The 115,343-nt window shown below is 68.6% G+C and carries 92 protein-coding genes and 4 tRNA genes (2 of these 96 cut by a window edge); 53 read left to right on the top strand and 43 right to left on the bottom strand.

Annotation, left to right across the window (positions count from 1 at the left end; translation table 11 throughout):
• The 5 genes in view from NWFMUON74_RS00540 to NWFMUON74_RS00560 are tightly spaced (at most 29 nt apart) and all read right to left on the bottom strand, a layout consistent with a single transcriptional unit that may run on beyond the window.
• Window positions 1-1,445, bottom strand: partial view of an ABC transporter family substrate-binding protein gene (locus NWFMUON74_RS00540; RefSeq protein ID WP_187686074.1) — the 5' portion only. Its footprint begins 229 nt before the window's first position; only the first 1,445 of its 1,674 coding nucleotides appear in the window; its start codon is at window positions 1,443-1,445; its stop codon lies off the left edge, out of view.
• Window positions 1,446-1,474: 29 nt separating this feature from the next.
• Entirely contained in the window at window positions 1,475-3,148 is a 1,674-nt protein-coding gene (locus NWFMUON74_RS00545) for an ABC transporter family substrate-binding protein (protein WP_187686075.1), read from the bottom strand.
• A gap of 9 nt (window positions 3,149-3,157) precedes the next feature.
• On the bottom strand, window positions 3,158-4,993 hold the full coding sequence (locus NWFMUON74_RS00550) for an ABC transporter ATP-binding protein (RefSeq protein ID WP_187686076.1): 1,836 nt from the start codon (window positions 4,991-4,993) through the stop codon (window positions 3,158-3,160).
• Window positions 4,990-5,940, bottom strand: a complete 951-nt coding sequence (locus NWFMUON74_RS00555) for an ABC transporter permease (protein WP_187686077.1) — start codon at window positions 5,938-5,940, stop codon at window positions 4,990-4,992. Before NWFMUON74_RS00555 ends, NWFMUON74_RS00550 begins: the two co-directional genes overlap by 4 nt.
• Window positions 5,937-6,917, bottom strand: coding sequence for an ABC transporter permease (locus tag NWFMUON74_RS00560; protein WP_187686078.1), 981 nt, complete (start codon window positions 6,915-6,917; stop codon window positions 5,937-5,939). The genes NWFMUON74_RS00555 and NWFMUON74_RS00560 overlap by 4 nt, the downstream gene beginning before the upstream one ends.
• Window positions 6,918-7,102: 185 nt before the next feature.
• On the opposite strand from NWFMUON74_RS00560, the gene NWFMUON74_RS00565 reads away from it, so the two are divergent.
• Window positions 7,103-7,945, top strand: a complete 843-nt coding sequence (locus NWFMUON74_RS00565) for an HAD family hydrolase (protein ID WP_187686079.1) — start codon at window positions 7,103-7,105, stop codon at window positions 7,943-7,945.
• Between the two features lie 90 nt (window positions 7,946-8,035).
• Here the strand turns inward: NWFMUON74_RS00565 and NWFMUON74_RS00570 are convergent, their stop codons facing one another.
• Entirely contained in the window at window positions 8,036-10,384 is a 2,349-nt protein-coding gene (locus tag NWFMUON74_RS00570) for an N-acetylmuramoyl-L-alanine amidase (protein WP_232110766.1), read from the bottom strand.
• 342 nt (window positions 10,385-10,726) lie between these two features.
• Between NWFMUON74_RS00570 and NWFMUON74_RS00575 the strand changes: the two genes are divergently transcribed.
• Window positions 10,727-12,142 (top strand): SpoIID/LytB domain-containing protein, encoded by a 1,416-nt coding sequence (locus tag NWFMUON74_RS00575; RefSeq protein ID WP_232110767.1) that lies wholly within the window; start codon window positions 10,727-10,729, stop codon window positions 12,140-12,142.
• Here the strand turns inward: NWFMUON74_RS00575 and NWFMUON74_RS00580 are convergent, their stop codons facing one another.
• Entirely contained in the window at window positions 12,143-12,559 is a 417-nt protein-coding gene (locus NWFMUON74_RS00580; protein WP_197986949.1) for a MarR family winged helix-turn-helix transcriptional regulator, read from the bottom strand.
• 133 nt (window positions 12,560-12,692) lie between these two features.
• Between NWFMUON74_RS00580 and NWFMUON74_RS00585 the strand changes: the two genes are divergently transcribed.
• The 20 genes from NWFMUON74_RS00585 to NWFMUON74_RS00680 all read left to right on the top strand — a co-directional run bounded on the left by NWFMUON74_RS00585 (window position 12,693) and on the right by NWFMUON74_RS00680 (window position 41,116).
• Window positions 12,693-13,466 carry a MerR family transcriptional regulator gene (locus NWFMUON74_RS00585; RefSeq protein ID WP_187686083.1) on the top strand — a complete coding sequence of 258 codons (774 nt, stop codon included), beginning with the start codon at window positions 12,693-12,695 and terminating at the stop codon, window positions 13,464-13,466.
• A gap of 121 nt (window positions 13,467-13,587) precedes the next feature.
• On the top strand, window positions 13,588-14,112 hold the full coding sequence (locus tag NWFMUON74_RS00590) for a hypothetical protein (protein ID WP_187686084.1): 525 nt from the start codon (window positions 13,588-13,590) through the stop codon (window positions 14,110-14,112).
• 12 nt (window positions 14,113-14,124) lie between these two features.
• A complete protein-coding gene (locus NWFMUON74_RS00595; RefSeq protein ID WP_187686085.1) occupies window positions 14,125-14,619 on the top strand; it encodes a hypothetical protein in 495 nt (164 codons plus the stop codon).
• A 61-nt stretch (window positions 14,620-14,680) separates the two neighbouring features.
• Complete coding sequence (gene glf / locus NWFMUON74_RS00600) at window positions 14,681-15,883, top strand: UDP-galactopyranose mutase (protein WP_187686086.1); 1,203 nt, start codon at window positions 14,681-14,683, stop codon at window positions 15,881-15,883.
• 17 nt (window positions 15,884-15,900) lie between these two features.
• Entirely contained in the window at window positions 15,901-17,817 is a 1,917-nt protein-coding gene (locus NWFMUON74_RS00605; RefSeq protein WP_232110768.1) for a glycosyltransferase, read from the top strand.
• Complete coding sequence (locus tag NWFMUON74_RS00610) at window positions 17,814-18,407, top strand: phosphatase PAP2 family protein (RefSeq protein ID WP_187686088.1); 594 nt, start codon at window positions 17,814-17,816, stop codon at window positions 18,405-18,407. The genes NWFMUON74_RS00605 and NWFMUON74_RS00610 overlap by 4 nt, the downstream gene beginning before the upstream one ends.
• Before the next feature lies 1 nt (window position 18,408).
• The gene (locus NWFMUON74_RS00615) at window positions 18,409-19,341 is read left to right on the top strand and encodes a decaprenyl-phosphate phosphoribosyltransferase (RefSeq protein WP_187686089.1); all 933 of its coding nucleotides are present in this window, start codon (window positions 18,409-18,411) and stop codon (window positions 19,339-19,341) included.
• Between the two features lie 52 nt (window positions 19,342-19,393).
• Window positions 19,394-21,310, top strand: coding sequence for an arabinofuranosyltransferase AftB family protein (locus NWFMUON74_RS00620; RefSeq protein WP_269475372.1), 1,917 nt, complete (start codon window positions 19,394-19,396; stop codon window positions 21,308-21,310).
• Between the two features lie 190 nt (window positions 21,311-21,500).
• The gene (locus NWFMUON74_RS00625; RefSeq protein WP_425300375.1) at window positions 21,501-22,589 is read left to right on the top strand and encodes an alpha/beta hydrolase; all 1,089 of its coding nucleotides are present in this window, start codon (window positions 21,501-21,503) and stop codon (window positions 22,587-22,589) included.
• A gap of 347 nt (window positions 22,590-22,936) precedes the next feature.
• The gene (locus NWFMUON74_RS00630) at window positions 22,937-24,016 is read left to right on the top strand and encodes an alpha/beta hydrolase (RefSeq protein ID WP_425300374.1); all 1,080 of its coding nucleotides are present in this window, start codon (window positions 22,937-22,939) and stop codon (window positions 24,014-24,016) included.
• Between the two features lie 357 nt (window positions 24,017-24,373).
• Window positions 24,374-25,270 (top strand): alpha/beta hydrolase, encoded by an 897-nt coding sequence (locus NWFMUON74_RS00635; RefSeq protein ID WP_232111278.1) that lies wholly within the window; start codon window positions 24,374-24,376, stop codon window positions 25,268-25,270.
• A gap of 332 nt (window positions 25,271-25,602) precedes the next feature.
• A complete protein-coding gene (locus NWFMUON74_RS00640) occupies window positions 25,603-26,664 on the top strand; it encodes an alpha/beta hydrolase (RefSeq protein ID WP_187686092.1) in 1,062 nt (353 codons plus the stop codon).
• Window positions 26,665-26,795: 131 nt separating this feature from the next.
• Entirely contained in the window at window positions 26,796-28,676 is a 1,881-nt protein-coding gene (locus NWFMUON74_RS00645) for an alpha/beta hydrolase-fold protein (protein WP_425300492.1), read from the top strand.
• 110 nt (window positions 28,677-28,786) lie between these two features.
• Window positions 28,787-29,305 (top strand): DUF732 domain-containing protein, encoded by a 519-nt coding sequence (locus NWFMUON74_RS00650; protein ID WP_187686093.1) that lies wholly within the window; start codon window positions 28,787-28,789, stop codon window positions 29,303-29,305.
• The gene (locus NWFMUON74_RS00655; protein WP_187686094.1) at window positions 29,302-30,291 is read left to right on the top strand and encodes a cutinase family protein; all 990 of its coding nucleotides are present in this window, start codon (window positions 29,302-29,304) and stop codon (window positions 30,289-30,291) included. Before NWFMUON74_RS00650 ends, NWFMUON74_RS00655 begins: the two co-directional genes overlap by 4 nt.
• 142 nt (window positions 30,292-30,433) lie before the next feature.
• On the top strand, window positions 30,434-31,495 hold the full coding sequence (locus NWFMUON74_RS00660; RefSeq protein WP_187686095.1) for an LLM class F420-dependent oxidoreductase: 1,062 nt from the start codon (window positions 30,434-30,436) through the stop codon (window positions 31,493-31,495).
• A 220-nt stretch (window positions 31,496-31,715) separates the two neighbouring features.
• A complete protein-coding gene (gene fadD32, locus NWFMUON74_RS00665) occupies window positions 31,716-33,638 on the top strand; it encodes a long-chain-fatty-acid--AMP ligase FadD32 (RefSeq protein ID WP_187686096.1) in 1,923 nt (640 codons plus the stop codon).
• Between the two features lie 75 nt (window positions 33,639-33,713).
• On the top strand, window positions 33,714-39,173 hold the full coding sequence (gene pks13, locus NWFMUON74_RS00670) for a polyketide synthase Pks13 (protein WP_187686097.1): 5,460 nt from the start codon (window positions 33,714-33,716) through the stop codon (window positions 39,171-39,173).
• Window positions 39,173-40,717: an acyl-CoA carboxylase subunit beta gene (locus NWFMUON74_RS00675; RefSeq protein WP_187686098.1), complete on the top strand. Its 1,545-nt coding sequence runs from the start codon at window positions 39,173-39,175 to the stop codon at window positions 40,715-40,717. The genes pks13 and NWFMUON74_RS00675 overlap by 1 nt, the downstream gene beginning before the upstream one ends.
• Window positions 40,718-40,915: 198 nt before the next feature.
• Window positions 40,916-41,116 (top strand): DUF5988 family protein, encoded by a 201-nt coding sequence (locus NWFMUON74_RS00680; RefSeq protein WP_187686099.1) that lies wholly within the window; start codon window positions 40,916-40,918, stop codon window positions 41,114-41,116.
• 53 nt (window positions 41,117-41,169) lie between these two features.
• Here NWFMUON74_RS00680 and NWFMUON74_RS00685 read toward each other — a convergent pair whose 3' ends face one another.
• The 6 genes from NWFMUON74_RS00685 to dprE1 form a co-directional block, all read right to left on the bottom strand.
• Window positions 41,170-44,547, bottom strand: a complete 3,378-nt coding sequence (locus NWFMUON74_RS00685; protein ID WP_187686100.1) for an arabinosyltransferase domain-containing protein — start codon at window positions 44,545-44,547, stop codon at window positions 41,170-41,172.
• Between the two features lie 104 nt (window positions 44,548-44,651).
• A complete protein-coding gene (locus NWFMUON74_RS00690; protein WP_187686101.1) occupies window positions 44,652-47,945 on the bottom strand; it encodes an arabinosyltransferase domain-containing protein in 3,294 nt (1,097 codons plus the stop codon).
• A 35-nt stretch (window positions 47,946-47,980) separates the two neighbouring features.
• Window positions 47,981-49,750 carry a glycosyltransferase family protein gene (locus NWFMUON74_RS00695; protein ID WP_187686102.1) on the bottom strand — a complete coding sequence of 590 codons (1,770 nt, stop codon included), beginning with the start codon at window positions 49,748-49,750 and terminating at the stop codon, window positions 47,981-47,983.
• A gap of 288 nt (window positions 49,751-50,038) precedes the next feature.
• On the bottom strand, window positions 50,039-52,225 hold the full coding sequence (locus NWFMUON74_RS00700) for an arabinofuranosyltransferase (RefSeq protein WP_232110770.1): 2,187 nt from the start codon (window positions 52,223-52,225) through the stop codon (window positions 50,039-50,041).
• 136 nt (window positions 52,226-52,361) lie between these two features.
• Window positions 52,362-53,123, bottom strand: a complete 762-nt coding sequence (dprE2, locus tag NWFMUON74_RS00705; protein ID WP_187686103.1) for a decaprenylphospho-beta-D-erythro-pentofuranosid-2-ulose 2-reductase — start codon at window positions 53,121-53,123, stop codon at window positions 52,362-52,364.
• A gap of 16 nt (window positions 53,124-53,139) precedes the next feature.
• On the bottom strand, window positions 53,140-54,630 hold the full coding sequence (gene dprE1 / locus NWFMUON74_RS00710) for a decaprenylphosphoryl-beta-D-ribose oxidase (protein ID WP_425300494.1): 1,491 nt from the start codon (window positions 54,628-54,630) through the stop codon (window positions 53,140-53,142).
• 80 nt (window positions 54,631-54,710) lie between these two features.
• On the opposite strand from dprE1, the gene NWFMUON74_RS00715 reads away from it, so the two are divergent.
• Window positions 54,711-55,166 (top strand): GtrA family protein, encoded by a 456-nt coding sequence (locus NWFMUON74_RS00715; protein ID WP_269475310.1) that lies wholly within the window; start codon window positions 54,711-54,713, stop codon window positions 55,164-55,166.
• A 301-nt stretch (window positions 55,167-55,467) separates the two neighbouring features.
• On the opposite strand, the gene NWFMUON74_RS00720 is transcribed toward NWFMUON74_RS00715, so the two are convergent.
• Window positions 55,468-57,684 (bottom strand): molybdopterin-dependent oxidoreductase, encoded by a 2,217-nt coding sequence (locus NWFMUON74_RS00720; protein WP_187686104.1) that lies wholly within the window; start codon window positions 57,682-57,684, stop codon window positions 55,468-55,470.
• A 115-nt stretch (window positions 57,685-57,799) separates the two neighbouring features.
• A complete protein-coding gene (locus NWFMUON74_RS00725) occupies window positions 57,800-58,297 on the bottom strand; it encodes a hypothetical protein (protein ID WP_187686105.1) in 498 nt (165 codons plus the stop codon).
• A 291-nt stretch (window positions 58,298-58,588) separates the two neighbouring features.
• Here NWFMUON74_RS00725 and NWFMUON74_RS00730 point away from each other — a divergent pair, with 291 nt between their 5' ends.
• Entirely contained in the window at window positions 58,589-59,161 is a 573-nt protein-coding gene (locus tag NWFMUON74_RS00730) for a DUF4282 domain-containing protein (RefSeq protein WP_187686106.1), read from the top strand.
• Window positions 59,162-59,263: 102 nt separating this feature from the next.
• Window positions 59,264-60,136, top strand: a complete 873-nt coding sequence (locus NWFMUON74_RS00735) for a helix-turn-helix domain-containing protein (protein WP_187686107.1) — start codon at window positions 59,264-59,266, stop codon at window positions 60,134-60,136.
• 4 nt (window positions 60,137-60,140) lie between these two features.
• On the opposite strand, the gene NWFMUON74_RS00740 is transcribed toward NWFMUON74_RS00735, so the two are convergent.
• The gene (locus NWFMUON74_RS00740; protein WP_187686108.1) at window positions 60,141-60,566 is read right to left on the bottom strand and encodes a MarR family winged helix-turn-helix transcriptional regulator; all 426 of its coding nucleotides are present in this window, start codon (window positions 60,564-60,566) and stop codon (window positions 60,141-60,143) included.
• An 86-nt stretch (window positions 60,567-60,652) separates the two neighbouring features.
• Between NWFMUON74_RS00740 and NWFMUON74_RS00745 the strand changes: the two genes are divergently transcribed.
• Entirely contained in the window at window positions 60,653-62,116 is a 1,464-nt protein-coding gene (locus NWFMUON74_RS00745) for an MFS transporter (protein WP_187686109.1), read from the top strand.
• 67 nt (window positions 62,117-62,183) lie between these two features.
• Here NWFMUON74_RS00745 and NWFMUON74_RS00750 read toward each other — a convergent pair whose 3' ends face one another.
• Window positions 62,184-62,744 (bottom strand): dTDP-4-dehydrorhamnose 3,5-epimerase family protein, encoded by a 561-nt coding sequence (locus NWFMUON74_RS00750; RefSeq protein ID WP_187688828.1) that lies wholly within the window; start codon window positions 62,742-62,744, stop codon window positions 62,184-62,186.
• A gap of 2 nt (window positions 62,745-62,746) precedes the next feature.
• A complete protein-coding gene (gene rfbA, locus NWFMUON74_RS00755) occupies window positions 62,747-63,670 on the bottom strand; it encodes a glucose-1-phosphate thymidylyltransferase RfbA (protein ID WP_187686110.1) in 924 nt (307 codons plus the stop codon).
• Between the two features lie 195 nt (window positions 63,671-63,865).
• Between rfbA and NWFMUON74_RS00760 the strand changes: the two genes are divergently transcribed.
• A complete protein-coding gene (locus NWFMUON74_RS00760) occupies window positions 63,866-64,861 on the top strand; it encodes an alpha/beta hydrolase (RefSeq protein ID WP_187686111.1) in 996 nt (331 codons plus the stop codon).
• A gap of 67 nt (window positions 64,862-64,928) precedes the next feature.
• Here NWFMUON74_RS00760 and NWFMUON74_RS00765 read toward each other — a convergent pair whose 3' ends face one another.
• Window positions 64,929-65,636, bottom strand: a complete 708-nt coding sequence (locus NWFMUON74_RS00765; protein WP_187686112.1) for a DUF8020 domain-containing protein — start codon at window positions 65,634-65,636, stop codon at window positions 64,929-64,931.
• 410 nt (window positions 65,637-66,046) lie between these two features.
• Between NWFMUON74_RS00765 and rfbB the strand changes: the two genes are divergently transcribed.
• A complete protein-coding gene (gene rfbB, locus NWFMUON74_RS00770; protein ID WP_187686113.1) occupies window positions 66,047-67,048 on the top strand; it encodes a dTDP-glucose 4,6-dehydratase in 1,002 nt (333 codons plus the stop codon).
• Between the two features lie 6 nt (window positions 67,049-67,054).
• Here the strand turns inward: rfbB and NWFMUON74_RS00775 are convergent, their stop codons facing one another.
• Together NWFMUON74_RS00775 and NWFMUON74_RS00780 are read right to left on the bottom strand one after the other, a co-directional pair.
• The gene (locus tag NWFMUON74_RS00775) at window positions 67,055-68,599 is read right to left on the bottom strand and encodes a DUF2142 domain-containing protein (RefSeq protein ID WP_187686114.1); all 1,545 of its coding nucleotides are present in this window, start codon (window positions 68,597-68,599) and stop codon (window positions 67,055-67,057) included.
• Window positions 68,596-69,564 (bottom strand): glycosyltransferase, encoded by a 969-nt coding sequence (locus NWFMUON74_RS00780; RefSeq protein ID WP_187686115.1) that lies wholly within the window; start codon window positions 69,562-69,564, stop codon window positions 68,596-68,598. The genes NWFMUON74_RS00775 and NWFMUON74_RS00780 overlap by 4 nt, the downstream gene beginning before the upstream one ends.
• A gap of 124 nt (window positions 69,565-69,688) precedes the next feature.
• On the opposite strand from NWFMUON74_RS00780, the gene NWFMUON74_RS00785 reads away from it, so the two are divergent.
• Together NWFMUON74_RS00785 and NWFMUON74_RS00790 are read left to right on the top strand one after the other, a co-directional pair.
• Entirely contained in the window at window positions 69,689-70,198 is a 510-nt protein-coding gene (locus NWFMUON74_RS00785) for a GtrA family protein (RefSeq protein ID WP_232110772.1), read from the top strand.
• 57 nt (window positions 70,199-70,255) lie between these two features.
• Window positions 70,256-72,193 carry a glycosyltransferase gene (locus NWFMUON74_RS00790; protein ID WP_187686116.1) on the top strand — a complete coding sequence of 646 codons (1,938 nt, stop codon included), beginning with the start codon at window positions 70,256-70,258 and terminating at the stop codon, window positions 72,191-72,193.
• Between the two features lie 13 nt (window positions 72,194-72,206).
• Here the strand turns inward: NWFMUON74_RS00790 and NWFMUON74_RS00795 are convergent, their stop codons facing one another.
• The gene (locus tag NWFMUON74_RS00795) at window positions 72,207-72,803 is read right to left on the bottom strand and encodes a TetR/AcrR family transcriptional regulator (RefSeq protein WP_187686117.1); all 597 of its coding nucleotides are present in this window, start codon (window positions 72,801-72,803) and stop codon (window positions 72,207-72,209) included.
• Window positions 72,804-72,824: 21 nt separating this feature from the next.
• Here NWFMUON74_RS00795 and NWFMUON74_RS00800 point away from each other — a divergent pair, with 21 nt between their 5' ends.
• Both NWFMUON74_RS00800 and NWFMUON74_RS00805 read left to right on the top strand, forming a co-directional pair.
• Entirely contained in the window at window positions 72,825-73,208 is a 384-nt protein-coding gene (locus NWFMUON74_RS00800) for a hypothetical protein (protein ID WP_187686118.1), read from the top strand.
• Entirely contained in the window at window positions 73,205-73,720 is a 516-nt protein-coding gene (locus NWFMUON74_RS00805; protein ID WP_187686119.1) for an SRPBCC family protein, read from the top strand. Before NWFMUON74_RS00800 ends, NWFMUON74_RS00805 begins: the two co-directional genes overlap by 4 nt.
• Before the next feature lie 29 nt (window positions 73,721-73,749).
• On the opposite strand, the gene NWFMUON74_RS00810 is transcribed toward NWFMUON74_RS00805, so the two are convergent.
• From NWFMUON74_RS00810 to NWFMUON74_RS00840, 7 genes are all read right to left on the bottom strand, one after another.
• Window positions 73,750-74,598: an SDR family oxidoreductase gene (locus tag NWFMUON74_RS00810; protein ID WP_187688830.1), complete on the bottom strand. Its 849-nt coding sequence runs from the start codon at window positions 74,596-74,598 to the stop codon at window positions 73,750-73,752.
• A 135-nt stretch (window positions 74,599-74,733) separates the two neighbouring features.
• Window positions 74,734-75,792, bottom strand: a complete 1,059-nt coding sequence (gene rsgA / locus NWFMUON74_RS00815) for a ribosome small subunit-dependent GTPase A (RefSeq protein WP_187686120.1) — start codon at window positions 75,790-75,792, stop codon at window positions 74,734-74,736.
• 250 nt (window positions 75,793-76,042) lie between these two features.
• Window positions 76,043-76,924: a hypothetical protein gene (locus tag NWFMUON74_RS35800; protein ID WP_232110773.1), complete on the bottom strand. Its 882-nt coding sequence runs from the start codon at window positions 76,922-76,924 to the stop codon at window positions 76,043-76,045.
• Window positions 76,925-76,954: 30 nt separating this feature from the next.
• Window positions 76,955-77,863 (bottom strand): galactofuranosyltransferase GlfT1, encoded by a 909-nt coding sequence (glfT1, locus tag NWFMUON74_RS00825; RefSeq protein WP_187686121.1) that lies wholly within the window; start codon window positions 77,861-77,863, stop codon window positions 76,955-76,957.
• On the bottom strand, window positions 77,860-78,678 hold the full coding sequence (gene wzt / locus NWFMUON74_RS00830; RefSeq protein ID WP_187686122.1) for a galactan export ABC transporter ATP-binding subunit Wzt/RfbE: 819 nt from the start codon (window positions 78,676-78,678) through the stop codon (window positions 77,860-77,862). The genes glfT1 and wzt overlap by 4 nt, the downstream gene beginning before the upstream one ends.
• Window positions 78,679-78,685: 7 nt before the next feature.
• Window positions 78,686-79,579: a galactan export ABC transporter permease subunit Wzm/RfbD gene (wzm, locus tag NWFMUON74_RS00835; RefSeq protein WP_425300488.1), complete on the bottom strand. Its 894-nt coding sequence runs from the start codon at window positions 79,577-79,579 to the stop codon at window positions 78,686-78,688.
• 66 nt (window positions 79,580-79,645) lie between these two features.
• A complete protein-coding gene (locus NWFMUON74_RS00840) occupies window positions 79,646-80,233 on the bottom strand; it encodes a bacterial proteasome activator family protein (RefSeq protein ID WP_187686124.1) in 588 nt (195 codons plus the stop codon).
• Between the two features lie 254 nt (window positions 80,234-80,487).
• Here NWFMUON74_RS00840 and NWFMUON74_RS00845 point away from each other — a divergent pair, with 254 nt between their 5' ends.
• Window positions 80,488-81,690: a cysteine desulfurase-like protein gene (locus tag NWFMUON74_RS00845; protein ID WP_187686125.1), complete on the top strand. Its 1,203-nt coding sequence runs from the start codon at window positions 80,488-80,490 to the stop codon at window positions 81,688-81,690.
• Between the two features lie 73 nt (window positions 81,691-81,763).
• On the opposite strand, the gene NWFMUON74_RS00850 is transcribed toward NWFMUON74_RS00845, so the two are convergent.
• Entirely contained in the window at window positions 81,764-82,753 is a 990-nt protein-coding gene (locus NWFMUON74_RS00850; RefSeq protein ID WP_187686126.1) for an NAD(P)H-quinone oxidoreductase, read from the bottom strand.
• Between the two features lie 213 nt (window positions 82,754-82,966).
• Complete coding sequence (locus NWFMUON74_RS00855) at window positions 82,967-83,131, bottom strand: hypothetical protein (protein WP_187686127.1); 165 nt, start codon at window positions 83,129-83,131, stop codon at window positions 82,967-82,969.
• Between the two features lie 75 nt (window positions 83,132-83,206).
• Here NWFMUON74_RS00855 and NWFMUON74_RS00860 point away from each other — a divergent pair, with 75 nt between their 5' ends.
• Complete coding sequence (locus NWFMUON74_RS00860) at window positions 83,207-84,382, top strand: alpha-hydroxy-acid oxidizing protein (protein ID WP_187686128.1); 1,176 nt, start codon at window positions 83,207-83,209, stop codon at window positions 84,380-84,382.
• Window positions 84,383-84,424: 42 nt separating this feature from the next.
• Complete coding sequence (locus NWFMUON74_RS00865) at window positions 84,425-84,916, top strand: MarR family winged helix-turn-helix transcriptional regulator (protein ID WP_187686129.1); 492 nt, start codon at window positions 84,425-84,427, stop codon at window positions 84,914-84,916.
• Window positions 84,917-85,228: 312 nt separating this feature from the next.
• On the opposite strand, the gene NWFMUON74_RS00870 is transcribed toward NWFMUON74_RS00865, so the two are convergent.
• The 4 genes from NWFMUON74_RS00870 to NWFMUON74_RS00885 form a co-directional block, all read right to left on the bottom strand.
• Entirely contained in the window at window positions 85,229-86,140 is a 912-nt protein-coding gene (locus NWFMUON74_RS00870; protein WP_187686130.1) for a hypothetical protein, read from the bottom strand.
• Between the two features lies 1 nt (window position 86,141).
• A complete protein-coding gene (locus NWFMUON74_RS00875) occupies window positions 86,142-88,058 on the bottom strand; it encodes a hypothetical protein (RefSeq protein ID WP_187686131.1) in 1,917 nt (638 codons plus the stop codon).
• Window positions 88,055-88,348 (bottom strand): hypothetical protein, encoded by a 294-nt coding sequence (locus tag NWFMUON74_RS00880; RefSeq protein ID WP_187686132.1) that lies wholly within the window; start codon window positions 88,346-88,348, stop codon window positions 88,055-88,057. The genes NWFMUON74_RS00875 and NWFMUON74_RS00880 overlap by 4 nt, the downstream gene beginning before the upstream one ends.
• A gap of 883 nt (window positions 88,349-89,231) precedes the next feature.
• Window positions 89,232-89,316: transfer RNA gene (locus NWFMUON74_RS00885), tRNA-Ser, on the bottom strand.
• A gap of 116 nt (window positions 89,317-89,432) precedes the next feature.
• On the opposite strand from NWFMUON74_RS00885, the gene nicT reads away from it, so the two are divergent.
• Together nicT and NWFMUON74_RS00895 are read left to right on the top strand one after the other, a co-directional pair.
• A complete protein-coding gene (gene nicT / locus NWFMUON74_RS00890; RefSeq protein ID WP_483243757.1) occupies window positions 89,433-90,482 on the top strand; it encodes a Nickel transporter NicT in 1,050 nt (349 codons plus the stop codon).
• Window positions 90,483-90,582: 100 nt separating this feature from the next.
• Window positions 90,583-91,650: an alpha/beta hydrolase gene (locus tag NWFMUON74_RS00895; protein WP_187686133.1), complete on the top strand. Its 1,068-nt coding sequence runs from the start codon at window positions 90,583-90,585 to the stop codon at window positions 91,648-91,650.
• Window positions 91,651-91,774: 124 nt separating this feature from the next.
• On the opposite strand, the gene hisC is transcribed toward NWFMUON74_RS00895, so the two are convergent.
• Window positions 91,775-92,854 (bottom strand): histidinol-phosphate transaminase, encoded by a 1,080-nt coding sequence (gene hisC / locus NWFMUON74_RS00900; protein WP_187686134.1) that lies wholly within the window; start codon window positions 92,852-92,854, stop codon window positions 91,775-91,777.
• Between the two features lie 125 nt (window positions 92,855-92,979).
• Between hisC and NWFMUON74_RS00905 the strand changes: the two genes are divergently transcribed.
• The 3 genes from NWFMUON74_RS00905 (at window position 92,980) to NWFMUON74_RS00915 (ending at window position 93,985) form a co-directional block, all read left to right on the top strand.
• The gene (locus NWFMUON74_RS00905) at window positions 92,980-93,675 is read left to right on the top strand and encodes a dienelactone hydrolase family protein (RefSeq protein ID WP_187686135.1); all 696 of its coding nucleotides are present in this window, start codon (window positions 92,980-92,982) and stop codon (window positions 93,673-93,675) included.
• Window positions 93,676-93,771: 96 nt separating this feature from the next.
• Window positions 93,772-93,861: transfer RNA gene (locus NWFMUON74_RS00910), tRNA-Ser, on the top strand.
• A gap of 51 nt (window positions 93,862-93,912) precedes the next feature.
• Window positions 93,913-93,985, top strand: a tRNA-Arg gene (locus NWFMUON74_RS00915).
• A gap of 37 nt (window positions 93,986-94,022) precedes the next feature.
• On the opposite strand, the gene NWFMUON74_RS00920 is transcribed toward NWFMUON74_RS00915, so the two are convergent.
• On the bottom strand, window positions 94,023-94,601 hold the full coding sequence (locus tag NWFMUON74_RS00920) for a GNAT family N-acetyltransferase (protein WP_187686136.1): 579 nt from the start codon (window positions 94,599-94,601) through the stop codon (window positions 94,023-94,025).
• A gap of 291 nt (window positions 94,602-94,892) precedes the next feature.
• On the opposite strand from NWFMUON74_RS00920, the gene NWFMUON74_RS00925 reads away from it, so the two are divergent.
• The 3 genes from NWFMUON74_RS00925 (at window position 94,893) to NWFMUON74_RS00935 (ending at window position 97,479) form a co-directional block, all read left to right on the top strand.
• Window positions 94,893-96,083: a DNA cytosine methyltransferase gene (locus NWFMUON74_RS00925; RefSeq protein WP_187688833.1), complete on the top strand. Its 1,191-nt coding sequence runs from the start codon at window positions 94,893-94,895 to the stop codon at window positions 96,081-96,083.
• A gap of 138 nt (window positions 96,084-96,221) precedes the next feature.
• Window positions 96,222-96,638: a very short patch repair endonuclease gene (locus NWFMUON74_RS00930; protein ID WP_187686137.1), complete on the top strand. Its 417-nt coding sequence runs from the start codon at window positions 96,222-96,224 to the stop codon at window positions 96,636-96,638.
• Window positions 96,639-96,714: 76 nt separating this feature from the next.
• On the top strand, window positions 96,715-97,479 hold the full coding sequence (locus NWFMUON74_RS00935) for a DUF998 domain-containing protein (RefSeq protein WP_187686138.1): 765 nt from the start codon (window positions 96,715-96,717) through the stop codon (window positions 97,477-97,479).
• A 117-nt stretch (window positions 97,480-97,596) separates the two neighbouring features.
• Here the strand turns inward: NWFMUON74_RS00935 and NWFMUON74_RS00940 are convergent, their stop codons facing one another.
• Window positions 97,597-99,156, bottom strand: a complete 1,560-nt coding sequence (locus NWFMUON74_RS00940; protein ID WP_232110774.1) for an esterase-like activity of phytase family protein — start codon at window positions 99,154-99,156, stop codon at window positions 97,597-97,599.
• A 114-nt stretch (window positions 99,157-99,270) separates the two neighbouring features.
• Between NWFMUON74_RS00940 and NWFMUON74_RS00945 the strand changes: the two genes are divergently transcribed.
• Window positions 99,271-100,047, top strand: coding sequence for a maleylpyruvate isomerase family mycothiol-dependent enzyme (locus NWFMUON74_RS00945; RefSeq protein WP_232110775.1), 777 nt, complete (start codon window positions 99,271-99,273; stop codon window positions 100,045-100,047).
• 3 nt (window positions 100,048-100,050) lie between these two features.
• Here the strand turns inward: NWFMUON74_RS00945 and NWFMUON74_RS00950 are convergent, their stop codons facing one another.
• Window positions 100,051-100,353, bottom strand: coding sequence for a putative quinol monooxygenase (locus NWFMUON74_RS00950; protein WP_187686141.1), 303 nt, complete (start codon window positions 100,351-100,353; stop codon window positions 100,051-100,053).
• 175 nt (window positions 100,354-100,528) lie between these two features.
• Between NWFMUON74_RS00950 and NWFMUON74_RS00955 the strand changes: the two genes are divergently transcribed.
• From NWFMUON74_RS00955 to NWFMUON74_RS00965, 3 genes are all read left to right on the top strand, one after another.
• Window positions 100,529-102,418: an ABC transporter ATP-binding protein gene (locus NWFMUON74_RS00955; RefSeq protein ID WP_232110776.1), complete on the top strand. Its 1,890-nt coding sequence runs from the start codon at window positions 100,529-100,531 to the stop codon at window positions 102,416-102,418.
• Window positions 102,419-102,423: 5 nt separating this feature from the next.
• Entirely contained in the window at window positions 102,424-104,406 is a 1,983-nt protein-coding gene (locus tag NWFMUON74_RS00960) for an ABC transporter ATP-binding protein (protein ID WP_187686142.1), read from the top strand.
• A 150-nt stretch (window positions 104,407-104,556) separates the two neighbouring features.
• Complete coding sequence (locus NWFMUON74_RS00965) at window positions 104,557-105,105, top strand: putative glycolipid-binding domain-containing protein (protein WP_187688835.1); 549 nt, start codon at window positions 104,557-104,559, stop codon at window positions 105,103-105,105.
• A gap of 302 nt (window positions 105,106-105,407) precedes the next feature.
• Here the strand turns inward: NWFMUON74_RS00965 and NWFMUON74_RS00970 are convergent, their stop codons facing one another.
• Window positions 105,408-106,358: a prephenate dehydrogenase gene (locus NWFMUON74_RS00970; RefSeq protein ID WP_269475311.1), complete on the bottom strand. Its 951-nt coding sequence runs from the start codon at window positions 106,356-106,358 to the stop codon at window positions 105,408-105,410.
• A gap of 58 nt (window positions 106,359-106,416) precedes the next feature.
• Here NWFMUON74_RS00970 and NWFMUON74_RS00975 point away from each other — a divergent pair, with 58 nt between their 5' ends.
• The 4 genes from NWFMUON74_RS00975 to NWFMUON74_RS00990 all read left to right on the top strand — a co-directional run bounded on the left by NWFMUON74_RS00975 (window position 106,417) and on the right by NWFMUON74_RS00990 (window position 107,978).
• Window positions 106,417-106,956, top strand: a complete 540-nt coding sequence (locus tag NWFMUON74_RS00975; protein WP_187686144.1) for a tRNA adenosine deaminase-associated protein — start codon at window positions 106,417-106,419, stop codon at window positions 106,954-106,956.
• 4 nt (window positions 106,957-106,960) lie between these two features.
• Window positions 106,961-107,371, top strand: coding sequence for a hypothetical protein (locus NWFMUON74_RS00980; RefSeq protein WP_187686145.1), 411 nt, complete (start codon window positions 106,961-106,963; stop codon window positions 107,369-107,371).
• Window positions 107,371-107,826: a nucleoside deaminase gene (locus NWFMUON74_RS00985; RefSeq protein WP_187688836.1), complete on the top strand. Its 456-nt coding sequence runs from the start codon at window positions 107,371-107,373 to the stop codon at window positions 107,824-107,826. Before NWFMUON74_RS00980 ends, NWFMUON74_RS00985 begins: the two co-directional genes overlap by 1 nt.
• Before the next feature lie 64 nt (window positions 107,827-107,890).
• Window positions 107,891-107,978, top strand: a tRNA-Ser gene (locus tag NWFMUON74_RS00990).
• Window positions 107,979-107,988: 10 nt separating this feature from the next.
• Here the strand turns inward: NWFMUON74_RS00990 and NWFMUON74_RS00995 are convergent.
• On the bottom strand, window positions 107,989-108,213 hold the full coding sequence (locus NWFMUON74_RS00995) for a DUF6374 family protein (RefSeq protein WP_187686146.1): 225 nt from the start codon (window positions 108,211-108,213) through the stop codon (window positions 107,989-107,991).
• 199 nt (window positions 108,214-108,412) lie between these two features.
• Between NWFMUON74_RS00995 and NWFMUON74_RS01000 the strand changes: the two genes are divergently transcribed.
• Together NWFMUON74_RS01000 and NWFMUON74_RS01005 are read left to right on the top strand one after the other, a co-directional pair.
• A complete protein-coding gene (locus NWFMUON74_RS01000) occupies window positions 108,413-109,750 on the top strand; it encodes a lipase family protein (RefSeq protein ID WP_187686147.1) in 1,338 nt (445 codons plus the stop codon).
• Between the two features lie 17 nt (window positions 109,751-109,767).
• Entirely contained in the window at window positions 109,768-110,703 is a 936-nt protein-coding gene (locus NWFMUON74_RS01005) for an LLM class F420-dependent oxidoreductase (protein ID WP_187686148.1), read from the top strand.
• A gap of 126 nt (window positions 110,704-110,829) precedes the next feature.
• Here NWFMUON74_RS01005 and NWFMUON74_RS01010 read toward each other — a convergent pair whose 3' ends face one another.
• Window positions 110,830-113,121, bottom strand: coding sequence for an MMPL family transporter (locus NWFMUON74_RS01010; RefSeq protein WP_187686149.1), 2,292 nt, complete (start codon window positions 113,119-113,121; stop codon window positions 110,830-110,832).
• 182 nt (window positions 113,122-113,303) lie between these two features.
• Window positions 113,304-115,343, bottom strand: partial view of an MMPL family transporter gene (locus tag NWFMUON74_RS01015; protein WP_187686150.1) — the 3' portion only. The gene runs 321 nt beyond the window's last position; 2,040 of the gene's 2,361 nt are visible here — the last part of the coding sequence; its start codon lies beyond the right edge, outside the window; it ends in the stop codon at window positions 113,304-113,306.

Here is a 115,343-nt window from a genome sequence, read left to right on the forward strand (position 1 = left end):
CGACCGTAGTTGCCCTGCAGATCCTTCGGATCGTAGCCCCAGATCTGGAACATGTTGGTCAGCGGGAACGCGTCGCCGACCCAGGACCACTGCGCGACATCGAAATCGCCGGGCTGGATGAAGTCGGTGAAGTACCCGGTGCCCGGTTTGGTGTCGATGGTGAGTTTCACGCCGATGCGGGCGAGATTCTGCTGCATGATCTGCGCTATCTGCACCCAGACGTCCTGGTTGTACATGACGTCGCGGATCTCCAGTTTCCGCCCGTCCTTCTCTCGCACATCGCCGTTGAGTTTCCAGCCGGCCTCGTCGAGTTCGCGGGCGGCGGCATCGGGGTCGTAACCGAGGCTGTTGTCCTGATAGCCCTTCTGGCCCTCCAGGTAGATGTGGTTGTTCAGTGGTTTGGGATCGGCGACCAGGCCGTTGTCGATGGCCGTGGCGATACCCTGCCGGTCGATCGCCTTCGAGATCGCCACGCGCACCTTGGGATCGGACAGGAGAGAACCGGGCGCGCCGTTGAAGGTCAGATGCGACCATTGATTGGCCGGTGCGCGGCGGATGTCGATGTCCGGTGCGCCCTCGACGGACTTCAGCTCGTCGCGGCTGGCGATGCCGGCCCAGTCCAATTCGTTGTTGCGCAGGGCGGGCAGATAGGCGGCGCTGTCCAGCAGACTCCAGGTGATCGTGTCGAGCTTCGGTTTCTCGCCCCACCACAGCGGATTGCGCCCGAGCACGATGCGTCCCTGCGCCCGGTCCGTGGATTGGACGAGGAACGGCCCGGCGGTGAGGGTGATGTTGTCGACGAGACTCTTGTTGAACGACTCCGGGGTGGCGGTGACCGACTTCGGAAACAGGAAACTGTTACCCGCGAATTGCCCGCGCCAGTCGGCGAAATGCTTGCTGAAGGTGAGCACGGCCTGTCGGTCGTCGACGCCGCGCTCCACCTTCGCCACGCGGTCGAAGCCCTGGTTGGCCTGGATCAGGAACGTCTTGTCGCGCCCGCTCAGCGCATTGGCCTGTGCGGCGATGTCCTCCCAGGTGATCGGGGTGCCGTCGCTCCACACCGCTTTCGGGTTGATGGTGTAGGTGACCTGCTGCGGCTCGGTGCTGGTGAGTTCGACGCTGGTGAAATAGTCGGTGTCGAGGCTGGGCTCGCCCGCGGCGTTGATGCGGAAGGCCTGCGGCATCATCGGGCGCTCGATGTTGGTGACGTCGGTATCGCCGCCGTCGATCTGCAGGCTGTTCCAGTTCTTCGGATAACCGGAGAACGGCAGCCGCAGATTCCCCCCGTCCCGCAACTCGCTCACATCGTGCGGATTGATGTCGTTGGTGATGCCGATCGCGGACGTGCCGCTCCCGGAGTCATCCGAGCCCGCACACCCGGACAAGACCAATCCGAGCGCGACCGCGGGGACCGCTATCCGGACAACTGTCGAACGAATCCGCATGGATCGCTCCTTCCGTCGGGGCCGGTGCATCACTTCGTGAAGCCGATCTTGGTGTAGTCGTAGGAGGCCATTCCGGGCGCCCCGAAATTGGCGATGTCGGCGCGCACGCCGTAATTCCCCGGATCCTGGGTCAGCGGCAGTGAGAAGCCTTCGGCGAAGACCGCCCGGTCCACCTCGTTCGCCAGCTCGATCGCCCGCTGCGGGTCGAGTTCCGACAGTGTCCTATCGATCAGCTCGTTCAGTTCCGGGGAACCGATGCGGCCGAAATTCCCCTGCACGTCGTCGGGGTGGTAGGCGTAGATCTGCGGCACCCCGCTGAGCGGGAAAGCATCGCCCTGCCATTGGAATTGGGCCAGGTCGAAGTCACCCGGGATGAAGACGTCGGAGAAGATGTTCTGGCCCGGGCGGGGATCGATGATCACCTTCACGCCGATGCGGGCGAGGTTCTGCTGGATGATCTGCGCGACCTTCACCCAGACGTCGTTGTTGTACATGACATCGCGGATCTCGAGGCGGCGGCCGTCCTTGACGCGCACATCACCTTCCAGCCGCCAGCCCAGCGCGTCGAGTTCGCGCGCGGCCGCGTCCGGATCGAAGGGCGGATTGTTGTCCCGATAACCCTGCTGGCCACGCACATAGATGTGATTGCCGAGCGGTTTCGGGTCGTTCTCCAGCCCGTTGGAGATGGCGTTCACGATGGTCTGCCGGTCGATGGCCTTCGAGATGGCCACGCGCAGTTTCGGATCCGCCAGGACGGCGCCCGGCGCGCCGTTGAACGTGAGGTGCCGCCACAGGGTGCCGGGCGCGCGTCGGATGGTCATCCCGGCGGCGCCGCGCACGGTCGCCAGGTCGGAGATCGAGTACAGCTGCGCCGCGTCGAGTTCGTTGTTCTGCAGGGCGGCCGGCCACGCGGCCTGGTCGAGCACGCTGATCGTGATGGTGTCCAGCTTCGGTGTCTCGCCCCACCATCTCGGGTTGCGCTCCAGTACGATCCGGCCCTGGGTGCGATCGGTCGACCGCACCTTGAACGGCCCGGCGGTCTCGGTGATGTGGTCGACCAGGCCGTGGTTGAACGACTCCGGATTCCCGGTCACCGACTTCGGGAACAGCATCGAGTTCCCGGCGAACTGGCCCTGCCACTCCGCGTAGTGCTGCTTGAAGGTGATGACCGCCTGCCGGTCGTCGACCCCGCGCTCGACCTTCTCCACCCGGTCGAAACCGCTGGTCACCGCGATCAGAAACCGCTTGTCGCGGCCGCTGAGCGCATCGGCCTGCGCGGCGATGTCCGCCCAGGTGATCGGGGTGCCGTCGGTCCACACCGCCTTCGGATTGATGGTGTAGGTGACCTGTTGCGGGTCGGTGCCGGTCAGCCGCACGTCGGTGAAGTAGTCCCGATCCACCGACAGCTGCCCGGCCGCGTCGGTGGTGAACGCGCGCGGCATCATCGGCCACACGATGCGCGCGATCTCGAGGTTGTTGCCGTCGTTGGACAGGGTGTTCCAGTTGGGCGGGAACTCCGTGGTCGCCAGCCGCAGGTTGCCGCCGTCGCGGATCGCTTCGCGCGGTTGCGGGTTGATGTCGTTGCTGGTGCCCAGCGCGACATCCCCGCCGGGAACCTGGTTCCCGGCGGAGCAGCCCGTCAGGGCGGCCGTCGCGACGACCGCCGCGGCGACGGCGACTGCCGTCAGCGACCGGATTCTCATGCGTCTCTCCTACCCAGCGACGACCGGAACGGGAACCGCGTCGATGAGCGCGCGGGTGTATTCGTGCTGCGGCGCCTGGAAGATCTGCTCCGCGGGACCGGATTCCACGATCTTGCCGCGATACATGACCGCGATGTCGTGGGCCAGATTGCGCACCACCGAAAGATCGTGGGAGACGAACAGATACGACAGCCCCCGCTCGGCCTGCAGCTCTCGCAGCAGATTCAGCACACCCGCCTGGATGGACACGTCCAGCGAGGACACCGGCTCGTCGAGCACCAGCAGTTCGGGGTCCAGCGCCAGGGCACGCGCGATGTTGATGCGCTGCTTCTGGCCGCCGGAGAAGTCGGGCGGATAGCGGTCGGCGTGTTCCGGGCTGAGGCCGACCTGTTTCAGCAGCTCCGGCACCCGCTTGCGCACCTCGTCGCGGGACCGGCCGTCGACCCGCAGCGGTTCGGCGAGGGTGTCGAAGATCGGCAGTCGCGGATCCAGCGAGCCCGAGGGGTCCTGGAAGACGATCTGCATCTTGCGCCGGATCTCACGGCGGCGGGCCTTGGTCAGGGTCGCGACGTCGGTGCCGAGCACCTCGATGCTCCCGGCCTCGGGGACCACCAGATCCATGATCTGGGTCAGGGTGGTGGACTTCCCGGATCCGGACTCACCGACCAACGCGAAGGTGCGCCCGCCGCGCACCTCGAAACTGATGCCGTCGACCGCTCGCACCTCGCCCTTGCGGCGCTTGAAGAAGACGCCGGACGTGATGGGGAAGGTCTTCGTCAGCTCCGAAACCCGCAGCACCACACGGGCATCCGCGGGTGGCGCGGTCTCGGGCTCGGCCACCTCGCGACGGTAGGCGGTGAACAGCGCCTCGGTGCCGACCTCGTCGGTGCGGATGCACGCGGCACGGTGGCCCGGCCCGGTCTCCGCCAGCGGCGGCTCGGCGGTGCGGCAGGCGTCGATCGCGACCGGGCAGCGCGGGGCGAACGGGCAGCCGGGCGGCAGCGCGTGCATGGCGGGCGGCGCACCGGTGATGGGGATCAGCGGGCTGCGCGGCGGGCCGTCCATGCGCGGGATGGAACCCAGCAGGCCGACCGTGTAGGGCATCCGGGGCGCGCGGAAAAGATCGGTGGCGGTACTGGTTTCGACGATCCGCCCGGCGTACATGACGGCCACGCGGTCGGCCAGGGTGGCGGCGATGCCCATGTCATGGGTGATCATCACGACGCCCGCGCCGGTGATGTCGCGGGCCTTGCGCAGCAGGTTCAGGATCTGCTTCTGCACCGTGACATCCAGCGCGGTGGTGGGTTCGTCGCAGATGATCAGTTCCGGGTCGTTGGCGATCGCCATCGCGATCACCACGCGCTGGCGCATGCCGCCGGAGAACTCGTGCGGGAACGCCCTGGCTCGCGTCTGCGGCTCGGGGATGCCGACCAGGTCCAGCAGTTCCACGGCCCGCGCGGCGGCCTGCTGCCCGCTCATCTTCTTGTGTGCCAGCAGGGCTTCCGCGATCTGGTCACCCACTCGGTACACCGGGGTCAGCGCCGAGAGCGGATCCTGGAAGACCATGCTGATCCGGCTGCCGCGCAGCGTCGACAGCCGCCGGTCGGTCATGCCGACGAGTTCCTTGCCGCGCAGCCGGATCGAGCCGCGCACCCGCGCCTGCTCGGGTAGCAGGCCCATCACCGCCAGCGAGGACACCGACTTGCCCGATCCGGATTCGCCGACGATGGCCAGCACCTCGCCGTCGGACACCGTGTAGGTCACCCCGCGCACCGCATCGATGCGGCCCTCCTCGCCGGGGAACGACACGCGCAGGTCCGAGACCTCCAGCAGCGGCTCGGTCATGCTGCCTCTCCTTCCGGCGCGGTGTCCCGCTCGGACTTCTTCCGTCGCGCCCGTGCTCGCTTGGCGGTGGGGTCGAAGGCGTCGCGCAGGCCGTCGCCGACCAGGTTGGCGCACAGCACGGTGATGATGAGCAGCCCACCGGCGAACATGAACAGCCATGGGTAGGTGAGCGCGGACTTCGTCCCGGACGCGATCAGCGAACCCAGTGAGACGTCCGGTGGCTGCACGCCGAATCCGAGGAAGCTCAGGCCGGTTTCGGACATGATCGCCACACCGATCGCCAGCGTGGTGTCGATGATCAGGATCGACGCGATGTTCGGGACGATGTGGGTGGTGATCACCGTCCAGGTCGAGGCGCCCATGTACCGTGCGGCGCGGACGAATTCGCGTTCCTTCAGGCTCAGCGTCAGCCCGCGCACGATGCGGGCGCTGATCATCCAGCTGAACAGCGCGAGCAGCACGATCAGCAGCAGAATCGAGCCGCTGCCCTTCATCCGCGGGGCGAAGATCGCGATGACGATGAAGCTCGGTACCACCAGCAGCAGATCCACCAGCCACATCACGGCGCGGTCGGTCCAGCCGCCGAGCAAGCCCGCGACCGATCCGGCGGTGGCGGCGATGATGCTCGAGATGAACGCGACGCTGAAACCGATCAACAGCGACTTCTGCAGGCCGCGCAGCGTCTGCGCCAGCACGTCCTGGCCGATCTGGTTGGTGCCGAACGGATGGTCCGGGCTGGGCGGCTGCAGCAGCGCCGTGTAATCCAATTCCTGGTAGTCGTAAGGCATTACGGCGGGCAGCGCGAAGGCCAGCACCAGCATCAGCAGCAGGACGACCGCACCGGCGACGGCGGGTTTGTTGCGGCGGAACCTGCGCCACACCAGTTTCCGGCGTCCCGCGGCCTGGGGCTCGGGCGCGCCCTGAATGATCATCTCGGCTTCGGTCATGCTCCCACCCGCACCCGTGGATCGAGGATCGCGTAGGCGATATCGGACAGCAGGCCCGACACCAGCACCACCAATCCGGCGAACGCCGTGACGGTCACCACGACGTAGAGGTCCTGCGCGTTGATCCCGTCGACCAGCCATTCGCCGACGCCGTGCCAGCCGAAGATCTTCTCGGTGAACGTCGCGCCGGTGATCAGCGCGCCCAGGCTGTAGGCGAACAGCGTCGCCATCGGGATCAACGCGGTGCGCAGGCCGTGCTTGTACAGCGCGCGGCTGCGGGTGAGGCCCTTGGCGCGGGCGGTGCGGATGAAATCGCTCTGCAGCACGTCCAGCATGGCGTTGCGCTGGTAGCGGCTGTAGCTGGCCATGGCGGCGAGCGCCAGGCCAAGGGTGGGGACCACCATGTGCTGGACGCGGTCGACGAACTGATTCCACAGCCCGTGCACGGCGTTCGCGGAGGTCTCGCCGGTATACAGGAAGATCTGCTGGCCGGTGGCCGTATTGATCTCCAGCGCACCGTATTTCAGCAGGGTGGCGAGCAGGAACACGGGCGTGCTGAGCACCAGCAGCGACACCACCGTGGTGAAGTAGTCGCTGAACCGATACTGGCGGATCGCTCCGGCCGCGCCGATCAGCACGCCCAGCGCGGTGCCGACCAGCGAGCCGATCACCAGCAACCGCAGGCTCACGCCCACCCGGCGCCCCAGTTCCGCACTCACCGGCTGGCCCGCCAGTGTGGTCCCGAAATCGCCGTGGGCGATGCCGCTGATCCAGGTGGCGTAGCGCTGCGGGATCGGCTCGTCGAGGTGCAGTTCGGCGGCCTTGGCGTCGATCACCGACTGCGGCGGGCGCGGATTGCGCTGCTCCAGACTGTCCAGCGGGCGAAAGGTCAGCGACGCCAGACTGAAGGTCAGAAAGGTCGCCAGCACCAGCAGCACGACATAGTTGAGCGCGCGTCGTAGCAGAAAGCCGGTCATCGGTCCCCTCGGGTCGGTTGCTAGGCCCTGATCATAAGGACAGCTGGCGATCGTGGCGTGTCGAGGACAGCCGTGACATGCGTGGATCGTCAGCACATCGTGCACCAGTGTCGCGCGTAGCGGCGGTGGTTCGGCAGCCGTGGTAAGGGGGCTGATCTTACGGCCGGGGTCCGGGTTCGGGCAGGATGGAAGAGGTGACGCGTCTGCACCTGCCCAAACCCAAGATGGTGGCCACCGATGTCGATGGCACGCTCATCGACGAGCGTGAGCAGGTCACCCCGCGCACGCGGGCCGCGGTCGCGGCGCTCGTCGCCGACGGAGTGCAGTTCGTGCTCGCCACCGGCCGCCCGCCGCGCTGGATCGATCCGGTGGTCGAGGGCCTCGGGTACGCGCCGCTGTGCGTGTGCGGCAACGGCGCGGTGATCTACGACAGCGCCGCCGATCGCATCTTGCACACCAGCGTTCTCGATATGGCGAGCCTGGCGGCGATCGCCGAGTTGGCCGAGCGGGTGCTGCCCGGTTGCGGTTTGGCCGCCGAACGGGTCGGCGCGAGCGCGCACGACGCGGCCACCCCGCAGTTCGTGAGTTCGCCGGAGTACGAGCACGCCTGGCTGAACCCGGACGACACCCAGGTGGCCCGGCGCGAGGTGCTCGCCGCGCCCGCGATCAAGATGCTGATCCGGTTGCCCGGTGCGGCCAGCGCCGACATGCGGGCCGCCCTGGAACCGGAGCTCGCCGGGCGCGCCGACATCACCTACTCCACCAACAACGGCCTGATCGAACTGTCCGCGCCGGGTGTCACCAAGGCCTCCGGGCTGGCGATGGTGGCGCAGCGGCTGGGCGTGCAGCACGCCACCATGGTCGCGTTCGGCGATATGCCCAACGATGTCCCGATGCTGCGCATGGCCGGTCACGGTGTCGCCATGGCCAACGCGCATCCCGAGGCCCGCGCCGCCGCCGACGAGATCACCGCCACCAACTCGGCCGATGGGGTGGCCCTGGTGCTGGAACGCTGGTGGAGCAGCTGACCGGAGTGCGGTCGTCGCATCCCGAAACATCTGCGGGACAGTCGGTATGGCACCGATAGCGCGGATCTGCCCAGCCGTTCCCGGCTACGACTACTCGGCCGGGGCCGACGCGTCCGGCAGATCAGGGTTCGGCTCGGTCGTATTCGAGTTCGGTGCATCCGGAGCCGAAGTGTTGTGCCCGAGGGCATTCGAATCCGACGTGTTTCGTCCGAGGGCACTGGGATCTGACGTGTCGGACTCGAGCGCGTTGGGATCTGATGTGTTGGGCTCGAGCGCGTTGGGATTCGACGTGTTGGGCTCGAGGGCGTTGGGATCCGAGGTGTTGGGCTCGAGGGCGTTGGGATCCGAGGTGTTCTGTCCGACGGCGTTGGGATCCGAGGGGCTTGGCTCGCGGGCGTCGAGGTCGGGGGTCGCGGGCGTGGGGGCGTTCGGTGCGGGGGCGTGGGGATTCGGTGCGGGGGCCGCGATCTGTGCCGGGATCGGTGCGGCCGACCGGCCGGGGGCGGCGGACTGCTGCTGGGTGTCGTCGTAGGTCTTCAGCAGCGTGGTGACGATGCCGGTCACCTGGTTCAGGATCAGGGAGCCGTTCTCGAAATCCGATCGCAGGCCGTCCGGAACCGGGTAGGCGTTGCGCAGCGGCAGGCCCAGCAGCCCGGTCTCGGCGCCCAGCTGGACGAAGCGGTCCAGGATGTGGCCGACCACCTCGACCACGGTGCCGTCCGGCGCGGCGTAGACGTAACCGTTGACGAATTTCGCGTACTGGCCGCCGTTCGCGGTCGGCTTCGGCTCGGAGGCCGCGGCGCCCAGATGCCCGTCCGGCCCGCCGTGTTCGGCCCAGTACCGGGCGACCAGATTGTCCTCGACCATCCCGAGCACCCGGCCGGTCAGGTCGGCCAGCGCCGCGAGGTCGGTGCCGGGGCGCTGCGCGCCGGGGGCGGTGTTGTTGCCCGCGCGCGTGGCCAGCGGTGTGCCGCTGCCCGCGGCGATCTCGCGGATGCGGTCCATCAGCGCGTACGCGGCATCGCCCGGGCAGGTGGTGTTGCCGACGTCGCGGTGGGCGAACACCGTGGGCAGCTGCACCGCCTCGCCCTGGGCATACGGCGTGAACTCGGTGCCCTCCGAATACATCGTGGTCCGGCTCAGCGGGTTCAGCCCGGCGACCTTCGCGCGCCATCCGATGAACTGCCCGGCCGCCTGGATCGCGGCGTCGGTGGGCGGCTCGGTCTCGAAATCACCCATCAGCGCGACGCCGGAGGTGTTCTCGTTGAACCCGCCCGCGTGCGCGCCCTGCACCGGCCGGTCCAGGCCACCGGAGTGGCCCTCGAAGATCTGCCCGTACTTGTCGACCAGGGCGTGGTAGCCGATATCGCACCACCCCAGGGTCTTGGCGTGGTAGGCGTAGATGGCGCGGACGATCCCGGCCGATTCGGCCTTGGAGTAGTCGTTGCGGCCCGCGGTGTGATGCACGGTGATGCCGCCGAGGCCGTCGTCGTAGGTCGGTTCCTCGCAGCGGATCGATTCGTCGGCGCCCCACTGGGCCCGGCTGATCACCTTGGGGCCGCCGCTCGCCAGCGGGGCGGCCACGCTCGTCAGATTGTCGTCGGCGACACCGCGACCCGGATCGATCAGCACCGCCGACAGCGCGGAGGCGGCCAGCTGGGCGGGGTCGTCGGAGCGCGCGCCGCCCGGAATCGGCGCGGCCGTCTTGCGCGTGGTGAGCACCTGGACCGCATTGGTCTTGCCGACATAGATCGGTTCGGTTCCGGTCCGGCCCGGCGGCGCGTGATCGTCGGCGCGCGTGTCCACCTGCTCGGTGGAGAACCAGGGTCCCCAGCTGCCGTCGGGCGTCTTCGCCCGCACCATCGCCCTTGTTCCCCCGAGGTTTTCGGCGGTCAGGGCAACCATGCTGAACGGCGTCGGGCGAGTGAGTTCCTTGACCTCCGCCCCCACCCGCTCCGCGAGGTCGGGGGCGACCGCACCGGGCGCCAGAGCCGGGGTGCTCGGATTCGCATCGGGCGGCAGCGCGGGGTCGGCGACGGGGGCGGCGCTCGGGTCGGGTTCCTCGAGGGGGGCGCCGATGAATCCGGGTGCGCCGCTGGGGTTTCGGGGCGGGGCGGCCGGGGTGGTCCGGTCGGGACCGAACTGGGGTAGGGGGATCTCGCCGGGTAGCTCGACGCCCGGCGGCGCGGGCAGACCCGGCGGCACCGGTACCGCGCGCGGCAGCGGCAGTTTGCGCAGATCGGACAGGCGCAGGTCGGGCAGGTCGAGACCGGTGAGTTCGCGCAGCGGCAGGACGACATCCGGCGCGGAGGCCAGCGCCACCTCGGCGAGTTGCGCTGGGATCGCCGCGAGATTGCTTTCGTTGGCCGAGTGGTAGTCGGGCGAGTGGCGCAGGACGAGACCCGCGAGCGGCGCGGTGACCACCAGGGTGGCCACCACCGGAAGAATGTACGGGCGTTTCGGTCTGCGATACGGCACGAGCCTCTCCCCTTCAGGTAGAACCGTTGGCCGTCAACTCCGGAACAGGGTTGATTCCTGACGGAACAATGGTCACACTAGTCACAATCTTCACAAATCTAAACCTTCAGTTGAGGATTAGAGGTAGGTAGCTCGAATGTAGCTTCCAAATAGCCGCACAGCGGGCAGGACATGCCGAACGGAACCGACCGGTAGGGCCCGCCCGCGAAACCCGTGGGAGTGCACATGGCAGGCGGAAGACGACGGTGGATCGCGGTACCGCGGCGGGGCGAGTTGTCGCGCCGCCGCCGACGGCGACACGCCGTGGGAGCGGGACTGGTCGTGCTGACCCTGACGGGTGGCACGGTCGTGCTGACCGCGACCTGGCCCGATGGTTCCGCGCCGTACCGGCCGCTCGCCGGTATCGGACACGGCCGGGGGATGAGTCAGGTCGGCGCGTTCGACCAGGCGCTGGCCGGCGCCGCGGCCGAGGACATCCTGGCGCACTATTATCCGGGCGCCGTGCTGGGCACGATCGCGCCGACCACCGTCGGCGTCCGGTTGACGGCCGACGACAACGAGACCCTCGACGTCTTCTCCGACGCCGGGCTGACGGTCGCCGATCGGCGGGTCGTTCCCGGCCAGGCCGCGCACCTCACGCCGATGCCCGACGGCGGCGCCGCCGTCGTGATCACGGCCGGTTGCGACGGCGACGTGATCTGGCAGGGCGCCACGGCCGATCCGTGGGCCTACCCGGTCGTGCCCGGCACCGACCGTCCGGCGGCCGAGCATCTGAAGGTCTGCGGCGGGGGCACCTATCGCGGCGCCCTCGGTGTCGCGCTGGAGAACGGCGAGGCCCGCACCGTCAATCAGGTCGACGTCGACGATTACCTGATGGGCGTGGTCCCGGCCGAGATGCAGGCCAACTGGGCCGACCAGGGCGGCGCGGAAGCGCTGCGCGCACAGGCGATCGCGGCCCGCTCCTATGCCCTGGCCGAGCAGCGCTACCCCTACGCCCAGACCTGCGACATCACCGACTGCCAGGTCTACCCCGGCACCGAGAAGGAGGATCCGCGGGCGGCCGAGGCGGTCCGCGCCACCTCGGGCCGAGTGTTGTTGCGCGACGGGCGAATTCTGCGCACCGAGTACTCGGCGGCCCCGGGCGGCGGGCAGCCGATCGATATCGGCACCCTCGAGGTCGGTCCGAGCCCCGACGAACTTGCCCCCGCCCCCGCCCCGCCACCCCGCGACGACTACGGCCAGCAGGCTGTGCGCGGCAACAGCGTCATCGACGTCGAGTACGCCGAGACCGGCGGCGCGGCCGGACCACTCGGCGCGGCGCGCGGCCCGGAGTCGTTGCTACCCGGCCGAATCGGGACCTACCGCATGTTCGACAACGGCGTCATCATCGCTACCCCGGTCCTCGGCGCCCGCGTCGTCGACTTCGCCACCCTGCTCCAGGTGGCGCCGGAGGTCCAGGAAGGTGGTCACTTCCCCCGATCCGGCGGTACGGCCCCACCCAATACGGCCCCACCCAATACGGCCTCGACCCCCACGCCTCGTCCGACCGTCCTCCCGGACCAGGCAGTGCAACTACCGCAGCACGCCGGTCCCGTCCCCGACGTCGATGCCGAGCCCCCGCCACCGTCGGCGGAGGCGGACGGCGTTCCGGCAGCGGCGTCGGAGTATCCGGAACCCCCTGTGGGAATTCCGGCACCCGCGGGCCCGGCGGGAGGGTAGTCAGCTCAGGGATGTGTCGCCGAGGGACTCGGCGAGTTCGCGTAGGAGGGCGCCCAGTTGGTCGAGTTTTTCGCGGTTCATGCCGCCGAGGACGCGGATCTGGTTGTCGACATGTAGTGGCATGAGGCGGTCGATGAGTTCGCGGCCCTCGTCGGTGAGGCGGATGCGGACGGTGCGGCGGTCCTTCGGGTCGGCCGCGCGCACTACCAGGCCCTTGGCGGCCATGCGGTCGATGCGGTTGGTGATGGCGCCCGAGGTCACCATGGTGGCCTTGATCAGCGCGCCGGCGGTGAGCCCGGCGTCGCCGCCGGAGCGGCGCAGCGTCGTCAGCACGTCGAACTCCCATTCCTCGAGGTCGTAGCGCGCGAAGAATTCCTTGATCTCCCGCTCGACCACCCGGCTCAGGCGTTTGAGCACCGGCTGGCCCCGCTGGTCTGGGGTTCCGCCTACGCCGTCACCTCCGAATTCGGATACTGAAAGGAAAAGGCTTGACCTTGACGTAGCGTCAACTCGCAAGGTGGAGGAGTCGACGCGGACGAGAGGAGCAGCGGTGGCCGGGGCGAAGGGCCGCAACGAATGGTCCATTCAGGAACTGGCGAAGGCGGCCGGTACCACGAGCCGGACGCTGCGCCATTACGGCGAACTGGGCCTGTTGTCGCCCAGCCGGATCGGGGCCAACGGATACCGCTACTACGACCAAGGCTCCCTCGTGCGGTTGCAACGGATCCTGCTGCTGCGGGAACTCGGCCTCGGCCTGCCGGTCATCGCCGAAGTGCTTGCGGGAGAACAGGATGCGGCGGCCGCGCTGCGGACGCATCTGGATCTGCTGCACCAGGAGCAGGACCGGATCGGCCGGCTGATCGCGTCGGTGCACACCACATTGCGCAAGACGGAAGCAGGTGAGCCACTCATGGCAGACGAGGTATTCGACGGTTTCGACCACACGCAGTACAAGGACGAGGTGATCGAACGCTGGGGCAAGGACGCCTACGAGCAGGGCGATCGCTGGTGGCGGTCGCTCGGCGAGGCCGGCAAGCAGGAGTTCCTCCGGACCCAGGTCGAGATCGCCACCGACTACGGCAAGGCGCACCGCGCGGGCCTCGCGCCCGGCAGCGCCGAGGTGCTGGCCATCACCCAGCGCCACTACGACTGGGTGACGACCGGCTGGCAGGGCACGTGCCCGAACCGGGAGTACTTCACCAACCTCGGTGAAATGTACGTCGCCGACCCGCGTTTCGGCGCCAACTACGACAAGCACGGCGCGGGTACGGCCGAGTTCGTCCGCGACGCCATGCGCGCCTACGCCGAAGCCCGGCTGTCGTAGGCGGACTCGAGCCCGGTCCGGAACATCCCGCGAGCGCCCGCACGATTCGTCGTGCGGGCGCTCGCCGTATCGCCGACACGGCCGGTAGAGTTCCCGCCCGAGTGCAGAAGGGGGAGCGTCGTTGCATCAGCCATACGGTCACCAGGAGTATCCGGCACACGGCTATCCGCAGCCGGGCTACGGCTATCCGCAGCCGATGTACCAGCCACCGGCGAGCGGCGGGACCGCGATCACGGCGGGCATTCTCGCGATTGTGCTCGCGCTGACCGGAATACTCGGGGTGCTCACCTCGATCGGCGTGGGTCACGACCAGTACTACCGGGAACATGCGGGCGAGGAGGTCCGCAACCTGTTCTACGTCTCCGCGGCAGTCGAGGGCGGCATCGTCGCGCTGCTGCTCCTCGGCGGCATTCTGCTGATGAATCACAAGAATGCCGGTCGGATCATCCTGATCATCCTCGCCTCCCTCGGCCTGCTCGGCGGCTTCGCCGGCACCATCGCCGGAATCCTGTCCCCGCTCCCGGCCGCCGCGATCCCGGGTGTCATCGGCGTACTCGTCACCGTCCTCCTCCTGGCCCTGACCCTGGCGGGCTCCACCAAGCGCTGGTGCGCGCAGGGTCGCCACGCGCCCTATCCGTATTACTGACGGGGACCCGGTATGGCATGTCCGTACGGCCCGCCCGTTTATGTGTACGTGCAGCCGAAACCCGGTGGGGGAACAGCCATTACCGGCGGGATTCTGGCATTGCTGCAGGGATTGCTGCTCGGTTTCCTGGCGGTGGCTTTCGCTATGTCGGCCGACGATATCGGCTCGATGGTGGCGGTAGGGACGTTCGTCTCGGTCGTGGGCACTATCAGCGGGTTCTATCTGGTCGAATCGATCATGCTGTTCTGCCGGCGTGCCGCGGGCCGGGTGCTGGTCATCGCGGCGGCGACGCTGGCCATTGTCGGCATCACGAGCCTCGCCCTCGGCGCGCTGTTCGTCAGCGGCATGGAGAAATCCGACGTGGCGCCCGCCAGCATCTTCGTGTCGATCGTCTTCGCGATCGAGTTGCTCACCCTGTGCCTCGCGGCCGCGGGTTCGACCGGACGGTGGATCGCGGCGCGCCGGACGGCCGGGCAGCCACCGGCGCCGCCCTATCCGTATTACTGACGGGCGAGATTACTGACGGGCGGGCAGACGTCGCCGGGGCGGACGGCTACGCTGGGCACCCGTGACCGTCGCATCGCCCTTCGATCTCATCGTCGTCGGCTCCGGGTTCTTCGGGCTGACCATTGCCGAACGTGCCGCCAACCTGCTCGGCAAGCGGGTGCTGGTGGTCGAACGTCGCTACCATCTCGGCGGCAACGCCTACTCCGAAGCCGATCCGGAAACCGGCATCGAGGTACACAAATACGGGGCCCACCTGTTCCACACGTCGAACAAGCGGGTCTGGGATTACGTCAATCAATTCACCGAATTCACCGGGTATCAGCACCGCGTGTTCGCGATGCACAAGGGGCAGGCCTACCAGTTCCCGATGGGGCTGGGCCTGATCTCGCAGTTCTACGGCCGCTATTTCACCCCGGACGAGGCCCGGGCGCTGATCGCGAAAGAGGCCGCGGAGATCGACACCAAGGACGCGAGCAATCTCGAGGAGAAGGCGATCTCACTGATCGGCCGTCCCCTCTACGAGGCCTTCATCCGCGGCTACAACGCCAAGCAGTGGCAGACCGACCCGAAGAACCTGCCGGCCAGCACCATCACCCGGCTGCCGGTGCGCTACACCTTCGACAACCGCTACTTCAACGACACCTACGAGGGCCTGCCCAAGGACGGCTACACCGCCTGGCTGGCCCGCATGGCCGAATCCGATCTCATCGAGGTGCGGCTGGACACCGACTGGTTCGAGGTGCGCGAGGAGCTGCGCGCGCAGAACCCGGACGCGCCGGTCGTCTACACCGGCCCGCTGGACCGCTACTTCGACTACGCCGAGGGCGAATTGGGCTGGCGCACCATCGATTTCGAGACCGAGGTGCTGGAAACCGGTGACTTTCAGGGCACCTCGGTAATGAACTACAACGACGAGGACGCGCCCTACACCCGCATCATCGAGCCGCGGCACTTCCACCCCGAGCGGGACTGGTACCCGGACGACAAGACGGTGATCCAGCGCGAGTACTCACGCTTCGCGAAGACCGGCGACGAGCCGTACTACCCGATCAACACCCCGGAGGACCGGCAGAAGGTGCTGGCCTACCGCGACCGCGCCAAGGCCGAAACCGCCTCCGCGAAGGTGCTTTTCGGCGGCCGCCTGGGCACCTACCAGTACCTGGACATGCACATGGCGATCGGCAGCGCGCTCAGCATGTTCGACAACGTGCTGCGCCCGCACCTGGAGTCCGGTGCGCCTCTGGTGGATGAGACCGCGCAATGACGACCACCCTGGAAGAGATGACGACAACCACCGAGACCCGCGCGAAATCCCTGCTGCAGCGCATCATCCTGCCGCGCCCGGGTGAACCGCTGGACGTGCGCACCCTCTATCTCGAGGAGTCGCAGACCAATGCCCGTCGCGCGCACGCGACTTCGCGCACGTCGCTGTCGATCGGCGCCGAATCCGAGGTGTCGTTCTGCACCTACTTCAACGCCGTGCCCGCCAGCTACTGGCGCCGCTGGACGGTATTGAAGTCGGTCGTGCTGCGCCTGGAGCTGTCCGGCCACGGCCGGGTCGACGTGTACCGCTCCAAGGCGGACGGTTCCCGAATCCACGTGCAGGGTAACGAATTCTCGACGGGCGGCGGGGAATCCGTCGCCCTCGTCGAATTCGAGGTGGACCTGGGGCCGTTCGAGGACGGTGGATGGATCTGGTTCGACATCACCACCGACTCGCATGTCGACCTGCGCAGCGGCGGCTGGTACGCGCCGGTGGAGGCGCCGGGCGAGGGCAGCATCGCGGTCGGCATGCCCACCTTCAACCGCCCCACCGACTGTGTGAAAACCCTTGCGGCCCTGGGCTCCGACCCGCTGGTGCTGGAGAAGATCAAGGCCGTCATCATTCCCGACCAGGGCAACCGCAAGGCCGTCGACGAGCCGGGCTTCGCCGAAGCGGCGGCCGTGCTGGGAGACCGGCTGGCCATTCACGACCAGCCCAATCTCGGCGGCTCCGGCGGCTACAGCCGGGTCATGTACGAGGCGCTGAAGACCACCGACGCCCAGTACATCGTCTACATGGACGACGACATCGAGATCGAGCCGGACTGCATCCTGCGGGCGCTGGCCTTCGCCCGCTTCGCCCGCACACCCACGCTGGTCGGCGGCCAGATGCTGAACCTGCAGGAGCGTTCGCACCTGCACACCATGGGCGAGGTCGTCGACCGCGGCATCTGGATGTGGACTGCGGCGCCGAACGTCGAGTACGACCACGACTTCTCCAAGTACCCGCTGCGCGACCGCGACAACTCCAAGCTGCTGCACCGGCGCATCGACGTCGACTTCAACGGCTGGTGGACCTGCGTGATCCCGCGCGTGGTCGCCGAGGAGATCGGCCAGCCGCTGCCGCTGTTCCTGAAATGGGACGACGTCGAGTACGGCCTGCGCGCCCGCGCCGCCGGGTACCCGACGGTCACCCTGCCGGGCGCGGCGGTGTGGCACATGGCCTGGAGCGACAAGGACGACGCCATCGACTGGCAGGCGTACTTCCACCTGCGCAACCGGCTCGTGGTGGCGGCTCTGCACCTGGGCAACGACGGCCGCCCGATGATCGTCAACACGGTCAAGGCGACGCTGAAACACCTACTGTGCCTGGAGTATTCGACGGTCGCCATCCAGAACCAGGCGATCCGCGACTTCCTGGCGGGTCCCGATCGGCTGTTCGAGCTGCTGCCCAGCGCGCTCGGCGACGTGGCACGGCTGCGCAAGGACTTCCCCGACGCGGTCACCCTGCCCTCCTCCACCGCGCTGCCGCTGCCCAGTGGCGCCGACGTGGGTGCGGTGGGCGAGCCGGGCAACCCGATCGCCAAGGTCGTTCGGCTCGGCAAGGGCGTACTGCACAACCTGCGCCCGGCCAAGACCGAACACCACGACCGCCCGCAGCTCAACGTCCCGACGCTCGATGCCCGCTGGTTCCTGCTCTCGCAGGTCGACGGCGTCACCGTCACCACCGCCGACGGACGCGGCGTCGTCTACCGCAAGCGCGATCCGCGGCAGGCGTGGGGCCTGTTCAAGGAGGCGATCCGGCTGCGACGGGAGCTGGCCGGTCGCTTCCCGGCCCTGCGCGAGCAGTATCGTGCCGCACATCCGCGGCTGACCAGCACGGCGGCCTGGGAGAACGCGTTCGGTATCGGCGGCGACACAGGGAGCGAGAAATGACAGCGGCAGTACCGGAGTCGGCCGACGCGCCGCATCTGCACGTCGTGCCCGAACCCGTCGCCTCGCCCGCCGAGGTCAAGATCATAAACGCGGTGCAGGGCACCATCGGCGCCAACCCGGCGGTGATCAAGGCGGCTCGGGGACTGTCGCACTTCGGGGAGCATTCGCTGGGCTGGATGGGCATCGGCGCCGCCGGTGCGTTGCTGGACAAGCCGCGCCGACGGCAGTGGGCCGGGGTCGCCGTCGGCGCCTTCGGGGCGCACGCCGCGTCGGTGATCATCAAGCGAATCGTCCGCCGCCCGCGCCCGCACCACCCGTCGGTGCAGGTCAACGTGTCGACGCCGAGCAAACTGAGCTTCCCGTCGTCGCACGCGACCTCCACGACCGCGGCGGCGGTATTGCTCGGCAGACTGACCGGGCTACCCTTGCCTGCGGTGCTCGTGCCGCCGATGCTGCTGTCCCGGATCGTGCTCGGGGTGCACTACCCCTCGGATGTGCTCGCCGGGTCCGCGCTGGGTGCCGCGTCCGCAGCCGCCGTGCTCGCCGCCGAAAAGAGAACCCGTGACCGCACAGGAAAGAACCCTCGTTGATATGAGTGAAGAGCCGACCAGCGTCGACCTGGACGAGGCCGTCATCAAAGGTCCGCCGAAGACCCTGGCCGGCGGCCTGGTCAAGGCGATGCGGCCGCGCCAGTGGGTGAAGAACGTCCTGGTGCTGGCGGCTCCGCTGGCGGCGGGCAAGGACGCGGTCTCGAGCGCTTCGGTGCTGGGCCACGTCGGGATCGCGTTCGTGGTGTTCTGCCTGGCGGCATCGGGTATCTACCTGATCAACGACGCGAAGGACGTGGAGGCCGACCGGGCGCACCCGACCAAACGTTACCGGCCGATCGCGGCCGGTGTCGTCCCGGTCAATCTCGCCTACCTGCTGGCGGTCGTGCTGCTGGTCGGTTCCGTCGCGATCTCGTTCGCGGCGTCGTGGCATCTGGCCGTGGTGATGGCGGTCTACATCGGCATCCAGCTGGCCTACTGCTTCGGTCTCAAGCACCAGGCGGTGCTCGACATCTCCATCGTGTCGTCGGGCTTCCTGCTGCGCGCGGTCGCCGGTGGCGCCGCGGCGAGTATCGAACTGTCGCAATGGTTCCTGCTGATCATGGCGTTCGGCTCGCTGTTCATGGCGGCCGGAAAGCGGTACGCGGAGTTGAAGATCGCGCTCGACACGGGTGCGAAGATCCGCAAGTCGCTGCAGTACTACACGCCCACCTACCTACGCTTCATCTGGACGCTGTCGGCGACCGCGGTCGTCGTGTTCTACGGGCTGTGGGCATTTCAGCAACAGCAGTTCAAGGACACCCAGTGGTATGCGATCTCGATGATTCCGTTTACGATCGCAATCCTGCGTTACGCGGTCGACGTCGATGGCGGCGAGGCCGGTGAACCCGAAGAGATCGCGCTGGGGGACCGCATATTGCAGCTCCTGGCCATCGCCTGGATCGGAGCGGTAGGTGTCGCTGTCTATCTCGCCTGACGAGAGGCTGGGAGCGGGAAAAGAGCGCGAAGAGGGTCCGCCGACCAGCACGCTGGCGGTCGGCGAGGGAGAGCGGGAGGCGAGCGCCTCCCGCTTCGCGCGACTGTCCCGAGCCGTCTTCGTCGGTGGGGTAGCCCTCACCGTGGTCCTGTTCGCGGCCGGCGCCTGGCAACGGCGCTGGATCGCCGACGACGGACTCATCGTGTTGCGCACCGTGCGCAACCTGCTGGCCGGCAACGGGCCGGTATTCAACGCGGGCGAGCGGGTGGAGACCAACACCAGCGCCGCGTGGACCTATGTCGTGTGGTTCTTCAGCTGGATCACCCAGGCCCGGCTGGAGTACGTGGTGCTCGGCGTGGCGCTGGGGTTGTCGCTGCTGGCGGTCCTGTTCGCCATGCTCGGCTCGGCTCGGCTGTGGGGCGGCGCCTCGGGTCAGCTGCTGCTGCCGGCGGGTGCGCTGGTCTACGTGGCCGTGCCGCCCGCCCGCGACTACGCCACCTCGGGGCTGGAGAACTGCCTGGTCATCTTCTGGCTGGGCGTGCTGTGGTACCTGCTGATGCGCTGGAGCCGGGCCGAGCGGCCCGGTCTCGCAAGTTTTCTCGGCCTGGTCTTCTGGGCCGGGCTGTCGTGGCTGGTGCGCCCCGAGATCACCGTGCTGGGCGGCCTGGCCCTGCTGCTGGTCTTCTGCGCGCCGATGCCGCGAACCCGGCTGCGGCCCATCGTCGTTCGGGCGCTGCTGGTCGTGGTCGGCGGCGCGGTGCCGCTGGGCTATCAGATCTGGCGGATGGGCTACTACGGCCTGCCCTATCCGAACACCGCGGTCGCCAAGGAGGCCGGCGGCGCCAAGTGGAGGCAGGGCCTGGTCTACCTGTGGGACCTCGTCGGTCCGTACTTCCTGTGGGTGCCGCTGCTGGTGCTGGCGGCGATCGCCGTCTTCTCTCTGCGGACCCGGCGCGGGTCGGCCCCGCCGTCCGCGCGTGATTCCGCCGAAACCACCCGGCTGCGTGCGCTGCAGCGGCGGCTGCGCACGCCCGGCGCGGTGGTCACGCTGATGCTCGTCGGCGGGCTGCTGCTGGTGGTGTTCAACATCCGGGTCGGCGGCGACTTCATGCACGGCCGCATGCTGCTGCCGCAGCTGTTCATCCTGCTGTTGCCGGTCGCCGTGCTGCCGGTGCGCCTGCCCGGCGACGCCGTCGCGGAGCGGGGCGTACGCGGACTGACGCGGTGGTCGATCGCGCTGCCACTGGTGGCGTGGGTGGTGACGATGGGCTGGGCGCTGTTCGCCGCCGACACCGTCGCCAACACCTCCGGCAGCCAGCTCAGCGCCACCGGCATCGTGGACGAGCGGATCTACTACGTGCTCAACAGCGGTCACGACCATCCCGTGCTGGCCGAGGACTATCTGGACTACCCGCGGATGCGCGCGATGGTGGAGGCCATCGAGAACAGCCCGAACGGCGGGCTGCTGATCAATTCGCCGTCGTTCATGATGTGGTACGTCGCGCCGCCGCCGCTGCCGATCCCCGAGGGCGGCTACGGCCACACCGTCTACTTCCTGAATCTGGGAATGACGAGTATGAACGTTCCGTTGGATGTGCGCGTGCTCGATCAGGAGGGCCTGGCCTACCCGTTGGCCGCGCACACCGATCGGCTCGTCGACGGCCGCATCGGCCACGACAAGAACCTCTACTCGGACTGGGTGGTCGTCGACGCCGGCATGGTCGACCGGCATCCGTGGATGCCGTGGTTCATGGACGAGAAGTGGGTGATCCAGGCCCGGACCGCGCTGAGCTGCCCCGCCACCCAGGATCTGCTGGCGTCCTATCGCGCGCCGCTCACCGTCGACCGTTTCAAGCACAACATCATCCAGGCCCTGCATTTCTCGAAGTACCGTATCGAGCGGGTGCCGAAGTACGAGATCCAACGCTGTGGCCTGGTGGACCCGATTCCACCCGTGGTACCTAACTAGCGCGGTACCGATATCACAGTTGTTTTGGCCACTCTGTCTCGATTTGGTAACGCCGCAGCGGTACCGAAGCGATAGGCTCCCATGAGTACGTCCGTCGTGGGCGCGTCGTGGTATGCGTTGCGACGAGGGATCCGCAAGAAGCGGCCGAGCCCGGCCGCACAAGGGAAAGGCCGAACAGAATATGCGAGGCGTGACTGTGCGTTGGGCGCAGGAAAGACGTCGGAGACGGTCGCAGCGGCAGGGTTCACGGCGAGCCGGCTGGGCGAAGCGGTCCGCGCTGGGCGTCGCCCTGGCGACGCTGCTGCCGTTCGGGGTGTCGGTGGCAGGCGCGGGCACCGCGTCCGCGGCATTCGACCCCTCCGGTATCGACTTCTGGGTCGATTCGCCGACGATGGGCCCGATCAAGAATCGGGTCTTCCGTGCCGCCGACGGCAACACCAGCCGCGTGGTCTATGCCCTCGACGGCATGCGGGCCCGGCAGGACATCAGCGGCTGGGAGATCGAGACCAATATCGCCGCCGAACTCACCAAGGCCAACATCAATGTCGTGATGCCGGTCGGTGGTCAGTCCAGCTTCTACGCCGACTGGAACGCGGCCAGCTCCTTCCTGGGCCTGCCGCCGATCTCCGGTTCGTCCTCGGGCTCGGCCTCGGGTTCGGGTGCGACGCAGGTGCTGGCCGACGGCCCCGGTAAGAGCTACCGCTACGAGTGGGAGACCTTCCTGACCCGCGACCTGCGCAACGCGCTGCGGGACCGGCTGGGCTTCAGCACGACTCGCAACGGCGCGTTCGGCCTGTCGATGGGCGGCAGCGCGGCCCTGACGCTGGCCGCCTACCACCCGGAGCAGTTCAGCTTCGCCGGGTCCTACTCCGGTTATCTCAACGTGTCGGCGCCTGGGATGAGGGAGGCGTTGCGCGTCGCGATGATCGACGCCGGTGGCTACAACATCGACTCCATGGCGCCGCCGTGGGGCCCGCAGTGGCTGCGGATGGATCCGTTCGTGTTCGCGCCGCGGTTGAAGGCCAACAACACCCGCCTGTGGATCTCGGCCGGCAGCGGCCTGCCCGGTCCGGTGGACGGCCCCAACTTCAACACGCTCAACGCGATGGGCCTCGAGGCGCTGGCGCTGGCCAACACCCGGGCGTTCCAGGTGCGCATGATGACCCTGGGCGCGGGCAACGTCACCTACGACTTCCCGGCCGTGGGTGTGCACAACTGGCGCTACTGGGAGAGCGAGGTCTACCGCATGCTGCCCGACCTCTCGGCCAATATCGGCTGATCCCGGCCCGTTCCGAAGCCCCACGGTGACTCCGGTCGCCGTGGGGTTTTTCGTGTCCGCCGTTCTGCTCGCGCTGCTGTGCCGAAGATTTGCTACCGAGCCCGACAAGGGATCGGACGACCGCATTGACGGATTACCGTGTGTCGCGGGTCACTGTTTGATTCATTTCCGAGTTGAATCACTTTATTGCAACACCGGATCGCCGATACTCGATTCGTAACGCGGTACCTGCAGTACACCGACGTCCTTGGTACGTCGATGGGTTTGTCTGTGTTGTCCGAAGATGAGGGCCGGGCGCGTAGCGAGGGTTCGGGCGCGCTCCGTTCTCGAGCGAAAGGTCGAACTCGATGCGATTTGCGCGGAGGAAGCCGAAGCCCGACGGAGTGCGCGGTTCGTGGCTGAAGCGATCGGTGTTGGGCATGGCACTGGCGATGACGCTGCCACTGGGCGTATCCGTGGTCGGGAGCGGCGCAACCGCGACGGCGGCGTTCGATCCGTCGGGATTCGACTTCTGGGTCGACTCACCGGTGATGGGCCCGATCAAGTCGCGGATCTTCCGCGCCAAGGACGGCAACACCGATCGCGTGGTCTACGCCCTCGACGGCATGCGGGCGCCGCAGACGCTCAACGGCTGGGAGATCGAGACCAATGTCGCCCAGGTGCTGACCGACTGGAACATCAACGTCGTGATGCCCGTGGGCGGGCAGTCCAGCTTCTACGCCGACTGGAACGCGCCCAGCTCGTTCTTCGGCATCGGCCCGACCGGCTTCGGCTCCTCCAGCGGCTCGGGCGCCACCGAGACCTTCCTGGACGGCCCCGGCAAGAGCTACCGCTACGACTGGGAGACCTTCCTGACCTCCCAGCTGCGCAGTGCGCTGCGCGACCGGCTCGGCTTCCGCGCCGACCGCAACGGCGCGTTCGGCCTGTCCATGGGCGGCAGTGCGGCGCTGACCCTGGCGGCCTACCACCCCGACCAGTTCAGCTTCGCCGGTTCCTTCTCCGGCTACCTGAACATCTCCGCCCCCGGTATGCGCGAGGCGATCCGCGCCGCCATGATCGACGCGGGCGGCTACAACGTCGACGCCATGGCGCCGCCGTGGGGCCCGCAGTGGCTGCGCATGGATCCGTTCGTGTTCGCACCGCAGCTGATCGCCAACGGCACCCGGCTGTGGATCGCCGCGGGCAGTGGCGTTCCGTCGCAGCAGGATTGGGCACTGCCGCCGGGCGCCGCCGCCGACCACATCATCCGCGGCGCGCCGCTGGAGGCGATGGCGCTGGCCAACACTCGTGCCTTCCAGGTCCGGATGATGTCGCTGGGCGCGCAGAACGTGGTCTATTCGTTCCCGGCTGTCGGCGTGCACGACTGGTTCAACTGGCAGGACGAGGCGTATCGGATGATTCCGGATCTGTCGGCCAACATCGGCTGACGAGTCGGCCGCGCGGTCGGTGGCAAATCGACGGTTTACATCACGATTCGGTCTCGGGGCGCGTTTCCCGGGCCGCGGTTCCGAATGTCTGCCGATAGAAGAAGTTCGGGAAACAAACGCCGAAACCTGCACTCACCACGAGAAGCGTTCGGCGGCGATGGTCGCTCGTCATGCATCTCGGGTGCGGTCCAATCGGGGCCGCACGGGCGAAAGGTCGGTTCGATGCGGTCAGTGCGATTGTGCGGAACGATTGCCGGTGTGCGGGATTCGGCCCGGTGGCGCGGATCGGGCGCGGGTGTGCGGCGCCTGGTCCGGCGCCTCGCGGGAGTCGCGCTCGCCGTGGCGATTCCGGTGACGATGACGGTCGCCGGTGCGCCCGGACCCGCGGCGGCCGCGTACAACTCCGACGGTTTCGATTTCTGGGTCGATTCGAGCATGGGCCCGATCAAGAACCGCGTTTTCCGTGCGGCGGACGGCAATACCGATCGGGTGGTGTACGCGCTGGACGGTCTGCGCGCGCGGAATGATCTGTCCGGGTGGGAGATCGACACCGACGTATCCCGGGTGCTGCCGCAGTGGAACATCAATGTGGTGATGCCGATCGGCGGGCAGTCCAGCTTCTACAGCGATTGGGCGGCGCCGAGCAATACCAACGGCCAGACCGTGCGCTATGCCTGGGAAACCTTCCTGACCCGGGATCTGCGCGACGCGCTACACGAACGGCTGGGTTTCAAGCCCGTCGGCAACGGGGTGTTCGGGCTGTCCATGGGCGGCAGCGCCGCGCTCGCTCTGGCGGCCTATCATCCCGATCAATTCCGTTACGCCGCTTCCTATTCCGGCTACCTGAATCCTTCCGGCCCGGGTATGCGGGAGGCGCTGCGCGCGGCGATGCTGGATGCCGGCGGTTTCAACATCGACGCCATGTGGGGCCCGCCGTGGGACCCGCGCTGGCAGCGGAACGACCCGACCTTTTTCGCGCCGCTGTTGCGGCAGAACGGCACCCGGCTGTGGATTTCCTCGGGCAACGGCCTGCCCGGCCCCCGAGACGCCGTTCGCGGCCCGATCGACGCCTACCACCTGACCAATGCGGAGGTGCTCGAGGCGGTGGCGCTGGCCAACACCCGCGCGTTCCAGGACCGCCTCGGCACGGCCAACGCGGTTTTCGACTACACCCCCGTCGGGGTGCACTTCTGGCACTACTGGACCGACGAGGTCTACAAGATGCTCCCGGATCTCAGCGCCAATCTGGGATAACCCCCGGAATCTCCTTCCCCCTTCCGGCGAAAGCCGGGACCCCCGTGGGATTTTCGGTTGGGGCGACAATCACCGGCCGGACGCGATAGGGTCTCCGCACCATTACGAAACGTACACGGGCGGATTTCGGTCACGGGGTTCGTTCCATCTTGCTAACGGTTGGGCGGTCGAATATCGTCCAGCGAGCGCAAGTGTGACCAGTTCGTGGACGCGCCGTCGCTCATGTCGGAGGTCGGGATCCGAGATGAGCGCAGCCCGCGCTGTCGATAGCCACGTGCTCTCACAGCGCGGCTACAACCGCAGACTACAGCAGCAGAAAGAGAGCAAGATCCATGCGTTTCGGCAGATCCGCCGCGCCGGCGTCCGATTCGACGCTCGCGTCGGAGACGGTCCAGCCAGGACGGCGAAATGCTCAGTTCGGTTGGCGCGCACGGCTGTTGGCCGCCGGCGCAGCGGCCCTGGCTCTCCCGCTCGCGGCAGCCGCCGCGACCCCGACGGTCGCGCTGGCGAACCCGGTTGTGGCCCCGGTGCATCGCACCCCGGCCGGTGGCTACGAAGAGCTGATGGTCCCGTCGAGCATGGGCCCGGTCAAGGTGCAGGTGCAGTGGGCCCGCAACGGCGGCAACGCCGCCCTGCTGCTGCTCGACGGCCTGCGTGCCCGCGACGACCGCAACGCCTGGTCATTCGAGACCAACGCGCAGCAGCAGTTCGGCAACGACGACATCACCCTGGTGATGCCGGTCGGCGGCCAGTCCAGCTGGTACGCCGACTGGCAGGCCCCGAGCAACACCAACGGCCAGAAGTTCACCTACAAGTGGGAGACCTTCCTCACTCAGGAGCTGCCCACCTTCCTCGCCGACTACGGCGTCTCGCGCAACAACTGGGCCGTCGGCGGCCTGTCGATGAGCGGCCCGGCCGCGCTGCGCCTGGCGGCCTTCCACCGCGACCAGTTCAAGTACGCGGCCGCGTTCTCGGGCCCGCTGAACTGGAACGCACCCGGCATGCGTGAGGCGATCCGCGTCATGATGCTCGACGCCGGCCGCTTCAACGTCGACTCGATGGCGGCGCCGTGGAGCCCGCAGTGGCTGCGGTCGGACCCGATGGTGTTCGCCCCGCAGCTGCGTGGCCTGCCGATGTTCATCTCCTCCGGCAGCGGCCTGCCCGGCCCGCACGACAACCCGGGTTCGGCGGTCGGCCTGTTCAACACCGGCAACGCGATGGCCCTCGAGGTGATCTCGATGGTGAGCAGCCGTTCCTTCCAGTCCCGGCTGAACTCGCTGGGCATCCCGGCCACCTACGACTTCCCGGCCAACGGCACGCACTCCTGGAAGTACTGGGAGGACGAGCTGTGGAAGGCGCGTCCGGGCATCCTGGCCGCACTGAACGCCGGATAACCGGCACGACATACCGCCTCGGGGCGCCGCGTGGTTCGACCACGCGGCGCCCCAGCGCATTTCGGGGGTAAGTCGACCGGTTTCCGCGCGTCGCGCGCGGTTACCCGCCCGCCGCGAGGTACAACACTCCTGTGGCAGGTGTGGCAAATTTCCGGCGGGGGCGCGCCAGACGCGCTCGAGCGCGGCTGAGCTGCAAAAGGCTGGGTGCGCTTGCCGCCGCCGCGCTCTTGCCGCTGACCGCGAGCTATTGCGCCGCGATCGCCACCGCTCAGCCCGAGGTCGCCCCGGCCGCCGTCGCCGGGGCGGGCGTGCGGAAGGCGGTATGGCTGACCGATCGGCGGGTGTCGCTGTGGGTGGACTCGCCGTCCATGGGGACGCCGGTCCAGGTCCAGCTGCTGCTGGCGCGGGACTGGAACGTCCGGCCGGACGCGCGCTTCCCGCTGCTGTTCATGCTCGACGGCCTGCGCGCCACCGAGGACGAGAGTGGCTGGACCAAGGACGCCCAGGCGGTCGACTTCTACGCCGACAAGAACGTCACCGTGGTGCTGCCGATCGGCGGGCAGTCCAGCTTCTACTCCGACTGGGCGCAGCCGAACAACGGCAAGAACTACAAGTGGGAAACCTTCCTCACCAAGGAGTTGCCGCCGCTGCTGGAGAGCCAGTGGCGGGCCACGAATGCCCGTGGCGTGGCCGGACTCTCGATGGGCGGCACGGCCGCCATGTTCCTGGCCGGTCGCAATCCCGGCTGGGTCCGGTACGCCGCCTCGTACTCGGGCTTCCTGACCACCACCACGCTGGGTATGCCGCAGGCCATCATGTTCGCCATGCGCGACGCGGGCGGCTTCGACGCCGACGCCATGTGGGGTCCGCCGGGCGACCCGGAGTGGGCCGCGCACGACCCGTACGCGCTGGCCGACAAGCTGAAGGGCGTCAGCCTCTACGTCTCGGCGGGCAGCGGCACCACCGGCGCCTACGACAATCCGAGCCCGGACCTGCCCGCGATCAGCACCAACTACGCCGGGATGGGCCTGGAGATCCTGTCCCGGCTGACCACCCAGAACTTCGTGGGGAAGCTGAACAAGCTCTCGATCCCGGTGCAGGTGAGCTACCGCGCCTCCGGCACGCACACCTGGCCCTACTGGGATTTCGAGATGCGCCAGTCCTGGCCGCAGGCGGCGGCCGCGCTGGGCGTCGACACCGCCGCGGCCGAGTGCGGGACCGGCGGCGCGATCGCGGCGGTGGCGCAGTCGAGCGGCTGGCTGGGCGCCTGCGTGACTCCGGAGTATCAGGTGCCCGGCGGGACGGCGCAGGACTTCAAGGGCGGCAGGGTGTTCTGGTCGCCGTCGACCGGGGCGCACGCGGCGGGCGGGATGATCGGCGGCACCTACCAGGCCGCGGCCGGGCCGGACGGGCCACTCGGCCTGCCCGCCTCCGACGATCAGGGCCTGCCCGACGGCCGCGGCCGGTTCCAGTCCTTCCAGAACGGCTCGGTGTATTGGACGCCCCAGACCGGCGCCCAGGTGGTGCGCGGCGCGATGCTGCAGGAGTGGGGCGCGCAGGGCTTCGAGCGCGGTCCCGCCGGTTACCCCACGGGTCCCGAACAGCCGACTCCGAACCAGCGCGGCGCGGTGCAGGGCTTCGAGAACAGCCCGATGTACTTCAGCGAGAAGACCGGGGCCCATCGCGTCCAAGGACTGATCCTCGGCAAGTACGCGCAACTGGGCTTCGAGAACAGTCCCCTCGGTTTCCCCGTCGCCGAGGAGCAGCCGCTGAAGGATCTCGGCCGCGTCAGCGCGTTCGAGGGCGGCAACATCTACTGGAGCCCGCTCTCGGGCGCGTGGGCGGTCCGCAACGGCCTGATCATGGAGGCCTGGGGCCGCCAGGGCTTCGAGAACGGCCGCCTCGGCTACCCGACCAGCGACGAGTTCCCGGTACCGGGCGGCATCCAGCAGAACTTCCAGACCGGATTCATCGTCCTGCGCGACGGCAAGCCGGAAATACACGGCCTGTAGCGACGTCATGAGAGTTGCCTGTGGTTCGTCCATGGGTGGCCATGACCGCGCGTCGAGCCGCTAGCCTGGACGCGTCCCGTTGGCTTGCACAGATCGAGGAAACGAAATTCATGTTGCGGACCCGTGGAAAGGTAACCGGCGTCGTGGTGTCGCTCGCCGCCGTCGGCCTGCTCGCTGCCTGCGGCGACAACGATTCGACCGCGTCGAGCACGCCGACGCTGAAGACCTCGACCACGACCGCCGCGGCGGGTCCGACCATCCCGTCGGTGGTGCAGGTGCCGCCGGAGGAGGGCGCCCCGACGGCCGCGCCGACCACCAGCGCGTTGGAGCGGCCCGAACCGGTGGAACCCTCGGTGGCCGCGGGCAATACGGCCGAGCTGTCGGCCAAGGACCAGGCGCTGATCGAGGAACTGAAGAAGCGCGGCCTGAGCCCCACCCCGGATATCGCGGTGACCACGGCGAGCTTCGTCTGCCAGGGCAAGGCGTCGGGCCTGCCCGATGACCAGATCACCACCTACGTGAACGCGATGGCCGGTTCCGACCCGGCGTTCGACCCGCAGAAGATGCCTGTCGAACAGGCCGGCCGGATCTACATCGACACCGCGAACCAGACCTACTGCGACAAGTGAACGCACGACGTTCGGGCTATCCGGGAGGCGGTGGTCGTCGCCGTCGTCCCGGATGCCTGCTGATCCTGCTGGGCATCGTCGTGCTGGTGGTCGTGGCGGTGCTGCTGTGGTTCCTGCTGGCCGGTCCGCTGCGGCTGCCGAAGCCGACGCCGCCGAAGCCGGGCCCGCCGACCAGCCAGCCGGCCTCCTGCCCGGACGTTCAGTTGCTGTCGATTCCGGGGACGTGGGAGTCCAACAGCAACGACGATCCGCACCACCCGAGCGCCAATCCGATCTCGTTGATGCTCAACGTCAGCAACCCGGTGCGCGAGCGGTTCCCCGAGAGCCGGTTGGACATCTACACCGTCCCTTACGTCGCGCAATTCTCCAATCCGATCGCGATCCCGCCGGATGGCCAGCAGTCCTACAACAACAGCCGCTCGGAGGGCGCCGAGCGGGCCCTCGACGAGCTGACGTCGATGTCGAAGAACTGCCCGCTCACCAGTTATGTGATCGCCGGTTTCTCGCAGGGCGCGGTGATCGGCGGCGATATCGCCGCCCAGATCGGCGCGGGCAAGGGCCCGGTGCCCGCCGATCGGGTGCTCGGCGTGATGCTGATCGCCGACGGCCGCCGCGATTTCGGGCCGGGCCAGGCCGTCGCGGTCGGGCCGAGTCCGCCGGGTGTGGGCGCGGAGGTCGCCTTGCAGGGCCTCAACGTCCCGGGCATCAAGATGACCGGATCGCGCCCGGGCGGCTTCGGCCAACTCGCCGACCGCACCTACACCATCTGCGCGCCGGGCGATCTGATCTGTGACGCCCCGAAGCAGGCGCTGAACCCGTTCAACCTGATCCCGAGCCTGATGACGCTGGTCAGAGCCGTCGGGAACCCGGTGCACGCGCTGTACAACACCTTCCAGGTGGACGAGAACGGCACCACGGCCACGCAGTGGACGGCGAATTGGGCGGCGGACCTGATCGAGGGCGCTCCGCACCCGCCCCATTCGTGACTGTTAACAGGGGTCAACCCCGAGGCCCCCAAGGTTTCGTGGGCACGCTGTAAAGTGCAGCGATGATCGCGACGCCGGAGCCGCTTCCTCTCGGATCGGCCCGGCGTCGCAGCCATTCCGGACAGCCAGGAGCATGAGGTCAATGACAGAAGCCGCCACCACGGCGAGCCGCACACCGGCCGCCACGGCGAGCCGTGCATCGGCTGCCGCCGAGGTGACTGCGCTGGGTACGCCGCCGCGTAAGTTCCGGTTCGCGGCCGCCGGCGAGGGCAACCAGCAGGAGGGCGGGGCGCGTAAGTTCGTCAAACTGGCGCAGCAGGCCGAGGAGTACGGCTACGACTCGTTCGCGGTGCCCGACCACCTGGGCCCGCAGGTCGGCCCGATCGCGGCGCTGGGCGCGCTGGCGGTGGCCACCGAGCGGATCCGCATCGGAACCTCGGTGCTGGCCAACGGCTTCCGGCATCCGGTGGTGCTGGCCAAGGACGCCGCGACCATCGACGTGCTGTCCAAGGGCCGGCTCGAACTGGGCGTGGGCGCGGGCTGGATCAAGAGCGAGTTCGAGGCCGCCGGCATCCCCTACGAGTCGCCCGGCGTGCGACTGGAGAGGCTGGACGAGACGCTGACCATCCTCGACGTGCTGTTACGCGGTCAGGAATGTCACTTCGAGGGCAAGCACTACCAGGTGCGCGGCATCAAGGGCACCCCGCGTCCGCGCCAGGGCCCGCGCCCGCCGCTGGTGACCGGTGGCGGCGGCCCGAAGATGCTGCGGCTGGCCGCCAAGCACGCCGACATCATCTCGGTGGTGCCGCGGACCACCAAGGAAGGCAAGGGCCTGCTGTCGGGCATCACCCTCGACAAGACCATCGAGAAGGTGAATCTGATCAAGCAGGCGGCCGGCGACCGGTTCGCCGATATCGAACTGAACTGGACCATCACCGCCGTGGTGATCACCGACGACCGCGAACGCACGGCGGAAATGGCATTGTCCGCGATCGACAAGGGCCTGCACCCGGACCTCGAAGTGGACGTACAGCTCTCGGTCGAAGACATACTCACATCGCCCTATGTGGCGATCGGCACATTCGAGGAGATAGCGGAGCAGATTCGTAACGTGCGCAAACTCACCTCGATGTCTTATGTCGGAGTGTTTCCGACCCAGATGGATGCCTTCGCGCCGGTGATCCCGTTACTGCGGGAGGCGTGACCGAGTCGTGTTCAGTCGCAGCAGGGACCGCGCCGGGTCCTGCTCTGTAACATGTCCCTGGTTTGAGTACATCTAGCCGATAGGTGGTCACCGCGCAGACCGCCGGAAAAGCTGCAGGCATGCTCTTGCACCACAGAGCGCCCGCGGGCGTAAGAGAGTCGGGGCCTCACAGGTAACAGCGGCCATGATGCCGTGCTGCGTGTGCCTCGGAGGAGAAGGAATGACGGACGAGACTTTCGACGACTACCTGGACGAATCCGGGAATATCAGCATTCCCGAGGGACGCACCCTGGTCGATTACGTCGAGAAGCACACCCGCAACGACGCGAACACGCTTGCCTATCGCTACATCGACTACTCCCGTGAGCGCGACGGCGAGTACCAGGACCTGACCTGGAAGGAATTCGGCATCCGGCTGCGTGCGGTCGCCGCGCGCCTGCAGCAGGTCACCCAGCCCGGTGACCGGGTCGCGATCCTGGCGCCGCAGGGGCTGGACTACGTGGTGTCGTTCTTCGCCGCCATCTACGCCGGCACCATCGCGGTCCCGCTGTTCGATCCGGACGAGCCCGGCCACACCGATCGGCTGCACGCGGTACTCGGCGACTGCAAGCCCTCGGCCATCCTCACGGCGAGCTCCTCCGCCGCGGGTGTGCGCCAGTTCTTCCGCCCGCTGCCGGCCGCGCAGCGCCCGCGCGTCATCGCCGTGGACGCGGTGCCCGATTCGCTCGGTGAGGCCTGGACCTATCCCGACATCACCGTCGACAACATCGCCTACCTGCAGTACACGTCGGGATCCACGCGTACCCCGGCCGGTGTCGAGATCACCCACCGCGCGGTGGGCACCAACCTGCTGCAGATGATCAACGCCATCAACCTGGACTGGAATTCGCGCGGCGTGACCTGGCTGCCGCTGTTCCACGACATGGGTCTGCTGTGCGTGATCCTGCCCGCGATCGGCGGCAAGTTCATCACGATCATGTCGCCCAGCGCCTTCGTCCGGCGGCCGGGCCGCTGGATCAAGGAGCTGGCCGCGGTCTCCGACGGCGCCGGAACCTTCGCCGCCGCACCGAATTTCGCCTTCGAGCACGCGGCCGCCCGCGGTCTGCCCAAGAACGGTGAGACGCTGGACCTGTCCAATGTCATCGGCCTGATCAACGGCAGCGAGCCGGTGACCACCTCCTCGATGAAGAAGTTCAACGAGGCGTTCGCCCCCTACGGCCTGCCGAAGACGGCCATCAAGCCCTGCTACGGCATGGCCGAGGCGACGCTGTTCGTCTCCGCGACCCGGGCCGAGGACGAGGCCAAGGTCATCTACGTGGACCGCGACGAGCTCAACGCCGGCCGGATCGTGAAGGTCGAACAGGGCGCGCCCAACGCCATCGCCCAGGTCAGCTGCGGGTACGTGGCGCTGTCGCAGTGGGCGGCCATCGTCGACCCGGAGTCCGTCGACGATCCCGCCGGTCCGCGCGAGCAGCCCGAGGGCCAGGTCGGCGAGATCTGGTTGCACGGCAACAACATCGGCATCGGGTACTGGGGCCGCGACGAGGAGACCCGCAAGACCTTCAAGAACCTGCTGCCCAACCGCCTGCCCGAGGGCAGCAAGGCCGAGGGCACCCCGGCCGACGCGATCTGGATGCGCACCGGCGACTACGGCGTCTACATCGATGGCGAGCTGTACATCACCGGCCGGGTGAAGGACCTGGTGATCGTCGACGGCCGCAACCACTACCCGCAGGATCTGGAGTACTCGGCGCAGGAGGCCAGCAAGTTGCTGCGCCCCGGCTTCGTGGCGGCGTTCTCGGTACCCGCCAACCAGCTCCCGGCCGAGGTGTTCGAGGCCGACAGCCATTCGGGCATCAAGTACGACGCCGACGATGCCTCCGAGCAGCTGGTGGTCGTCGCCGAACGCGGCCCGGGCGCGCACAAGGCCGATCCGGCGCCGATCGCCGACGCGGTGCGCGCGGCGATCTCGCAGCGGCACGGTGTCACCGTGCGCGACGTCCTGCTGGTGCCGGCGGGTTCGATCCCACGCACCTCCAGCGGCAAGATCGCCCGCCGCGCCTGCCGGGCCGCCTATCTGGAGGGCACGCTGCGGGGCGGCTACACGCAGCAGGCCTTCCCGGACGCCCCCGAGGAAGAGTGAGCGACATCCGTCCTTGCGATACTGGCTGTCGATCCCTGCCCACCCGACAACCCACCCAGGTAGCTTGAGGAATTGATGGCTGACAACGAGGGCACCCAGACGACCGACGCCGTTTCGCCCGACAGCGATGCGGTCACCGACGACACCGCGGCCGCCGCACCGGCCACCGAGATGTCGGTGGCCGAGCTGCGAGAGTGGTTGCGGCGCTGGGTCGCCGACGCCACCGGCCAGCCGATCGAGCAGATCACGGTGGACCGGCCGATGGAGGAGTTCGGGCTGGCCTCGCGCGACGCTCTCGCCCTCGGTGGCGACATCGAGGACCTCACCGGGGTGATGCTGAGCGCCACGGTCGTGTACCAGCATCCGACCATCGCCTCGCTGGCGGAGGTCATCGCCGCCGGCGGCGTGCCCGAGGAGCCCGCGGAATCGACCGACGATTCCTTCTATACCGCCGGATATCGGCCGGGCGAGGCGCACGACATCGCCATCGTGGGCCTGTCGACCCGGTTGCCGGGCGCGGGCAGCACGCCGGAGTCGACGTGGGAGTTCCTGATCAACCGCGGGGACGGGATCCGGGAGCTGCCGGAGGGCCGGTGGTCGGAGTTCACCGCCGAGCCGCAGATGGCGGAGGCTGTCGAGCAGGCGATGACCCGGGGTGGCTATCTCGATCAGGAGGTGGTGAAGGGCTTCGACGCGGAGTTCTTCGCGATGTCGCCGATCGAGGTCGAGCGCGTCGACCCGCAGCAGCGCCTGATGATGGAGCTGACCTGGGAAGCCTTGGAGCACGCGCGAATTCCCGCCAGCGAGCTGAAGGGGCAGCCGGTCGGCGTGTTCATCGGTTCGTCCGGGAACGACTTCATGTTCCTGGCCGCGATGGCGGCGGGCGCACCGGTCGACGCGAACACCCCGGCGACGGCCGCAGCCTATGGGATCACCGGCAGCGTCTCCTCCATCATCCCCAACCGGGTGTCCTACTTCTACGACTTCCGCGGTCCGTCGGTCTCGGTCGACTCCGCGTGCTCGTCGACCCTGGTCGCGGTGCACGAGGCGGTGCAGGCGCTGCGCAGCGGTGATGCCGACGTGGCGCTCGCCGGTGGCGTGAACATGATCCTGGCCCCGTTCGCGACCCTCGGCTTCGACGGCGCCGGTGCGGTGGCCAAGGACGGCCACATCAAGGCGTTCTCCGCCGACGCCGACGGCATGGTCCGCTCCGAGGGCGGCGGCATGGTGGTGCTCAAGCGCCTGGCCGACGCCGAGCGCGACGGGGATCGAATCCTGGCCGTGGTCAAGGGTTCCGCGGTCAACAACGACGGCCGCTCCAACGGTCTGCTGGCGCCGAATCCGGACGCCCAGGCCGAGGTGCTGCGCCGGGCCTACCGCGACGCCGGGATCGCGCCGTCGTCGGTCGACTACGTCGAGGCGCACGGCACCGGCACGCTGCTCGGCGACCCGATCGAGGCCGACGCGCTGGCCCGGGTGGTCGGGCGCGGCCGCGCCGACGACAAGCCCGCGCTGCTCGGGTCGGCCAAGACCAACTTCGGCCATCTGGAGTCGGGCGCCGGGGCGGCCAGCCTGGCCAAGATCGTCATGTCCTTGCAGCACAACGTGATTCCGCCGAACATCGGATTCGCCGGGCCCAACCCGTACATCCCGTTCGAGCAGGCGCACCTGAAGGTCGTCGACGAGCCGACCGAATTCCCGCGCTACAGCGGGCGGGCCACCGTCGGCGTCTCCGGCTTCGGCTTCGGCGGCACCAACGCGCACGTGGTGATCCAGGAATACGTGCCCGCCGCCGCGGCGGCTCCCGCGCCGGTCGGCGATCTGGACCACGAGGCCACCGACATCCTCGCCGACGCCGAGGCCATCCTCGCCGGAACCGACTCCGCCGCAGTGGCTTCCGGTGCGGACGAGACCGACGCGCCGGAGGTGGCGCCCGCCGAGCCCGCGGTCGCGGAGTGGACCGAGGCGCGCACCGAACCGCTGCCGGTGATCCTGCCGGTGTCGGCCTATCTGCCCTCCCGCCGCCGCCGCGCCGCTGCCGACCTGGCCGACTGGCTGGAATCCGAAGCGGGACAGGCGACTCCGCTCGAGGACGTGGCGCGGGCGCTGGCCAAGCGCAACCACGGCCGCTCGCGCGGGGTCGTGCTGGCCAAGACCCACGACGAGGCCGTCGCCGGGCTGCGCGCCATCGCCGAGGGCAAACCGGGGCAGGGCGTGTTCACCGCGGACGCCCCCGCCGCCAAGGGCGCCATGTGGGTGCTGTCCGGGTTCGGGTCGCACCACCGCAAGATGGGCAAGCAGCTCTACCTGGAGAACTCGATCTTCGCCCGCGCCGTCGACGAGGTCGACGAGCTGGTGCAGGACGAGGCGGGCTACTCGGTCAAGGAGATGATCCTCGACGACGCCCAGGACTGGGACGTCGGCACGTCGCAGGTCGGCGTGTTCGCCATTCAGCTCGGGCTGGCCGCGCTGCTGCGCGCGCACGGCGCCGAACCCGAAGGCGTGGTGGGACATTCGCAGGGCGAGGCCGCGGGGTCCTACATCTCGGGCGGCATGAACCTCGAGGACGCCGTGCGGGTGATCTGCGCGCGGTCGCGGCTGATGGGCGAGGGCGAGCAGATGCTCACCGAGGCCGACGTCCGCAATATGGCGCTGGTCGAATACAGCGCCGAGGACATCGAGAAGGTGCTGGCCGACTACCCGGATCTCGAGGTCGCGGTGTACGCCGCGCCCACCAACACCGTGATCGGCGGCCCGCCCGACCAGGTGCAGGCCGTCGTGGCGCGGGCCGAATCCGAGGGCAAGTTCGCCCGGGTGCTGCAGACTCGCGGTGCCGGGCACACCTCGCAGATGGATCCGCTGCTGGGCGAGCTGGCGGCCGAGCTGGCCGGTATCGAACCCACCAGGCTGACCGCCGACCTGTACTCGACCGTGCACAAGGCCACCGTCTACCGCGCGGGCTCGGACCCGGTGCACGATGTGGACTACTGGGTCACCAATATGCGGCACCCGGTGTATTTCACCAACGCCGTGCGGCAGGCCGTCGACACCGGCATCACCACCTACCTGGAGCTGGCGCCGAATTCCGTCGCGCTGATGCAGGTTCTGGGCACCACCTTCGCGGCCGGGGTGCACAACGCGGCGCTCATCCCCACGCTCAAGCGCAAGGAGGACGAGGCCGCGGGCATCATCTCGGCGCTGGCGCAGCTGTACGTGCAGGGGCATCGGGTCGACCTGTCGTCGCTGCTGCCCGCCGGGGAGTTCGCCGACATTCCGCGAACGGCGTTCCTGCGCAAGGAGTATTGGCCGACGGTCACCATCGCCTCGGGTGCGGGGACCGGGCGGGTGCCGGGTTCGCACGTCGCGCTGCCGGACGGGCGGCACGCCTGGGAGGTGTCGGCGGCCGCCGTCACCGACCTGTCCGGGCTGGTGAGTTCGGCTGCGGCGCAAGTGCTTTCGGACGTGGCGGTCGGGGCGACCGTCGCGCATTCGCCGCTGCCCGCGTCCGGAAAGCTGACCACGACCCTCACCCCGCACCTCGGCGGCGCCTCGGTGCAGGTGCACGGTGAGCAGGACGGTGCGTTCCGCCTGCTGTTCGAGGCCGTGGTCACGGGGGTGGCGCGCACGCCCGCCGGTCGTCCCGGCACGTCCCCCTCGGACGGTTCCGGCACGTCTTTCGGCGCGTCCCCGTCCGGTACACCCGGTGCCTCCCCTTCCGGTACACCCGGTGCCTCCCCTTCCGGTACACCGGACGCGTCCCCTTCCGGTACACCGGGTGCGTCCCCGTCCGGTACACCCGGCGCCTCCCCGTCTGATTTCCCCGGCACGTCTTCCGCCGGGGAGGCCGATCTCGTGGTCACCGAGACCATCGGCGAGAAGTGGGATCCCAGCGGCACCCAGACCGTGGAGCAGCGGCTGGCGGTCATCGTCGCCGAATCCATGGGTTATGCCGTGGAGGATCTGCCGATGGAGATCCCGCTGATGGAGCTGGGCCTGGACTCGCTGATGGCCATGCGCATCAAGAACCGGGTCGAGTACGAGTTCGACATCCCGCAGCTGCAGGTGTCGGCCGTGCGCGACGCCAGCCTCAACGAGGTCGCCAAGGTGCTCCGCTACGCCATCGAGCACCGCGACGAGGTCGCCGCCATCGCCGAAAAGCAAGCGGCCGAGGGTGGTTCGCTGGCCGTCGACGACAACTTCGTCGCCGCCGCGCGGGCGGCCATGGAGTCCGGCGGAGACCCGACGGCGGTCGTGCAGGACAAGCTCGCCGAGAGCACGGCCGGAAAGCCCGCTCCCACCACCGAATCAACCACCCCTGCCGACCAGGACACCCCCGCAACGGAATCCGCGGCGGCAACGGTTGCACGGGACGCCGCCGCAACGAAGTCCGCGACAGGCGGACAGGCACCCGTGCAGGCGGCGCTGTTCGGCGACGGCGCTTCGAAGTCCGCCGAGGAGAACGTGCCGCCGCGCGATGCCGCCGAGCGGCTGACCTACGCGACCTGGGCCACCATCACCGGCAAGTCGCCCGGCGGCGTCTTCGACACGCTGCCGATCCTGGACCAGGACACCGCCGAGAAGCTGGCCGCGCGGCTGTCCGAGCGGGTCGGCGCGGAGATCGACGTCGAGGACGTGCTCGACTGCGAGTCCATCGAGCAGCTCGCCGACGTCGTGCGGCGGCACCAGGACAACGCGGGTGATGTCGACGGCTTCGTGCGGACCTTGCGCGGGCGGACCGAGGGCTCGAATGCCGTACCGGTCTTCGTGTTCCATCCCTCGGGCGGCAACACGCTGGTCTACGAGCCGCTGCTGAAGCGCCTGCCCGCCGACACCCCGATGTACGGCTTCGAGCGCGTCGAGGGTTCGATGGAAGAGCGTGCGCGCCAGTACATTCCGAAGATCCGCGAACTGCAGCCCGGCGGGCCGTACGTCTTCTACGGCTGGTCGCTGGGAGCCGTCTTCTCGCTGCAGGTCGCGCAGCTGATGCGGGCCGAGGGCGACGACGTCCGGCTGGTGGGGCTGATCGATCTGGCGTTGCCCGTGGAGTCCGAGGACACCAGCCCCGAGGGGCGGCGGGCGCGCGTCGAGCGCTTCCAGGAGTTCGCGAAGAAGACCTACGGCATCGAGGGCGAACTGGACGACGACATGCTGCGGGAGCTGGCGGACGCGTCCGACGCGGAGCAGTACAAGATCATCACCGATCTGCTGAAGTTCGCGGACGTGAAGATCCCCGGCGGCGTGATCGAACATCAGCGCACGTCCTGGCTCGACAGCCGGGAGCTCGAGAAGGCGCAGCCGTCGCACTACGACGGGGACGTGGTGCTCTATCTGGCCGACCGCTACCACGACGGCATGATCGAGCTCGAGCCCCGCTTCGCCGACCGGCAGCCCAATGGTGGCTGGGACGAGTACCTCCCGGCACTGGAAATCATCCACATCCCGGGTGATCATCTCCAGATCATCGACGAGCCGCGCATCGCCACCATCGGTGCCGACCTGACGCAGAAATTGGCTGCGATCGCGAAAGGAATCTAGTGAGTACGACCGCCGAGAAGCTTGCCGACCTGCGGAAGAAGCTCGAGCTCGCGCAGGAGCCGGCAGGTGAGGCGGGGGTGGCCAAGCGGGCGCGCAAGGGTATCCCGAGCGCGCGCGACCGGATCAACATGCTGCTCGATCCGGGCACCTTCGTGGAAATCGGTGCGCTGGTTCGCAATCCGAGCATCAAGGACGCGCTGTACGGCGACGGCGTGGTCATCGGGCACGGTCTCGTCGAGGGCCGCCCGGTGGCGGTGTTCTCGCACGACCAGACCGTGTACGGCGGTTCGGTCGGGGAGATGTTCGGCCGCAAGGTCTGCACGATCATGGAGTTCGCGGCCAAGGTGGGTTGCCCCGTGGTCGGCATCCAGGATTCCGGCGGCGCGCGCGTGCAGGAGGCGGTCAGCTCGCTGGCCTGGTACGCCAATATCGCGCTGAAGGTGGAGCCGCTGTCGGGCATGGTGCCGCAGATCTCGCTGATCCTGGGCAGCTGCGCGGGTGGTGCGGTGTATCAGCCGATCAACACCGACGTCGTGGTCGCCACCGAAGAGGCGTACATGTTCGTCACCGGGCCGAAGGTGATCCGCGAGGTCACCGGCGAGGACGTGAGCCTCGAGGAACTCGGCGGCGCGCGCAGCCAGGCCGAATACGGCAATATCCACCACGTCGCCAAGGACGAGAAGGCGGCCTTCGACTGGGTGCGGCAGTACCTGGGCTACATGCCGACCAGCTGCCAGGAGGAGCCGCCGGTGGTGAATCCGGGCCTGGAGCCCGAGATCACCGAGACCGACCTGGAACTGAACTCGATCGTGCCGGACTCCGACAACGCCGGTTACGACATGCACGACATCCTGCTGCGCATCTTCGACGACGGGGAATTCCACGAGGTCGGCGCGCAGGCGGGCCTGAACGTCATCACCGGGTTCGCCCGGGTGGACGGGCGCTCGGTCGGCGTGGTCGCCAATCAGCCGATGGTCTCCGCCGGCGCGCTGGATGCCCGCGCGTCGGACAAGGCATCGCATTTCGTGCGGCTGTGCGACGCGTTCGAGATTCCGCTGGTGCTCGTGGTGGATACGCCCGGCTTCCTGCCCGGCGTGGAACAGGAGAAGATCGGCGTCATCAAGCGCGGCGGGCGGTTCCTGTTCGCGTTCGTGGAGGCGTCGGTGCCGAAGGTAACCGTGGTGATCCGCAAGGCCTACGGCGGTGGGTACGCGGTGATGGGATCCAAGCAGCTCGGCGCGGACGTCAACCTGGCGTGGCCGACCGCCCGCATCGCGGTGATGGGCGCCGAGAGCGCGGTCAGCCTGATCGGGCGCAAGCAGATCGAGGCCGCGCCGGAGGAGCAGCGCGAGGCCGTCCGGCAGCAGATGATCGACTTCTACAACGCCACCATGGCCAATCCGTGGGTCGCGGCCGAGCGCGGCTTCATCGACGCGGTCATCGAACCGGCCACCACCCGCCTGGAAATCCGCCGCGCCCTGCATCTGCTGCGGGACAAGAAGCTGCAGCGCAACCCGCGTAAACACCACTTGCTCCCGCTGTAGACGGCCACCGCCGCGCAGCACCCGTGCCGCCTCCGGGGACTCCCGCGGGGGCCCCGGTGACGGTTACCGTTGTCCCGGCGCGCGCACACGCCGGGCGCGGCCTGTCCGGACAGGTGAAATCCGGTGGAACGGCAGGTGGACGGGGTGTCTTTTGCGGAATCACCCGGTGAATCCCGCCCGGTATGAGAGCCTTCAGCTATGGGTACCTCACCGAAGGCCGTACTGCAGGGTGGACCGGCCGACCTGCCGCAACGGATCGTCCCGATCACCCCACCGGGCATCGAACTGCGCATCCAGTTCAAGGGCGGCTACGAGCGCTTCAAGGTAACCCCACGCTGGGAAGACACCACCGAAGGCAGCCTCCCGGTCTACGAATGGACCGGCCGCCAGGAAAGGTGACGCGAAGGGCGGGCCGCGCAGTCTTTGCGCCGCCCGCCCTGGGACCCGTTCGATCAGAACACTCGCAGTTGGCCCGGGGACCAGAAGCCCGAGCGGGTCGCGGTGCCGGTGGTGACCTCGGCGGGGGCGGCCTTGTAGTACTGGTCGTAGCGTTCCAGTGAACCCCAGTCGCGGGCCCAGTCGTTTTTCATGTAGGTCGGGATGGTGACCGACTTGGCGAGCATCTGCGAGAAGCCCAGGGGGCCACCGAATTCCTCGGCCTGCCAGGTGTCGGTGGAGCTGACCGCGAGCGGGCGGTCCGGCAGGATGCGGTAGTTCGGCACCTCGGCGACGCCGTCGCGGTGGTCGAACGGGCGCTGGCACGGGAACTGCAGGCCCACCGCCCAGTCCAGCAGCACCGGCTGCTCGGTGCCGATGACGTCGTTGAGCGTCCGCAGCTCGGGCACGCGCGGCGCGGTGAACGCCAGCCACTGGTCGCCGATCAGGATCGGGTCGTTGGCGACGATGCGCACCGTGTCGGCCTCGGGCGAGATCTGATCCAGCGGCACTCGCAGGTTGCGCCACGACGGGAACGGGCCGATGTCGCGCGGCAGGTAGCTGCCCAGCTTGGTGACCGAGCCGTCGGCCTGCTTCCTGCCGTACTCCACGGTCAGCGACTGGCCGTACTTGACCGCGCCGGTGTCGTCGACCGACAGGATGCGCCCGGCCGCCGAGATCACCAGCAGCGGCGAATCGTCCGAGCGCGCAGGCAGCTGGTACCAGCTGGAGGTGAGGTGCGCCGGCTGCTGCACGCCCTCCTGGTAGCTGCCCATCACCGGCGTGGTCGCCGGGTCGAGACCGAACGGCAGCGCCACCGTGCTGCCGTTCACACCCGCCTGCTGGGTGGTGCCGCCGCCGGTCCCGGCGTTCTGGCCCTCGGCGAACACCGCGCCCACCGACTGGGTGGAGGTGTTGCCGGTGCCCGGCTTCACCTCGACCGTGTCCGCCTTCAGATCGGTCGGAACACCGTTGGGGGAGAAGCCGACCGGGTCACCACCGGCCAGCGCGTCGCCGTCCTTGGGCGGATGCGCCGGGTCGACGATCGGCTGCAGGTTGCCGCTGTTGACGTTCTGCTCGACCAGGATGTCGTCGGCCAGGCCACACGTCGCGCCGCCCACCGCACCGAAGTTGGAGCGCGCCAGCGAGTACGCCGGGTACTGCCACACCGCGCCCTTCACCAGCGAGAACACCTCGAACAGCACCATCAGCGCCGCGACAACGGTCAGCGGGATGGCGGCGAACCGGCGAATTCGCCTGCCGCGCGCGGACTTCGCGCTCGCCGGCGGTTTGGCGTAGCCCTCGCGCAGCGACTGCCAGCCCACCAGGGCCAGCGCCAGGCCGAACAGCACGAGCATGATCGTGTTGGACTCGATGCCCTTCAGCGACACGGTCTTGTCGAACCACGGCACCCCGAAGCTGGACACGTACCAGTAGCCGTTGATGCCCGAGAACGACAACGCCAGCGCGAACAGCAAGGCGGCCAGGAAGATCGACCGGTTCTTGCGCGAGCGCAGCGCCGTCGCCGACACCGCTACCGCCGTCACCGCGCCCAGCGCACCGGCGATGCCCGCGTACGCGCCGAAGTGGTGGGTCCACTTCGTCGGGTTGAACATCATGAAGAAGATCGTCCCGAACACGATGCCCATCAGCCGCCACGTCGGACCGCTGGCGATACCCGGCACCCGGCGGCGGCGCAGCAGCACCATCATCGTGGTGAACAGGCACAGCAGCATCACCAGGAAGGCGAAACGGCGGGCCAGCGAGCCGTCCACGGTCTCGACGAACAGGTAGTAGTAGCGCAGATAGTCCTCGTACCAGGCCAGATTGGGCCCGGCGAGCTGCCGCACCCGGTTGGCCTCCTGGATCGCGGCGAAGGTCTGGTCGCTGTAGACGACGGTCAGCACCAGGAAGCCCGCGGCCGCGATCGGCGACAGCAGTATCAGCGTCGAGGCCCAGCGTTTCGCGGCCCAGCCTGAGCCCGCGCTCGCCGCCAGCTCGCGACGGCGGCGCACCACGACCCACACCAGTGGCCGGATTCCGGCGAGCAGGGCCGCCACACACATCAGACCGGTCGGCGCGGCCGCCAGGGTGAACGCCGCGACCAGCACGGCAGTCGCGGCGGGCAGCAGCCGCGAGGTCGCGATGGCCCGCTCGATCGACACCCAGGTCAGCAGCGCGCCCAGCGCGACGATCGGCTCGGACCGCAGCCCGTTGTCGTAGGGCAGCCAGAAGGCCAGGAAGACCAGACCGCCGGTCCACAGCGCGACCTTGGAGGTGCGTACGCCGCGGCCCAGCCGTGGCACGACCTCGCGGCTGATCACCATCCAGCACAGGATTCCGCAGAGCAGCGCGGGAATTCGGACCCACACGCTGGCCGTGGAGATCTGCGCGAACGCCTGGATCACGTAGTAGTACCAGCCGAACGGCGCCTCGGGGACGCCGTACCAGCGGAAGTAGTTGGCGAGATACCCCGCGTGCGGGGCGACCCGCACCATGCTGAGGATGTAGCCGTCGTCGGAGGTGTTGGCGCCGACGAAATGCCAGAGCAGCAGCGTGCCGCCGATCGCGCCGTCCGCCCAGGTCGGCTTCAGCCAGTGCGCGGGCAGGAACCGGCGGTGGCCGCGGCCGTCACCCGTGTCGAGGCGAGCCAGCGCGGCCAGCGCGATCAGCGTGCACAGCACGGCCGCGATCATCGCGACGAGTTTGGTGAGCGTCGGGGTGGTGGTGAACCGCGAGTCGACGGTCATGTGGAACGACAGCCCGTCCGGCGTCGCTCCCCGCAGATCGGTGAACACGCCCACCACCTGCGGCCGCAGATCGGCCGCGAGCGTGCCCTCGATCGGCACCGTGACCATTTCGGTGGCACCCGGCGCACCGCCCGCCACCGGCTGCTCGACCTGCCTGGTCGCGCCCTCGAACGAGGCGTAGGTGCGGTTGTGATCGGAGGTGATCACGATCGACGAGCAGCCGCTCAGCTCGGACCGCTGCGCCGAGGCCACCACCGCGTTGCGGTCCACCACATCGACCGAGGTCTCCGACACCCGGACGAACATCGCCTCCAGCGAGGCGCGGTCGCCCTGCGGCGGCGCGGTCGCCAGCAGCATGCCGCCCTGCGGTAGCTGGTCCACCAGCGAACAGGGAATGCTGGCGTTCAGATCCACCGGCACCTGCGACATCAGCGGTGCCTGCACGCTGCCGAGCGTCCCGCCCTGCGGCCAGTCCACCGCGGAGGTGGTCTGATTCACCGGCAGGAACGGGGTCGCGATCGCCAACAGCGCGCCCAGCACCCCGGCGACCAGTGCGACCAGGCGCGCGGTCCGGAAATCGCGGGGTGTCGCCACGGGCGTGGGGGGCGACGGTTTCGTCAATACAGCAGTTGCGGCGTCGGGCACGGTTGGTGATGTTATCTGCCCGCGCTGAGAGTGACCGTGTTCACGCCGATCCTCGAGGCATCCGTCCAACTTCCGCACTCGCCGGACGGCCCGGCCACCCGCGGTTACCGGGCGCGGATCGGGACGTCTTCGGCTCGGCCGGAACGGGTTTCGACGGTCACGCCGATCGTCGCGGGAGTCGCCGAGGGCACGTAGGGCGTGAACCGCTCCAGCGAGCCCCAGTCGCGGTCCCAGTCGTGGTTCAGGTAGCCGGGCACGGTCTGCGCCTCGGCCAGCAGACCGGTCCAGCCCAGGGGGCCGCCGCCGATGTCGTCCTGCCACGCGTTGGAGGCGTCGGAGCCGACCCGGTCGGGCAGGATGCGCCAGCGCGGCACCTCGGCGACGCCGTCCTTGTGATCGAACGGGCGCTGGCAGGGGAAGGCCAGGCCGACGTGCCAGTCCTCCAGCACCGGATCCTCGTGGCCCACCACGGTGTCCAGCGTGGCCAGACGCGGCAGCCGGGGCGGGGTGACGGCCAGCCACTGCCGCGGGGTGAGGTCGTTGGCGACCGCGACGATGCGCACCGCGTTGGTGCCGTCGGGAATCCGATCCAGCGGCACCCGCATATTGCGCCACGAGGGCGCGCCGCCGATGTCGAGCGGCTGGAACGAACCCAGCGGCTGTTCGGAACCGTCGTCGGCACGGTGCGCGAACTCCACGCGCAGGTCCTGGCCGTAGGTGACCACGCCGTCCTTGTTCACCGACTTGATCCGCCCGGCCGCGCTCACCGTCAGCAGCTGGTAGGCGGGGTCGTGGCGGGCGGCGTCGAGGTCGAGCCGGTACCACTGCGAGGTCAGGTGGGCTTGCTGCTTGTCGCCGGTGGTGTAGCTGCCCAGCACCGGGGTGCGGGCCGGGTCGAGCCCGAACGGCAACTTCACGGTGCTGCCGTTGATGCCCGCCCGGTCGGTGCTGCCGCCGCCGGTGCCCGATCCGGTGGTGTTGGTGGTCTTGTTCTCGGACTTGGTGTCGACCGAGTTGGCCCCGCCGGAGACGGTCTCCTCGGCGTCCGCGGTCAGGTCGCTCGCCACCCCGTCCGGGGTGAAGCCGACGTTCTCCGCGGCCAATCCGTCGGCGGCCGAACCGGTGTAGGGCTGCAGCAGCGAGTCCGCGGTGTTCGTCTCGACCAACACGTCGTCGGCGAGCGAGCACGAATGGCCGCCGAGCGCACGCAGATTCGCCTTGGTGATCGAGTAGGCCGGGTACTGCGTGAGGGCCGCCTTGCCGAGCGAGGCCACCTCGAACAGCACCATCGCCGCGGCGGCGATGGTCAGCGGCTGGACGGCGAAGCTGTCGAACCGCTTGCGCCCGCCCGCCTTTCGATACGGCTCGCGGTAGTACTGCCATGCGGCCAGCAGCAGCGACAGCACGGCGAGGCCGAGGAACAGCGTCGAGAAGCCCTTGCCCGCCAGCAGCGGCGCCTTGTCCCACCACGGAACTCCATAGCTGGACACGTACCACCAGCCGTTGGAGCCGGTGAAAGTGATTGCGAGCAGGAAGAATACGGCCGCGGCGAACAGCGAGCGGTTGTACGCCGCGCGAATGCCGTTGACGCCCACCGCGACCGCCGTGAGCGCGGCGAGCGAACCGGCCAGACCGGCGTACACGCCGAAGTGGTGGGTCCACTTGGTCGGCGTGAACATCATCAGCAGCAGCGACATGAATACGATGCCGAGGATGCGCGCCGACGGCCCGCGCGAGGTACCCGGAATCCGCCCGCTCTTGCGCAGCATCACCAGCACGCACACGCCCAGGCACAGCAGCATGCCGAGAATGCCGAAGCGCCGCGCCAGCGACCCGTCGGGCGACAGCATCAGCAGCGAGTCCCAGCGGGTGCGCTCGTCGAACCAGGCCACGTTCGGGCCGATGATCGTGCGAACCCGGGTGGCCTCCAGGACCGAGGCCAGCGTCTGATCCGCGAAAACCACCACCAGCACCAGAGTTCCGGCGGCGACACCGGGCGCGAGCAACGCCCCGTAGCGCAGTATCGCCGAGGCGAACGTCCCGCGCCCGGCCCGCTTGTCCGGCGTCGCGTCGCCGGAATCCATGCGCCCGCGGGCCCGTTTGATGATCAGCTGCAACACCGGACGCGATCCGGCGATCAGCGCGGCGATGCAGATCAGGCCCGTCGGCCCGGCGGCCAGCGAGAAGGCGGCGATGAGTACGGCGATCGCGGCGGGCAGCAGCCGTCCGGTCGCGATGGCGCGCTCGATCGAGCACCAGGTCAGCAGCGCGCCCAGCGCGATCAGCGGCTCGGGGCGCAGCCCGTTGTCGTAGGGCAGCCAGGCGACCAGGAACACCAGGCCCGCCGTCCAGCGCGCGATACCGTCGCGGCGCACGCGAGCGCCCAGGCGCGGCAGCACTTCCCGGCTGATCACCAGCCAGCACACGATGCCCGCGAGCAGCGACGGCAGCCGCATCCACCAGCTGGCATCGCTGATCCGGGTCATCCAGGCCAGCACCTCGTACGGCCAGCCGAACGGCGCCTCGGCCACCCCGAACCAGCGGTAGTAGTTGGCCATGTAGCCCGAATGCCGCGACGCCCGAGCCATATTCAGGATGTAGCCGTCGTCGGAGGTGTTGGCGCCGATCCCGTGCCACAGCAACAGCGTGCCCAGTACCACCCCGTCGGCGATCTTGAAGCGCCACCAGTGCGCGGGCAGGAAACGCCGCGGCCGGCGGCCGTCGGCGGTGTCGATCAGGTGCAGGCAGATCAGCGCGACGAGGGTGAACACGACCGCCGCGATGATCGCGGCCAGCTTGAGCGGGCTCGGGGTGGAGGAGAAGCGGGAGTCGATATCCGCGTGCAGGTGCGCGTCACCCAGCTGCGCGCGTTCCAGATCGGTGTAGACGCCGACCACCTGCGGGCGGATGTCGCCGGACACGGAGTTGCGGAACGGGGAGCCGTCGGCGCGCGTGACTCCGGTGAATTCGGTGTCGGTGGCGCCCGCGGTGGAGTTCACGGTCAGCGCCGTGCAGCCGCCGATCTCATCGAGCGGCGCGGACAGCAGCGGGATGTCGCGCTGGAGCACCGACAGCCGTCGCGCACCGGCATCGCCGGTCACCTTGGCCAGCAAGCCTTTCGCGCTCGCGCCCGGTGCGTCGGCGGGCACCGTGGACACCACCGTGCCGCTCGGCAGCTCGCGGAACGCCGCGCACGGAATGCTCACCCGCAGCTCCAGCGGGACATAGGACACCAGCGGCGCGTCCACGTTCACCGACTGCGGCTGCGGCCAGTCGAGCGTGGCGCGGTCGGCCCGCACCGGCAGCAGGGGCGCCAGCACCGCGCAGAGAGCGGCGAGCACACCGGACACGAGGGCGATCAGGCGAACCGGGGAAAACGCTGGGGAGTCTGCGCGCACGGTGCCTGATGCTAGCCACCCCCGCCGCCGTTCGGTCAGACCAGCCCGCGCACATCCCAGACCCACACGCCGTCGACGTAGCGGCCCGGGAAGCCGAGCAGCTGGTCGAGGGTGGCGTGGATGGCCCGGCCGTGCTCGACGGGCGGCAGCACGATCACGTCGGCCTGCCAGAAGTTGAGGTCGGCCAGGGCGTGTTCGCGGGCGGTGTCGTCGATCTCGGGGACCCGATCGGTCTGCTGGGCCTGTGCCATCAACACCGCGGTCGGGCGGATGTCGGGGCCGTAGCGGCCCTTCTTGTCCGCGGCCGGCCCGACGAAATACCCACCGGCGAGCGGGAATCGCAGACCCGAGTCGACCTGCCAGCGCAGTGCGCGCGCGTCGACCGTGGACGGCGGCGGCGCGATCACCACCGAACCACCGCTGACGTAGTCGCGCACGGTGCCGTCGGTGAAGAACTCCGGGGTGGGGGTGCGCTCGGTGACCGGCAGGATGGTCGGCACCAGCGGCACCAGCACCGAAGTCAGCGCGCCGAACCAGATGAGCGGCCGCGGATCGCCGAGCGACTCGCGCGCGTAGGCGATCGCCCGCTCGGTGCCGAGCGCCAGGATCACGGCGATGGCCGGAACGGCGGCCATGCTGAACCGGGTCTCCAGCACCGTGTTCAGCAGCGGCACCTGTTCGAGCCACTTCCAGGGCAGGCTCACTCCGAGCGGCCGCTTGCCGATCGTCGCCGTCACGCCCAGCGACAGCACCGTGAACACCACGATCACCGCCGTGGCCGCCCGCACCACGCGGTAGTGGTTGAACGGCTCGACGCGCGGGCCGCGCCGCCACAGCAGCACCACCGTGACGGCCAGCAGCGCCAGCAGCGGCCAGCCGAAGTAGGAGTTGTCCTCGGTCGGGTTGATGCCGACGTTCTGGCCCGGGGCGAACATGCCGCCCAGCGATTCGGCCGGGAATTGCACCAGCGCCTTCAGGTCGTTGCCGGTCGGGCCGTGATCGATGGACCGGTAGCTCTGCGGTCCGAAGAACTGCCACCACAGCGGAATCGCGGTGAGCGCCAGCGTGATCAGGGCCGCGAGCCCGACCGTGGGCGCGACGCGGCGCGCCACCCGAAGGCCGGTGCGGGGTCGGTGCAGGTAATAGACGAGGACGAACAGGCCGAACGCCAGCGCGAAGATCAGCAGCGGCTCCTCGCCCAGCGCGATCTGCAACGCCACCAGCAGGCCCAGCGTCACCGCCTCGCGGGCGCGCCGCGCCGTGCTCGGCGCGGGTTCGGCCGTCGCCCGCCGCGCCTGGCGGATGAGTACGAGCGCGATCACCGGCAGCAGCGCGAGCAGCACGAAATTCGGGTGGGCGTTGGCGTGCGAGATCATCGCCGGGGCGAACCCGCAGAACACCCCGCCCACGGCCGCCGCGAACCGCGACCGCACCAGTTCCCGGGAGAACAGCCAGTACCAGGCGAAGGCGGTGGCGGCCAGGCCCGCGGTCAGCACCAGCACGTAGGTGGTGGTCGGCCCGAACAGCATGGTCACGGGGGTCAGCGGCACGCCGACACCGAACATGGCGGTGTTGGCCATCATGTTCACCCCGGCCGGGAAGTTCTGCAGGGTGGTGCCGAGCGGGCTCTCCAGGTGGGCCACCGAATGCGCGGTCACCGCGAAGAACCACTCCCACATGGACTGATCCTGGCCGCTCTTGATCAGGTAGCCGTTGTCGGTGTCGCGCCACTGGCCCGACAGCACGATCACCGCGAAGAGCAGGTACGTCGTCGCGATCAGCAGGTCGGTGCGCGAGGCCCGCAAGCGGCGGACGAGTCTGGTGCGGCGGGAGTCGGGGGCCGTGCCGAGCGTCGCCGCCCCGCCGGCGCCGGCCGGCGGGTCCAGGACAACGGTCGCGGATCCGCCCGATCGCTTTGGTTCGTCGCGATCCGATTCCCCGCCGGGTACCACAGGTAGAACTCCCTCTTGCTGGACGAACTCAGCGGCCCACGCTACCGCCGTTTCCTGAGAGCGCGCGCGCCGAGAGGTGAGTTATCCACAGAAAATGAGGTATTCCACAGCGTTATCCACAGGTTTGGCGGGTTGTTCACATCAATGGCGGACCACGAGCGTGAAGGGGCCGATGTTCGTCACCTGGAAATGCGGGTCGTCGAACAGGGTCTTGGGGAACGACACGGTGTACCGGCGCACATTGGGATCGTTCGGGTAGACGTCCTCGGCGAGTCGCAGCGTGTACTTGTCGCCGCTGCTGCGGAACAGGAAGGCGTCCGGCGCCCGCCACGGGGTGTGTTCGAGGGCGTCGAGCAGTTCGGCCGGGGAACGCAGCCCGCTCCAGCGTTTGATCTCGGCTGCCCGCGCGCCGAAATCGGCCAGCGGATTCGCGTAGTGCGAGGTGAGACCCTGGAAACCGTAGTACGGGTAGTACGCCAGGAAGCTGGTGTCGGCGGTGAGTACCACCGATTCGTCGCGCGCGCGCCCGGTCTGCGCGGTGAGGGCGGCGTCGATCTCGCGGTAATACGACACCGCCGACGGGCTGCGCTGATCGGCGCGTGCACCGTTGCCGTCGGTGTCGGTGTAGGCGGTGGTGATCTCGCTGTTCAGAATGCTGGGGATGCTCTGGGCGAAGGCCAGCGCGCCGATCACCGCGACGGCCACGGCCGCGGGGCGGAACCGCGGCGGTTCGTTGATCGCCTGGTAGATCGCCCGCGCGCCCTCGACGAAGCCGAAGGTCCCAGCCGCCGCCAGCAGCGTCTGCAGGATCGGCTCGAGCCGGAAGGACAGCCCGGTGAAGCCGGCCGCGGTCACGGTCAGCGACGCCAGCGACCACAGATAGATCGCCACCACCGCGATGCCCAGCGCTTGGGCCCGGCGCGAACTCGCCGCCCGCAACACCAGCCACACCGTGCCGATCAGGCACAGCGCGCCGAGCAGCGGCTCGCCGAAGTCGAACATGGGGAACGACAGCCGCGCCCCCGACTCCGGCAGATAGTGCAGCGCCGTCCCCGACCCCGACCGCGCACCCGTGAGCGCCTTCGCCAGCCACGGCCCCCAGGTGATCAGCGCCAGCAAGGCGGTGATCACACCCATCACCACGAGCCGCGCGAGAATGGGCCACAGCAGCCCCAGCGCACCCGGCCCTGCCGCCACCACCCGCGGCCGATGCACCGCGTCCGCCCGCCGCTGCCACACCAGCACACCCCAGGCCACCACCGCCATCAACACGACGGTGAACACCGCGACACCGGCGAACAACTGATAGAACATCGCCGAAACCCCGAGGAACAGCCCGGCCCCCACCACCGCACCCCAACCGCCCGCGGTCCCCGCCGCGCCGCCGCCACCAGGTGCGGGGTGTGTCGCGGCCGCGCCACCATTCCCCGCGGGGTCCGATCCCGACGCGCTCACACCGGCGGTCCCTGCGCTCGACTCCGTGGTCGCGCCGATCGGCTCTCCAGCGGCGCCGGTCGTGGCTCCGTCCGCAAGGTCGGCGTTCTCCTCGCCCGCCGCGTGGGATACCGAGCCGGCTAGGCCGATGGCGGCGGCCGAGTCCGTGGTCCGGCGGCTGACGGCGTACTCCGCCGGGCGGTACAGCGCGCCCCAGGCCAGCAGCATGGCCGGGGGGAACAGGACCACCAGGACCGCGCTGTAGGCCTCGGGTGAGGCGAACGCGAGCGTCACGGCGGTCGTGGCGGCCGCCACCGCGACGGCCCAGTCGGCGCGAATCAGCTTGGACCACAACACGAGAGCCAGCACGGCCGCCACCGCCAGCGCGGCGATCGCATAGGGCTTGAACGTCTCCCACCCGGGCATGCCGAGCAGGTTCGCCACCCGCCCGCCGATCCAGAACCACCCGGCCGGGTAGTACGGCGGCAGGTCGATGTAGGTCATATCGTGCAGTGCCGCACTGTCGGTCAGCCGGGTCAGGTACTCGGTCCGGAACTCCTGGTCCACCGAGATCCCGAACAGATACAGCTTGGTGGCCGCCAGCGGCATTCCCAACGTCACCGTCACGAACGCGGAAACGCCCACCCAGGACAGCACTTTCGCCAGCCACGACCACCGCCGCAGCCGCACCAGCACCACCGCCGCGACCAGCAGCGCCACCGCCCCCACCTGCCCGACCGTGGTCAGCGCCCGAGTCACATTGGAGGAATTGAACGCCGGCCACTGCACGGTCGCGAACGCCACCAGCCCCACCGCGGCCACCCCCGCCGCGACCACCGCCGCGACCACCGCTTCCCCAAGCCCGCCGCCGACCTGCCGGACAAGTACTCGCACGCTGCCTCCGGTTCCTCGATAGCCTGCACTGACCCGCGAGCCGAGCGTCACTCTAGTCAGCGCCGGGCAACCCGGACGCATCGACAACGGCCGGCAGCGTTTCGCTACCGGCCGTCGCGGCTCGACAATCCGCCGATCAGATGGGGAGGCGGCGGAAGATCGGGCGGGGGAGGTGGCGGAGGATCATCATGACCCAGCGGAAAGTGCCTGGGGCCCAGACTATTTCCTTGCCTTTTTGGGAGGCGGCGACCGCGAGGGCGGCTACGTCCTCCTTGTTGACGGTGAGGGGGGCCTCGTCCACGTGGGCGGAGAACTTGGTGCGGACCTGGCCGGGGCGGATCACCGTCACGCGGGGGCCGAAGGGGCGCAGGGCCTCGCCGAGGCCGAGGTAGAAGCCGTCCAGACCGGCCTTGGTGGAGCCGTAGACGAAGTTCGCGCGCTTGACGCGCTCACCGGCGACCGACGACATGACGACGATCCGGCCGTAGCCCTGCGACTTCATCTTCTCACCGAGCAGCACGCCGACCGATACCGAGGCGGTGTAGTTGACCTCGGCGACCCGCACGGCCTTCTGCTGGTTCTGCCACAGCTCCTCGGCATCGCCGTCCAGCGCGAAGGCCACGATCGCGACGTCGATATCGCCGTCGGCCCAGGCCTGTTCGACGACCTTCGGGTGGCTGCCGGTGTCGAGCGCGTCGAAGTCGATCACCTCGACCTTCGAGGCGCCGGCCGCCTCCAGCAGCGCCACCGAGTCCGCGCGCAGCGGATCGTTGGGCAGGGCGGCGAGCACGATCCGGGCCGGTCCCTTCTTCAGGTACTCCGCGCAGATCGCCAGGCCGATCTCGGACGTGCCGCCCAGCAGCAGGATGTTCTGGGGGTTACCGACGGCATTGATCATTTGGTGCACTCACCGCTCACTGCAGCTCCAGCCTTCTCGCCATATCGGACATGAAAACGCCTGTGGGATCGACACTTCGGCGGACCTTGATCCACTCGTCGATCCGGGGGTACATCTGATGGAAGGACTCCGCGGTGGTGCGGGAATCCTTGCCGGTGTAGAGCCGCCCGCCGAATTCCAGCACGCGCCGGTCCAATTCGGTGACGAACTCGTTGAGCCCCGCCTTGATCGGGAAGTCCACGCAGATGTTCCAGCCCGGCATGGGGAAGCTCAGCGGCGCCTGGTTACCCGGGCCGAACAACTTGAAAACATTGAGGAACGAGTAGAACCCCGAGCCCTGGATGTCGCGGATGATGCTCTTGAACTCCTCGACGGCCTCCGGCGGCACCACGAACTGGTACTGGAGGAAACCGTTCGAGCCGTAGCCGCGGTTCCATTCACCCAGCATGTCCAGCGGGTGATAGAACTGCGTCAGGTTCTGCACCTTGCCGCGGTAGGACCCCGACTTGCGGTACCACAGTTCGCCGATCGGCGTGAACGTGTACTTGTTGGCCAGGCCGTTCGGGAAGACGTCGGGCAGGGTGAGGAAGGTCTTGCCGTTGAACTTCAGCGGATCCTTCCGCAGCTTCTTCGGCAGTTCGTCCAGCTTGGCCAGATTGCCGCGCGAGATCGCGGCCCGCCCCAGCTTGGGCTCCGGGCTGATCGCGTCGAACCACGCCGAACTGTATTCGTAGCGGTCCTCCGAGCCGTCGCTGTGGAAGGCGATGGTCTCCTCGAGCGTCGCGGTGACGTCGCCGTCGGCGATGAAGTACGCGGTCTCGGTCGGCGTCATCTCGATGGTGGCCCGCAGGATGATGCCCGTCAGCCCGCAGCCGCCGACGGTCGCCCAGAACAGTTTCGCGTTCCGCTTCGGCGTGATGTGGTGCACCGTGCCGTCGGCGGTGAGTAGTTCCATCGAACGCACGTGATTGCCGAAGCTGCCCGCGCTGTGGTGGTTCTTGCCGTGGATATCGGAGCCGATCGCGCCGCCGACGGTGACCTGCCGCGTGCCCGGCAGCACCGGAACCCACAGGCCGAACGGCAGCGCCGCCTTCATCAGCTGATCCAGGTTCACCCCGGCGTCGACATCGACCAGACGGGTGTCGCGGTCGATGCGATGGATCTTGTCCAGCGCGGTCATGTCGACGACCAGGCCGCCGGCGTTCTGCGCGTTGTCACCGTAGGAGCGGCCGAGCCCCCGGGCGATCACCCCGCGGCGCAAGTGGGCGGGCTTGTCCGCGTTGTCCTGCGCGACCATCGCCACCGCCCGCGCGATCACTTCCGGATCGCCGGTCGAGAGCACTTCGGCGGAGGTGGGCGCGGTGCGGCCCCATCCGGTCAGCCGGCGGGTGCTGGTCGGCAGGTCGTAGCGGTCGGACGACCCTGAGCTGTCATTCTGTGACGCAGCGCCGTCGCCCGCGGTTTTCGCGGGACCCGCGGCGGTGGAGGTCTGAGCTTTCGTGGACATCGGCATAGAGGCTACAGGTATGGCCGGACATCGGTCCCGGCGTCACGAGCGTCCCGGCGCAACCCGCTACGCTCGTGCGCGTGACCGCGGAACCCCATCTGCCACTGCCACCCGAGTTGCCTCTGGTCGACGAACCCGGCGGCACGAGTGTCGATCTCAAGACCCAGATCATTCGCTTCGCACTGTCCGGTGGGTTCTCCGCGATCATCGATTTCGGGCTGTACACGCTGCTGCTGCAGGTGGTGGGGCTGCCGGTGGCGGTGGCCAAGTCGATCAGCTTCATCGCCGGAACCACGACGGCCTATCTGATCAATCGCCGCTGGACCTTCCAGGCCGCGCCCAGCCGGGCCCGCTTCCTGGCCGTGGTGGTGCTGTACGCGCTGACCTTCGCCGTGCAGGTCGGCATCAATCAGGTGCTCTACCACGTGCTGCCCGAGGAGTGGTGGCGCATCTGGCTGGCCTTCGTCGTCGCGCAGGGCACGGCCACGGTGATCAATTTCGTGGTCCAGCGGCTGGTGATCTTCAAGCTGCGGTGAGGTGAACCCGCCGATCCCGGAGCAGCACCATTGCAGGCCGGGACCGGCGGATTCGGTATTCGGCGCCGGGTGCTCGGGTCACGGGCTGCGCGCCGAAGCGTTTGCCCCCGCAGAATGCGCTCGGCGTGGAAGTGTCGCAAGACGCGAAACCTGGTTTGCTGCAACGAAACTGGAGCGCCAAGGCGTCGCCGCGGACCGGTTTCGGCTGCGAGCGAAGGTAATTCGCAATATTGCGTTGGCCTTTTCGCGACGAATCTCCGATCTCGGCGGTGCGCAACCCCCCTTGCCGGGGCGCGTCCGATCAGGCCGGGGTCACTGTCACCGGCACTCCGTTGAACACCGCGTTGCCGGAGGGGGCGTCGACGATCGAATCATCGGTCAGCACATTGGCATTCACTCCGGCATGCGCGCGGGCGACCGACTGTGCGCTGTCGGAGTGGCCCCAGCCGTGCGGCAGGCTCACCACGCCGGGCATGATCTCCTCGGTCGGTTCGACCGGCACGGTGAGGATGCCCGCCGCCGACTTCACCACCGCCTCCGCGCCCAGGCCCAGCCGCTCGGCATCGTCCGGGTGGACGTGCAGCGTGCAGGTGTTGGACCCGCCGACCAGGCTCGGCACATTGTGCATCCAGCTGTTGTTGGAGCGCAGCTGGCGACGCCCGATCAGCACCATGCCCGTCGCCTGCTCGGTGAGCCGGGCGCGCAGCCGCTCGACATCGTCCAGCAGCGGGCGGGGGGCCAGCTCGACCCGCTGGGAGGCGGTGCGCAGCACACCGGGCAGCCGCGGCCGCAACGGGCCGAGGTCGATGCCGTGCGGATGATCCAACAGCACTTGCAGATTCAGTCCGCCGGACACTCCCGCCTGCTCGACCGGTTGCGCCTCGGGATTCCACTCGCCGTAGGGGCCCAGCCGCAGCATCATGTCGATGCGCTGCTCGGTGCTGTTGTCGCCGAGCAGTTCGGCGCGGCGGTCGAGCAGACCGGCCTTGTGCAGGGTGCCGGCGATGATCAGCTCGTCCACCGCGGCGAGCGGGTCGCGGCCGGGCTCGGGTTGCTGGCCGGACGCCGCAAGGGCCAGCCGCGCCAAAATCTCCGACTCCGACGGCCGGTCGCCCAGGGGCACCAGCGGGCGGGAGTATCGCGCGTAATTACGGACGGCGAAGTTCAGCAGCGCGAAATCGTAGTGCGCCGACTGCAGGGTGCGCGGCGGCGGCAGAATCACATCGGCATGGCGGGTGGTCTCGTTCAGGTACCGGTCGACGCTGACCATGAACTCCAGCTCGGCCAGCGCCTCGCCGAGCCGCGCGCCGCTGGGCGCCGACAGCACCGGATTGCCCGCGACCGTCACCAGCGCCCGCACCCGGCCCTCGCCCGGCGTGCGGATCTCGTCGGCCAGCGTGGCGACCGGGAACTCGCCCATGGCCTCCGGCGCCTGCCGCACCCGGCTGGTCCAGCGGCCCAGCCGGAACGGCCGGGTGCGCACGATGCCGAGCGCGGCGGCCGTGGCGAACATCGCACCGCCCGGCCGATCCAGGTTGCCGGTGAGCACATTGAGCACGTCCACCAGCCACTGCGTCAGCGTGCCGAATTCTGCCGTACAGGTGCCGATGCGGGCGTAGACGGCGGCCGTCGGCGCGGCGGCCAGCTCGCGGGCCAGCCGCACGATGGTCTCCGCCGGGATGCCGGTGCGCTCGGCGACCCGCTCCGGCGGGAACGCCGTGGCGGCCGTGCGCACCTCCTCGATGCCCTCGGCCTCGACCCGGACGGCGGTCAGGTTCTCGGCGAACAGTGTGTGCACGATCGCGAAGAGCAGGTACGCGTCGCTGCCCGGCCGGATGAACAGGTGCTCGTCGGCCAGCTTCGCCGTGCGGGTGCGGCGCGGATCGACCACCACGAGCCGCCCGCCGCGCTGGCGCAGCGCCTTCAACCGGCCCGGATAGTCCGGCGCGGTGCACAGCGACCCGTTGGACTCCAGCGGGTTGGCCCCGAGCATGAGCAGATGGTCCGTCCGGTCCAGGTCGGGCACCGGGACCGTCAGCGGATCGCCGAACATCAGCCCGCTGGCCACCTGCTTGGGCATCTGGTCGGCGGTGCTGGCGGAATAGACGTTGCGAGTGCTCAGCGCGCGGATGAGCGGGGGTAGATACAGCGCCCCCGCGACGGTGTGGGCGTTCGGGTTGCCCAGATACAGGGCCGTGGCCTGACGGCCGTGCTCGGCGACGAGGGCGGGCAGCCGCTCGGCGATCAGGTCGAACGCCTCCTCCCAGGAGGCCGCGTGCCAGGTGTCGGTCGCGCGGTCGCGAATCATCGGCTCGCTCAACCGCTCCGGATCTTCGTCGAGCCGGCCGAGACTGGCGCCCTTCGGGCAGAGGAAGCCGCGACTGAACGGATCTTCCCGGTCGCCGCGCACGCCGACCACTCGATTCTCGGCGGACAGGGTGATCTCGAGCCCGCAGACCGCCTCGCACAGCGGGCAGGTGCGGAGCCGGGTGCGGGTGTCGTCCGTGACGCGCGTCATAGCACCATCATCACCCGGCCCACCGACAAGTGCGATCCGGATACAACGAAAACCGCGAGAACCTTTGGGTCCTCGCGGTTTCGGGTCGGCTGTGGTTGTGCTGCGCTACCTGCGGCTAGCTGGCGATCCGCGTGACCTGCGACCTGCGGCCCGAGCGAGCGGACCGCACGGCCGCGGCGACCGCGACCACCGGCGGCAGCCAGCGGGCCTCGCCCGGCGCGACGCCCCAGCCGGCCGCACCGGCGGCCGACAGCTGGGTCGGCGGGAGCGGGATGCCCGCACCGTCGGTGTAGACGGTGGCGCCGGCCTCGCGCAGCGCCTCGAGCGCCATCGCGGCCTTGCGGACGCCGGTCACCAGGTGGATCTCGCGGCGCTCGGCGCCCGGAATCTCGATCACCGGCCCGGTGAGGTTGTTCGCCCGCAGGAACCGGCGCACGGTCGCCGCGAGTTCGCCGGTCACTTCGATGCCCGATACGTCCTCGTCGGTGATCAGGCAGATGCCGTTGGCCGTTTCAGCGACCGTCCAACCGCGCCGGATGTAGTCCTGCGCGCTGGCGGCCAAGGTAGCCGCCGAGACGGAAGTCGGAAACGTCGTACGCACTGTCTTCTCCATTCCCCGGGTAAAACTAGGTCCTGCGTTGGTGTTCATGGGACGTATCGGCCCACGTAGGACGCCGCGTTACAGGTCTGCGAAACTTTTTTGCCCGCCGTCGAATTCATCACAGGTTCACCATTTGATTCCGCCTCGCTATCGAGTCCACCGCGGTGACGGTGCGCCGCCGGGCCGAGCACCACGGTCGTGTCCGTACCTGTGAATCGAATCTGTTGTGGCTGAAAGTTTCCCAACAGAACCCTTGCGGCCCAGCCGTTGCTCGCGGCCGGTGTCCGGGAGAGGATCGGGACCATGACCGACGAGCCGCCCGGGCCGCCCGCGGATCCCGCGGACGACTTCGAGGCAGAACCCCGTTTCCTCGCCTGGCGGGAATCCACCGGCCGCAGGTTGTCGCGTCATCTGAGCGACGATCGGGCCGAGGAACGCCCGGCCGAGCCGTTCGGCAGCCCCGGCGCGTTTCTCGCGTGGGCGCGCACCGCGCTGCGCGCCCTGCTGGACCTGCAGTTCCACCGATCGGCGACGCGCACGCTGCTGCCGCTGGCCTACCTGCTCGGGCTGGCCTTCGCCGGGGGTGTGCCGGTGGTGCTGACGGTGCTGCTGTGGCACGTGTCGATGCCGCTGGGGCTGGTGTTCGCGGTGGTGGTGGCGGTGCCCCTGGGGCTGACGATCGCGGCGTCGGTGCGGCTGGCCCTGGAATTCCTGGTGAACGCCGCGCGGCTGGCCGATCGGGTCGAGCACATCAACGATCTCGCCGACGACCTGTTCCAGGCGCTGTCGGAGGTGGCCGAGCCGGTCAACCAACTCTCCGAAGACGTTCGCGCCGTGCAGTTCTGGCGGTTTCGCCGGCGCCCGACCCGGAAATAATGCCGAGAATGGGCCATCGGCGGTATCCGAGAGTCGTTGGCCTGTGCAACAATCCGAAACGCGTGCCCACTTCGATCGGGACGCGGTACGGAGGGGGAAGGCATGGCTTCACCGCACGGGATCACCGGGTCGACGATGCCCAGGCGCCAGCTGGGCCGTCAGCTTCGCGACCTGCGCAACCGTGCCCGGATGACGACGCGGGTGGCGGCCCAGCGGCTGGAATGGTCGGAGGCCAAGATCTGGCGCATCGAGACCGGACAGACCTCGCTGCGCGGCCTGGACGTCGAGGCCATGTGCAAGATCTACGGCGCCCCGCCTGAGCTGGTGGAACCGCTGACCGCGCTGGCCCGGGAGACCAAGGCGCGCGGCTGGTGGGCCGAATACGGTGATGTGATCCCCGAGGGTTTCGATGTGTACATCGGCCTGGAGGAGGCCGCCGACCGGCTGTCGACCTTCGAGAACGATCTGGTGCCCGGCCTGCTGCAGACCGACGCCTACGTTCGTGCGGTGCTGGCCGCGGCGCGGCCGGACATGCCTGCGCCGGAACTGGAGCGCCGGGTGGCGCTGCGGGTGGCCCGGCAGAACGTGCTGACGCGCCCGAGTTCGCCGGTGCGTTTGGTGGCGGTGCTCGCCGAGGCCCTGCTGTGGCACCGCATCGGCGACACCGAGGTGCACGCGAGTCAGCTCGATCATCTGCGCCGGATGTCCGAGCGGCCCAACATCGAGCTGCGGGTGGTGCCCAACGACTGCGGCTATCACGACGGGATGGCCACGGGCCGCTTCATGCTCCTCGAATTTCCGGAGCCCGCAAGCGATCTGAGCGAACCGCCGGTGGTGTACATCGAAAACTTCACCGGCTCCACATATCTCGACAAGGAACCCGAAATCGCGCGCTACCGTGCGGCTTTCGGCGGTATCCGGGCCGCGTCGGTGGATGGCCGCGCGGCCATCGAGGCGGCGCTGGGCGCGTTCTGACCGCTCAGTGCAGGGTGTGCGCCAGTACGTCGCGGTGGGTGGGCGCCGCGGCGGCGTGCAGGGCCCGGCCCTTGTCGGTCAGGCAGACGAAGATCGCGCGGCGATCGTCGGCGCACATGCTGCGGCTCACCAGGCCGTCGCGCTCGAGCCGCGCCACCGCCCGCGACAGCGCACTCTGGCTCAGGTAGATGTCTCCGGCCAGATCGCTCATGCGGTAGGTCTCGCAGCGGGCGTCGACCAGGCGGTCCAGCGTCTCGAATTCACTGAGCCCGATCCGGTGGCGGCTCTGTAGCTCTTTCTCCAGCGCACAGGAGACGGTGGCGTGCTGGTCCAGCAGATCGCGCCACTTGCTCACCAGTCCGGCTGGCACTGCCTGATCCAGCGACTCCACACCGGGCCGGTCGACTGACGCTGTCGACGGCTTTGACATGGGCCCATCCTAGTGGTCACCCCCGAATCATGCAACTACATTAAATGCTTGCACATTAGATGCACATGCATGTACTGTCCCCACTCATGACTTCCACGGCAACACTCCCGGCCGCCGCTCAGGCGGCCACCCGGTGGCCGGCACGCATGTGGGGAATGCTGATCACCCTGTGCATCGTGCTGTTCCTCGACGGCCTAGACGTGTCGATGATCGGTGTCGCACTGCCGTCCATCGGTTCCGAACTCGGCCTGTCCACCTCGACCCTGCAGTGGCTGGTCAGCGGTTACGTGCTCGGCTACGGCGGCCTGCTGCTGCTCGGCGGGCGCACCGCGGACCTGCTCGGGCGGCGCAAGGTCTTCCTGGTCGCGCTGGCCGTGTTCGCGCTGGCCTCGCTGGCCGGCGGCCTGGTCAGCTCCGCCGCGCTGCTGATCCTGACCCGTTTCGTCAAGGGCCTGGCCGCGGCGTTCACCGCGCCCACCGGCCTGTCGATCATCACCACCAATTTCCCCGAGGGCCCGGCCCGCAACAAGGCGCTGTCCATCTACACCGTGTTCGGTGCGGGCGGTTACTCGATGGGCCTGGTGTTCGGCGGCCTGATGACCGGTCTCGGCTGGCGCTGGACGTTCTTCCTGCCGGTGCCGATCGCCATCGCCGCGCTGGTCGCCGCCGCGTTCCTGGTGCCCCGGGACAAGCCGGCCCAGGAGGGCGGGCACGACCTGCTGGGTGCGCTGTTCTCGACGGCCGCCATGCTGCTGCTGGTCTTCACGGTCGTCTCGGCGCCCGAGGCGGGCTGGGGTTCGGCCCGTACCATCGGCTCGTTCGCCGCGGTGGTGGCGCTGTTCGTGGCGTTCGTCGCGGTGGAGAACCGAGTGCGGCACCCGCTGATCCGGCTCGGCATCCTGCGCAAGGTCTCGCTGGTGCGGGCCAGCCTGGTCATCGTCGCCCTGGCGGGGTCCTACTTCAGCTGGCAGTTCATCGTGACCCTGTTCCTGCAGGACACCCTGGGCTGGTCGGCGCTGGAGCTGGCGATGGGCCTGCTGCCGGTGGGTCTGCTGGTCGCGCTGTCGTCGGTGTTCTCCGACAAGATCGTCGACCGGTTCGGCACCGGCCCGATCATCGCGGTCACCATGGTCGTGATGAGCATCGGCTACCTGCTGTTCCTGCGGCTGGACACCTCGCCCTCCTACCTCGCGGTGATCCTGCCGGCGGTCCTGCTGATCGGTATCGGCTGGATCGGCTTCCCCGCCATCAACATTCAGGCCACCAACGGCATCGATGACGAGGAACAGGGCTTGGCGGCCGGCGTACTGCAAACCTCGATGCAGGTCGGCGCGGCCATCGTGCTGGCGATCAACACCGCGATCATCTCCTCCGGCGCGCACACCGACACCTCGCCGGGCGCGGTGCTCGATACCTACCGTCCCGGCCTGATCTTCGCCGGTGTGGTCTGCATCGTCGGCGCGCTGGTGGCGCTGACCCACTTCCTGCCCAGGCGGCCGGCCCCCGCGCCGGTGTCCGACTCGGAGCGGGAGCTGGAGCTGGCTGCCTGATCACCCGGGCACGGGAGTCCGAAACCGCGGTGGGCGAACACGTTTCCCCCGCCGCGGTTCGGGTCGTCTAGGCGCGCAGGCTCCGCAATCGCGGCGCGGCAGCGTCTTTCGGCGAACGGACGAATGTCAGCGGCCGCCCGTCGCGCCCCACCGTCGGCCAGCCGATACCCAGCTCGGGATCGAAAGCGTCCAGATCCCGATCGAATTCGGGGGAGTACTCCAGCGAGCACAGGTAGGTGACCGTGGAGTCGTCCTCCAGCGACAGCAGCGCGTGGCCCAGACCCTCGGACAGGAACACCGAACGCCGATCCACGTCATCGATCACGACGGCGTCCCAGGTCGCGAAGGTGGGCGAGCCGGGGCGCAGATCCACCACCACGTCGAGGAAGGCGCCGCGCACACAGGTCACGTACTTGGCCTGGCCAGGCGGATCCTCGGTGTAGTGGATGCCGCGCAGCACCCCGGCCGCCGACGTGGAGGTGTTGACCTGCAACAGCTCGAACGGCCGCCCGACCGCCTTCTCGAATTCGGAGGCCTTGAACGATTCGGCGAACACCCCGCGGTCGTCGCCGCGCAGCGTGGGGGTGAACTCCCAGGCGCCCGGCACCGAGAGTTCCCGGATCCGCATGCTCATCGGTGCTCGTCTCCGCCCGGCCGCAAGACGTGTTCCATGCCGTCCTGCTCCCACCCGCGGCCGTGCTCGATCAGTTCGAGCAGATATTTCCCGTAACCTGAGCGCGCCAGCGGCTCGGCCAACCGGCACAGCTGCTCGTCGTCGATGAAGCCCAGCCGCCAGGCCACCTCCTCGGGCACCCCGATCTTGAGCCCCTGCCGCTCCTCGATGGTCCGGACGTAGTTGGCGGCGTCCAGCAGCGAGTCGAAGGTGCCGGTATCCAGCCATGCCGTGCCGCGGGCCAGCACCTCCACCGACAGCCGTCCCTGCTCCAGATAGGTGCGGTTGATATCGGTGATCTCGTACTCGCCGCGCTGGGAGGGGCGCAGGTCGCGGGCGATCGCCACGACGTCGTTGTCGTAGAAGTACAGGCCCGGGATGGCGTAGTTGGACCGGGGCAGCTTCGGCTTCTCCTCGATGGAAATGGCCTTGCCGTCGGCGAATTCGACCACGCCGTACGCGCTCGGGTCAGACACCCGGTAGGCGAAGACCGCGCCGCCGTCCAGACCGTCGAAGCGGCGCAGCCGGGTACCCAGGCCGGGACCGTGGAAGATGTTGTCGCCCAGCACGAGTGCCGCCGCCTCGGTACCGATGTGGTCGGCGCCCAGCACGAACGCGCGTGCCAGGCCGTCGGGCTCTGGCTGCACCACATAGTCGATCGACAGGCCGAACTGCGAGCCGTCGCCGAGCAGCCGCCGGAACGCGTCCGCGTCCTCGGGGGTGGTGATGACCAGGATGTCCCGGATCCCGGCCAGCATCAGCGTCGACAGCGGGTAGTACACCATCGGCTTGTCGTACACCGGGACCAGCTGCTTGCTCACTCCGCGCGTGATCGGATGCAGCCGCGACCCGGTGCCACCGGCCAGGATGATTCCGCGCATGTCACAGCAGTCTGCCATTCGCGCCGCGTCCGGGCTCGACGAGGTTCCGACTCGACCGCGAATTGATCACGGGCGGTTTGGCCGAGTCCCGCTGGGGCGACAAATTGTTGCGTAGGTCACGTTGTCAGCGCCGACAGCTCGCCGCCGGACCACGGTAGTGACGGCTCGGCGCGCCCGGAGTGAAGTAGGTGCGCCATGGTGGCGATCCCGATCGGCGAATCCCTCAGCGAGCCGGGGGTCGTGGTGAATCCCGGCGGTGGCAGCCTGCCGTCTCGTGCGCTACGCCTGGCCTGTCTCGGCGTGGTACGGCCGGTCGTGCGGCACTATCCGATCACTCCGCTGACCATGCCGCTGGCGAGCGCGGTGGTCGACGGTCTGGCCCGGCTGCGCCCGATGCCGTCAGGGGTGGAGCGGGAACAGGTGCGGCTCAGCGGTTTTCGCATGGAGATCCTGCGCCCGGCCGGCGCGCGGCGCGCGCTGCGCGACGGCGTGGTGATGTATCTGCACGGCGGCGGCTTCTTCCTGTGCGGCCTGGACACGCATCGGCCGGTCGCCGCCGCTCTGGCCCGCCGCACCGGAATGCCGGTGCTGAACGTGGACTACCGGCAGCTGCCCGCCACCCGCATCCCGGATTCGGTGGCGGACTGCCTCACCGCCTATCGATGGCTGCTGCGGCACGGCGTCGATCCGGCCCGGATCGTCTTCGCGGGCGATTCGGCCGGTGGGTTCCTCACCTTCGCCACCGCGCTGCGCGCCGTCGAGGTCGGGCTGCCCGCCCCGGCCGGTCTGGTCGGACTGTCTCCGGCCCTCGATCTGGACTGCGCGGCCAAGCGCGACTACCTGAACATCGCGCGCGACCCGTATATCCCGCTCTCGGCGATGGAACAGATGGTCCGCTACGGCACCGTCGGCGAATGTTCGGCGCTCTCACCGGTCAACGGGGCGCTGGCGGGGCTGCCGCCCGCGCTGCTGATCGTCGGCGAGGACGAATTGCTGCGCTACGACTGCGAACTCATGGCCCGGCGGCTGACCGCGGCCGGCGTGCCGAACTCGCTGGAGCTGTGGCGCGGCCAGGTGCACGCGTTCATGAGCATCCTGCCGAACCTGCCGGAGAGCCGCTCCGCGCTGGGCCGGGTGGCGCGTTTCGTGCGGGCCCGGGTCGAGTCCGCCCCCGTAGCGCGCACCGCGTGAACGACAGCACCCCCGCCCGGTGTCGACAGGGCGGGGGTGCTGGGGGAACCGAACGGTTCCTACCGGATCATTTGGCCGGCGGAACGAACGGCTGGTTGATGGTGGTGAAGTACTGCACCGCCGCGGCGATCGCCACCGGAGCCGTGATCAGCAGCTGCCCGGCCAGGGTGCCCAGCGCGCCGACGGCGATGATGCCACCGAGGCAGCCGATGGCCGCCGCCGGAATGAACGGGCCGAACAGGCCGACGATCGTGGCCGAGGCCACGGTCGCGCCGGCGATACCGCCGAGCACGCAGCCCACGGCGCCGCCGCCGATGCCGCCGACCATGGTGCCGATGGCGGCACCGGTGGAGATGGTGTCCTTCAGCCGGGTGAAGGCGGCCAGCTCACGGTCGTACGGGGTCTTCCAGGGGGCCTGGTCCTCGAACGGGAGCGCGACGGGCTGGTAGCTGGCGTGCGCCAGATCGAACTGCGGGGTCAGGGTGGCGGTGTTACCCGAAATGTCGGCAGCAATCGGGAACACGTAGTCGTCCACGCGGAAGGACAGGTCGGTGCCGGCCAGGGTGGTTCCGTTGGCGGCCTTGATCTTGAAGACACCGTTCTCGTTGACCAGGGAACCGGAGTCGGTCGAGATGATCGTGCTGGTCTCGGTGGTGGTGGCCTTGAAGTTGACCGCGCCCTCATCGGCGGTCGGCTGCGCGTTCACCGTGCCAGCGGTCACGCCGATTGCGGCGATCAGCATGGCCGACGTCGCGGCGAATTTCCTCATCAGCATTTCTGTGGAACCTCGATACAGAGTGGTTCGGTGGGGACACGAGAATGGAAATGGAACGCAGCTAACGCGCGGTGAACCTGTTGTGACCGTTCATTCAAATTCTGTTCACCGTCGGGTTCCTGCCTATCGTCAGGTTGCGGAAACATGCAGTGTGACTGCGGTTTTCGAGCATAAACGCGATCGGCAGCCGGCGCACAGAACGCTCGGTTTGTGATTAATATCACATCGCTGAGGTGATGTAGGTAACCGCATTGTTATCTGCATCCCGTAGGAATGAACGATCGGTGCCTGAAATGTCCGACCGTCCGGTATGAACTACTGCGGCCCCATTGTGGCGCGAACTCTCGCCCGCCACGCCTCGGACCCGGCCGGTGGTCCGGCCCCCGCGGTGGCCGATAGTGTTGACGATCGTGCGATTGCTCGTAACCGGTGGCGCCGGGTTCATCGGCGCCAACTTCGTCCACCAGACCCTCGCCGAGCGGCCCGACACCCGGATCGTGGTGCTCGACAAGCTCACCTACGCCGGTAACCGGGCGTCGCTGGCGCCGGTCGCCGACCGCATCGATTTCGTGCACGGCGATATCGCGGATCTGGAACTGGTCGATCGGCTGGTCGGTGGGGTGGACGCGGTGGTGCATTTCGCCGCCGAGTCGCACAACGACAATTCGCTGACGCAGCCGTGGCCGTTCGTGCAGACCAATATCGTCGGGACGTATTCGCTGCTGCAGGCGGTGCGCCGGTACGACGTGCGCTACCACCACATCTCCACCGACGAGGTCTACGGCGATCTCGACGCCGAGGCGCCGGCGTTCGACGAGACGACCCCGTACAACCCGTCGAGCCCGTATTCGGCCACCAAGGCCTCCAGCGACATGCTCGTGCGGGCCTGGGTGCGTTCGTTCGGCGTGCGCGCGACGATTTCCAACTGCAGCAACAACTACGGCCCCTATCAGCATGTGGAGAAGTTCATCCCGCGGCAGATCACCAATCTCATCGACGGGGCGCGGCCGCGGTTGTACGGCGCCGGGCACCAGGTGCGCGACTGGATTCACGTCCACGACCACAACAGCGCGGTGTGGTCGATTCTCGACCGCGGCCGCATCGGGCAGACGTATCTGATCGGCGCCGACGGCGAATTGGACAACAAGTCCGTGGTGCGAATGATCCTCGCCGAATTCGGCCGCGACCCCGACGATTTCGACCACGTCACCGATCGCCCCGGCCACGACCAGCGCTACGCCATCGATGCCCGCCTGCTCCGTTCCGAACTCGGCTGGGAGCCTCGGTTCTCCGACTTCCGGGTCGGGCTGGCCGACACCATCCGCTGGTATCGCGAGCACGAGGACTGGTGGCGGCCGCAGAAGGATCTCACCGAGCAGGCGTACGCGGCCGCGGGGGAAAGGGTGCTGTAAGTCCGCTCAGCCCCAGACCAGGAAGTCGTACTTGGCGATCGCGGCGATCAGCGAGACCACGGTGGCGGCCACGATCGCTGTCGCCGGACCTTTCGCGGGCGTCAGCGCGCGAACATTCGTCAGCCGCAACGGCATCCACCGCAGCAGCACCGCGAACGCGACCACCGCCAGCGGCACGAAATACCTGCCCTGGACGCCGTCGATGAGGTAATAGCCGACCGGCGTGAACGACATGTACAGCGTCACATAGATCATCGCGATACTGGCCAGCACGGTGAGCGCGACGACCCAGGTGCGCAGCCGGTCCGCGGTCATCCGCTCGGCGATTCCCAGCCCGATCGCGAAGGCCAGCAGGCAGGCCAGAATCGATATCGCGGGCACGTCGATATAGGCGAATCCGAGTTCCCCGAAGAATTGGGTGAACCAGCGCTGATCGCGGAACCAGATGCTCTCGACGAAAGTGTTCAGGAAATCCCAGGGATGGCCGAGGATCTCCTTCAGCTGATCGCCGGGCCGCACCGAATGCCATTGCGCCGCCGGCCGCATCAGGCCCATGCCCTCACCCGTCGGCGCGGCCAGTTTCATCCACACCGCGAACGCACCGGCGCCCACCGCCGCGCAGGCCCACGGAATCCAGCGCCGCCAGCTCGAAAAGCCGTACTGCCGAGCCGGAATCAGGACGGTGAGCATGGCCAGCAGCACGTACGTCGGCTTGCACAGCGGCAGCGCCACGGTGGCGGCGAGCGCGGCGACGACCTCGGTGCGACACAGCCTGGCCCCCAGGAACAATCCCTTGACCAGCAGGCACGACACCAGGATCGCCAGCGCGTTGGTCAGCGTGTCGGCGGTGACCGTACCGGCCTGGAACAGCGCGATCGGCAACACCGCGACGGCGAACGCGAGCCACTGCACCCGGAATCCGCGCAGCAGCCACAGGGCGAACCCGACCACGGCCAGGTAGGCGCACAGGCCCGCCAGCCGGGTCAGCAGCACCAGGCCGCCCACATCGAGATCGAGCGCCTCGGCCACCCGGATGCCCACGGCCGCGGGCACATACGGGACCGGTGAATAGGCGGCGGTGTTGGTGAACCACATCGGCTTGGTGGCTTCGGTGGTCACCGGGGCCGATTCCAGCAGCCGGTAGGAGACGGGATCGGCGGCCATCGGCTCGGGCTCGGCCGGTCGGCGGTTGTAGTCGTAGAAGGCGTAGCCCATCAGGCCGTCGACGCTGAGCGGGATGTCCCCGCCGTAGGCGACGCCGCGGTCGTCGGGCACGCGCTGGGGCAGGAAGCCGCCGTGCGCGACCTGATAGGACCGGCCGAACTGGGTGATCTCGTCGTGGCCCCAGAACGACGGCGTCAACGTCGCCCACGCCACCCCGAAAACTCCTGCGACGATGAGGAATACGGCCGTGGCCGCGCCGAGCCGCCGCTGGACCCAGCCTCCGGCCCGCCGCAGCGGAGCCGGTCCGGCGGGTGTCTGCGTCGTTTCGGTCCCGGGGCCCTCCTCGGCCGGCCGTTCGACGGCCTGCGGGCGGGCCTCGGTCGTCATCGGCGGCCCTCGCCGATCCGCTCACCGGCCTCCGTGCCGACCGCCGAATACCGCAGGTACATCAGGCGCGCGGCCTCGTGCCGGGAGCGGCGGATGCCGTCGAGGATCAGGCCCGCGGTCCAGGCCAGGCTGCCCAGCAGCAGCAGGGTGAAGCCGAGGAACAGCGTCGGGAACCTTGGTACCTCGTGGATCTCGTAGAACTCGATGACGATCGGGGTGATCAGGATGATCGAGATCGCCCAGGCCAGGGTGCCGAACAAGCCGTAGAACGCGACCGGCCGCTCGTGCCGGGCCAGCCCGATGATCAGGGCCAGGATCTTGAAGCCGTCGTGATAGGTGCGCAGCTTGCTCTCGCTGCCGGCCGGCCGATCGCGGAACCCCACCGGCACCTGGGTCTGCGGCACCCGCAGGTGCAGCGAATGCACGGTCAGCTCGGTCTCGATCTCGAACTCGCGCGACACGGCGGGGAAGCTCTTGACGAACCGGCGGGAGAACACCCGATAGCCGGAGAGCATGTCCTCGACGTTCTCGCCGAACACCTTGCCGACCACGCCGTTGAGGACCTTGTTGCCGGTCTCGTGGCCTGTGCGGTAGGCGTTCTCGCCCTCGTTCTGCTTGCGCACGCCCAGCACGTGATCGTAGGGACCGTCCAGCAGGGTCTTGATCATCAGCGGCGCGGCGGAGGCGTCGTAGGTGTCGTCGCCGTCGATCATCAGATAGACGTCGGCCTCGATATCGGCGAACGCGCGCCGTACGACGTTGCCCTTGCCCTTGGTGTGCTCGGTGCGCACGATCGCACCGGCGGCGCGAGCGCGGTCGGCGGTGCCGTCCGTGCTCAGGTTGTCGTAGACGTAGACGACGATGCCCGGCACGGCGGCCTTGAGGTCGGCGACGACCTTGGCCACCGCGGCCTCCTCGTTGTGGCAGGGCACCACTGCGGCGATACGAAGCTCGGTGGGGTCCACCCCGTCAGTCCCTCATGTGTGAAATCGGACGCTGAAATACGGAACACCGGGAGGGTACAGGGGAGCCGCCCGGACGCGCCCGGTAACCCTCGGTGTGTATCCAGGATGCGGTACCGTCGCCGGAGTGACCAGCAGTGAGACCGCGACCGATGCGGCCGCTCGGACCGACGCGCCCCTGATCACCAAGGTGCTCGCGGCGTTGCGGCAGGGCGGGGCGTTTCTCGTCGTCGGCGCGATCGGCTTTCTCGTCGACGCGGGCACCTACAATCTGCTGGTCTTCTGGGGCGGGGAGGGCGTGCTGTACCACGCGCCGCTGCCCGCCAAGATCATCGCCATCGTGGTGGCGACGGTGGTCACCTACTTCGGCAACAAGTGGTGGACCTTCGCGCACAAGAAGGGCGGCAGCCCGGGGCGCGAATATCTGCTCTACGCGCTGTTCAACGTGGTAGCGATCGGCCTGCAACTGGGCTGTCTCGGTTTCTCCCGGTACGTACTGGATCTGTCGACACCGCTGTCGGACAACATCTCCGGCACTGTGATCGGCCAGATCGTCGCGGTGGTATTCCGCTATTGGGCATACGACAAATTCGTGTTCACCGGCGCGCGGGCGGCCCGATCCGACGCCGACGCGTGAGATGGAGATAATGGTTCCGCTCTGGCGAACACGAGATCACAAAAAGGGACTGTAAATATGGACCAGTCGGCTGGGCAGGCCGTGACCGCATCCGAGAACGACCGGCTGATCGCCGACGCCGCGCCCGCCGCGTTGCGGGCCGATCACCGGGCTCCGGGACGGCTGGTGCTACAGCGGGGCGTCTTCGCCGGTCCCGCACCGAAGATCAGCGCCGAGATGTACGCGGTCACCAAGGGCAAGGCCACCCGGGAACGGATGACGCTGCGGCTGGAGAAGGGCGCCGCCGCGCATACCAACACCTACTTCGGCCGGTTCGCCGCCAGCTACTGGCAGCGCTGGACCACGGTGACCGAGGTCGAGGTCGCCATGACGCTGACCGTGGGCGACCGGGCGCGGGTGCGGCTGGCGGCCTCCGATATCGCCGGGCACCGGCGCATCATCGACACCGCCGACGTGCGCGCGCAGGACGGGCGCAACGGCCAGGGTCCGGACGAGCGCGCCGCCGGACAGCGCGTGGTGCTGCGGGCGCCGCTGGACCAGTACGTCGACGGTGGCGCGCTGTGGCTCGAATTCGACGCCGTCGGTGGGGAATTGGGCATCGGCGAGCTGGAGTGGTCGGCGGCGGCCCCCGAGCGGGTGCGGCCCGTGGCGATCGCCATCTGCACGTTCAACCGCGCGCAGGACTGCGCGCACACCGTGGCGGCGCTGGCGTCCGATCCCACCGTGCTGGCCGCCATCGACGCGGTATACGTGGTGGATCAGGGCACCGATCTGGTCGAGGACCGGCCGCTGTACCAGGAGACCAAGCCCCGCTTCGGTGACAAGCTGCGCTACCTGCGCCAGCCGAATCTCGGTGGGGCGGGCGGTTTCACCCGCGGCCTGTACGAGGTGTCGGCGGCCGACGAGCACGCCGACGTCATCCTGATGGACGACGACATCCTCTGCGAGCCGGAAACGGTGTTGCGGCTCAACGCCTTCGCGAATATGACGACCGAGCCGACGCTCGTCGGCGCGCAGATGCTGTTCCTGCTCAATCCCGACTATCTGAACGTCGGCGCGGAGGAAACGGATCTGCCGATCCTGCGGCACGGCCAGAAGGTGGCCAAGGCGCTGCGCAACACCAGCATGCTCAAACGCAATCAGGAGCGGCGCGTCGACGCCGGCTACAACGCCTGGTGGACCTGCCTCATCCCGTCCGAGGTGGTCAAGAGCATCGGATTGCCGATCCCGATCTTCTTCCAATGGGACGACGTCGAATACGGTTTGCGCGCCCGCGAACACGGTTTCGTCACCGTGACCCTGCCGAATGCGGCCGTGTGGCACGCCGACTTCTATTGGAAGGATTTCGACGACTGGGCGCGCTACTTCTCGTCGCGTAATTCGCTCATCGTCTCGGCACTGCACACCGAGCTGGATCCGAAGCTCGTCACGCGCAGGCTTTTCCGGGAGATCTCGGAGTATCTGGTCGGTATGCAATACGGCCTGGCGCATACGACACTGCAGGGTATCGAGGATTTCCTGCAGGGTCCGCGGATGCTGCGGGACGGCGGTCAGGCCGCCCTCGCCGCCGCGCGCACCAGCCGCGGTGAATACGGCGAGACGGTGAAGCATCCGGCGGCCACCGCGCCGATCCGCAACGCCGATGTCGAGGTGCGGCGGGCGAGCGGGGAGCCGAGCCGTCCGGTGCTGGTGCTGATCAAGCGGGCCATCCAGCAGTGGACCGGCCGCGTCCAGCCGGGTTTGAAGGCCGTCACCCGCGAGGACGCGCACTGGTGGCACATCGGCCTGTTCGAGCACGTGATGGTGACCGACGCGTCGCAGTCCGGGGTGCGAATCCGCAAGCGGGACAAGGCCAAGGCCCGCGCCCTGCTGCTGCGCACCGTCCGGGTGCTGCGCCGCCTGCGTCGCGAACTGCCCGCGGTGTCCGAACAGTACCGCGCGGCCATGCCCGAACTCACCAGCCGCGAGAACTGGGAACGCCTCTACGGCATCTGATTCGGCGTCGCCGCTAGCCGCCCGGATGCGGGGCGAGCAGGGTGCGGGCGGCGGTGGCGACGTCGGATTCCAGCCAGTCGGGGAGGTCGCCGTGGCGGGCGTGGCGGCGGAGGGTGGCGTTGGGCAGGTCCACGACGGCGCGGGTGAGGCGGTCGATCGAGCGGGGGTCGTCGGCGCCGAAGAGATCTCGGGTCAGTCGCCGGACGTGCTCGATCAGGGGTGAGTTCATGCGGGCCAGGCGGTCGCGCAGCTCGGTTTCGGGTGCGCCGTCGAGCAGATCGCCCGGGCGCAGATGCAGGAGCAGTTTGGCGTCGTCGGGCTCCGCGCGCGCGAATTCGATGGTGGCGACGGCCATTCCGACGGCGGCCGCCAGCGGATCCGGATCGGCCGCGGCAGCCAGCGCTCGCGCCTGAAACCGTTCCAGCGCGCGGATCCAGGTCGCGACGAGCACCCCGTTGCGGTTGCCGAACCGGTGATACAGCGTGCCCACCGGCGCGCCACTGGCCGCCGCGATGGCGGCGACGCTGGCCGCGCGGGGGCCGTCGCGCAGGACCAGGCTGCGCGCTGCGTCGAGGATCACGTCGGTGTCGTGCTTGCGGGGTGGCGCCATGTACTAGTACGTTCCTTCTATATGGAGCGTTTGCCCTATATCGACCAGCATTCCAGAGTAATCACCGCCGATCGGGAACATACCTGGACCGCCCTGCTGCGGTCGTCCTGTTCGGATCCGGCCGACCTCAGCACCGTGCCCAGGGGTTTCGTGCCCGACGAGGTGGATCCGCCACATCGCCTGGCGCTGCGGGGTAACCATCCGTTCTCACGGTATGCGCTGGTCTTCTCGCTGTCCGAGGCCACGCCGGGCCGCACCACCCTGACCGCCGAGACGCGCGCCGTCTTTCCCGGGGTGGCGGGCCGCATCTACAAGGCTCTGGTGATAGGCAGCGGCGGGCATCGGCTGGTGGTCCGGCGGCTGCTGCGCCGGATCGCCGCCTCGGCCGAACGCGAGGGAGCATGATTCCCGGGCGGGTGTGGGGTGCCACCTCCGCCGAACTGAGTGCCGAATTACCCTGCGACGCCGAGCTTTCGGGCACTGTGACGGTGTGTGACCGGGCGGTCGGCGTCGACGCCCCGCACGGTCTGGTGTTCGCCTGGCTGTGTCAGCTGCGGGTGGCGCCGTACAGCTACGACCTGCTCGACAATTTCGGCCGCACCAGTCCGCGCCGACGCGATCGGCGGCTGACCGAGCTCGCGATCGGCCAGCGCTTCATGGGCGCGTTCACGCTGATCGGTTTCGCTCCCGCCGAGCACATCACGCTGCGCGGCGCCGGTGTCGCCGTCACCTATGCCACGCGGCCGGACGGCGACGGTTGCAGACTCCATGCGCGCGTACGCTTCCGGGGCCCGGCGTGGCTGCTCGCGCCGGTGCTCATCGGTGATTTCGTCATGATGCGCAAGCAGTTGCTCACGCTGCGTGAACTGGCCGAGCGGGAGGCGGTAGCACCGCCCGCCCGGCCGATGTCCGGCTGATCGCGATCGGCGAATTCGAGCGCGCCCCGTCAGAGGAACAGGTCGGTCGTCAAGGGTTCGTCGCCGGGGGTCACGCGGTACTTGTCCAGGTCGGTGATGCCGTGGGCGGCCAGCACCTCGTCGTCGAGGAAGAAGTTGCCGGTGGTGTCCTTCGCGGGGGAGGTGAGCACGAGGTAGGCGGAGTCGGCGTAGATGTCTGGGGTGCGGGAGGTTCGGACCATCTCGTCGCCGCCGAGCAGGTTCTTGACCGCGGCGGTGGCGATGGTGGTGCGGGGCCACAGCGAGTTGACGCCGATGCCGTACTTACGCAGCTCCTCGGCCAAACCCAAAGTGGTGAGCGACATTCCGTACTTCGCGATGGTGTAGCCCAGCGATTGGCCCGCCCACTTCGGGTCCAGGTTCAGCGGCGGGGACAGGGTCAGGATGTGCGGGTTGCGCCCCGCCTGCGCCGATTCCTTCAGCGCCGGAATGCTCAGCTTGGACAGCAGGAAACTGCCGCGGCAGTTGATGTCCTGCATCAGGTCGTATTTCTTCATCGACAGCGTCTCGGTCGGCGAGAGATCGATCGCCGAGGCGTTGTTGACAACCAGGTCGATGCCGCCGAACCGCCCGATGGTCTGCTGCACGGCCTGCGCGACCGCCTCGTCGTCGCGCACGTCGCCGACGAACTTCAGCACCGTGCCCCCGGCCTGCTCGAGTTCGGCGGCCGCGGTGTGAATGGTGCCCGGCAGCTTCGGATGCGGCTGGTCGGTCTTCGCGATCAGGGTGATATTGGCCCCGTCGGCCGCGGCCCGCTTCGCGATCTCCAACCCGATGCCGCGGCTGCCGCCCGACATGATCAGAGTTCGCCCCGCCAGCCCCTTACCTGCTTCCGCCATCATCCAGCTCCAATCTGTCGCACCCCCGCCTCGATGATCTCGAACGAACCCCGCCGGGGGAGGGATCTACCCGATTCGGAGACTAAGTCAGCCCCCGTCGCTATGCAATTAGTTGCATAGCGACGGGGGCGAACATCACACTTCTCGGGATCGGTCGGAGTGACGCCTGCGATACTCCCAGCGCTGTGACTTTTCGGCGTTCTTCCAAGCTCGCTGGCGTTCGGCGCGTAGGCGGGCGTCGGTGCGGGCGGCCAGCCACTCGTTCTCGCGCTGCAATTTCAGGTAGCTGTCGAAGCGGCGGCGGGGAAGGGCGCCCGATTCCAGCGCGGCCTGGATCACGCAGCCGGGCTCGCGCTGGTGCGAGCAGTCGGCGAAACGGCAGTCCGCCGCGAGGGTTTCGATGTCGCTGAAGGTGCGGCCCAGGCCCTCGGCCGCGTCCCACAACCCGACCGAACGCAGGCCGGGGGTGTCGATGAGGGTGCCGCCGCCGGGCAGTGGGCGCAACTCGCGGTGCACGGTGGTGTGCCGGCCGCGCTTGTCGGTGGCGCGCACCTCGTCGGTGGCGAACACTTCCGCGCCGAGCAGCGCGTTCGCCAGCGTCGACTTACCCGCGCCGGAGGGACCGAGCAACGCGACGGTGCCCGTCAGTACCGCGGTGAGCACGTCCATGCCCGCACCCGTGGTCGCGCTCACGGCCAGCGTGGTCGCACCCGGCGCGACCGCGCGCACCTCGTCCAGCGGAACATCCACGGCCAGATCGGTTTTCGTCAACACCACCACCGGCTGCGCACCGGATTCCCAGGCCAGGGCCAGCATTCGCTCGATGCGCCCCAGGTCGACGTCGCCGTCGGCGGCCGTGCACACCAGCACCGTGTCCACGTTCGCGGCCAGTACCTGGGCCTGTGAACGCCCGGAAACGGTGGCGCGCACGATCGCCGTGCGCCGGGGAAGTAGTTGCCGCACAACGAGTTCGGTGTCCAGCGCGACCCAGTCGCCGGTACACAGACCCTCGACGTTGGTATCCGCCCGCGGGCAGCGCGCACGCGCGAGCCCTTCGGGTGTCGCGACGTCACACTCGCTGCGATCCATCCGGATCACGCGGGCCGGGACCCAGCCGGTGTCGAGCAGTCGGGTATACGCGGCGGATACGGCCGGATTCCAGCCGTAAGGAGTCAGACGGTCGTAATCGACCATGATGGAGAGTCGTCCTTCGTCGGGCACCGGGCCCGGCGTGGGCTCAGTGCATCGGGGAGAGGGTGGAAGCGCATGCGGCGGCGCGGCTTTCGACATCCGGCCGCTGCCCGACCGCGGCAATCCGATAGTTGGCGTTCACGCTTCCACCTCCTCGACCCTTCGACGTTGCGTCCCCTGTGGACGGGTACAACGATGACAGGCGCCCCCGACGGGGCGCAACATGTTTTACGAGATCGTGCTTCGACCGCGCCTAGATGGCCGCGATCATCACGATGTTGAGCAGCACGATGAGCGCCACGAGACCCCACATCACATAGATGAACGCGATGCCGGGCGTGGACTGCGGCACCGGGCCGATGGCCCCGCGGATGAACGCGATCGCCGGTGAGCGGTAGTAGACGCGGGTGCTCATGCCCTCGGCCACCGGCACCACGGCATCGGCCGGGCCCATATCCCACATCCAGCGGGTGGCGACCCGGACATGATGCTGGCCCGGCCCGATCGGGATGTGTGTGGCTCCCCAGCGCGCCATCGGCACCTGCTGTCCGTTCACGAGGATCTTCGGTCCGGTCAGCGCGAGCATGAAGGCCATCGGGAAGTAGGAACTGTCCACCACGATGCCGGGCGGGCCCGGCTCGGGCTGGAACTGCGGCCCTCCGGCGCCGTACGGCGGCGGGAGTTGCCCCTGCGGCGCACCGTAATTCGGCTGCCCGTACGGATTCGGCTGCCCACCATAGGGATTGGCCGGTGCACCCGGAAACGGTTGTCCGGGAACGGGTGCGCCGTATCCCGGCTGGGGCGCACCGTACCCAGGCTGCGCGCCGTACGGCGGCTGCGGAGGATAACCGGGCTGCGGGAACTGCGGAGCCGACGCGCCGTGCGGCTGCGGAAGCTGCGGTGAGGACACGCCGGGACCACCGTTCCCGGCCTGCGGCAGCTGCGGCGACGACGCGCTGTGCGGCTGTTGGGCGCCGCGCTGCGGCAGTTGCGGGGCAGATGTGCTGTGCGGTTGCGGCGCACCGTAGCCGCCACCGCCGTGCTGCGGCTGGGGAACTCCGGGATACGGCGGTTGCCCGTTCTGCTGCCAGGGATTGTGCCCGTTCGGTGGCTGCCCGCCGTAGGGGTTGCTCACAGCCGTACCTCCATATTCGAAAACGCTGATCTAACCGGGTTTGTGGAACTGCTCGCGCCGCCCCAGGCGTCGCAGTCGCAGCCATTCTTTCAGACCGGCCGGATCTTTTTGCTGCACAAGGAAGAACCAGGAGAACCTAGCCCATTCCTGCGGCAGCAGTTTGCGCATGCCGGGCTGTGCCATGAGGTAGCCGCGGTTGCGATAGGTGAAATAGCGCTTGACCGGATCGTCCGGGTACTGGGTGTGCATGCGCCCACCCAGAATCGGCTTGAACTCGGCGGATCCGTTGGGGTGCAGATACGCCGCCCGCAGGCAGGTGCCGAACGGCAGCCCCGACCGCACCAGGCGCCGATGGACCTCCACCTCGTCCCCGCGCACGAACAGCCGCAGATCCGGAACCCCGATCACGTCGACGGCCCGCGCCGAGATCAGCGCGCCGTTGAACAGCGAGGCGATGCCGGGCAGGAAGTCGTCGTCGCCGAGTTCGGAACGCAGTCGCCGCCACACCACGCCGCGGCGCAGCGGAAAGGCCAGCCGGTCCGGATCGTCGATGTCGGCCACCACCGGCGACACCTCCGCGAGCCCGTGCCGCCGGGCGCAGTCCACCAGCGTCTCGAGCACCTCCGGCCCCTCCGGGCGGCCGTCGTCGTCGGCCAGCCACACCCAGTCCGCGCCGAGCGACAGCGCGTGCAGGATGCCCAGCGCGAAACCGCCCGCCCCGCCGAGGTTGTGCTCCGAACCCAGATAGGTCGCCGGGACCGGTTGCTCCCGCACCAGCTCGCCCACCTCGGGCTCGTTGGCGTTGTCCACCACGATCAGATGATCGACCGGGCGCGTCTGCGCACCGAGCACCTTCAACGATTCGGCCAGCAACTCACGGCGTTTGTGGGTGACGACCACCGCGACGATGCGGTCCCCGCCCGGTGCCGGTTCACTCATGTGGGATTCCGCTCCAGTTCCCGTTCTCGTTCCAGCTCGCGCAGAATTTGGGCGACATGATCACCGGCTTCGGGCCCCTCGTAGGCCCGCACCACTTCCTCGATTCCGCCGCGCATCCGCATCTGCCCGTGATCGATCCAGATCGCGGTGTCGCACAGTTGCGCCAGGAATTCGTTGGAATGGCTGCAAAATACCAGGATTCCGGAGCGAGCGACGAGATCGCGCAGCCGATTTCGCGCCTTCTTCATGAACTCGGCGTCCACCGCGCCGATACCCTCGTCCAGCAACAGGATCTCGGGATCGATCGAGGTCACCACGCCCATCGCCAGCCGGACCCGCATACCGGCGGAATAGGTGCGCAGCGGCATGTTCAGATATTCGCCGAGCTCGGTGAACTCGGCGATCTCGTCGACCTTGGCCAGCATCTGCTTACGGGACTGCCCGAGGAACAGCCCGCGAATGATGATGTTCTCGTAGCCGGAGATTTCCGGGTCCATGCCGACGCCGAGATCGAAAACCGGTGCCACCCGGCCGGTTACGCGCGCGCTGCCCCGAGTGGGTTCGTAGATCCCCGACAGCAGCCGCAGCAGTGTCGATTTGCCGGCGCCGTTGTGGCCGACCAAGCCGACCCGGTCGCCCTCCTGGAACGACACCGTGATGTCGCGCAGCGCCTCGACGACCACCACATCGGACTTGTTGCGCCCGATGGAGCCACCGGCCTTGCCGAGAAACGCCTTCTTCAGAGACCGTGATTTGGCGTCGAAGATCGGAAACTCCACCCAGGCATTCCGGGTTTCGATACTCACATCGGACATGTCGCCTTCACACCCAGTAGGGGACGCGGGATCGGTACTGCTTCAGAGCCAAGACTGCCACCGCCCAGCCGACGACGGTGAATGCCAGCACCACCAGCCAGCTGCGCAAGGCGATGGGATCGCCCAGCGCGGGCGCGCGCACGATCTCGAGATAGTGGAACGTCGGGATCAATTCGACCAGCCGCGCCCGCTCGCTCACCGTGCCGCCCTGCGCGTGCAGCACTTTCGCCGACCACATGACGGGGGTCAGCACGAACAGCATGCGGGTGAGGCTGCCGAGAATCGGCGCGATGTCGCGGTAGCGAGTGCTGAAGATGCCGAACACGATCGACACCCACATCGCATTCAGGAACAGCAGCACGATGGCGGGCAGCACGAGCAGCGCCGACCAGTTCAGATCGCGCCAGACGCTGAATCCCACCAGCATCACCGCGTAGATGATCAGGTTGTGCGCGAAGAACAGGAACTGCCGCCACACCATGCGGTAGATGTGCACGCTCAAGGCCGAGGGCAGCTGTTTGATCAGGCCCTCGTTGGCGATGAACACGTCCGCGCCCTCGATGATGCTGGCCTCGATCACATTCCACACGATGATGCCGACCGTCACGTACGGCAGATATTCGCGCAGCGGCTGAGCCAGCAGCGTCGCGTACAGCAGGCCGATGGCGGCCGCCTGCACGGCGGTGGAGATGGTGATCCAGAACGGTCCCAGCACCGATCGCCGGTACCGCTGCTTGATGTCCTGCCAGCCCAGCGACAGCCATAGTTCACGCTGCGCGAAGCCGTCGCGTAGATCCTTGAACGCACGTCCGAACGACTGCGAATCAGACACTATCGGTACCGAGGCGTCGGCCGGGCGCTGTTCGGCGGTCGCCGGCTCGGCTGGAGCTGCTGCGGGCACAGTGACCGACTGTAGCCGTGCGCGGTAGCGGCCGCTGCGTGCGGGCCGCAAACCGCGCATGGTCGCTCAGAGATACTGGCCGCTGCCCGTGGCCGAACCGCCCTGTCCGCGTTCGCCCGGGGAGTGCGCGCCCGGCGGCAGCGCGTGCCGCATCTGCTCGAGCTGCTGACGCGCGGCCATCTGCTGCGCGAACAGCGCCGTCTGGATGCCGTGGAACAGGCCCTCCAGCCAGCCGACCAGCTGGGCCTGCGCGATGCGCAGCTCGGCGTCGGAGGGAATGGAACCCTCGCTGAACGGCAGCGCGAGGCGTTCCAGCTCGTCGCGCAGCTCCGGCGACAGGCCCTGTTCCAGCTCGCGGATCGAGGTCTGGTGGATCTCCTTGAGGCGGGTGCGGCTGGCGTCGTCGAGCGGCGCGGCCCGTACCTCCTCCAGCAGTTGCTTGATCATGGTGCCGATGCGCATGACCTTCGCCGGTTGCTCGACCATGTCGGCCAGCGACTCGTCCTTGCTGTCGGTCTCGGTCCCCTCGCCGCTCTCGCCGACCACCTGCCCGGCGAACGGCGCCTCACTCTGGGCGCTCGCCGGGATGACCAGCGGCTTGCCTTCGGGGCCGATCACCACGATGGAATCCGGTGCTCCGTCCGATTGCGTCATGATCTCCATCATGTCTTGTCCGGCCGCGACGCGCTGCGGGTGGGTACGCACTGCGGGTATGCCGGACAGTGGCGGTCAGTATTCTGTTGCGGTCGTGTCCGCCTCGTGTGTGGTTCGGTTTGCTGAAAGTCGGTTGCCATGTCGCGTGATCTGTCAGCTGGTTACCCCGGTGGTACCGGTGTGGTCGTCCGGTGCCCGGCGGTAGCCGTCGACACGGTTACCTCGACTTGCCCCCTGCCCTTAGAGTGGCCCACATGACTTACGACGTCGCGAGGGTTCGGGGGTTGATACCGTCCCTGGGCGACGGCTGGATCCATCTCGACCCGCAGGCGGGGATGCTCGTCCCCGATTCGGTATCCCGCGCCGTCTCAACAGGTTTCCGCACCTCCGCGTTCACACACGGTAATCGGTATTCGGCCACCAGGCGCAGCGGAGCCATTCTGGACGCCGCGCGCGAGGCGGTCGCGGACCTGGTCGGCGCCGACCCGGCGGGCGTGGTACTCGGCCCGGATCGCGCGGTACTGCTGGCCTGGCTGGCCGAGTCGCTGAGCTCCCGGCTCGGGCTGGGCACGGGGATCGTGCTGTCGCGCCTGGACGACGAGGCCAACGTCGCGCCGTGGCTGCGGATCGCCAACCGCTATGGCGCGCACGTGCGTTGGGCCGAAGTGGAAATAGAGACGTGTGAGATGCCCGCCTGGCAGTTCGAGGAGCTGATCGGGCCCACCGCGCGTCTAGTCGCCTTGACGGCGGCGTCACCGATCGTGGGATCGGCTCCGGCCGTGCGGGTTGCCGCGGATCGGGTGCACGAGGTCGGGGGTTTGCTGGTGGCCGATTGCTTCGGCGCCGCACCGTACGCGCTGATCGATATCGATGAACTCAACGCCGACGTGGTGGCGCTGTCCGCGCCCGCGTGGGGCGGGCCGCAGATCGGCGCGCTGGTGTTCCGGGATCCGGCGTTCCTGGACCGGATTCCGTCCATGTCGCTCAATCCCTATGCCAAAGGCGCGGAGCGGCTCGAGGTCGGGCATCACCAGTACGCGCTGCTGGCCGGGCTCACCACCTCCATCGAGTATCTCGCCGGGCTGGACGAGCAGGCCACCGGCACCCGCCGCGAGCGGCTGGAAATCTCGATCACCTCGCTGCAGGACTATCACGACCAGTTGTTCGAGCACCTGATGGACGTGCTGGACCGCGTCCCGAATCTGACGGTGATCGGCCGCGCCTCCACCCGCATCCCGACGGTGAGTTTCACCATCGCCGGCATGCAGGCCGAGAAGGTCTCCGCGAAGCTGGCCGATCATCGCGTCGGCACCCTCAGCGGCGTGCACGGGGGCAGCCGCCTGCTCGACGCGCTGGGCGTGAACGACGAGGGCGGGGCGGTCACCATCGGGTTGGCGCCCTACACAACGAAATTCGAGATCGACCAGCTGGGGCGAGCCCTGGCGACGCTGGACTGAGCGTTTCCGGACGCCTGCGCGCCACGGACAGCCTTCTCGCGCAGTCCGTTTCCTACAGTGCTCGTCCGTCTCCCTATCGCTCGTCGATGCGCAGGATCACCTTGCCGACGGTCTCCGGTGAGTCGAGCAGGCGATGTGCCTCGGCGGCCTCCGTCGCGGGCAGTTCGGCGCTCACCACGGGCGCGACCGTGCCGTCGGCGACCAGCGGCCACAGGTGGCGGCGGAGTTCGGCGATGATCTCGGCCTTGCTGGACCGACCGGTGGCCGGACGGCGGCGCAGGTTCGTGGCGTGCACGGTGCCGCGCTTGCCCAGCAGCGCCGAGATGTTCAGTTCGCCGGTCGTCCCGCCCTGCAACCCGATGACGCACAACTGCCCGTCCTCGGCGAGGGCCTCGACATTGCGGTTCAGGTAGGCCGCGCCCATGTTGTCCAGGATGACGTCGGCGCCGCCCGCCGCGCCGACCACGGCCACGAAATCCTCGTCGCGGTAGTTGATCAGGATGCTCGCGCCGAGTTCCGCGCAGCGGTCGAGCTTCGGCTGCGAGCCCGCCGTCACCGCCACCCGCGCGCCGCGGCTCACCGCCACCTGAATGGCATGGGTGCCGATGCCGCTGCCGCCGCCGTGAATCAGCAGCAGCTGCCCCGCGTGCAATCCGGCCCGCATGACCAGATTCGACCAGACGGTGGCGGCCACCTCCGGAAGTGCCGCCGCCGCAGCCAGATCCAGCCCGTCGGGCACCGGCAGCACCTGGGTCGCGGCCACCACCACCCGCTCGGCGTACCCGCCGCCGGACAGCAGCGCGCACACCCGATCACCCGGCCGGAAGTCCGTGACGCCCGCCCCGATCGCCTCGACCACGCCGGACACCTCCAGCCCGATGATCTCGCTGGCCCCGGGCGGCGGCGGGTAGAACCCCTGGCGCTGCATCAGATCCGCGCGGTTCACCCCCGCCGCCGCGACGTCGATGAGCACCTCACCGGCCGCCGGGCCCGCCGGATCCGGCACCTCCCCCCAGCCCAGTACCTCAGGACCACCGAAACCCTCGAGTGTCACCGCATACATACCCGCGACCTTACGACCCTCCCCTTCGCAACTCCCGCGCCCGCGCCGTAACCAGCGTTCCCGCAACCCTCCGGCACGTTTCCCGTCCCCGGTACGCGCCTGCCGCGTTCCGGTCGGGTTGCGGGTTCGTGCCGTCGGGTGCTTGCGGTGCATCGAACGTTCTCCTTCGCCCCCAGTGCGCACAGGCCGCAGCGCATTCGGCGGGCGGCCGGGTCAGTGCTTGCTCTCGGCCTGCTGCTTGGCCGTTTCCGCGTCGATGCCCTTGGCCATCTTGCCCAGCGCCTCGCTCAGTTCGTCGGCGGTCATATCGGCGTAGCCGGGGACTCCGGCCGCCTCGCCACGCCGGCGCAGCTCACTCGGACGATCCTCTGCTGTCATGTCGCACACCCCCTTTCCCGCGTCGTCCGGCGGTTACCCGATCGGTGGCGGGTGATGCCTACTAGCGTTCCGGGAATGAGCAGTTTCGCCGACTTCCAGAACGAGATCTATCTGGCCGGGCTCGCCGGTGTGGTCCCCGATTTGCCGATGACGGCCGCGGGCCTGGCCGCACGAGCCCGCGAGGTGCTGACGCCGGAGGCCTACGCCTACGTGGCGGGCAGCGCGTCGGCCGAGCGCACCGCGGCGGCGAACGAGGCGGCGTTCGACCGGTACCGCCTGGTCCCGCGGATGTGGCGGGGCGCCAGCGGCCCTGGCGTGCGCGACCTTTCGGTGGAGGTGCTCGGCACGCGACTGGCCGCGCCGATCCTGACCGCACCGGTCGGCGTGCTGGAACTGCTGCACGAGCGGGGCGAGGCGCTCGTCGCCGAGGTGACCCGGGATCTGGGTGTCGGCATGGTGCTGTCGACGGCGGCGTCGACCCCGATCGAGGAGGTGGGCGCGGCCGCCGGGGACTGGTGGTATCAGCTGTACTGGCCCAACGACGACGAACTGGCCCGCTCGTTCGTGGAACGCGCGGTGCGGGCGGGCGCGCGGGCGATCGTGGTCACCGCGGACACCCCGAGCCTGGGCTGGCGGCCGCGCGATCTCGAGCTGGCCCACCTGCCCTTCCTGCGGGCCGAGGGCATCGCGAACTACCTGTCCGACCCCGTGTTTCGAGCGAAACTGGCCGCGCCGCCGGAGGAGAGCGAGGAGGCGCTGCGGATGGCGGTGCTGACCTGGGTCGGCCTGTTCGGCAACCACGGCCTGCGCCCGGCCGACATCGCCCGGCTGCGCGAATGGACCGAGCTGCCGATCGCGGTGAAGGGCGTGCTGCACCCCGACGACGCCCGCCAGCTGGTCGACGCCGGCGCCGACGCGGTGGTGGTGAGCAACCACGGCGGCCGCCAGGTCGACGGCTCCATCGCCGCCCTCGACGCGCTGCCCACCGTCGTCGCGACCGTCGGCGACCGCGCCGACGTGCTCTTCGATTCCGGCATCCGCACCGGCTCGGACGTCATGGTCGCCCTCGCCCTGGGCGCCAAGGCAGTGCTCTACGGCCGTCCCTGGGCCTACGGCCTGGGCATCGCCGGAGCGGCCGGTGTCCGGCACGCCCTACGTGTGCTCCTCGCGGATCTCGATGCGGCCATGGGCCTTTCGGGCTGCACCACCCTCTCCGACCTGAACCGAGCACTGCTCTCGACCACCCGCTGACCGGGCGAACCTCGCATCCCGGGCGGCTAATAGAATGTCCGCATGACTTCCGAACCGAGCGGTACGCCTCCGGAGCCGAGGTGGCTCAGCTCGGCTCAGCAGCGCGCCTGGCGCGCCTACATGGACGGCGGCCAACGCCTCATGTCCCAACTGAACCGCCAACTCCAACGCGACAACGACCTGACCCTCGCCGAGTACCGAATCCTCGTCCTCCTCTCCGAAGCCCCCGACCACTCCCTCCGCATGAGCGATCTCGCCGACGGAGTGCTGTCCTCCCGCAGCCGCCTCACCCACCAGATCCGCCGCATGGAAACCGAGGGCATGGTCCGGCGGACCAGTGTGGAGGAGGACGGTCGGGGGGTCCGGGCGCACCTCACGGAGGTAGGCATGGACCGCCTACGCACCGCCGCCCCCGGCCACGTGAACGCCGTCCGCCGAGACTTCATAGATCTACTCACCCCGGATCAGATCAGGGTTCTGGGTGAGGTTTTCGAACTCGTCGACAAGGAACTCTCCACCCGCGACGCCCGCTGAAGCACTAGGACGTCGTTGAACTCAATGCGGATTCATCCGGGTATATGGCCTCGGCGGAGCGCGTTGACCAGAACCAGGATGAGGGACCACCGAGGCCCTGTTGGACAGTGATTCACGCTACTTTTTCGGGTTCCAGCAAATCGGACAGACAGCTCCGCTGCTCGCTAGAACGTTGCACAGTACTCGGGCGAGTAATTCCGGTTTGCTAGATATGAACTCGTCCAGACAGCGCCCAATGCGGCTCCTCGGCGGTACACCCGAAACTGCCCCCAGCCGAACAGAACCGGTTCTGTTCGGCGTTTCGTTTCGTTGTCAGCTCACCAGGTCACCACGGCGCATACGATCAACCGCTGCTGCGGATGTCAGCTCGCCCCGAGCCTCCGGATGCTGCCAGTAATACCGAACCAGGTGCAACGCCAGCGCAGGATCAATACCGAGGGCCGCGACCGGCACGTCGATAGACCCCTCCAATAGGCCTCGTTGCATGCGGTCAACCAGGCTCTTTCCTGTATCGACGTGTATCTTGGCGCCAGGGATGGGGACTATTCTCACGGTGTGGTTACTATTCAACAGGATCGGTTGCACCGCACCAACATCACTCCACGAAAGTGTTCTCGTCGTGTGGCCGAGGCCCTGAGATATACCATACTCCGATATGGCGAGGAAATACCTCTTGCCGCGTCCAGCGAGTAAGTAGAAAACGATAAACGCGATCATCGCCAGAACAACGACGACGATGATCAATCCGCCTGCATCGAGACCGGCGCGTGCCGAGTTCTCATTCTCGGACATGTCGGTCGCGAAAAGAATGCCACGGAGCACCAGGAACGCAGCACCCAGCGCGAGCCACACGAACAGCAGCGGTCTCCACGATGGCTGGACGTCGGCGCGGAGGCCGGCTCCGTGATCATCGATGGCACCCGTTTTCAGGTTCGGTGGAATATTCGTCCGCCGCACCCTGAGCCGTGGAATGAACACGATCAGCAGGCTCAACCCCATCAGGCCACCTGCGGCGCCGAAAGCCGCGCGCATGGGTTCACCTTTGCCGATGTAGTCGAGCGTGTACGGGATAGAGATCAGAATTATCAAGACCAGTATGATCAGCGCTGCGATCAGCTTGCCGGGCAGTCGTTCCTTGCCCCATTCGGCAGGCCATTGGAGTAGGGGAGCCTCGCGCTTCGTGTCACCTTCGGACAATTCAAACCCCTCCTGATTGCTCCACACCCTACTTGAATGGTTGTTCGGCGGCCCAACCTCCGAACGCGCCGCCACCGAACCCGAGCAAGCCTGCGCCGGCTCCTGCGCAGAACGCTTGACCGATCGGGGTCGCCCACCAGCACGCCGCTGCACCCAGTCCGGCCCCCGCCCACGCTCCCGCCGAACCGCCGACGGTGCTGCCCGCCGCGTTCGCCGCAGCTTCGTCGAGCGGCTTGTTGTGATAGTGCCAATCTTCCCAGCTGACATACGAGTTGACGACTGCGCCCAGCGGCCAGCCGCTGAGGACCTTGCCATCAGATTTCAGCAGTTGTGAAACTCCGGCCCTGGCATTGGCATCGGTGGCCGAGTCCATCGCACCAACGAATGCTTGACCTGCACCGGGCGCTCCTGAGTCCAGCAGCTGCAACGCGCGAATCTGACTCGCCTGTGAATCGGCCATGGCCCTTTGGGCCTGTTCGGCCATCAGCCCGGACCCGCGGGAAGCAAATTCGCCACCGGCTGCGGTTGCCCCCGAGAAGCCTGCTGCCAGCGGGTGCTGTTCCACGTTGTCCGCGGTCGAGTCGAGGAGACTGTTCCACTGGGTTCCGGTCCATGCCTTCGTGGTGTCCCACACGGTCGGCTGGGGCGTGTGCGGCGGCGCGGCGTTCGGGTCGTACTGCATCATCGACCCGTCCGGGAACTGGGTCACAATCCGGCCGTCGGGATGCTGTCTCGTGATCGCGGTCTGCCCATCGGAGTCTGTGGTGGTGATCGTTCCATCCTGGTTCAGCACCGAGTTCATGCCGGCTGAGTTCCCCGTCCCGACGAGCGTCGGATTGCCGTCCGGACCGGGAACATATTGCTCGAAGGCACGGAATCCGTCGGGGCGTTCCCACTGCCGGTCGATAACGCCATCGGCACCGTAACGGTCAGTGACTATGCCGCCGTTTTGCGGATACGACTCCGACACCTTGTTCCCGCGCGATCCGTCCGGGTTCACCGCGAAAGTGGTTGCCTTCCCGCCGGTTTCGGCAACCTTTTCGAACTTCTGGGGCTTGCCGTCCGGGCCGGTGACTGTCATGTCCACGATCCCTGACCCGTCCGTGCGGGTGGATGTGACGGTGGTGACGGGCGGCTTGTTGCCGGTTGTTTCGGTGGTGATGGTGGAGCCGTCGGGCTGCTGCACCGACGTCGCGACCGTCACGGTGCCATCCGGGTTCGGGGTGATCGTTTTCGTGGAGCCGTCCGGATTGGTGACTGTGGTCGGTATGCCCTCCTCGAGTTTCAGGGCCTCGCCAACGATGGGCGGCAACTCTTCTGGTCTCGCGGTCTCCGGGTGCAGCAGGCCGGGAAACATGGTGCGGATCTGCTTCGACGGTGCCTCCAGCAGGGCCAGCCGACCTAGCTCGGTTTTCGCGGTGTCGATGGCAGTCTTGGCCGCGGTCGCCGCGTTGTCGGCGTTCTGCAGCGCCGACACCATCTCCACGTGACACTGGGCGGCCTCATAGCCGAGTTGCAGGCTGGCCGCGACCACGTCACCGCGGTCCTTCCCGGCCGCCTCCAGCTGTCTCCGCTTGGTCTCGGCGGTGACCGTGCCGTCGTCGTAGACATCGAACCCGCGCACGTCCCGGAACAGATTTCGCTTGTTGACGACGAGAGCCTTCGCGTCGGTCAATGCGGCCTGCTGTGCGGTGTATGCGCTCTTGATGATGTCGATCTTGCCGAGGATGTGACTACCGGCGGTGTTCTCATTCACCACCCGCCGGGCCGCTGCATCGGCACCCGCGCCCTTCCATGACTCGGCAAGGTCGTCCTGTGTGGTCAGCATCGACTGCAGCAGTTCGCCACCCTTGGCGATCACTGAACCGAAGGTGCCCGCATCGGTGCCGAGCACGCCCGGGTTCCACTGCTCGACTTGCGAGATCGTCAGCGCGGGCCGACTCATTGCGGTCCGCCCATCGACCTCAGCTGGTTCGCGAAGTCGGTGTCGTGGATCTCGTACTTGTCACCCGCACCCTTGGCGATCTCCGCCATCTCTGCTGGACGGCTAGAGAACATCGCCAGTGCCGATTTTACCTGGTCACGGACCCCGGTAACGCTGGTACCGAGATCGGTGCCCGGAAACGGGTCACCTGTGGCGGCGCTGTTCACGCCATCGGCCAGGCCCTTGAAATCCCCCGACAGCCCGTCCAGCCACTTCGACCACGCTCGCAATGCGTCCGGATCGACTTCCACTGCTTCCCCCTCCATACAGACACGGCCGTACCCGTCAGGCTCTGGAAACAGCGACTGATAATACAGTCGGTATAGGGGAGAGGTCGGTCACATGGCGGCCGCGAGCACGGCAGCTATCGCCGGGCTATCGAGTCGTGGTCTCTTGTCGGCACGTCCTGCCGGGGCGTGCATCAGGGTGACGACCTGTCGATTGTGTGGTCAGGTCGGGTGCAGCACCCTCTGGGGATGGGTGTTGAGAGGGATGGGTCGCCGTGTCGACCGACGCGTATTCGGACTAGGAGAATTGTCAGCCGGGCGGGTACTGGCGGGTGCCGCCACGCCACCAGCAGCATGTGGTTCTCGACGACGGCCGACTCGTGGCCACGCAGATGGATGTAGTTGCTGGCGAACCCGATTCCGGCGCGCTCGAGCTCGATGACCGTGGTCTCGCCCAGCCGTCGATTCAGCCAGGCCAGGACCGTAATCCGCTGTGTGAGTAAATATTCGACCGCCGCCGCATCCGGCAGGTGATCGAGAACGCGTCGGCCCAGCGGCCTCGGCATGGACCCCGCCCTCGGCGCTGTCGACCGAAATCCGGATCCAGGGCATGTTGTGCTCGTCGTGCCACACCTGAACCGGCAGACGGAGCCGCTGGTCCACCCTCAGCTGCTCGCGCACCGCGCTCCGGCGCGGGCTCGATCTCGCTGCCGCGGTTCATGATTGGCCTCCGACCGTCGAGCGGGAGATGACGGGCGGGATGTCACGGCGGACGAACGTGCGGTAGTCGTGCCTTCCTGCCGATGCCGGTCAGGTGGTCGGTATGGGGCTTCGCCCAGTCGCCGACGGTGACGATCGTGTCGGCGTTGCCCTTCGAGGCGTCGGGGATTATGCGCTGGTCAAGGTGCGGTGGGTGTGGGATTTGAACCCACGGTGGCGTGAACCACGACGGTTTTCAAGACCGTTCCCTTAGGCCGCTCGGGCAACCCACCTTGCTCCGTGCAGGAGCTATCTCAGGTTACTGGCGGGGTGGGTGGGATGCCCAATCGGTGTGGGAGAGGGGCTGTACCGTTGACCAGTTCGGTCTGTAGGGGAACGGGGTGTCGTGGTGCGCAGCGTGGTCGGGATGGTGGGGGCGATCGTCGCCTTGCATGTGGTCGGGTGGGGGGTGTTGTTGCTGGTGATCGTGCCGCAGCAGCATCTGGTCGATGGGGCTGTGTTCGGGGTGGGGCTGGGGGTGACGGCGTACACGCTCGGGATGCGGCATGCGTTCGATGCCGATCACATCGCGGCCATCGACAACACCACGCGGAAGCTGGTGGCGGAGAACGGCCGGGCGCGGTCGCAGTCGGTCGGGTTCTGGTTCTCGCTCGGGCATTCGTCGGTGGTGTTCATCCTGGTCGGGCTGATCGCGCTGGGTGTGCGGGCGCTGGCGCGGAATCTGGAGGACTCCGATTCGGGGCTGCAACGCTGGACGGGACTGTGGGGGACCAGCGTCTCGGGGACCTTCCTGATTCTGATCGGGTTGCTGAATCTGGCGTCGCTGATCGGGATCTGGCGGGTGTTCCGGCAGATGCGGCGCGGCGAGTTCGACGAGGCGCAGCTGGAACGGGCGCTGGACTCGCGCGGACTGCTGAACAGGGTGCTCGCGCCCGCGGTGCGGATGGTGCGCAAACCGTGGCACATGTATCCGGTCGGCCTGTTGTTCGGACTGGGTTTCGACACCGTCACCGAGGTCGGCCTGCTCGTGATCGCGGGTGGTGCGGCCGCGACCGGGCTGCCCTGGTACGCGATTCTGGTACTGCCCGTGCTGTTCTCGGCCGGCATGTCGCTGCTCGACTCGCTGGACGGCTCGTTCATGAGCTACGCCTACGACTGGGCCTTCGCCCGGCCGGTCCGCAAGATCTACTACAATCTGGTGATCACCGGATTGTCGGTGGCGGTGGCGCTGCTGATCGGCGGGCAGGAACTGGTCTCGATCCTGGTGGAGAAGGTCGGTGTGGAGTCGGGGATCGTGGCCTGGATCGGCAATCTCGACCTCGGGCAGCTCGGTTACATCATCGTCGGACTGTTCGTGCTGACCTGGGCGGTGGCCGTGGCGATCTGGCGGTTCACCGGCGTGGAGCGCCGGTGGGGAAACGATCTCGCGTCGGAGTGACCCGCCAGCGTAACTCGAATTATTGTGGCGCAGGTCACTTTCGGCGCGACCCCTATTACGCGCTTCGCCGTCGCCCTCGACCTCTGGCAGGATGACGGTCATGGTTCGTCGCCGGAGACGGCGTCGGCTGCCCGGCGCCGCCATCGCCTGTGCCGCACTGATCATCGGTGTGGCGGCTTCGGCAGCTCCGGGTGTGGCCGACACTCCGCCCCCGCATCAGCCGCCCGCCGAGTCCGGTTCGGCCGAGGGGCCGCAGCCCCGGGCGGAGAAGTCGCCGCCTCTGGAAGCGGCGATCGATCACGTCGAGTCCCTCTCGGATCGGCTGGTCGAGGTGTCGGTGCGCTCGCCCGCGATGGGCCGGACCGTGCGGGTGCAGGTGCTGCTGCCCACCGACCGCAGCCGCCCCCGCCCCACCCTCTACATGCTCGACGGCCGCAGCGCGAGCAACGACTACAACAACTGGATCGAACGCGGCCACGCCCTGCGGTTCTTCGACGACAAGCCGGTCAACGTGGTGTTCACCCTCGGCGGCCCGGCCGGCTACTACACCGACTGGCAGCGCACGGACCCGGTGCTGGGGACCAACAAGTGGGAAACCTTTCTCACCCGCGAGCTGCCCCCGCTGATCGACGCGAAGTTCGACGGCAACGGCAGCAACGCCGTCGAGGGCGTGTCGATGGGCGCCGAGGCCGCGTTGATGCTGGTCATGCGCAATGCCCAGCTCTATCGCGCGGTCGCGGCCCACAGTGGTTGCTACGCCATGGGTTCCGATGTCGGCCAGGCGCAGGCGCGCGCCGTGGTGCGCACCTACGGCGGCGACCCGGACAACATGTTCGGCAACCAGTACGACCCCGACTGGCTGGCCCACGACGTGATGGTGAACGCGGAAGGGCTGCGCGGCGAGACGATCTACCTGTCGTCGAGCAGTGGTCTGCCCGGCCCGCACGACACCTCGGCCAACCCCGACTCGACCACCTCGGTCGCCTTCGGCGGCCCGCTCGAGGCCGCCGCCAACGCCTGCACCATGGCGCTGGCGGACCGCTTGTCCCGCATGCGGATCCCGGCCACCGTGAACCTGAACCCGGTCGGCACCCATTCCTGGCCGTACTGGGCGGACGAGCTGCCCCGGGCCTGGCCGACGCTCGCCAAGGGGCTGGGCATCCGCTGATCGGCCGGGCGCACGTTCGGCAGCCAACTCGAGAATCAGGCAGGAAGTCCGCTCCGGCCGGTTGCTTCCCGCGCCCCTTGACGGAGACTGGAGCCACCGCTACCGGCAGCATCCCCAACCGTGTTTATCCCAGGAACCGCCCTGTGATCTCCGGGGCCGTGGCGAAGGCCAGGAACAGGTCGTTCTCGTGCGGGTCGCCCGCCGTCACCCGGACGCCGTCGGTTCCGTAGGGGCGCACCAATACTCCTGCCGCGGCGCTCGCCTCGCCGAACTCCGCGCTGCGCTCGCCCAGCGGCAGCCAGACGAAGTTGGCCTCGCTCGGCGGGACGGTGTAGCCCGCGTCGCGGAGCGCGGCGCCCATCCGATCGCGTTCGGCCGCAACATGATCGGTGCGGTCCAGCAGTTCGTGGCGGGCCTCCAGCGAGGCGATGGCCGCCGCCTGCGCCAGCCGGTTCACACTGAACGGGATGTGCACCTTGAGCAGCGCGGTGATGACCTCCGGGTCACCCACGGCGTAGCCGACCCGCAGTCCGGCCAGCCCGTACGCCTTCGAGAAGGTCCGCAGCACGAGCACATTCGGCCGCTCGCGACCGATCTCGACGCCGTCGGGATGATCGTCGGCGGGCAGCCGCAGGTATTCGTAGTAGGCCTCGTCGAGCACCACCAGAACGTGGCCGGGCACGGCGTCGAGGAACCGGATCAGCGCGGCGCGCCCGTGGGCCGTGCCGGTGGGATTGTTGGGATTGCAGACGAAGATCAGCTTGGTGTGCTCGGTGACGGCCGCCGCCATCGCGTCGAGGTCGTGGGCGTAGCCGTCGGTCAGCGGCACCCGCACCGCCCGCGCGTTGCCCACCTGGGTGACGATCGGATACGCCTCGAACGAGCGCCACGCGAACAACACCTCATCGGTCGGCGCGGCGCAGGTGATCTGCACCAATTCCTGGCACAGCGCGACACTGCCGCAGCCGACCGCTACCCGCGACACGTCCACGCCGTGGAACTCCGCGATGGCCGCGCGAAGTTCGCTGGCCATGTTGTCCGGGTACCGATTGGCGAGTTCGACCGCCTCCGCGACGGCCTTGGCAACGGTCGGCAGCGGGCCGTGGGTGGTTTCGTTGCTGGCCAGTTTCACCGCGCCCGGACGGCTGCGGCCGGGTGCGTAGGCGGGGATGGACTCCAGGTCCGGACGAATACGAGCGCTCACCCCACCACAGTAGAACCTGCCGGACCGGCTCGATCGCGGTGGCGGTCCGGCCGGAAATTATTCGGGTGAGCCCGCCTCACATGCGAGTTCTCCCGAAGTTTCTGAAGCCGAACTACCCTGGTTTCATGTCGGGCATTTATCGAGACATCGCTCCGCTGCGCGGCGGTGGCGTGGCGGCCCGGGTGCCGATCACCGTGATCGAGCCGGAGGGGCATGCGCGCGGCGCGATCGTCGTATTGCACGAGTCCCGGGAGTTCGCGGAGGCGTTGCTGGAGTTGATGCGGTCGCTGTCCATCGAGGGCTGGATCGTCGTGGCGCCGAATCTGTTCCACCGTAATGGCAGTACCGACGCGGTATTCGGTGACGAACTGTTCGCCGACTTCGACGCGTGTTACGACTGGCTGATCGGCCGCGGGGTGTTCGGCGACTGCATCGGGGTGCTCGGCTTCGACTCGGCGGGCACGGCCGCCTGCCTGGTGGCGACCAACCGGCCGATCGGCGCCGCCGTCAGCGTCGCGGCGCCCGGCATCATCACCCCGCTCGACGACCGGGCCGACGCACTGGTCACTGCCGCCCCGCGCCTGCAAGCCCCGTGGCTGGGCCTGTACGGCACCGACGATCCCGCCACGCCGGCCGACCAGCTCGAGACCTTGCGCGAGGCGGCCGCCCGAGCCGCCGTCGCCACTCTGCTGGTCAGCTACCCCGGCCTGCACCACCGCCCCGACCACCCCGGCTTCGACCCCGCCGACGCCGACGACGCCGACGTGCTGCTCGACGCTCAATCCCGCATCTTCGACTGGTTCGACAGCCACCTACGCTAGCCCCACTTGACCAGCCGTTTTGCGTCCCGAGCAGTACCTCTGTACTCTTTGCTCTCGGCGGTTCGAAAGGACCGGGCCCTCGACGAGAAGGCTCCAGGAGGCGTGCCAGAGCGGCCGAATGGGACTCACTGCTAATGAGTTGTCCCTTCACGGGGACCGGAGGTTCAAATCCTCTCGCCTCCGCCACGCCCGGCCAGCCGGGCTACAACTGAAAACGATGTCACCAGACATCACCCTGCGCCCGTAGCTCAACGGATAGAGCATCTGACTACGGATCAGAAGGTTGGGAGTTCGAGTCTCTCCGGGCGCGCATCAATCCCCTGACCTGCATAGTGGTCAGGGGGTTTTCATATGTTTCGATCCGCGGCATCGTTGTTTTCGGCTCGGGTGAGTTCCCAGATTATGTCCGTGCCGATTTCCCCGGGAGTCAGCGGGCCGCGGGGTGGGGATTGGCGGGCGATTCGGGTGAAGCCGAGGCGGCGTGGTACGCCGCCGCTGGGGGTGTTGGCGGCGTCGTGCCAGATTTGTACTCGGTCGATGCCGGGGAGGGTGAAGGCGGCGGTTATCAGGGCTGCCGTGGCTTCGGTGGCGTAGCCGTGGCCGGTGTGGGCGGGGTGTAGCCAGTAGCCGATTTCGAGGGCGTCGGGGCCGAGACGGTTCTCCAGGCCGCACACGCCGATCATGGTGTCGGAGACCAGGATTGCGTAGGAGTAGGCGGTGCCGTCGAGCCAGTTCTGTTCGGCCTGGGTGAGGAAGTCCGCTATCGCTGCGCGGGGATGTTCGCCCTCGGGAGATACCCACGCCATCCACGGGCGGAGATGGGAAAGGGATTCGTTGATGAGACGGTAGAGGGTTTCCTCGTCCGTGCGGCGGACCCGGCGCAGTTGGACGCGTCCGTGGGCGAGGGTTTCGGCCGGGTGGGTCATGTCGTTGGTACGCGTCCGTGGGTGGGGGTTTCGGTCGGGTGGGTCATGTCGTTGGTGCCCGTCCGTGGGTGGGGGTTTCGGTCGGGTCGGTCATGTTGTTGGTACGCGTCCGTGAGTGAGGGTTCGGCCAGGTAGGTCATGTCGCCATGGTTGTCCCGGGAGGTGCCGGCGGGCAAGCCGCCCGCTAGCCCCGTTCCGGCACTCGAGTAACGTTCTCCCGCGGGCCCGGCGCGGTGGTGGTGGGGTCTGCCGGGGTCGGGCGGCGAAAGGAGAGCTGTGACGGGCGCGCTGATGGTCGGGCTGTTCGCCGGTATCGGCGGGCTGGAGCTCGGTCTGGGCGCGCACGGGTGGCGGACCGAATTGCTGTGCGAGATCGATCCGGGCGCACAGGCGGTGCTGTCGGCGCGGTTTCCCGAGGTCGAGTTGCATGCGGACGTGACCAGGTTGCGGTCGCTGCCGTCCGGCACCGATCTGGTCGCCGCCGGGTTCCCGTGTCAGGATCTCTCGCAGGCCGGTCGGACCGCCGGGATCTCCGGTGCGCGTTCGGGTTTGGTGGATCAGGTGTTCCGGTTGGTGCGGCGTAAACGAGGGCCGCGCTGGTTACTGATCGAGAATGTGCCGTTCATGCTGCAACTCGATCGTGGGCAGGCGATGCGGCACATCACCGCCGCACTCGAGGAACTCGGCTACACCTGGGCGTATCGAGTGGTGGACGCCCGCGCGTTCGGATTACCCCAGCGGCGGCAGCGGGTGCTGATGCTCGCCTCGCGCACCGAGGATCCGCGCCCGGTGCTGTTCGGCACCGACGCCGGGCCGCGAACGATCGGCGACGCTGCGGTCGACCCGTGCGGTTTCTACTGGACCGAGGGGGTGCGCGGGCTCGGCTGGGCGGTGAACGCCGTGCCGACCCTCAAGGGCGGATCGGGGCTGGGGATCGCCAGTCCGCCCGCGGTGCGGCTGCCGTCGGGCGAGATCGTCACCCCGGGACTCGCGGACGCCGAACGCCTGCAAGGCTTTTCGCCCGGTTGGACGGATCCGGCGCTGGCCGCACCCGGCGTGCGGCAGGGCCATCGGTGGAAGCTGGTGGGGAACGCGGTCAGCGTGCGCATGGCGTCGTGGGCGGGGGCGCGGCTGGCCGACCCGGTGGTCGACGTCGTGCCCGACGAACTGCCGCTGCCGAGTCACCGCTGGCCCGCGGCGGCCTGGGGACACGCCGGAACCGTGCACCGCGTGGCCGTCTCCACCTGGCCGGTCCACGAACCGTACGAGGACCTCCGCTGGTTCCTCGAGGACGCCCGCCTGCTGTCGGCCCGCGCCACCGCGGGGTTCCTCCGCCGCGCCGCCCGCGGCAATCTCCGCTTCCCGCCCGGATTCCTGGCCGATGTGGAGAACCATCTACTCAGAATGGGCGGGTTCCCGCCTGTCCCAAATGAATTCGCCGACTTGTCCACACTCGCCGAGCCCCGTGTCACGGCTCGCTGACAGACGTGCTGACCCGGCGAGGCGACCGGAGTTGACGTGGGTGGCCGGGCCGGCGGAGTGTCGAAGCAGCACAGTGCGACCGCTGGGACGAGCGAGCGGACACGATCGAGATATGCGAGGACCGGAATTGGGAACATCGTGACCTCCGGACGCCCCGCGACCGACGCGCGGACCAGCGCGCGGATGTCCCGCCAGCGCCGCGTCGGCACCAAACCCGAAACCGAACTGCGGAAGGAACTGCACCGGCGCGGATGCCGGTTCTTCGTGGACCGCGCACCGCTGACAGGGCTGCGGCGACGGGCCGACCTGGTATTTCCGCGGCGGAAGGTCGCCGTCTACGTCGACGGGTGTTTCTGGCACCGCTGCCCGGAGCACGCCACCTACCCGAAGAACAACGCGCAGTGGTGGGCGGACAAGCTCGCGGGCAATGTCGCGCGCGATCGTGACACCGACGCGCGGCTGGCCGACGCGGGCTGGCTGGTGGTGCGGGTGTGGGAACACGAGCCCGCCGCCGCGGCGGCCGACCGAGTGCAGGCGGCGCTGTCGTCCCGATAGGTCATGATGGAGGGGAAGGTCGGCAACCCGTCCGACCAGTCCGTACTCGGGCCGACGGACCGACGAAACGAGGGCGATGGCGCAGACCGAACACTCGCGCTCCGCGGCGGCCGTGCTGGAACGAGAGCGGCCGGGGTCTCGCCGGCCGTGGGTGCTGCGCTGGTGCATCGCCGCGGCGATCGCGGTGGCGGGCGTCTGCTACTCCTCGTGGGTCCTGGAATTCGTGCTGCCGATCGGCTTGGATCCGGTCGACTCGTTCCTCAGCGAACTCGACGCCGAGGGCCGCCCGTACGGCTGGGTGTTCTCCACAGCCGACACGATCGCGGGCAGTCTGACGCTGGCGGCGGCACTCGGCGGGCTGGTCGCGTTCCCGCGCCGCCGGTTGTCCACAGTCGGATGGGTGGCGCTGGGTTGCTTCGGCGCGGCCACCATCGCGGACGCGCAATGGCCGATCGAACCCTGCGCCGGATCGTGCGACAACGGCCTGCTCCCGCAGCTGCACCAGGTGCACGCGCTCACCAGCACGCTCGCCGTCACCTCGATCTTCGTGGCGATGATTGCGTTCAGCGCGGCCGCGTTCCGGTATCGGGACTGGCCGATCCTGCGCCATTCCGGCCTGTGGATAGTCGTGCTGGGGATGGCCGCCACGGCCTGGATGTTGATCGCCGACAACCTGACCGGCGACTACGCGCTCGGCATCGCCCAGCGCATCCAGGTGGGGGCGATGTCGCTGTGGCTGGTGGCGCTGGCCGTGCAGGTCGGGCTGGTCAGTGGCGGCGGACGCGCACGGCAACCAGCGAGCGCGGCGCCGACGACGCGACGGCCCCCGACACGGCCATAGCTCCCAGGACGGCCAGCGCGCCGGCTCCGGCGATGATCTCCATGAGTATGTGCATAACTCCACCGTGACACCGCCGCCTGTCAGTGGTCCGTGCGTCGTGTGGGTAAATCCTGAGAATCACCCGACGGTCACGGTCACCTCGGTGATCTCGGTGCGCGCGGGCAGTTTTCCGGTGTCGATCCGCAGGATCTCGCCGCTGTCCTGCGCCCCGTTCGGCAGGATCTTGGGCCGCAGTCCGAACGGCGGGGCGTCGCCGGTGCTGCCGCCCAGGCCGAAGTCGCTGTCGTCGGATATGTAGAGGGTCTTGCCGCCGTCGGTAGTGGCGAGGCCCTCGATCTTGTCGTGGCCGAAGAAGCGGCCGTCGGGCGCCAGCCCGGCCACCAGGCCCGACAGGTCGAGGTGCGAACGTTTGGCTACCGGCGTGATCCCGGCCTGCCGCAGCGCCGCCACGCCGTCGGCGGTGGGCACGGCACCGACGTAGGTCTCCAGCGGCTTGTCCGCGACGAGCAGCCCGAGGTTCGGGTCGTAGCGCGCGCCGGGCACCGCGGCCTGCGGGCCGACATCGGTGGCTCCGGCCAGATCGATGGTCCACAGCTTCTTGTCCGTTTTCGGCGCGAGCTCACCGTCGCGCTCGTCGACCAGGAACGTGGTGGCGCTCAGCGCGGTGATCTCCGAGACGGCCAGCCGGCTCTGCGGATTCTCCAGCGGATACACGAACTCGCGGACAGCCCTCGAAGGCAGGTCGACGGTGACGATGCGCGTCATCGGAACCTCGCGGGCCGAGGTGAGACCCGGTGTCCGCAAACCGCTTTGGACGATGCCGACCAGCGTGCCGCCGTCCGGTGTGACGGTGAGCCCCTCCATTCCCTGATTGGGCGTGCGCAGCGAAAGCTCGCGCGGCAGACCGCTGCCCGGGGCGAGGCGCTCGATCTCGGTGCCGGTGGCGTCGAAATGCACCAGGAACGGGCCGTATTCGTCGGAGACCCAGAAAGTTCCGTCGGGCAGGGCCACCAGTCCCTCGGGATCCAGGCCGTGATCGGTCGGATCCAGGGCCCGGCCGTCCAGATCGCGGATCGTCTCGCCCGTCGAGGCCGACCTGTCGACCATGCCGTTGAACCCCACGCCCGCACGGTTTTTCAGTTCCAGGGTCGATTCCAGCTCCGCGCGACTGCCGGTCAGCTTGAACTTCCCGATCTTCGGAACGAAACCAGGTGTGGGCGAGAGCTTCTCATCCTTCGCGGGACCGTCCACGTTGGGCCCGCGGTCGGTCAGCCCGTAGAACTCGTCGGCCGATCCCGGCACCGGGGTCAACGCGGAGCCGAAACCGCTGCCCTGCACCGTCGTTCCGCCGAACTGCCCCAGCGCGGGGATGTCGGTGGTGTACAGCCGAACGGCATCGGTCGTGGTGACCGAGAGCGTGTCCGACCCGGTGAAACCCGGGTCGGGCGTGTAGATCACCGCTCCGTCGGGGCGATGTTCGATGCGCCCGTGCGCGGGGTCGGCGATGGCGACGGCCGCGCTGCCGCCGGTGCGCGCGAGCAACTGGTCCGGGGCGATCACCAGCGGCCGATCCTTTCCCGTGGTGAAGGCCGCCTGTTCGCTCCCGGACGAGCAGGCCGCGACGGCCACGCACAGGGCAGCCAGCGCCGCGGACCGGACAGTGCCACTGGATCTCACGGGCTGATGCTTATCGTGACCGGGCGACGGCCAGTTGTCCGGCATTTGAACAGTTACCTTTCGGCGATCCGAATGGAGCGGCGCACCGTCGCCGCGATGAGTAGTGTCGCATCCGTGACCAGCGATGCCCCCGAACTGAGCGAGCATCTGTCCCTGCTCGGTACGGTCGACACGGCGACCGCCCGCCTGCTCGGCGCGGTGGAGAAACTGACCGACGAGGACCTGCCCGGACCGTCGCTGTGCGACGGCTGGACCCGCGCACACGTGCTCACCCATCTGGCGCGCAATGCCGACAGCCTGGTGAATCTGCTGCTGTGGGCTCGCACCGGGATCGAAACACCGCAGTACGCAAGTCAATTCCTGCGTGATTCGGATATCGAGATGGGCGCGCGGCGGCCGCTGGCGGAACAGATCGACGACCTGCGCGCGGCCTCCGACCGCTGGCTGGCGCTGGCCCGCGCCATGCCCGCCGACCGCTGGTCCACCCGGGTGCGCACCCGCGGCGGACGGGAGCTGCCCGCCACGGCGATTCCCTGGCTGCGGCTGCGCGAGGCCGAGATCCACCACGTCGATCTCGACATCGGCTACCGGCCCGCCGACTGGCCCGGGGAGTTCGTCGCACGGTTGCTGCCCGAGGTGGTCGACGGTCTGGCTCGTGCCGCCACGCCCAGCGGGCCGCCGGGAGCGAAGCCCATGACCTCGGACCCGGCGGAGCCGAAGCCGCCCAGCTTCACCGTGACGACCACGGACACCGGTTACACGGCCACCATCGGGACCGCACCCATCACCGAGGTCACCGGTCCGGCGGCCGCGGTCGCCGCCTGGCTCATCGGCCGGTCCGACGGCGCCGATCTCACCGGCGATCTCCCGCCGGTGCCCGACTGGCTGTAGGCGTCACAGCCGCCGCTCGTCCGAACACGTGAATTCCCGCACGTCGGCATCGATGATCTGTTCGGAGACGATCTGTTCGGAGATGATCTGTTCGGACAAGTCGTCGCCCGGTCCCGTGCCACGAAAGGACTGGACGGCCGCGCGCGAGGTCCAGCGCTCGTAGACGGTGACGCGGTCGGGCTCGACGGGATCCGCGGACCGGGCGTAGTCCAGGCAACCGGGGGCGGACCGGGCGGCCTCGACCGCGGCGCGGCAGCTGTCGAGGTAGCGGTCCAGGACGCGCCGGTCTCCGGCGACTATCAGCACGTCGTGCAGCATAGGCCGGGAGTCCCGGTGCTTCCGGACCGGACGAGCCCGCCGAAAACCGGTGGCGATCCGGTGCCCGGTGCTGGCAACCTGGGAGTTCGTACCCCGGCGCGAGCTCTGCGGCGTCCGCTGCATGGGGCGGCAGAATCTGGCGAAAGGCGAAGGGGGAGAAGCTGTGTCCGTCGTCCTGGCGGGAGCCTCGTCCGATACGGAGGCCGACAGTACCGGATCGAACGCACCGGGCGACAATTCGCGTTCGGGTCCGCTGCGGCGGCTGTGGCCGGATTTCCGCCCGTACCGCCGCGCGCTCTATGCCAGCGCCCTGCTGCCGGGTTTCGGCATGCTGTGCGATCTGCTGGTGCCGGTGCTGACCGCGCGGATCGTCGACGGGCCCGTCGCCCGGCGCGATTTCGGCGGCATCTGGGGGCCGGTGCTGCTGGTGGCCGTCCTGTCGCTGCTCAGCACCGCGACGTCGTGGCTGCGGCGCTGGGTCATCGCCCATCCCGCCGCGCAGCTGGAAGTCCGCTTGCGCGCCAGGCTGTTTCGGCGATTACAGATCTTGTCCGTCGGCGTCCACGACGGCATGGAATCGGGCCAGCTGACCTCCCGCGCCATCACCGACATGTCCACGCTGCGGCGGTTCTTCGCGTTCGTGGCGCCGACACTGGTCGCGCTGTCGATGACACTGGCCGCCGGGGTGCTGATCCTGTTCGCGTTCGCCTGGCAGATCGGTCTGGTCGAATTGCTGATCGCGGTGCCGCTGGTGCTGCTGGCGCTGCGATTCGAGCAGGAGTACGGGCGGGCGTCGCGGCGCGCCCAGGACCAGTCCGGCGATCTGGCGACCACGGTGGAGGAGTCCGCGCAGGGCATCCGGGTGCTCAAGGCTTTCGGCCGCGGTCTGTGGTTCGGCGGCCGGTTCCGGCGGCAGGCCCGCGAACTGCAGCGGCTGGAGATGGACAAGGTGCGGCTGGCCGCCCGGCTGTGGACGGCACTGAACACCCTGTCGACACTGAGCATCGCGGCGGCGCTGGCCATCGGTGGCTTCCTGCTCACGTCGGACACGATGACGCTCGGCACCCTGGTCGCGGGCATCACCCTGGCTACCTACCTGCAGTGGCCGATCATGGGAATCGGGTTCGTGCTGGCGGAGATGAATCAGGCCCGCACCGCCGCGGAACGGTACTGGGAGATCATCGACACTCCGGTGGAGATCGCCGATCCCGCGCGGCCGGTTCCCGCGCCGCGGCCACTGCGCGGTGAATTGCGCTTCGACAGGGTCCGATTCCGCTTCCCGGACGCCGAACATGATCTGCTGCACGAGGTTTCGCTGCGCATCCGGCCGGGGGAGACGGTCGCGATCGTCGGTGCCACCGGGAGCGGCAAAACCGCTGTGCTCGGGCTGGTTCCGCGACTGTTCGACGTCTCCGCCGGTTCGGTCACCGTCGACGGCGTCGACATCCGCTCGCTGCGGCTGGCGGATCTGCGCTCGATCGTGTCGGTCGCGTTCGAGGAGCCGGTGCTGTTCTCGGCGAGCGTGCGCGAGAACATCACGCTCGGGTACCCCGACGCGACCGCCGACCAGGTCCGCGCCGCGCTCGACGTCGCCTGCGCCACCGAATTCGTGGACAACCTGCCCTGGGGGCTGCGTACCCGCATCGGTGAGCAGGGCCTGAGCCTGTCGGGCGGGCAGCGGCAACGCCTGGCGCTGGCCCGCGCGGTGCTGGACCGGCAGCGCCACACGGACGGGCACATCGTCGTGCTGGACGATCCGCTGTCGGCCCTGGACGTCACCACCGAGGAAGTGGTGCAGGCGCGGCTGCACGACGCGCTCGCCGGAGCGACCGTGCTGCTCGTCGCCCACCGCCCGTCCACCGCCGCCTGGGCCGACCGGGTCGCGGTGCTCGACGGCGGGCGCATCATCGCCGACGGTCCGCACGAACGTCTGCTGGAAACCTGCCCGCGCTACCGCGAACTCATGGGTGGCGTGGTCGCGGGGGACCGCGCCACCGAGGCGCGTGCCCCCGAAGACAGTGAATCGCAAACCCTTTCAGCCGACAGGAGGTGACGAAGATGCCGGAAAGCTCCGTCCCGCAACGGGATTCCTCGCCGGTTTCCCCGCAGCCTGTGGCGCCGACGCCTCCGGCCGCATCCCCGATCGGCGCGGCCGAGCCGGCGTCTGCGCCGAGTACCGAGCCGGGCGCATCCGAGGCCGAATGGCGTGGTGTCGCCGCCGAGGAGATCGAGGCGTCCGATGCGGTGAATCTCGCGCTGGCGGCACGGCAGCGGCGGTTGCTGTGGTCGCTGGTGCGGCCGTATCGGCTGTGGGCGCTGGCGGCGCTCGTGCTGATCGTGGTGGACAACGCCGCCATGGTGTCGGCGCCGCTGTTCGTGGCGCACGGGCTGGATGCCGGTGTGCGCCCGGCGATGTCGGGGGACTGGGGTCCGCTGCTGCTGGCCGTCGGCGGGGTGGCCGGATGCGCGGCGCTGGGTGGCGTGACGACGTTCCTGTTCCTGCGCGTCTCTGGCCGGCTGAGCCAGCAGGTGCTGTTCGATCTGCGGATGCGGGTGTTCGCCCACGTGCAGCGGCTGTCGGTCGGCTTCCACGAGAACTACACCTCGGGCAAGATCGTCGCCCGGCTCACCAGCGATCTGGAGTCGCTGGAGGACCTGCTCGACCGCGCCCTCAACGACGCCCTGAGTGCGGTGCTGTCCGTCGCGACCATCGCGGTGATCCTGGTGTGGCTGGACATTCCGCTCGCACTGGTGGTGCTGGCCGGATTCGTCCCGCTGGTCTACGTGACCCGCTGGGCACAGCGGCGGCAGCGGGCGGGGTACCGGCGCACCCGCAGCGCCATCGCGAAGGTCGTGGTTCATTTCGTGGAAGTAATGGGCGGGATGCGTGCGGTGCAGGCCTTCCGCCGCGAGGACCGCAACCAGACCATCCTGGCGACCGAGGACGACGAGTACCGCGCCGCGAACGCCGGGGCGCTGCGCGGCATGGCCGCCTACATCGGTTTGGTGCGGCTGATCAGCAACGGGACCACCGCGGTGATTCTGGTGGTGGGCGCGTGGCGAGTCATCCACGGCCACGTCGAGATCGGCGTGCTGGCGGCGTTCCTGCTGTACCTGCGGCAGTTCTACGGACCGCTGGACGAATTGGCGCAGGTGTTCAACTCCTACCAATCCGCGGCTGCGGCGCTGGAACGCATCTCCGGGGTGCTCGAGGAGCGGCCGACCGTGGCCGAACCGCGCACGCCGCATCCGCTCGGCCGGGCGCGCGGCGAATTGACGCTCGAGGACGTCCACTTCGAATATCCGGCGCGAAATACTCAGGACGACGAGGAACCGGTGGAAAATTCGGCGAAAACGCCTGTGCTGCCGAAATTCTCCTTGCGAATTCCGGCCGGACAGGTGATTGCGCTGGTGGGTGACACGGGGGCCGGTAAATCGACGCTGGCCAAACTCGTCGCGCGTTTCTACGATCCGTCCGGTGGCGCCGTGCGGCTGGACGGCGTGGATCTGCGCGAGGTGTCCGATGTCGACCTGCGCCGCAATATCGCCATGGTGACGCAGGAGTCGTACCTGTTCTCCGGTTCGGTGGCCGACAATATCCGGCTCGGGAAGCCCACCGCGACTGATGCCGAGGTGCACGCCGCGGCCCGCGCGGTCGGGTTCTACGACTTCGCCATGTCGCTGCCGGAGGGTTTCGACACCGATGTGCGCAAGCGCGGCGGGCGGTTGTCGGCGGGGCAGCGTCAGCTGGTCGCGTTCGCGCGGGTGTTCCTCGCCGACCCGGCGGTGATCGTGCTCGACGAGGCCACCTCGAGCCTCGACATTCCGGGCGAGCGGCAGGTGCAGCATGCGCTGGAAACCGTGCTGCGCGACCGGACCGCCGTCATCATCGCGCACCGCCTGTCCACGGTGGCCATCGCCGATCGGGTGCTGGTGCTGGAATCCGGCCGCATCGTCGAGGACGGCTCCCCGGCCGAGCTGACGGCCGGCACCGGGCGCTTCGCCACACTGCACACGGCCTGGCAGGAGTCGCTGGTGTGAGTGGGCGGCGCGCGGCACCTACGGCGCGCGGGAGACGGGTGACTCGTCACTTACGGTAGAGAGGTGAGCAATCCAGCCCAGGGCAATTCGGCGGCCGCCCCGGCGAGCGGCGAACGTGCGGACGCGGCAGCGGTATCGCGCTGGCCCGCGATGCTCACCTGGCGGTCGCACAATGCCTCCCGCATGGAATCGGTGCGGGTGATCCTCACCGGCAATCGGATTCGCGCCTCCGGCCGCATCATCGCCGGTGATTGCGACGAGCACCCCGCGTTCAGCGCCTCCTACGACCTGGTCACCGATGAGAGCGGGGTGACCAAGCGGCTGTCGCTGCGCAGCACGGTGGCCGCGGGCGAGCGGCACGCCTCGATCGCCCGCGACGAGGAGAACTACTGGCTGATCGACGCCGGCGGCACCCACGTGCGCTCGACCTTCGGCGGCGCGCTGGACGTCGACGTGGTGCTCAGCCCGTTCTTCAACACACTCCCGATCCGCCGCTACGGCCTGGCCCAGGCCGCCGAGGACGTCCAGGTCCCCGTCGTCTACGTGCGCCTGCCCGATCTGCTGGTGCAGGAGGCGAGTCTCACCTACTCCAGCGGCGCCGACGGCATCCACGTCCTCTCGCCGGTTTCGAGCGCCACCGTCACCGTCGACTCCGACGGCCTCGTGCTGGACTACCCCGGCCTGGCGGAACGGATCTGACCCCGGTCGTCCTGGACTACCCGGGCTTCGCGGAACAGATTTGGCACGGGTTGTCTCGGACTACCTGGCGGAACGGATCTGACTCGGGTTGTCTCGGACTAGCCGGGCTTCCGGGAACGGATCTGGGGCATCCTGGACTACCCGGCCCCGGCGGAACAGATCCGACCCCGGTCGTCTCGGACTGCCCGGGCCTGGTGGAACAGGTCTGACTCGGGTTGTCCTGGACTGACCGGGCCTTGCGAACCGATCTGACCGGGTTGTGCTGGACTACCCGGGCAAAGCGGAACAGATCTGACCCGTACTCAATCGAGGGTGCGGAGGACACCGCCGCGTCGGCCTGCGTCGTGTAGTTCTTCGAGCCAGTTGTGGTCGCCGGGACGGATGCCGGTGATTTCCCAGCGTTCGAGGGTGTCGTAGCGGTTGCGTTCGGTGTAGCCGGCGTCGACGAGTTCGCCCAGGGAGCCGGTGGCGGACAGGTTGTCGCGGGCGGCGGTGAGTAGTCGCAGGATGTCGTCGAGGGCGTCGAGCAGTGCGGCGGAATTCGGCTCGCAGATGGCTCGGACGAGGTCGGGGGCGGTGGCCGCGACTCGGGTGCCGTCGCGGAACGATCCCGCGGCCAGTCCGAGCGCGAGGTCGCCGCCGCCCGCTCCGGCCACCGCCAGTGCCTCGGCGAGCACGTGGGGCAGATGCGAGATGCGCGCGACCGCGCGGTCGTGTTCCGCGGCGACCACCGGGACCAGGTACGCGCCGCAGTCCAGCGCCAGCCGCGCGACCCGCGTCCACGGGTCGGCGTGGGTGCCGGCGTCGACCCCGATCGCCCAGGCCGCGCCCTGGAACAGGTCGGAACTCGATGCCGCCCAACCCGATTCGGAGGTACCGGCCATCGGATGGCCGCCCACGTAGCGCGCCCCCAGCTCGTGCTCGCGCACGGCGGCGGCGACCGGGCTCTTCACGCTGACCACATCGGTGAGCGGGCAGTCGGGCGCGAACTGTTTCACATCGGACAGGATCGGTGCGAGGGCGGGCATCGGCACGCCGACCACCACCAGCGCATCGGCCGCAGCGGCCCGGGAAAGTACGGCTTCGATATCGCCGTCCACGTCGAACCCGTCGGCGCGGGCGGCGCGCACACCGGTCTCCGAACGGTTGTACCCCCAGGCCGCATAACCCGCGGCGACGGCGGCGCGCAGCACCGATCCGCCGATCAATCCCGTGCCCAACACGCATACGGCTGATTTTCGGTCGCCTGTCACCGGATCAGATTCGCATACGACTTCAACATTTCCGCCCAAGCGGACTACCGTTGCGGCCATGGCAGCACAGCGCTCGAGCACGAACAGGGCGGCGTCGGACGATTACGAAGACGTCGAAGGGTTCGCAGTGGCGGTTGTCCGCGAAGAAAGCACCTGGCGATGCAGCCCGCTGTCCCCCGCGGCACTCAACAGTTTGACGGCAGCCGAACATGAACTGCGCGCACTGCGCAGCACCGGAGCGGTGTTCGGATTGCTCGATGTCGATGACGAATTCTTCATAGTTTTGCGGCCCGCGCCGACCGGCAGCCGGCTGTTGCTCTCGGATGCCACGGCGGCGATCGACTACGACATCGCCGCGGACGTCCTCGAGACATTGAATGTCGAGATTCCGGATATCGATCCCGACGAACTCGACGACGTCGAGCCCTGGGAGGAAGGCGACCTCGGCGTACTCGCCGACCTGGGCCTGCCCGAACCGGTCCTGAGCGTCATTCTCGCCGAAACCGACCTCTACCCCGACGAGCAGCTCGGCATGATCGCCCAGCGACTGGGTTTCGCCAACGAGCTGTCGGCGGTGCTGGACAAGCTCCCCCGCTGAACCGGTGCCGAACCCCAATCGGTCGCCGGGCGCGGCAGGGCTGCCGAGCACGACTCGGCCGTCGGGTGTGGCATGGCTGACGGGTGTGGCACGGCTGCCCGGTGTGGCAAGGCTGACGGGTGTGGCATGGCTGGCTGGTGTGGCATGGCTGCCGGGTGTGGCACGGCTGCCCGGTGTGGCATGGCCGACCGGTGTGACAAGGCTGGCGGGTGCGGCACGGCTGGCGGATGTGGCATGGCTGCCGGATGTGGCATGGCCGACGGGTGCGCCACGGCTGTCGGGTTCGGCACGGCTGAAGGGTATGGCAGGGCTGTCGGATGTGGCACGGGCGCTCGGCCCGAGATGGGTGGGGGCCGGTCGGCCGCTGTCGGTTGGCGGCGGGGGCGGCAGTGGTTGGTGGGGTGAGCGGTGGTGATCGGGGCGGATGAGGACCTCGTGCGTGCGGCGCTGTCGGCGGCCGCCGACGCCGATCCGCGCGACGTGCCGGTGGGTGCGGTGGTTTTCGACGCGGACGGGCGTGAGCTGGCGCGTGCGGCCAACGCCCGCGAGGCGCTCGGCGACCCCACGGCGCATGCCGAGATACTCGCGCTCCGCCGCGCCGCGCAGGTGTACGGCGACGGCTGGCGGCTCGAGGGCGCCACGCTGGCGGTGACGCTGGAGCCGTGCACGATGTGCGCCGGCGCCTTGGTGCTGGCCCGCGTGGAGCGAGTGGTCTTCGGCGCCTGGGAACCGAAGACGGGCGCGGTCGGCTCCCTCTGGGACGTCGTCCGCGACCGCCGCCTCAACCACCGCCCCCAGGTACGCGGCGGCGTCCTCGAATCCGACTGCGCCGCAACCCTGGACGCCTTCTTCCACACCCGACGCCCCTGAGGCCGGGGCCGGAGCTCCCCTACCGATTTCGAGAATGCGGGGTGGTTCCGGTAAAGTCACCGGCGGTGGCGTGTCCGAGCGGCCTAAGGAGCACGCCTCGAAAGCGTGTGAGGGGTAACCCCCCTCCGAGGGTTCAAATCCCTCCGCCACCGCTCCCACCCCTCACCTGCTCGACCAGGTGAGGGGTTTTTCTTTGCCGAGTGGAACCTCGTTGGTGGTTGTGGCGGCCAGTTCGGTGAAGACCCGGAGGCCCTCGGTGACCTTGCCCGACATCACGCTGAGTTGTTCGGCGGTCAGGGGGGAACTGGTGGCGGCTGCGGAGGCCAGGTGGTCGCGCACCTGCTCCAACCACAGCTGCGCGAACTGGATGTGGCGGTCGAGAGGCATGTCGCCAGCCTACTCCGATTCGAACATGAGTTCGATAGCCAATTCATGGTGTCGGCCAGATCTGACACCGCGCTGGGCCAGAGTCCCGGTAACCGTGTTACTGTCCGGTAGGTCGGCGGTGACCGGGACCATGTTCCGGGCGGCGATGCGACTCGGGACACTCCGGCGACGGCGCCGGAAAGCAGCGGGAGAGTTATCGATGTATCGACAGCAGGGGCGGGTCGGTTCGCCGTGGCGACTGTGGGCTTCCCGGGCGGCGGTGGTGTTGACCGCGGCTTGTTCGGTTGTCGCGGCGGCCGGTGTGATGGACGCGCGGGAGGCGGCGGCGGAACCGGCGGGCGGGTTCCATACGCCGCCCGCGCAGATTCCGTCCGAACCGGGCGCGATCGTCAAGGCGCAGCCGATGACCGTGTTCGCGGCTCCGCCCACCGCGGGCCGCTGGCCCGTCGCCGCCCAGCAGGTCATGTACACCACCCGGCTGCAGGACGGCTCCCCGACGGCGGTGACCGGCACGTTCATCGATGCCGCCGGTCCCTGGCAGGGCGCCGGGCCGCGCCCGACCGTGGTCATCGCGCCCGGCACCTCGGGGCAGGGGGACAACTGCGCGATGTCGCAGGCGTTCGCGACCGGGGTGACATTGACCGCCGACCCCGCGGTGTCGCTGTCGGCGAATCAGGAAGCGCCCGCGGCGGCGGCGTGGAGCGCGCTGGGCGCCCGTGTCCTGGTCACCGACTACGTGGGTCTGGGCACACCGGGCATCCACACCTACGCGAACCGGATCGAGGAAGCCCACGCCGTGCTCGACGGTGCGCGTGCCGCCGGCAATCTGGCCGGAATCGGACCGGAGACGCCGCTGGTGCTGTGGGGCTATTCGCAGGGCGGCGGCGCGACCGCGGCCGCCGCGGAGATGCAGCCGCAGTACGCCCCCGAGCTGAACCTCAAGGGCACCTGGGCGGGTGGCCCGGTCGCCGACCTCGCCGCGATCCTCGAGCGCATCGATGGCTCGCTCATCTCGGGAGCCATCGGGTTCGCCGTCAACGGCATGCTCGCCCGCTACCCGGAATTGCAGAAGGCGGTCGACCGCGTGACCAGTCCGGCCGGTCGCGCCATGCTCGACACGCTGAGCAACGAATGCATCGGCGACATCATCGTCCGACACCCGTTCCTGCGGACCAGTTCGCTGACCAACGACGGCCGCTCCCTCACCGCCCATCTGCAGGCCATTCCCGAGGCGGCGCCCGTGCTCGCCGAACTGCGCGTCGGCAGCCTGACCCCGGCCACCCCGGTGCTCATCACCAGCGGCCGCAACGACGACACCGTGCCCTACGGCCAAGCCCGTCACCTCGCCGAGGAATGGTGCGCCAAGGGTGCCACGGTCACCTTCCGCACCGACGAACTGCCGCCGATCCTCCCCGGTGCCACCATCCCCAACCACTTCGGCCCGGAGCTGATCGACGGCTTCGGCCCCGACAACGCGGTCACCTACCTGCTCGACCGCCTCGCCGACAAGCCGGTGACCGGCTGCACGATCACCTGACCGGTACGTTGGAGGCCGTGGACCTACGGATCTTCACCGAACCTCAGCAAGGCGCAACCTACGACGATCTTCTGCGTGTGGCGAAGACGACCGAGGACGCGGGCTTCGACGCGTTCTTCCGGTCCGACCACTACCTGAAGATGGGCGAGGTCTCGGGTCTGCCCGGGCCCACCGACGCGTGGATCACTCTGGCGGGGCTGGCGCGGGAGACCTCGCGCATCCGGCTCGGCACGCTGGTCACCGCCGCCACCTTCCGGCACCCGTCGGTGTTGGCGATCTCGGTGGCGCAGGTGGACGAAATGTCCGGCGGCCGAGTCGAATTCGGTTTCGGCGCGGGCTGGTTCGAACAGGAGCACCGGGCCTACGGCATCGCGCTGCCGGAGGTGGCGGAGCGGTTCGACCGGTACTCCGAGCAGCTCGAGGTGATCACGGGCCTGTGGGCGACCGTCGAGGGCGAGACCTTCGACTACCTCGGCAAGCACTACACACTGGAGAACTCCCCGGCGCTGCCCAAGCCCGCGCAGCGACCCGGACCGCCGGTGATCATCGGCGGCATGGGCAAGAAGCGCACTCCGGAGCTGGCTGCCCGCTTCGCCCAGGAGTTCAACCTGCCGTTCGTCGACTCCGCCACGGCCACAGCGCAATTCGAGCGCGTGGCCGCGGCGTCGCGGGAGATCGGCCGCGACCCGGCCGAGATCACCCGCTCCGCCGCGCAGGTGCTGTGTGTGGGTCGTGACGACGCCGAGGTGGCCCGCCGGGCCGCCGCCATCGGCCGGGAGGTCGACGAGCTGCGGCGCAACGGCCTGGCCGGAACTCCGGCGGAGGTGGTCGACAAGATCGGCCGCTACCGCGAGGCCACCGGGATTACCCGGCTCTACCTGCAAACCCTGGACCTGTCCGACCTCGAGCACCTGGAGTTGGTAGCGGCCGAGGTCGCGCCCCAGCTCGGCTGAGCCGTACGTGCGCCGGAGATCGTCCCACCGGACGAGCGGGCGCACGCGAATCGTCTCGTACGAACAGGCCGTGGGCTCCAGCCGTAACCGATTGGAGCCCACGGCTTTTCAGGTGACGGCGGCCGATTACCGCACCGGCACAGTCGGTTCGGCCTCGTGCGCCCGGTTCAACTCCTTCAACCGTGCCCCTTCGACATCGATGTCCGGCACGATCTTGCTGAGCCAGTTGGGAATCCACCACGCCCACTTGCCCATCAGGATCAGCAGCGAGGGGATGAGCACCATCCGGACGAGGAAGGCGTCGAACAGCACGCCCGCGGCCAGCGCGAAGCCCATCGATTTGGCGGTCGTGTCGGATTCCAGGATGAACGAGCCGAACACGAAGATCATGATGACGGCGGCGGAGGTGACGACACGGGCGCCGTGGTGGTAGCCCTTGATCACCGCCTCCGTCGGCGGCTCGCCGTGCACGTACTCCTCGCGCATGCGGGTCACCAGGAATACCTGGTAGTCCATCGCGAGCCCGAATACCAAGCCGATCAACATGATCGGCAGGAAACTCACGATCGGCCGTGGTTCGTCGACCAGCCCGAGCGCGCCGTCCTGGAATATCAGTACGGTCGCGCCGAAGGTGGCCGCCATCGACAACAGGAAGCCCAGCGCCGCGGTCAGCGGCACCAGCACCGAGCGGAACACCGCGATCAACAGCAGGAACGCGGCCCCGGCGACGATCGCCAGATACGGCACGATCTTGCTCAGCAGCGCGTGGTCGACATCGGCGTAGATGGCCGTGGTCCCGGTGATGCCGTATTCGATGCCGTATCGCTCCTGCAACCCCGCCTCGGCATCGCGGGCATCGCGCACCAGATCCTTGGTGTCCTGGTTGTTCGGACCGGTCTTGGGTACGGCGTTGAGCAGCGCGCCCGCGCCGTCCTGGCTCAGCTGCGGCTCGGTGACGTAGTCCATGTCGGAGTATCCGGCCAGCGTGTCGCGCAGTGCCCGCACCGCGGCGGGCCGCTGCTCGGGCGCGACGTCGCCGAGCTCGGCGACCACCATCAGCTTGCCGTTGCTGCCCTCGCCGAATCCCTCGGTGCGCAGGTCGTAGGCCTTGCGGATGGTGGTGTCCTTCGGCATGCTGTCCTCGCCCGGCAGCCCGAGTTGCAGGTGCGTCGCGGGCCCGGCGGCGAGTGCGAGTACCACGATGCTGAGCACCAGTGTGATGGCCGGCGCCTTGCCGATCAGCCGCGCCGCCCGCGTGCCGTTGGTGACCGAGTCGTCGTCCTCAGGATCGTGCTGGGCGATCACCGGCAGCTTCGGCTTGAACAGGAACCGCCCGAACGCGCCCAGCAGCGCGGGCATCAGCGTGATGGCGGTGAGGACCGCGAACGCCGCCGCCAGCGCGCCGCCCAGACCCATGAAGGTCAGGAAGCGGATGCCCACGATCGCCAGCCCGACCAGCGCGATGATCACCGTCCCGCCCGCGAACACGACCGCCGCCCCGGCCGTCCCGAGCGCGGTGCCCGCCGCCGATTCGGGCGAATCCTGCACGGCCAGTTCGTGTTTGTAGCGCGAGACGATGAACAGCGCGTAGTCGATGGACAGCGCGATGCCGATCATGGAGGCCAGGAAGGTGGTGAAGCTCGGGATCTCCACGACCGAGGTGCCCAGCATGATCACCGACATGGTGACGCCCAGCCCGACGATCGCGGTGATGATCGGCACGAATGCCGCGACGATCGCCCCGAACGCCACGATCATCACGATCAGCGCGAAGCCCATGCCGATCATCTCCGACTTGCCGCTAGGCTGTTGCTGTTCCATCGCGATGGTGCCGTCGAGTTCGACGGTGAGCCCGGCAGCGCGGGCGTGGTCGGCGATGTCGTAGGCGGCCTTGCGGTCCGCCTCGGTGACGTCGGTGAACTGCTCGAGCGTGAACGGAACCGTCAGTATCGCAACCGAATCCGGGTTCTCCTTGTTCAGCACGTTCAGCGGCGCGGCACTGCATTCGGACGAGTCACGCTCGGGCGCCAGGCAGCCGAGCTGCTCGGTGGCGGCGATCGGGTCCGTCAGCGGCGTGCTGTGATCGACGATGCCGAGCGTGCCGAGATCGGTGATCAACTGCTGGATCGCGGCGTGGTTGCCCGGGTCGGTCAGCTTCTGCCCCGCGGGCGCGGCGATGACATAGGTGCCGGTGACCGCGTCGAACTGGAACGCCTCGGACATGCCGGGGAAGTGCTGGTCGAGAATCTTGGTGGCCCGCTCCGAGGGCAGGTTCGGGATATTGAAATCGTTGCTCATCGGCTTGCTGAGCTGGCTCCCGAGCCCGCCGATCACGATGAACAGCAGGATCCATACGGGTAGGACGATCCACTTGCGGCGGAACGCGAACCTGCCCCACCGGTACAGATATACGGACACGAGCGTCTCCTTGCGGTCTGTGGGCCGTGCTTGTCGAACCGGGATGCGGGACAGTAGCTGGAGAACAATTGGTACGAGTCTGCTGTGTAGTTGCTACAAGATCAAGGGCGGCGGCCCGGAATGCCGTCGGCCCCCGATCCGGAAAGGATCGAGGGCCGACGATGCGATGTGTGCGGCGATGCTCAGCCGACCGGAACCGGCTCCCGCTCCGCCGCGGCCTCGCGCTCGCGTCGCTGCAGTTCGCGCAGCTCGGCGCCCTCGACGTCGACGTTGGGCAGGATGCGGTCCAGCCACTTCGGCATCCACCAGGCCCACTTGCCCAGCAGCACCAGCAGCGAGGGAATGAGCACCATCCGGACGATGAAGGCGTCGAACAGCACGCCCGCGGCCAGCGCGAAGCCCATGGACTTCGCGGTGACGTCGGTCTCCAGGATGAAGCCGCCGAACACCGAGATCATGATGATCGCGGCCGAGGCCACCACCCGGGCGCCGTGGTGGTACCCGGAGATCATCGCCTCCTTCGGCGACTTGCCGTGCACATACTCCTCGCGCATGCGGGTCACCAGGAACACCTGGTAGTCCATCGCCAGGCCGAATACCAAGCCGATCAACACGATCGGCAGGAAGCTCACGATCGGATGCTGTTCACCGATCAGGCCCAGCTTGTCCTGCTGGAACACCAGCACGGTCGCGCCGAAGGTCGCCGCCATCGAGAGCAGGAAGCCCAGCGCGGCGGTCAGTGGCACCAAAATCGACCGGAAGACCAGCACCAGCAGGACGAATGCCGCGAGGGCGACGATCGTCATGTACGGCAGGATCTTGCCGAGCAGGGCATTGGACACATCGGCGTAGATGGCCGTGGTGCCGGTGATGCCGTACTCCATGCCGTACTGCGACTTGAAGTCCGCCTCGGCCTCGCGGGCGTGCTTCACCAGGTCTTGCGTCGCTTCGTCGTTCGGGCCTGTCTCGGGCACGGCCAGCAGTTGCGCGCCGGTGCTGCGCTCCCAGTCGGGCGCCTTGTTCGCGTCGAACGCGTTGGTCGACGCCGCGGTGACGAAGTCCATGCCCTGGTAACCGGCCAGCTTGTCGCGCAGCGCGGTCACCGCCGCCTGCCGCTGTGCCGGGGCGACATCGGTGAGGTCCGCGACGACGGTCAGGATGCCGTTGCTGCCCTCGCCGAAGCCCGCGGTGCGCAGGTCGTAGGCCTTGCGGATGGTGCTGGTCTTGGGCTGGCTGTCCTCACCGGGCAGGCCGAGGCTGAGGTTGACCGCGGGCGCGGCCAGCAGGCCCAGCACCACGACGCTCAGCGCCAGCGTCACGGCCGGGGCCCGGCCGATCAGCCGGGCGAACCGCTTGCCGTTGGTGACCGAGTTGTCGTCCTCGGGGTTGTGCTTGGCTACCACCGGCAGCTTCGGCTTGAACAGGAACCGGCCGAACGCGCCCATCAGCGCGGGCAGCAGGGTCAGCGCGACCAGGATGGCGAACGCCGCCGCCAGCGCGCCGCCCAGACCCATCCAGGTCAGGAAGCTGACGCCGACGATGCTCAGCCCGCACAGCGCGATGATCACGGTCAGCCCGGCGAACACCACCGCGGAACCCGCCGTGCCGATCGCGATGCCGGCCGCCTCCTCGGGCGAATCCTGTACCGCCAGTTCGCTCTTGTAGCGCGAGACGATGAACAGCGCGTAGTCGATGGACAGCGCGATGCCGATCATCGACGCCAGGATCATGGTGAAGTTCGGGATGTTCACCACCGAGGTGCCCGCCATGATCAGCGCCGAGGCCGAGCCGACGCCGACGATGCCGGTGAGGATCGGCACGAACGCGGCGATCAGCGCGCCGAAGGCGACCATCATCACGATGAAAGCGACCGCGTAGCCGATCATTTCGGCCTTGCCGCTGGAGGTCATGCCCTCCTGCGCGATGCTGCCGCTCAGCTCGACCGTGAGCCCGACACCGCGCGCCTCGTTCGCCACGTTGTAGGCCGCCTCGCGGTCGGCCGCGGTGACGTCGGAGAAGGACTTGATCGAGAAGGGCACCTGAATGTAGGCGACCGTGTCGGCGTTGTTCTCGCCCAGCACGTTCAGCGGTGCGAGACCGCATTTGGAGACGAACGCGGGGTCGGTGCGATCGCCGGTGAGGCAGCCCATGGCGGAGGCGGCGCCGATCGGATCGGCGGGTTTCTGGGCGGTGTCGAACTTGGTGTTGTCGACGATGCGCAG

It is taken from the genome of Nocardia wallacei (assembly GCF_014466955.1).
Classification (GTDB): Bacteria; Actinomycetota; Actinomycetes; order Mycobacteriales; family Mycobacteriaceae; genus Nocardia; species Nocardia wallacei.

Coding starts and splice junctions, on each gene's coding strand:
- NWFMUON74_RS00545 (WP_187686075.1), bottom strand. CDS start 3,148: ATGAGAATCCGGTCGCTGACGGCAGTCGCCGTCGCCGCGGCGGTCGTC.
- NWFMUON74_RS00550 (WP_187686076.1), bottom strand. CDS start 4,993: ATGACCGAGCCGCTGCTGGAGGTCTCGGACCTGCGCGTGTCGTTCCCC.
- NWFMUON74_RS00555 (WP_187686077.1), bottom strand. CDS start 5,940: ATGACCGAAGCCGAGATGATCATTCAGGGCGCGCCCGAGCCCCAGGCC.
- NWFMUON74_RS00560 (WP_187686078.1), bottom strand. CDS start 6,917: ATGACCGGCTTTCTGCTACGACGCGCGCTCAACTATGTCGTGCTGCTG.
- NWFMUON74_RS00565 (WP_187686079.1), top strand. CDS start 7,103: ATGGAAGAGGTGACGCGTCTGCACCTGCCCAAACCCAAGATGGTGGCC.
- NWFMUON74_RS00595 (WP_187686085.1), top strand. CDS start 14,125: ATGGCATGTCCGTACGGCCCGCCCGTTTATGTGTACGTGCAGCCGAAA.
- NWFMUON74_RS00605 (WP_232110768.1), top strand. CDS start 15,901: ATGACGACAACCACCGAGACCCGCGCGAAATCCCTGCTGCAGCGCATC.
- NWFMUON74_RS00610 (WP_187686088.1), top strand. CDS start 17,814: ATGACAGCGGCAGTACCGGAGTCGGCCGACGCGCCGCATCTGCACGTC.
- NWFMUON74_RS00615 (WP_187686089.1), top strand. CDS start 18,409: ATGAGTGAAGAGCCGACCAGCGTCGACCTGGACGAGGCCGTCATCAAA.
- NWFMUON74_RS00630 (WP_425300374.1), top strand. CDS start 22,937: ATGCGATTTGCGCGGAGGAAGCCGAAGCCCGACGGAGTGCGCGGTTCG.
- NWFMUON74_RS00635 (WP_232111278.1), top strand. CDS start 24,374: ATGACGGTCGCCGGTGCGCCCGGACCCGCGGCGGCCGCGTACAACTCC.
- NWFMUON74_RS00640 (WP_187686092.1), top strand. CDS start 25,603: ATGCGTTTCGGCAGATCCGCCGCGCCGGCGTCCGATTCGACGCTCGCG.
- NWFMUON74_RS00650 (WP_187686093.1), top strand. CDS start 28,787: ATGTTGCGGACCCGTGGAAAGGTAACCGGCGTCGTGGTGTCGCTCGCC.
- NWFMUON74_RS00660 (WP_187686095.1), top strand. CDS start 30,434: ATGACAGAAGCCGCCACCACGGCGAGCCGCACACCGGCCGCCACGGCG.
- fadD32 (WP_187686096.1), top strand. CDS start 31,716: ATGACGGACGAGACTTTCGACGACTACCTGGACGAATCCGGGAATATC.
- pks13 (WP_187686097.1), top strand. CDS start 33,714: ATGGCTGACAACGAGGGCACCCAGACGACCGACGCCGTTTCGCCCGAC.
- NWFMUON74_RS00680 (WP_187686099.1), top strand. CDS start 40,916: ATGGGTACCTCACCGAAGGCCGTACTGCAGGGTGGACCGGCCGACCTG.
- dprE2 (WP_187686103.1), bottom strand. CDS start 53,123: ATGATCAATGCCGTCGGTAACCCCCAGAACATCCTGCTGCTGGGCGGC.
- dprE1 (WP_425300494.1), bottom strand. CDS start 54,630: ATGTCCACGAAAGCTCAGACCTCCACCGCCGCGGGTCCCGCGAAAACC.
- NWFMUON74_RS00720 (WP_187686104.1), bottom strand. CDS start 57,684: ATGACGCGCGTCACGGACGACACCCGCACCCGGCTCCGCACCTGCCCG.
- NWFMUON74_RS00725 (WP_187686105.1), bottom strand. CDS start 58,297: ATGGAGAAGACAGTGCGTACGACGTTTCCGACTTCCGTCTCGGCGGCT.
- NWFMUON74_RS00730 (WP_187686106.1), top strand. CDS start 58,589: ATGACCGACGAGCCGCCCGGGCCGCCCGCGGATCCCGCGGACGACTTC.
- NWFMUON74_RS00735 (WP_187686107.1), top strand. CDS start 59,264: ATGGCTTCACCGCACGGGATCACCGGGTCGACGATGCCCAGGCGCCAG.
- NWFMUON74_RS00740 (WP_187686108.1), bottom strand. CDS start 60,566: ATGTCAAAGCCGTCGACAGCGTCAGTCGACCGGCCCGGTGTGGAGTCG.
- NWFMUON74_RS00745 (WP_187686109.1), top strand. CDS start 60,653: ATGACTTCCACGGCAACACTCCCGGCCGCCGCTCAGGCGGCCACCCGG.
- NWFMUON74_RS00750 (WP_187688828.1), bottom strand. CDS start 62,744: ATGCGGATCCGGGAACTCTCGGTGCCGGGCGCCTGGGAGTTCACCCCC.
- rfbA (WP_187686110.1), bottom strand. CDS start 63,670: ATGCGCGGAATCATCCTGGCCGGTGGCACCGGGTCGCGGCTGCATCCG.
- NWFMUON74_RS00760 (WP_187686111.1), top strand. CDS start 63,866: ATGGTGGCGATCCCGATCGGCGAATCCCTCAGCGAGCCGGGGGTCGTG.
- NWFMUON74_RS00765 (WP_187686112.1), bottom strand. CDS start 65,636: ATGCTGATGAGGAAATTCGCCGCGACGTCGGCCATGCTGATCGCCGCA.
- NWFMUON74_RS00775 (WP_187686114.1), bottom strand. CDS start 68,599: ATGACGACCGAGGCCCGCCCGCAGGCCGTCGAACGGCCGGCCGAGGAG.
- NWFMUON74_RS00790 (WP_187686116.1), top strand. CDS start 70,256: ATGGACCAGTCGGCTGGGCAGGCCGTGACCGCATCCGAGAACGACCGG.
- NWFMUON74_RS00795 (WP_187686117.1), bottom strand. CDS start 72,803: ATGGCGCCACCCCGCAAGCACGACACCGACGTGATCCTCGACGCAGCG.
- NWFMUON74_RS00800 (WP_187686118.1), top strand. CDS start 72,825: ATGGAGCGTTTGCCCTATATCGACCAGCATTCCAGAGTAATCACCGCC.
- NWFMUON74_RS00805 (WP_187686119.1), top strand. CDS start 73,205: ATGATTCCCGGGCGGGTGTGGGGTGCCACCTCCGCCGAACTGAGTGCC.
- NWFMUON74_RS00810 (WP_187688830.1), bottom strand. CDS start 74,598: ATGGCGGAAGCAGGTAAGGGGCTGGCGGGGCGAACTCTGATCATGTCG.
- rsgA (WP_187686120.1), bottom strand. CDS start 75,792: ATGGTCGATTACGACCGTCTGACTCCTTACGGCTGGAATCCGGCCGTA.
- glfT1 (WP_187686121.1), bottom strand. CDS start 77,863: ATGAGTGAACCGGCACCGGGCGGGGACCGCATCGTCGCGGTGGTCGTC.
- wzt (WP_187686122.1), bottom strand. CDS start 78,678: ATGTCCGATGTGAGTATCGAAACCCGGAATGCCTGGGTGGAGTTTCCG.
- NWFMUON74_RS00840 (WP_187686124.1), bottom strand. CDS start 80,233: ATGACGCAATCGGACGGAGCACCGGATTCCATCGTGGTGATCGGCCCC.
- NWFMUON74_RS00845 (WP_187686125.1), top strand. CDS start 80,488: ATGACTTACGACGTCGCGAGGGTTCGGGGGTTGATACCGTCCCTGGGC.
- NWFMUON74_RS00850 (WP_187686126.1), bottom strand. CDS start 82,753: ATGTATGCGGTGACACTCGAGGGTTTCGGTGGTCCTGAGGTACTGGGC.
- NWFMUON74_RS00855 (WP_187686127.1), bottom strand. CDS start 83,131: ATGACAGCAGAGGATCGTCCGAGTGAGCTGCGCCGGCGTGGCGAGGCG.
- NWFMUON74_RS00860 (WP_187686128.1), top strand. CDS start 83,207: ATGAGCAGTTTCGCCGACTTCCAGAACGAGATCTATCTGGCCGGGCTC.
- NWFMUON74_RS00865 (WP_187686129.1), top strand. CDS start 84,425: ATGACTTCCGAACCGAGCGGTACGCCTCCGGAGCCGAGGTGGCTCAGC.
- NWFMUON74_RS00875 (WP_187686131.1), bottom strand. CDS start 88,058: ATGAGTCGGCCCGCGCTGACGATCTCGCAAGTCGAGCAGTGGAACCCG.
- NWFMUON74_RS00895 (WP_187686133.1), top strand. CDS start 90,583: ATGGTTCGTCGCCGGAGACGGCGTCGGCTGCCCGGCGCCGCCATCGCC.
- NWFMUON74_RS00905 (WP_187686135.1), top strand. CDS start 92,980: ATGTCGGGCATTTATCGAGACATCGCTCCGCTGCGCGGCGGTGGCGTG.
- NWFMUON74_RS00920 (WP_187686136.1), bottom strand. CDS start 94,601: ATGACCCACCCGGCCGAAACCCTCGCCCACGGACGCGTCCAACTGCGC.
- NWFMUON74_RS00925 (WP_187688833.1), top strand. CDS start 94,893: ATGGTCGGGCTGTTCGCCGGTATCGGCGGGCTGGAGCTCGGTCTGGGC.
- NWFMUON74_RS00935 (WP_187686138.1), top strand. CDS start 96,715: ATGGCGCAGACCGAACACTCGCGCTCCGCGGCGGCCGTGCTGGAACGA.
- NWFMUON74_RS00960 (WP_187686142.1), top strand. CDS start 102,424: ATGCCGGAAAGCTCCGTCCCGCAACGGGATTCCTCGCCGGTTTCCCCG.
- NWFMUON74_RS00965 (WP_187688835.1), top strand. CDS start 104,557: ATGCTCACCTGGCGGTCGCACAATGCCTCCCGCATGGAATCGGTGCGG.
- NWFMUON74_RS00975 (WP_187686144.1), top strand. CDS start 106,417: ATGGCAGCACAGCGCTCGAGCACGAACAGGGCGGCGTCGGACGATTAC.
- NWFMUON74_RS00995 (WP_187686146.1), bottom strand. CDS start 108,213: ATGCCTCTCGACCGCCACATCCAGTTCGCGCAGCTGTGGTTGGAGCAG.
- NWFMUON74_RS01000 (WP_187686147.1), top strand. CDS start 108,413: ATGTATCGACAGCAGGGGCGGGTCGGTTCGCCGTGGCGACTGTGGGCT.